Raw genomic sequence first — 109357 nt, 5'->3', positions numbered from 1 at the left:
GCCGCGCACGACCGTATCGATGAAATCCGAGGGCCTGCCATATTGGCGCAATTCGAATTCCTTGGTCGCCCGCTCGAACGCGTCCTGGAAATCAATGCGCGTCCAGACCTCCCAGGCATGAATCCCGCGCGTCCTGGGGTAGCGGTCCAGCCGGTCGGTCCAGAGATCGAGCAAGGTCGTCGGACGGATGCCGGCGGCGCTCTCGAAGAGCTTGAAGCGCCGCGGCCTGCCCGGGGCCTCCTGATCCTCGTCGTGGGAATTCATCAGGTCCCGTTCCGAAGGGACCCAAGCGCCGTAGATTTGAAGATCGCGCCTGAAGGTCGCGAGCGTCTGAGGTGTGGTGAAGAAGGTGGCGTGATCGGCCTCGGGACCACGCTCGGGATCGACCGACTGCCCCCTGTGCACGTTCAGCAGGGCGAAGCCCTGGCCGGATCGACCCTGTCCGACGCGCAGGGCGATCTCGTGTCGGGACTCTATCGTAACCGGCATTCCACGCTTGTTCGCGGGTAAGCCGAACTTCTTCTGGGCCGAGCGGTACTCGTCCATCAATGCAACGGCATGCTCCAAGCCATCCATCAGCTTGTTGGCATGGGCAGCCCTGTTGTCGACCGGTAGAACATTCTTTTCAGGCCCACCTCCCGTAGGGCCCCGGAACGCCTCGGAGGCGACGCCGAGGCCCCTGACATGGATATGGCGGTAGGGGGTACGCTCGGCCATGTGCACCGACAGTCGGACAAGGGCGCTCGCCCGTCGACGACCGCATGCTAGATTACGTAAATACTACTCTACGTGGATGCTAGCCCGGTCTGCCAGCGCCTGACAGACGATATCGGTGGTCAGCGTCGATGAATTGTCCAGAACCGCATCGCGAGCCGCATCGGCCGCGGCGGAGACGATGTCGGCCTGGCTCAACCCGGTCGTGCATTCGTCGATACGGGTCCAATCGAGGCCGGCGGCATCGAAGCTCTGGAGGTGATTGACCAGGACCCGCCGCGCCTCGTCGGTAGAGGGTTTTGCGTAGACGAACGCCGCATCGAACCGACGGAAGATCGCCGTATCCAGGAGGGACCTGAGGTTCGTGGCGGCGATGACGACGCTCCCGGAATTGTCCTCCTCAAGGAACATCAGGAAGGAATTGAGCATCCGGCGCGCCTCGCCGATGTCATTCTCCGATGCCCGCCGTGCGGCCAGGGCGTCGACCTCGTCGAACAGGTATACGCCCCTCGTCGCACGCATCGCGTCGAAGACGAGCCTCAACTTCGCGGCGGTCTCGCCCATGAACTTCGTGATGATGCCGTCGAGCATCACCGTGAACAGCGGCAGGCCGAGCTCTCCGGCGATGGCCGCCGCCGTCATGCTCTTCCCCGTGCCCGGAGGCCCGGAGAACAGGAACTTGCGCCGCGGCGAGAGATCCATCGCCTTCAGGGCCTCGGCTTCATCGTGCTCGCGCACGAGACGGCGCAGGCGACGCTGAAGGTCGTCCCCCACCACGAGGTCCGACAGGCGGACCTCCGGGTAGGCGACCCGCATCAGCCCGGCCAGTTCGCCCCGTGCGGCGGCGATCGGTGTCGGCGGGTTCGAGGGCCTGGGCTGGAGCTTTGCCCGCTGGACGGCCGCCGTGATCTCCTCGGCGACCTTCGTCTTGCCGGAGCGTGCCGCCTCGCCCGCGATGTGTTCCGCGATGGACAGGAAATGGACGCTGTCGCCGGCGGCGTGGCTTCGGATCATCGCCAGGACGTTTCGGGAGCTCGTCATCAGCCATCCTCGGCATTCGCTGCTCGGCGGACCGCCACGAGCGCCCTTTCGAGATCCGGAACCATCTTACGAAATTCAAGCAATAAAAGCAACGCGCGGTCGAGCGAGTCGTCGCCCGCCTCCCGTGCCTTGGGGGGCACGTCTCGCATGCCGGAAACCCCGTTCTCAAGCAGCATCTCGACGCGCCTTGAGAGATCCCCCGAAAAGCCCCCCGCCCTCAGGGACCGAAGAAGGTTGGAAGGGCTGGTTCCGAGAGCGCGCGCAATGGCGGCACGGCTCAGCCCTGCATCCGCACGCGCGCCTTCGAGGCGCTCGCAGAGCTCTTGGGCAACACGACGCGGAGGGCGACCGACCATGTTGCCTAAATAGCCTAAATTGCCTTTGGGTCAATCTGGCCCGCCATGCGAGCCAGCCCGAACGTCGTTGAGTGTGCCCCCCTCGGACAGGGCACCTGCGACTTTCGAATGCCACACGTCATCCGCCAACGGCCCGAGACCTGTTCGGGCATGATACAGGGACCGCTTGGATCCCCGGTTTCCACCGCCCGAAATGCCTTTGGGGCAACCAATCTCACCCTTCGGTACTTGATAACCCGAAATCGTTCATAGTACGTTCCTGCCGTTGGCCGAGACGGGTACTGATCTCGGCCATCCATCGGACGCTTAGCCAGAGGAGGACGAGTTCATGTACGCCAGCCGCCTCCTCATATCCGTGACGTGCGCCCCCTTCGCGGGCGGCCCTTCGCTTCTCCCCTTCTCCGTCGACGAGGCCTGACCGGCGCCACCGCGCCCGCCCGCCTCCGTCACGAGGCGAACGTCATGTCAGACCCTTCGAATACCTCCCATCGACACCCGGCCCCCTACGCGCCTTTCCAGGACGCGCCGCAGGTCGTCACGGCCGACACCCAGTTCGGCGAGGTGATCCGGCGCCTGTTCCAGATGCGGGCGCTGGGCGAGGGCGCGTTCACCCGCGCGATCCAGGCCGTCCTCGTTACCCTGGGCCGGTCCGCGCTTGAGGAAGCCGAGCTTCAGGCGGCGGTGCCCACGATGCGTGCCGCACCGGACGCATCCGGCGTTCGCGTCACGCCCTGGGGACTGCGCCGACGGCACGACCCCTCCGATCCGAGCGACCGATCAGCATGACTCATCGTCACGCGCGACTCGCGATGCCGCCGCGAAAACCTTCGCCCGCATCCGACCGACCCTCACCCTTTCGATCCACTCCCCGAGGCCGGGCCATCGCGTGAACGCGACAGGCCGCCTCACCCAGGAGGCCGTCATGTCGCAATTCACCAGTCCTCAAGGAATGGACCCGAATCCGGGGCGGTCGCGACCGGGCCACGGATGCGCTTCGCGTGTCGCGGTCGACGGCTGGTGCGACGGCCGGGGCGCGAGCCAGGAGCGGATGGTGCGCCGGCTGATGACGCTCACCGACCGGTGCACGGGCTGACCCGTCCCGCGTCCCGGATCGTCCCGATGCCCAGGCCTTCCCACAGGGCCGTGGCGAGCATCGCATGGATCTCGCTGTCGATCTGGTGGAGGCGCACGCGCAAGTCGTCCCTGATGCCCTCCATGCCCCGCAGCGCGGCCGAGTGGATGAGGGGGTGCACGTCCGCCGGGGCCGAGACCGGATGGCCCTCGATGGCATGGGCGACCGATGCCAGCGTCCGCTCGGCGACGCCCCGCTGGCGGACGAGGATGCGGTACTCGTCCGGCATGCCCAGCGTTGGGACCGGGCATCCTGCCGTCACGTCACAGTCCACCTCGGCCTCGGCCTCGGCCCTCGATGCCCACCATGCCTGTGCCCGCTCGATCAGCATGAGCCGGTTCCCTCGATGCCCGAGGCCGTCCCGTCGCGTCCCAATTCCGGGACCGCCAAAGCCCCCGCCTCGCGGCCCTCATCCGGCTCCCGGTAGGAATCCCAGAAGGGGTGATGGGCCACGATGGCGAGGCGCTCGGCCTCGCTGTTCCGGTGATCGGTCAGTTTGTCGATGAACCAGCGCAGGCGACGCTGGGAAACCACCACCATGTCAGTTGCGGCCAGCCATCCCAGGATCTCGGCCGAGGTCGGGACGTATCCCGGCCTCTCGCCCCACGAAGTGTCGATGGCGTCCTCGGCCCCGCGCGCGTGCCTCGTCGTCGTGCCCATGTCCGCCCCCGATCCCCGATCAGGCAGCGTACCGCGAACCGGACGATTCGAGACCGGCGCCGGTGCGATCAGTCCGGTCCGGGCCCCCCGGTCTTGCGGATGTCCCACGGCATCACCGGGCTCAGGGCGAGGTCGGCGATGGCCCTGTCGATCTGCCTGTGCGACCACATCGTCGCGATCCTGACGAGCGTGTCGGCCCGCTCCTGGCCGTCGACGCCGGGACCGGCCAGCGCCATGCCGGCGGCCACGAGGGCCCGGCGGATGGGGCCACCATCGGCATCGTCCTGGATCGAGACGGGGGCGTAGGTCGTCCGCCAGACGGTGAGCACGTGCCGGAGGTAGGCGCGCCCCTCCTCATGCGGGGGTGGGGGCCGGCGGGGCTCCTTGTGCATCGTCAAGTGCTGGACCTGCCCGTGGGCGTAGATCCGGCGGCCGTGGGGCGACACGGCAGGGCGGCCCCCGTACCAGCCGGCCTGTATCTCCGCGAGCAGGCGCTGGCGCAGCCGGATCAGGTCCATGCCGGTCACGGGCGGTGCCGGCGTCTCGGTCGTCTCGGGGTCCGTCACGGCATCATCCGGGCACCACCGTCCGGGTACCCCTCCCTAGGTCGTGTCTATGACATGCTATAGTCCCGGTCGCGTTGAAAGGGGAGCGGGGACGGGTTGGGATGACCGGTCCTTGGGGGCGACCTCGACGGCCATGGATCGACGATTCGGTCCGGGTTTCGTCCGTCCTTTCAGTTCGACCGGGACTATAGCATGTCGTAGACACCCCAAGAGGTAGGGTCTTCCCCCTCTATGGGTTGGGTATCTCGCATCGGAGGCGTTTACCGGCATTGTGCCGGGCGTGGCGGGGGGGGCATCCTGTCGTCAGACCGAATTCGGCGACCAGCGGGTAGAGGTGCCTCGCAGGCCGTCGCAGAGACAGGAAAGCTGCGAACGTGCTGTCCATCGAGACGATGCCCCCAGAGGGCTCCCTGGGCGATGCCGCCCCCGTTCCGGCCGGTGTCCGTCTTCCCGTCGATATCCTTCACGGGCACCGCTACGTCTCCCTGATCCACCCCGAGGACAGCCGCAGCGTCGCGGTCATGACCTACACGGATCAGGTGTGGATCGACGGGAAGAAGGAGCCTCGGACACGCTCGGCCGGCGCCATCGGGTCCGAGATCGAGGAGACCGTCCGGAATCTCCGGCCCAAGTACGTCACCATGCAGGCCTTCCGGACGCCTAGGCCGCGCAAGGACGGCAAGCCAGTCCGGGACTACCGCACGGCCCCGTGCAAGGCGCTCTGGAACCTCGCCGCCCTGCAGTGCGTCACGGTCGACCTCGACTTCTACAAGAAGGGCTGCGCCTACCGGAACCAGACCCCCGAGACCATGGTCGACCTCGTCCTGGAGCGCCTCCGGGACCGCAACCTGCCCTACCCGTCCTACATCATGTGCTCGGGCAAGGGCCTGCTCGTGTGCTGGCTCCACGACCGTCGCACGCCGTCCTACCTGCCGGTCTGGCAAGCGATGCAGAAGAGGGTGAACGACGCCTTCGTGGACATGGGCCGCGACCTGCTAGCGATGCCGCCCACGGCCAACTTCCGCGTCGCTGGGACGAAGAACAGCGGCCTTGACGTCAGGATGCTGTGGCCCGAGTTCGTCGACCAGATCGCCCGCTGGGACTTCGAGACCCTCCGTCACGAGATCCTGCTCTACACGCCCGCCCAGGTCCGCGAGTACCGCAAGGTCAAGGAGGCCGAGCAGGTCGTGAAGGCCGAGAAGGCCCGCGCCCGTAGGGCCAACGGCGTCGCCGCCCCGAACCGGGTCAAGCTCACGTACGCGACCTACTGCAAGGCCGTCGTCAGGGATCTCTACAACCTGTTCGAGGCACGGTTCGAAGGCCACCCGGTCGAGAAGGGTGAGCGCGATCAATGGCTCTTCATCCTCTCGACCGCGGCCGCCTGGGTGATGGAGCCCGACGCCCTCAAGGAAGAGATCAAGCGCCTCTCCCCCCTCTGCGGACTCTCGGTGAAGCGTGCCCTCACCATGATGGGCTCCGTTATCTCGAAGGCCCGGCGCGCGGCGAGGGGCGAGACCGCCAGCTACAAGAAGCGGTCCGTCGACCCGCGCTACCGGACGAACCCCGCCATGCTCGTGGACCTGCTCGGCGTCACCGTCGAGGAGGCCAAGGCCCTCGACCTGCGCGTCCTGGTGCCCGAGGCACTGAAGATCGCCCGCGAGGCCACCAGGTCCGCCGCGCGCCGCCGGGATGCCGGTGCCAAGGACCGGTCCGGCGTCCAGGCCGAGCGCCTCGCCTTCGGCGTCACCGCGCTGGAGCGGAAGGCTGCCGGGACCAAGGTCGACGTCATCGCCTTCGAGGCGAATCGTTCGATTAGCTACGTCGAGAAGGCGATGCGCGAGGCCCGTGCCGTGGCCGCCATCGGCAAGACGAAGGCCGTCGCGAAGCCCGGGCGTCCGCGGAAGGCCAAGATCCCCGCGACCATAGACCCGGTCGAACCGAAAGGGTTTTCGGAAGCCGAAACTCGGGTCGCCCGCTTCGATGCCGAGCCCAAGGCTGTTGTGGCTCCCCGGGCCCGCGCGTATGATGACGCCGTTCGCAGCGTGCACCTCACGTCTCAGGACACGACGCCCGCCTTGGCTCTGGTCGAGGCGGGCGTCGACGTTTCCGATGACGAGGACGATGACGGCCCCCGCTTCGTCAAAGGTCTCTGGTTCGATTGGACCGGCACGTGCTGGGCCGCGATGAGCGCGTTCATGATCTGGTGCGCGCGCCTGGAGGACGGAACCCCGGCCGAGATCCAGGCTCGCTATCCCGCCATTCCGCTGATGCCAGCCCGATGATGCCACCCGCCCGGCTGGTACCTTTCTAGCACGGGTGGCACAATTTCCCCCATGAGCACGCACCTCTCCGTCCCCTCCGACGACCTGGCATTCCCCACGCCCCAGACGCACCTCTCGCGATCGGATCGGGTCGCCCGAGACAAGGCGGCGGACCGGGCCCGCCGGTGGCGCGAGGAGCAGCGCCAGGCCATCGCCGTGGACGCTGCCATCGTCGCCGGACTTGCCGCGTCATTCGCCCGGGGAACCGTGGGCCAGGACAAGGGCGAGGTCCCCGTCACCGCCGCCGGCGTCAAGATGCGCACGATCATCAGGGAGGCCGCCAGGGCATTCCGCGATGCCGGCGGCGACTGGGAGACCGGCGCCCGCCTGATCGCGGCCCGCCTCAACGGCTCCGTATCCGAGGTCGCCCGCGGGCCCTGACCGAGTCGCCGATTCCATCATGGTATGATCCGAATCGTGGGATCTCCCGATCCGCAACTTGACCACCTGAGGCCCCGTGCCGGCTCAGCCGCCGGGGCCATTTTCATGGGGTGACGACGTGACGGGCCTGAAGGTCAACCTCAACATCAACGGCGCCATCGAGGCGTCCCGGGCGGCCTTCGAGGAGTTCGGGCCCAAGAAGTTCGCCCGCGCGATCCAGTTCAACCTGAACCGCGTCGTCATCGAGGGGGTGAACACCTTCCGGCGAACCATGCCGGCGGAGCTGCGGCATGCCACCCCGTTCACCCTCAAGGCCGTCCGTTACGAGCTCGACAAGACCGCCCTGAACAACGTCGCCAGCCTCGACAAGATCGTGTCGGCGGCGTTCGTGATGCCGCTCCAGACGACGTGGCTCAAGTACGCCCTCGGGGAGGAGAAGCGCCCAGCCAGCGACGTCGGCATCAAGGGGTACTTCCCGAACGAGAGGCAGATCTACTTGCCCAACGAGGCCGGCCTCCGGACGCAGGGGATTAAGCCCAACGCCAAGGGCAACTACAAGGCCAGCGACATGCGCCTGATCGGGCGTGCGATGGCCCGGAACTACAGCCGGGGCGACGGTGGCCGGTGGGGGGTGTTCGAGATTCGCAAGGGCGCGTCCGATCCGGCGAAGCTGGGCGTCGGCGTGCATGCCCGCCCCCCCGCGGGGCCTGGCGATGCAGACCAGCGAGCGCATCCGGGACAGCGTCCGGATGCGCAAGCCGACGCCCCGAAGACCCGGTTCACCGCGGCCGGCGGGCGCCAAGTCACGGTGTCGAGGGTCGTCAACCTCGACACCCCCCGGCTGCTGTTCCCCACCCAGCCGGACGCGACCTATAAGCCGGTGCTAACTCCCTCCTGGGAGGAAGCCTTCCAGGCCGCGGCGGCCAAGATGCCCAAGTACCTGGAGGAGGAAATCATCGACAAGCTCGATCACGCGCTGGCGAAGGCGCGCCGTCGGTAGGGCCCCGGGGAGACCCGAAGGACGGCTTCGCCGATACTGCCAAGCCCCTCGGTTGCCGGTGTTTTTGAACCAAACTGACGCGTTCGTGATCGTGCGCGTGTTTTCGTAACCTTCTCCCGTAGACGGATCCGGGCTCCAGGCATTCTGGACGATGGAACCTTCACTCGCCCCGAGCGTTATTGACGCCCCCCCCGACCCCGGATGACCGAGGGTCATCGGCGCCTGCCCGAGTTCAGCCTTGAGGCGCGCCGTCGCCTCGCGGCCCACCTCCGACCCGCGGTGTGCCGCCTCTCGACCGACGAGATCCGCCTCGCCCTCGGGGACGATCCGAAGAACGCCGGGCAGCTTCGCTGGGACGTGGCCGACATCCGCAGCGGCCGCCCGGAGCGGGCCGAGCGGATCGGCGAGAAGCAATTCTTCGCCTCCTGCGCGGGCCTCGGCGTCTGTCCGTGGAACGCCCTGTCCGGCGCTCCCGCCCCCACCCTCCCGGCACGGGTGCACTGATGCACCTCGGCGTTGACCCCGGCGGCAGCGGCGCTTGAGCCCTCCTCGATGCGAGGGGCTCCCTCGTCATGGCCGAGCACCTGCCCATCGACGCCGACGGCATCGTCGACGCCGCGGCGCTGATCGCCCGCTGGCGCGATCTCGGCATCGAGCGTGCCACCGTCGAGAAGGTCGGCCAGATCACCCGGATTAAGGGCTGGGCCATGGGCATCTCCGGCCGGTTCAACTTCGGCATGAACGCAGGCGTCCCCCGGTCCGTCCTGCAGGTCCTCGGCATCCCCTTCACCTACGTCGACCCGACGGACTGGAAGAAGGCCACAGGCGTCACAGCCGACAAGGCCACCTCGCTCGCCGCCGCCCGGTCGCTCTGGCCGGCCCACGCCGCCACGACCTTCAAGCGGGTCAAGGACAACGACCGCGCCGAGGCCGCGCTGATCGCCCGATACGGCCAGCGGACGCGGACCGCCCGGAGGGCCGCCTGATGCCCCTCGACTTCGCATTGTCCTCAATCGGGGACGAGACGGTACGGGCCGTGTCCGGCGGCCACGAGATCTCCGTCGCGATCCGCGTGCCCCGCATCGAGGGCGAGCGGATCTCCCGCTTCGTCACCGTCGCCGAGGTCCGGGAGACCTACGCCGGCTGGGGCACCGAGGCCTACCAAGCCGCGCACCTGCGGCTGCGCCGGGCCGCCCGGGACCGGCTGCGGGACCTGACAATCCAACATCAGCGCGAGGTGGATTGATGTCGTGGTCCCGCGACGCCGTCCGCCTGATCAGCCTCAACGTCGTTGCCGGGGCGCTCGCCCTGGCCGCGCCGCGTCCCGCCCGGGCGCCGTCGGTCCTGCGCCGGTCCCTAACCGAGCAGGAATCCCTCGACCTTCGCCTCGGTCGCCAGCGCCATGCCCGACGCATCGCCGCGGAGTGGACCGACCTCTCGAATGAGGACGTCGCCCGCGTCGCGATGGCCTGGCCAGCCAACTTCGCCGACGCCCCCCGAGGGGAAACACTGATGCTCACCGCCCTCAAGAACCTGCGCCCGGTTCACAACCTCGAAGCCGTCCTGCAGCGGGCGTGGTCGATCAAGTTCCTGCTGCTGGCGACGGTGCTCGATGCCGCGCAGGCCAGCGTCAGCTTCTTCTCGGGCTCCGAGCTCGTGACCCCGACGACCCTCAGCCTCTCGAACATGGGCCTGGCCGTCGCCGCGATGGTCGCCCGCTGCGTCGCCCAGCAGGGTGTCACCACCCCGACCGCGGCCGCCCCAGCCGGAGACGCCTGATGCTCGCTGGATTCCTCAGCGCCCTGCGCCGCCCCACCGCCGCGGTGATGATCGCGACCGCCCGTCCGACGGCGGCCGCCACCGTCCCCATGCGCCCGGCCATCGTCGCAGCGGCCCCCAGCGGTCGCAAGGTGTCGAAGCGGTTCATCGTCGGGTCCGCGGTGGCGACCCTGTCCATCGGGGTGATCACCCAGTTCGAGGGCGTCCGGACCACGGCCTACCGGGACAGCGTGGGAATCCCCACGGTCTGCATCGGGGAGACCAAGGGCGTCCGCAAGGGGGCAGACGTTCACCCTGGCCCAGTGCCAGGCCATGCTGGTCGAGCGTCTCGGCAACGACTTCGCCCCGGCCATCGAGCGCTGCATCACCCGGCCGATGGCGGACGACTTCTACGCGGCCGCGCTGAGCCTCTCCTACAACATCGGCACCAGCGGGCTCTGCAAGTCGAGCGTCGTGCGCCTCTACAACGCCGGCGACCGCCGCGCCGCCTGCAACGCCTTCCTCCTCTACGACAAGGCCAAGGGCCGCGTCCTCGCCGGGCTGGTCAAGCGTCGCCAGGCCGAGCGCGCCCTCTGCCTCAAGGGGATCTGAGCATGTGCGCGCTCGCCCCCCTCGTCATCGCGGCCGCTCTCGCCGGGCCCATGTGCATGCGCGCCGACGGCGACCGCATGCCGGAGGTCCTGCAGGCGCTGATCGGTGACGCCCGGGTCGAGCTCACCGCGTCCGATCCGCAGTTCGAGGCCGCCATCCGGGCGATCCACGTCCCGGCCGCGAAGCCGAAGCGGAGGGGCCGCCGGTGACCCAGATCGCCACCCACCTCTCGAATTTCGGGGGCCTCATCGCGAACGGCTGGGCCGCGTTCTCGCTCGCCGCGGCCCTGACCGGCATCGGCGGGATCGGCCTGATCCTACTCGGGCTCCTCACCACCGCCTACCTGCCGGCATGGATGCGCCGTCCCCTGATCGGGGCGGGCATCCTGCTGATCGCCGGCGCCGCGCTGTTCCAGGCCGGGCAGGCCCGCGGGGCCCATGAGGTGTTCGCCCTGCAGGCCGCGCGCAACCTGGAGGAAGCCAACCGCCAGGCCGCGGCCGCCGCGAAGATCTCGGCCGCCGACAGGGTCCGGGCCGACAAGGCCGACGTCGCGGCGAAGGCCTCCGCGTCCCGGTTTCGGGACCTGCAGCGCCACCTCGCCCGGACGCCCGACGGCGCCTGCGCGACCGACGACGACGCCCGCCGCTTGAGGGACCTGTGATGCGCGGTCCCCTCGCCACCCTCGCGCTGGTCGCCTGCCTCGCCCTCGGGGCCTGCGGCCGCGGCGAGCTCGACGTCTCGGCCCGGGCCGCCCTGCCGCCGATCCCCGACGACCTGGCGGCCTGCTTTTCCAAGGCCTTCCCGGAGATCCCATCGCTGGCCTTCGGCCGGCGCGAGGCGGTCCGGATCATGGCCGACGCGAAACTGCTCGACCGGGCCAAGGCCAACTGCGGCGAGCGTGCCCTCAACTGGATGAAGGACGTCCGCGCGGCGTTCGGGAGACCGACGTCATGAGTTCCGGACCTGCCCCCGCGCCCCCCTCGTCGGATCACGAGATCCGCATCGCCCGCACCGAGGCCGGCCTCGCCGCCCTGGGGCAGGACGTCCGCGACCTGGTCGGAGCCGTCCGGGGCATCGCCGACAAGATGGATGCGAACCACACCGCGTTCTTCGACGCGCTGGCCAAGAAGGGGCAGACGAACTGGACCTTAATCGTGGCCATCGCCAGCGTCGCGATGACGGGGATGGTCTACCTCGGGTCGCAGTGGCGCGAGCCGATCACCCAGCGCCAGGAGGCGCTGGCCAGCGAGATCGCCGCCCTCCGCCAGGCCGTCGTGCCCCGCGCCGAGGTGCAGGGCCTCGTCCGTCAGGGCGAGCGCGACAACGACCTGATCAGGACCCGGATCGAGAGGTTCGAGGCCCGGATCTCCAAGGAGGTCGAGCGCCTCAACGGGACCGTCTACGTCCCCGCCTGGAGCAAGCGGTCATGACCCGCGCCGCGGCCGCCGTCCTCGCCCTGATGCTGGCGACGCCGGCCGCCGCGGCGTGCCGGACCGTCCCGGAGACCATCGCGGTCCTCCGGGCTCCCCTCCCGGGGCATGCCTTTGTCGGCGAGGTCCCGGCCGCCGTCGGGCCCGCGGTGGCGGCCTGGCTGGAATTCGAGGGCCTGCCGGTTGCCGGGGCGACCCGGTTCGTCCATGTCGCCGGGGACCGCGGCATCGCCTTGATCCCGGTCGACGGGGACCGGGTCTGCGACGGGGCGCCGGCCTTCCAACTCATCGGGGACAAGGCGCGCGAGCTCGCAGCCTTCATCCGTCGGTTCCGCGAGCTCAGGGGCTTCGGCCCGGAGTACGCCGCATGACCACCTCCGAGCGCTCCCTCCTCCGGGCCGAGATCGCCCTGCTCAAGAGCATGTCCCCGACGAAGGGCCCGGCGCTCCGGTACCGCGAGGACGACTGGAAGCTGGCCCTCGCCAAGATCTCGCACCGGCTGACGTACGCACCCTACAGGCGGGACCGGTGAGCGACCTGCACGTCACGCCGTCGGCCGCCAAGGTCGCCGACCTGGTGGATTCGGGCGGCTGGTCGTTCGCCGTCGAGCGCTGGGGCTGGATGTCCCCGGACCGCCTGAGGCAACTGGCGAACGAGGGGCGCCGCGCGGCGGGACGCGTCCGATCATCCGTCCGGACCAACGGGTCCCACAACCTGGTGAACATCCGCTGGGACGGCGCCGAGATCTCGATGGCGGTCCTGCCGGTGCCAGTCGCCGCGGCCGCGCTGGGGCTGACCGCTGCCACGGTCACCCGCGGGACGGCATGACGTGGCCTACCGGAAGACGCGCACCCTCGTGGACGAGGAGATCGAGGCCGGCATCGCGGCCGCCGGTTCCCTCATCGCCTACGCCCGGCTGAAGGGCGTCACCCCGTCCCTGGTGAGCCAGCGCCTGTCCCGGGTGCGGATCGCCCGAGGGGAGAGCGAGCCCTGGAACCTGTCCTGGGACGACAAGCTGCGGCCCCAGCCAGCCCGCGCCCAGATCCAGCGCCTGCTCGATTACGAGGGGTCCGACGGGCCCGCGATCTGCAGGGAGCGGTGGGGCGCGGGACCGGCCTACCTGATGAAGCGAGCCCGGGCCTGAAGGGACTGCCGTCAGGTCGCCGAGGTCTGAAAACGCCACGCAACAAAAACGTAGTCAAGCCGCCGTTGCTATACCCGGCGCCTGTTTCCGTTGGTGGCACAGGCCCTTAGCTTTTCAGGGGCACCCGACCGCCGGCATGGCCACCCCCGCCCGGGCCGCCTAGATGTCCCCTCCGGGCGACCCCGAAAATAGTTGGTGAAAACCGCGTTTTCCCGCTTTTTCGGGTTGCGCCTTGCCCGTTGCACACACGTGCGCACACCGTGGCACGCCGCATGCCGACGTCATGCCACCCCGGATCAGTCGCCCGAGGATAGCTGCCCGGTCCCGTTGCGGGGGCACTCGGGACCGGTCCACTCGGAATGCAGGTCGAGGGCGTCCGGCGCCGACCGGTCCTGCAGGATGATGTACGCGCCCTTCCGCCCGTCGGCGAGCTCGTACGATCCGCCGAACCACGGGGATACCCCCCGCGATCCCGTCCCGTGCCCGACGACCTCGGTGAGGACGCGCCCGGTGCCGACCTGATGGACGCCGCACCGGACCGTGACGACCCATGTAGCCGCCGTGCCGGGGACGGCATCGACGTAGCCGAAGCGCTCCCGCCCCGGGCCCGCCGGCACCGTCAGGGCGAACGAGAACCCCTCGCTCTCCAGGGGATGCAGCACCTCGGCGGCCGCGGCGGTCGTGATCAGCATCAGGGTGAGGATAGCGAGGACGCTACGCATGGGATGGCTCCTTGTTGTCGAGGACGGCCCAGCACGAGCCGTCGGGCTCGAAGCCGACGACGACCGCGCTGGTGACGATTTCGTTGGTGTCGCGGCGCCGGAATCCGGCCTCCGTCGGCCGGTAGCCGACCCGGATCGCCGAGGGCGGCCGCGGTCCGTCGGAGAGGACCCCGACGACCCAAGCATGCACGTCCCGGTCGCCGGTCCTGATCACGCGCAGCCGGGCGGATTCGCCGGCGTGGAACCGGCAGCCATGCAGGACGAGGTCCGTCCGCCGGTCGATCACGAGGCCGCTCTGGCGCAGGGACCAGACCCGCGTGGTCCGGTTCCAGTAGACGTGGACCCGATCAGAGCGAGACACCGCACCGCTCCATCCGCGGGAGGGGCGCGAACAACATCGCCACGGCCTCGGTCTCCAGGGCCATCCGGAGGGCCTCCTCGTCGCCGAGGCGGCCCTTGGCGGCGAGGGTGGCGATCCGGTCGATCCGGAAAGCACAGGCAAGGGCCACGATCCCGCAGACCCGGCGCGAGCCCCAGAGGGCTCGGACGCGGGCCCGGATCGCCGGGAGGGTCTCACGCTGCATCGGAGACCTCCTCGGTGACGAGGGCGATCCGCTCGGCGATGACTTCGCCGACAGCGAAGGCATCGGCCGGGTCGAGCTCGCGACCGATGGTCAAGCGCATCACGTGGAACTGGAGATCGCGCAGGGCGCTCAGGGAGGGGTTCTCGTTTTCCATGATCGCCTCCCTCACATCCGGGTCGCCAGGGCCTCACGGCCCGCCACGATGGTCTCGCAAAGCCGTCGGACCTTGCGCACGCTGCCCCCGTCGAAATGCTGTTCGATCAGGGCTTCCTCATCTCCGTCGAGGTCTGGGAGCCAGTGCTCGTCCAGGCCGCGCTCGGACCGGATCTCCGCCATGATGCCGCGAACGAGGACGGGGAGGTCCTCGCGCCGGGGGGTCGGCATGGAGAAGGTCCGGAAACGGTCGACCAGCGCGCCATGGTCCTTCCGCAGGCCGGAGAGGTCGTTGGCCGTCGCGATCCACGAGATCCCCGACAGGTCGACCGGGTGCTCCACGTAGGGGTCGAAGAAGCTCTGCGGGTCGGCCGTTAGCGTTAGGAGGCCGTCGAGCATGGACCCATTCTGCCTGCCCGATGCAGCCTTCTCGATCTCGTCCAGGACGATGACCGCGCACGCCATGCCGAGGCGCTTCAGGAGCTGCAGCGGGACGCAGGCACGACCGGTCCCCCACTGGCGCGATGTGCCATTTAGGGACGAATCGCTGACGCCGCCGCAGGAGATGATTTGCCATCCCAGCCCGAGGACCTCGGCCAGCCTGCGGGCCAGCCTGGTCTTGCCCGATCCCGGCGGCCCGACGATCAGGATGGGACGCAGGTGGACGTGCGGCCGCCCGGCGAGGTCCCGCAGCACCGCGTCGACGATGTCGGCGGCGTAGGGGAACTCGGCGACGAGGATCTCCCGCGCCCGGGCGAGGTCGGGCACGCGGATGAGCGGCCAGCGCCGGCCGGCGAAGGGTGCCCACTCGGACCGGGCCGACGTCGAGCTCGTCGAGTTCGAGCCGCCGATGCGGTCCTCGCCGGACTTGGCCGTCCCGGGCAGGTGATCCGTCGTCGCCAGGATCATCAGCGACGGGCCGCTGTCGATCCTGGCGGCCTCGATCTTGGCGAGGCCTGCCTTGGCCTTCGCCGCGGTCGCCCACGCCGGCTCGGCCGGGGCTAGCGTGCCGGTGAAGGCCCGGCGTCCCAGGTCGATGCATTCGCGGACGTAGAGGGTCGGGCCGCCGCCCGGGCGCCACTCCTGGAAGCGCCAGGGTTCCTTCATGAAAAGGCTCGCCCCGACGGCGCAGTAGAGCAGGTTGTCCTCGCCGCGCTGGCGGAGGCGGGCATGGCGCCACGCCACGTCGGGGAAGGCCTCCCGCGCCCTCTGGTCGCCCATGTCGGCGAGCAGGATCGTGGACTCGTCGAGGAGATCGAGCTCAGGACCTTCTTCGAGGCCGAGATCCAGATCCGCGTCGATGGCGGTGTGGGCGCGGGTGATCCGGTCGAGGACCTCCTCGGCCTCGATCAGGCTGTCGCGGAACCTGATCTCGGCCGTGGCCACGTCGGGCGTGCCGCTGATGCAGGTGTTGGCTGCCTTCCAGAGCCCCCGGACGATCTCGTAGAACGGCGCCGATCCCCCGCACTGAGCGAGCATGACCTCGCGGCCCTCTGTGAGGATCGCGGGGCAGATCGACAGGATCGTCGACTGGATCTGGCGGGCGTGGCTGGCGCGATGGGGAGGCTGGCCGCGGAGCAGGTCGCTCAGGCGCGCGGCGCCCTCCACTGTGCGTGGAGACTTCTTCATGTCGGTCACTCCGGGGGAGATGAGATCCGCAGCGCCGGTCGAGTGACCTGACGCCTCAGTGGGTGCCGACCGTAGGCCCGTCGGGTTAAGAATTCGTTTCGAGATCCCCGCCGCGCGACTGTGCCTGCACTCGGGCCTTGCGCATCGTATAGAGCAGGTCGACGGCTTGGATCAGGCGACCCTGGACCTGGTCCATCAGGAGCTCACGAGACGGATTGGAGCGCGGCCGGACGGTCCCCGTCTTGAGCGCGTCGTCGTCGTGGACACGGGCTATCCCGCACAGGAAATCGCCGATGGCCCGGGGATAGGGCTGCGACGAGGCCTCCGCCATGAACTTCAGCGCCCACGCCGGCAGCCCGAATTTCCAGACGCGATCCTTCGAGCAAGAGCGCCGGTTGAGGCCGGTCGCGACGGAAAGGGGCCCGCTCCACTCCGATCCCCACAGCGCCTCGCAGGCCTCGTCGATGGCCTCCTTCAGGGCGTCGGCGATCTGGGCATGGGTCATCTCGATGCCGTCGGCCGTGGGGATGCGGGCGTAGTATGTGAGCGGCCGCCCATCGATGGTGCCTACGGCGATCCCGCCGTCGACGGGCTGGGGCATGGGGCGAAGGTCGATGCGCATGGCGTGGGGCCCTTGATTCGTGCGGAAGGGCGGCCCCCGGAGAGGACCGCCCTTGGATGGAATGGGTATGGTGAGGTGGCGTCAGGCGTTCGGGAAGCGGACCTCCAGGACACGGCCGGACCAGTCGGTGTCGACCTGCAGGACCTCGTCCATGCTGCTCGCGCCGCCGGCGAGGAACTCGGACAGGGTCGATGAGGAACGGGCCGGGGCGCGGGCGACCTCGCGGGCGATCTTCGCCAGAACCTCCTCCGGGGTACGGACCCCGACGGACCTGAACCCGGTGAACCGGTTGGAGGTCACGACGAGCTCGTCCCAGACGCCCGACGTGTCGCGGTAGACGATGCGCTTGCCGGCGAGATCGCCGAGGCACTCGACGAGATCGCCGATGACGCTCTCGGCATCGTTCGTGACGGTGCGCCCCTTGTTGAGGTCGGTGATCAGGATGACGTCGCCGCGGGTCTCGCGGGTGTACGTCGCCCGCTCGTGGCCGAAGAGGTCCTGCTGCCGATCGCCGATGGTCCGCATCTTCGCGGTGATCCGGCAGACGGGGCCGAAGCCGACCGCGACGGACAGCGGGTCGGTGAGGGGCTTGCCGCAGATCCTGCAGGCGTCGTTCTTGGGGATGCTGGTCATTGTGAAAGGTCCTGATGGCCTGCGCCTGGCCTGTGCCGGGCGTGTGGGAGACGGTAGGAAGCGGGATCAGCGCGGGACGATGGTGTAGGCGTCGTCGGTCTGCACGAGGGCGTGCGTCTCGTCCCACGACCACGTCGCCAGCACGTCGTCGCGCTTGATCTCGACGTGCTCGCCGCCGAACGTCGGCAGGTCCTGGAAGTCGAGCCCGCCGTGTTCGGGGTCGATGAGGGACTCGTCGCAGGCCTTCACGTAATCCTCGACGGCGTCCCACAGCGCGGTCAGCGTCTTGGCGGCGGCAGCCTTGGCGACGGCATCGGCGACCGGGTCGACGATCAGGTCGATGCTGCCGATGTCCTCGCGGGAGACGCCCCCGATGGCGAGCGAGTTCTCGATGGCCTCGGCGGGGGTGTTGCCGAGCGCGAGGGCATAGGTGGCCTCGTGCGGCCAGGCGACGTACTGCCCCGGCATGACCTCGTCGCCGAACTGCCGGCGCGCGTCCTTGATGTGCATGGTGTCCATGATGCGGTCCTTCGTGGCCTGCGCCTCCGGCCTGTGCCGGTGACAATGTCCATTATGGTGGACACAAAGTGAATTGCAAGCCCCGAAACGAAGAAGGCCCCGCCAACTGGCAGGGCCTGTCTTGGTATGCCCCCCGGAGTGTGGGGGAGGTGTCGGTCGCCCCAAGCGCGAGGGGGACAGCCCAGTTTGCCCCCATGTGGAGGGGAAATCGCGTTGACCGCGGCACATGCGGTCAAGGGTGGTTTGCCCCCTCGTGGAGGGGAGAACCGAGAGCGCGCAACCGCAGCTCGACACGTCTGGTTTGCCCCCCAAGTGCCGGGGGAACGATGATGAGGTAGGCACCCCATCCCCATCCCGTCAAGAGCGCTCTCCTATGCGAATCGACGGTTTTCCATACCATCCACAGGATGCGCCGCGTGGCGCCGGGGCCTGCGTGTGCGGGCCGAGTTGGAGGGGTCCCCGGCCAGGTGCAGGGGGCCCCTTCGGATTCCTGGAGGGGGGATCATGGAGACGGGCGAGATCATCGACATGGCGCGGAAGGTCGCCACGCTCAGCCAGGGTGAGGTCGCCTTCTTCGAAGGTTCGGTCCGCAGCATCAGGGCCGAGCGGGCCCTGGCGGAGGAGGAGCGGATCGCCGCGCTGCGGGCCCTGTCCGATCACGCCGCCATCGACGCGGTGATCGAGCGGACCGTCGAGTACCCGGAGCGATGGGACAGCACCGATGTTTTGGAGGAGCTCCGCCACGCCGGGTTCGTCCGAGAGGAGCCGAAGCAACGGATCAGCTTCGTCTTCCCCGGGGGGCATTCCATCGAGGTCTTCGGCACGAGGGAGGATCTCGGCTGCGTGAAGGACCACCTCCGCGATGCCGTACCGGGCATCGCCTGCAGCAAGGGGGCCTGACCATGGAAAAGCGTGAAGCCGCCGTCGTCATCGAGGCCGTCTCCCACCACCTTGGCTGGTGCGGTTGCGGAGCACCATGGGCCGCTGCCGACTGGCTACGTCGAGCTCTGGAGGCGCACCCGGCTTGGGAGAAGGAGTCCCAGCAGGGAGCGGTCTGGGGAGAGGGTCATGGCCGCGCCTACGTCCTCCGTTACATGCTCGACCATGCCGCCCTAACCGAGCACGGTGGGTCCGTCGGAGGGGCCTGGCTTACCGAACGCGGCGAGCGGGTGCTGGCCGCCCTGCAGGTTCCAGGCGCCATCGAGGAATGGAGCGAGAGCCACGACCTCTACGAAGAGGCCGAGGCCATCACCGACCACTGGCGCGGTTGGGGCCACGGCGGTCCGGATTGCACCAGGTTCTGAGGAAGGGGGGAGCATGACCACGCCCTGGAAGGATCGCACCTTCACCAACGCGCCGCCCCTGACCCTGATCGAGGACGCCGCGGCTCTGACCGCCGAGTGGCAGGCCGTGCAGGCGGCCACCCTGACGCCCGATCAGGTCCGCGCCGTCAATCGGTGGGCGCACATCGAGGCCTTCGGCGAGGAGCCCCAAGCCGGGGAGCCCATCGATTGCAGGAGGTCGTTCCCCGGCCGGGTGATCACGCTTTAGGGCAGCAAGGACGTCTGGGCGCCCGGGTCCGTGTCCTTGGTCGGGGCCGGGTACCAGCGCTCCGAGGCAACGTGCGCCCGGGGCACGTCCCAGCCTTCCCGGATCAGGGCGTCCCGGCGCCGGTTCATCGCCTCGATGACGGCGCGGGCCTCGTCATGGGCCTCCGCGGATTCCTTCAGGCCCCAAAGCGTCTCGTCCGAAATGCCCGTGACCTCGCCGTACAGCTCCGCGAGCCGGTGCCGGCTGCAGGGCAAGCCCTCGGTGACGCTGCCCCACTCTCCCGCGGTGCATAGCCTGTCCGTGCGGAAGACCCCGAGATCCTCTAGGAGATCCCGCATCTCGTCCTCGCTCGGAGGGCCCGTCCTGTGGCTCCTGGCGCTCATCCCGTGGTTGCCGAGGCTGTCGTGCCAACCTGAGAGTTCCTCCCTCTCGCCGTCCGCGAGGATCATCTGCTCGGCGAGGTAGGCACGTTCCTCGCCGGTGAACGCCGCGAAGACGAAGTCGCCGACCGGCCGGAGCGACGAGCGGTCGTCCGGCGAACGGCTCCCCTTCTTGTGGGGAGGCTTGCCCTTCGGCGTCAGCATCATGCGGTCGAGGGCCGCCTTGAGCCGCTGCATCTCGGCGCCACGGCGCTGGAGGTCCTCGGGGGTCGAGACTTCGGCGCGGGCCGCCACGAGCAGGGCCTCCTTCTCGTCGTCGATGGGATGCCTCTCGTGACGGGACAGGGGATGGTACCGCAGGTCCTCCTCCAAGAGCGGCCGCGACAGACGCTCCAGCGTCCTCCGGGGCCTGCTCGGGCGATCCGAGGCGGGGGCCTGGGGGGCGGACTCCTCCCTGTCGTCACCGTATTTCCGGCACGCCTCGCAAGCGTCCTCGAAATCATCGAGCATGAGGGTGAAGGTCTTGGCCCGGAAATCCCCGCCACGGTGCAGGTCGTACTGCGCATCGAGCCAGGGGATGCCCTTGATGACGGACAGGGCGTGGCCCAGGACGCTTCGCTCCGCCGGGTCGGCCTCAGGCCAGACCCCGTAGACCACGTCGGCATCAGCAAAAGTCTGCAGGATCACGCCCAGGAAATTCTGGCCTCCGAAGAGTGTATCAGTGGTCCTCACGCCCTTTTCGATGTGCTCCCGCATCTCGTCCTCGGACACCGTCTCCAGGTCGTATCTGATCATGCCTGCCCCCGTGATTGGGGGCACCATGCCTGGGAGAGCTTCGGATTTGCCTAAGGCGATCCGATCAAATGCGACGGGTCTCTCCACGAATCGACGGGTTTCCATACACTGGTCGGGAGCGCCCCCGCAGGAACCCGCATGTCCGACCGCCAGGCCAAGCCGCCGAACAAGCCCAGCGAGTTCTGGTGGGTCGAGTGGTGCGAGGGCATGCCCCCGGAGCCGGCACGCATCGGCTTCGAGGGCGACAGCCCCGCCAACATCGAGGAGATCGGCGGCTACACGCAGCCCCTCCGCGACCGCACCGTGCGCCTGATCGAGCGGGTGCTCCCGGCCGGGCGCGCCGCGGCCGCCATCGATAGGCTGGGGGAGATTGCTGGCGAGGTGTGGCCTTGGCGCATTGTGGAGGAGATCTCCGCCATCCTGCAGGTCGAGGATACCCAGTCGTGAAGCGCGCCCTGTACCTACGTCCCGCCGCCGTCGACCTCACGGGTCTCGACGGCGCCCTGAGGGCTTGGCTCCAATCCGAGGGCATCGAGCCGGTAGAGGCGGCCCCGTACGACCTTGTGGCCTACCTGCCGTATAACGACGGGGGAGACTACTACCACGCCGACGTCTCCCCCGGCATGGCGACCGCGTTAGTCGAGGCTATCGGCGGCGGCATCGAGGTCTGTCGCATCCGCCTTCGCGAGACCACCACGAGTTGGGCCTGCGAGGTCGACCGCGAGAACGACTACAGGGTGCTAGAATCCGCGGCCCTCGCATGGGAACCCGACGGCTATGGCGGCAGGCCGACGCTCGCCATCATGACGCCACGCGAGGTGGAGGGGGCGGAACGGGAGATCAGCGCCGAGGATCAGTTGAGTTGGCGCGACCTCGGCACGGTGTGGTCACCGCCTCCGTCCAAGCCCGCCCACTCTCCCGCCCCGGGGATGCCCTTCCTCCGGGCATCAGTCGGCAAGATCACCTACGGTTCCAAGGAAGCCCGTGACGTCGAGGTGTCCTTCTCCGTTAAACCGGAGCCCCTGCCATAAGCGACCGCACGCCCGCCGGCGAGAAGGGCACCGCCGACCGCATCGAGGCCGACAACGGCGGGTATTGGGTGCGCCTCGTCTAGAAGCAGGCCCTACGCCGCGAGGGCGAGTGCATGGACAACTGCCTTGCCCGGGGCGAGCACGAGGACAGCGCCGGCGACGAGGAGATGGTCTCGGACGGGGTCTGGTCGCTCCGGAAGGCTGACGGCGTCAGCTACCTGACCGTCGAGGTCAACGTCGGTTACATGCGGCACGAGGGCAGCATCCAGCAGGCCGAAGGCCCGATGAAGAGCCAGCCCGCCGCGTGGTCGATCCGCCAACTCCGCCACCTCGTCGAGGCATTCCGAGTGGCGGCGTGCGCCCTGGCCGTCCCCGAGCGGTTTGCCCTGACCGACGCGGACGAGATGACCTGGCGGCCGGACAAGGCACCGGATTCCATACGGCTGCCGTACGAGGAGCGTTTGCGCCGGCAGAGGGCGGAAGCCAAGGAACGGGAGCGCTCACGGGCCCAGTCTCGGGCAGAAGGGCGGATCATTTTCTATGAGCGCGATAACCCGATGGCCAGGATGGTTTCGCGGTCCCTAAGGCAGATGATTATCGGCGACGGTCCCCCCTCCGGTGAGGCACGAGCGCCCCGACGTCGTCGAATGGGCGGCCATGCACTTCGGCATGCCGTGGATAGACCATGGTCTGCAGATCAACCTAGCGTCCCAAGGCGGCGACGTACTGACGAGCGGGATCGAGTTCGACGGAGGCGGATCGCCAGTCGCCTACCACATCACCCCTTCAACGATGCGGGTTCTGGAGGAGGTCAGGGAAAGGCACGCATCGCCGGCGCCGCCCGTATCCATGCGCCTGATGACCGGGGTCGCGTCGGTAAAGCTGCCGATCAGCACCAGGGCCCGGGAGCCTCCGGTTCCGTCGCCTGCCCCGAGGAGGTCGATAGGCCCGATCACGTTCCAGGCGACGTCGGCCGGTCGCATCATCAAGGAGGCCCTGTTTGGACGCTGACCTGTCCACAGGTATCGAACGGGGGCGGCGGCCGGTCCCCGCCCCGGGGCGGTAGCACCGAGGTGCCGCCCCAGATCCGCCCCGGAACGCAAAAGCCCGGCGTCCTGACCGGGCCTTTTCGGATAAGGTATTGAATTCTTTGGTAGCGGGAGAGGGACTCGAACCCCCGACACGAGGATTATGATTCCTCTGCTCTAACCAGCTGAGCTACCCCGCCACGAGCCGCGTGTCCCGAACGGGACGGCGCGGCCAGCGGCCGGGGTATAGGGAGGGCGAGCGCGGGCTGTCAACGGTGTTATGCGCGGAAATTGGGGGCGCCGACAGGTCTTCGCTGCGAGGAGACCGCGACGGGGCCGCGGATGAATCGGGCCGTTGCGAAGAGTCCGACGGCGAACACCGCGGCGCCCAGATACGTCGCCGCCTGCGCAAAATCCGGGCCGACGAGACTTAGGGTGGAGGAATGGCCGGAGGCCGCGTCGACGGCCGTCAGGCCGATCCCGACGAAGCTCTCGCCGACCAGGAATCCGGAGGCGATGAGCACGCCGCGGCGGCGGGAGGCTTCGAGGTCCTCGGGCCCGGCGCCGCGGCGGCGCAGGGCGCGGGCGCACAGGAAGCCGAGCAGGCCGCCGAGCCCGATGGTCATCTCCACCGACAGCGGCAGGTACATGCCGATGCCCACGGTGAGCGCCGGGAAGCTGAACGCCCGGCGCTTGAGCGCGACTTCGAGGGCGACCATCACGGCGCCGAGGCCGCAGCCGATCAGCAGCATCGGCCAGGGCAGGGTGCGGGCCACGATGCCGTCCGCGATCTGGGTGACCAGGGCGGCCTGCGGCACGGTGAGCGCCAGCGCCGGGTCCATGCCGGGGCGCGGCATCGAGCCGACGAATCCGTAGGCGCCGTAGAGCAGCGACAGCAGCGGCACGATCACCAGGGAGCCGACGGCGACGCCGACGATCAGTACCAGCTGCTGACGCCACGGCGTGGCATCGACGATCTGGCCGGTCTTGAGGTCCTGCAGGTTGTCGTTGGCGATCGACGCCGCGGTGACGATCACCGAGGCCGCCAGCAGCACCAGCGCGACGGTGACGCGCCGGGCCTCCGGGGTTCCGGCGGGGCCGAGCACCAGCGGCAGCAGGGCGGCGCCGACCATGGCGGTGAGGATCCCGATCCCGGAGATCGGGCTTGTCGAGGAGCCGAGCAAGCCGGCGAGGTAGCCGCAGACCGCCGCCATGGCGGCGCCGAACACGAGGCAGAACAGCAGCCCGGCCGCCACCACGGCGGCGAGCATCGGGCCGGCGATGCCGAGATCGGCCGCGAAGCCGGCGAACAGCGCGCCGAGCGGCACGCACAGGGCCAGCGCGGCGCCGCCCACCAGCGGCAGCGGCAGGTCGCGGTCCTGCCGGGCTGCAGAATGCGCCGGGTTGCCGGCGGCAAGCCCCACCCGGATGCTGCGGGCGATCGGCCGGACCAGCGTGGCCACGGTCCAGAACCCGCCGACCGCGATGATGCCGGCGCCGACGAGCCGGACCTGCCCGGACCAGATCGCCTGCGCGGCCGCGCCGGGCTCCAGCCCGGGCTGGGGCGTCAGGGCGGTCAAAACCGGGACCATGATGCCCCAGGCAATGACCACGCCGGTGAGCAGGGCCAGGCAGGCGCCGATCCCGACGAGGTAGCCGACACCGACCAGGGCCAGGGAAAAGCCGCTGCCGATGCTGAACACCGCGCCGCCCAGGCTGAAGGCGGTGAGCACGCCCTCGGCCAGGATGCGCAGGCCGCTGGTGGCGAAGGCGACGAGGCCGGAGCCGGCGGCCGCGGTCAGCAGGGTCGTGAGGCCGTGCTCATCGGAAGCGGAACCTTCGGAATCGGCATGGCCGGCGCGCAGCACTTCGGCGGCGGCGACACCCTCGGGGTAGGGGAGGTCGCTTCCGGTGACCAGCGCCCGGCGCAGGGGAATCGAGAAGGCGACGCCGAGCCACCCGCCGATCAGGCAGACCAGGCTGGTCTCCCAGAACGGGAAGCCGTGCCAGTGCCCGATCAGGACGAGGCCCGGAAGAACCAGGATCACGTTGCACAGGGTGCCGGCCGCCGAGGCCTGGGTCTGGACGATGTTGGTCTCGAGGATGCCGGCGCCGCCGACGAGGCGCAGGGCGCCCATCGAGATCAGCGCCGCCGGGATCGAGGACGAGAACGTCATCCCGGTCTTCAGGCCGAGATAGATGTTGGCGGCCATGAAGACGACCGTGATCAGCGCGCCGAGCACGATCCCGCGGGCCGTGATCTCCCGCCCATGCCCGCCCGCCGGGGCGCCCGCGTCCGTGACCGCCATCGCGCCCCCATCGGCCCACGCGGCCGGACATCTGTCCCAGGTTTCACGATAGCCCGATGGTCCGGGCGCCGCCGCCCCCTTATCTTGCGACACGTGGCCCCGCTTGAGGGCCACGCCGAAGCGGAGCGTCCGATGACACGCCTGTCCAGAACCGGTCTGATCGCCCTCCTCGCATGGTCCGTGCCGCTGGCGACCTCCGCGGTCCAAGCGGCCGGCGCCGGCACCCCGTACGCGGCGACGCTGAACGGCGGCAGCGAGGTGCCGGCGACCGATTCGAAGGGCACCGGCAGCATCACGGCGACCTACGATCCGGCCACCAAGCACCTGAGCTGGAACGGGACCTACAGTGGCTTGACCGGCCCGGTCACCGCCGCGCATTTCCATGGCCCGGCCGCCGCAGGCGCGAATGCCGGCGTCCTGGTGCCCGTGACCGCCACCAGCAGCCCGTTCTCCGGCGAGGCCACCCTCGACGATTCCAAGGCCGCCGACCTCGAAGCCGGCAAGCTCTACTTCAACCTCCACACCGCGGCGAATCCGAAGGGGGAGATCCGGGGGCAGGTCGAGCGCGCGCACTGAACGTCCCAAACGCCAGGAGACGCGGCTTCGCGCGGCAGCGCAGACCCTGTGCGACGGTGTGATCGTACACCGTCGGCGGCTCCGGCGGTCGATGATCTGGGCCGCGGATCTGGGCCGCGGTCCCCTTCTCATGTGCCGGGCGATCGAAGACCGCCCGGCCTCAAAGACGGGCGCGCGGTCGGGCAGGCTTCAGGCCCGGCATAGCTCCATGATCATGGCGAACGCGGGCGACGCGATCTCCGGCAGCGCGACAGCCTCGGCTGTGAAGAATCGCTGGATCGCTTCGCCATGCGGGACGACTACTTTTTAGCGCCTGCCGGGTGGCCCCTCCGGCAAATGACGCTTAGGCGGATTCTCCCGAGCAGCCGGAGGTGCCGATGAAGCAGATCGAGGCCATCATTGCGTGGACACCCGCCCGCTGGGCGGAGCTGCGGCCCGAGACGGCCGGGCAGATCGTGGTGCTGCCGGCCCCCGACACGGACGGTGCGGCGAAGCATTACATCATGCACGCGGGCGCGAGTTCCTCCGCGCTGGCGGCCCTGTCGGACGAGGCCCGGATCGCCCGCCTGTTCATCGATTTCCAGACGATCGTGGTGCGCGACGGGCTCGACCCGCAGGTCGTCCACCGCGCCTTCCTGGCGATCGACGAGTACCGGTTCCGGATCGCGCCGGACACGGAGGGCGCCGAATTCGAGGACCCGCCCGAGGAGGATTAGCACCGCGCCTTGAAAACCGGGGCCACGCAGCAAGACCTGCGGCTGCGGAACGCCGACATCGTGGCAACGGCTTTCCTCGCTTGGAGCGCCGGGCCTGCCCGCTCTCGACTTTACCGGCTAGAACGCGCGCCGTCGAAATGGAGGCCCGTTCGGCGTAAGCGAACGCGCGAAAGCTAGGACGCTAGATCTGCTCCCGATCGCAACGTAACCGGGACCAGCTCTAGCGTCCGTCGGATCGCGTTTCGCAGGAGTCTTGGACGGAGCAGCGATTTGCAGGGTCGCCTGGCGTTAGCGACTTGCCGCGCATCGAAGGGGCGCGATCCGGAGATCCCCCGGGATGCCACAGGGCGGGGCTGAGGCCGGAGGCGGCCGGGCAGATCGCAATGGTGCCCGCGCGCGACGGTGCCGGACCGAGCGGACCCATGTCCGGACGTATGTGAAACCGGCCCGCCGCTCGCGCAAGCGTGAGAATAACGAATACACATCCGCGCAGCGTGCCCTATGTCCCGGTCGGGTTCCGACACCACCGGAGGCTGGCCATGCCCCTATCCCGTCGCGCCGTCATCGCGGCTGCCACTCTGGCGCCGCTCGCCGGCCGCCTGTCCTGGGCCACGGAGCCACTGATCCGAAGGCCGATCCCATCGACTGGCGAGATGCTGCCGGCGATGGGGATCGGCACCTCCCGGCGCTACGAGGTCGAACCGAATGCCGAGGCGGTCGCGCCCCTGAAGGCGGCGGTGCAGGCTTTCGTGTCGCTCGGCGGCACGGTGATCGACACGGCGCCGAGCTACGGCACCGCCGAGGACGTGCTGGGCCTGATCCTGGCCGAGCCCGGCCTGCGCGAGAAGCTGTTCCTGGCTAGCAAGGTCGACACGCAGGGTCGCGATGCGACGCGCGCGGAGTTCGAGCGGTCGCTGAAGCGGATGAAGGTCGAAAGCCTCGATCTGGTGGCGGTCCACAACCTGATCGACGTGGACGCGAATCTCGCGGTCCTGCGCGACCTGAAGGGTACCAAGCGGATTCGCTATGTCGGCGTCACAGTCTGGCGGGACGGCCAACTCGACGCCCTCGAGGCGGTGATGAAGCGCGAGACGCTCGACTTCATCCAGGTGAACTACGCCATCGACAACCGGGCCGCGGCCGAGCGCATTCTCCCGCTCGCCGCCGACAAGGGCGTGGCCGTGATGACCAACGTGCCGTTCGGCCGGGATCGCCTGTTCAAGGCGGTGCAGGGCAAGGAGCTGCCCGCGGTGGCCAAGGATCTCGGCTGCACCAGCTGGCCCCAGGTCTTCCTGAAATACGTGCTCGGCCATCCCGCCGTGACATGCCCGATCCCCGGCATGGCCAAGGTGGCCTATGTCGAGGACAACCTTGCCGCCGCCCGGGGCCCGCTCCCCGACGCGGCTCAGCGTAAGCAGATGGAGACCTTCATCGATGCGGTCTGATCGCACCACGCGGCGCGCTGCGCTCGCCCTCGCCGCCGTCCTCATTACGGCCACCGCGGTTCCGGCCCTGGCGCAAGAGAGTGCCAAGAAAATACGGATCGGGGTGATCGGGGCCGGCAACATCGGCGGTACCATCGGCGGCCTCTGGGTGAAGGACGGCCACGAGGTGATGTTCGCCTCGCGCCATCCAGAGACCCTGGCGCCGATGATCGCGGAGCTCGGACCCAAGGCCAAGGCCGGGACGCCGGAAGAGGCGATCAAGTTCGGTGAGGCGGTGTTCGTCGCCGTGCCCTACAAGGCCTATCCCGACCTCGCGAAGGATTTGGCGGCGTCACTCTCCGGCAAGGTCGTGCTCGACGCCGGCAACGCCACGCAGAAGCGCGACGGCGCGCTCTACGACGAGGTTCAGGCGAACGGCATCGGGGCGACCTCGGCCAAGTATCTGCCGGGCGCCGAGGTGGTCCGGGCCTTCAACGCGGCCAACTACAAGGTGTTCGCGAAGGCGGGTGCGAATGGCGGCCAGGACCGCCAGGGCGGCCGGATGGCGATCCCGATCGCCGGCGACGATCCCGCGGCGCTGAAGGTGGCCGAGGGCCTTGTGCGCGATGCCGGCTTCGATCCGGTCGTCGTCGGCCCGCTCAAGGACGCCGACAAGTTCGCCATGGGGTCACCCGGCTTCGGTCACGAGGCCACCGCCCCGGAGTTGCGCGAGAAGCTCGGGCTGGGGAAGTGACGGGCGCGTGCCTGAAACATCCGCGCCCCGCGGCCCGCTCGCGCGCCTGATCGACATCCGGCCCGGCGAGGGCCAGGCGCTCGCCTGGTCCTGGGCCTATATCTTCTCGATCCTGGCCGCCTACTACGTGCTGCGCCCGATCCGCGACCAGATGGGCGTGGCCGGGGGCATCGAGAACCTGCCGTGGCTCTTCACGGCGACGCTGGTCGGCATGCTCGCCCTGAACCTGCCCTTCGCCTACCTGGTGAAGCGCATGCCGCGGGCGCGGTTCGTGCCGATCACCTACCGGTTCTTCGCCGCCAACATCCTGGCCTTCGCGCTGGCCCTGTACCTGGCCCCGCCCGATTGGGGCATCTGGATCGGCCGGGTGTTCTTCGTCTGGCTGTCGATCTTCAACCTGTTCGTGGTCTCGATCTTCTGGGCCACCATCGTCGACGTCTTCTCGAACGACCAGAGCAAGCGCCTGTTCGGCTTCATCGCGGCCGGCGCGACCGTGGGGGCTATCACGGGCTCGGCCACCACCGCGATCCTCGCCAAGAACGTGCCGACCTGGGGCCTGATGCTCTGCGCGGTGCTGCTGCTCGAAGTCGCGGTGTTCTGCATGCGCGGGCTGGCGTCCCTGTCGGCGCGGCTCCACGCCGTTCCGGGCAGCGAGACCGTCAGCGACGGGCAGGACCGCACCATCGGCGGCAGCGTGCTGGCGGGCGTGACCCGCACCCTGGCGTCGCCCTACCTGCTCAACATCTCGCTGTTCCTCCTGCTGTTCTCGGTGACCTCGACCTTCCTGTATTTCGAGCAGGCCGGCATCGCCAAGCGGAGCTTCCCGGACCGGGGCGCACAGACCGCGTTCTTCGCCAGCGTCGATCTCGCGGTGAACGTGCTGACCCTCGGCGTGCAGCTGTTCCTGACCGGGCGGATCGTCAAGCGGCTCGGCGTTGGGATCACCCTGGCGCTGCTGCCGGCCTTCAGCGTGCTGGGCTTCGCCGCGCTCGCCGTCTCGCCCACCATCGGGGTGATCGTGGCGTTCCAGGTCCTGCGCCGGGCCGGAAATTTTGCGATTGCCCGCCCGATCCGGGAAGTCCTGTTCACCGTGGTTCCGAGGGAAGATCGCTACAAGGCCAAGAGCTTCATCGACACGGTGGTCTATCGCCTGGGCGATCAGGTCGGGGCGTGGTCGTTCACCGGAATCCAGGGGCTCGGCCTCGGCAGCACCGGGATCGCCGGGGCGGCGGTACCGCTCTCGGTGGCCTGGCTGCTCAACAGCCTATGGCTCGGCCGGGCCCAGGATCGCCGTCAGGCTGCACTGGACGAGCCTGCACCAGACCCCGCTGCCTTGCCACGCGCCGCGCCGTAATCCGCCGCCGCTGGTGCCGAAGGGGCCGCCGCGTTAAGCGACGGTTTACCATGCGGCGCGAGATCTCGTGCTCAGCTCCGCCGGAGGGGGACAAGACGGTATGACGTGTCCGGCACAGCCCGGTCCGGGCTCGAAGGTCCGCGCCGCGGCTCTGCTCGTCCTGGTGGCGCTCGCCTCTGTGCCGGCCCGCGCGGAGGAGCCGCTGTTCATCCGCATCCGGCCGACGCAGGACGGCGACCGGACCGCCCGCGAGGCTCTGTGGGCGCGTCGTCAGGCCCATGCCCGCGCGGTGATCGAATCCGTCTGCACCGGCTGCCTCGGCGCCTGGAAACCGGAGCAGCCGGTACCCCCAGTTGCGACCCCCGGTCCCGCGCAGGCCAGGATTGCGGACCTTACTGCGCCGGCAGGGCTTGAAACCGACACCGGCTCCGGGGCATCCGAGCCAGCTTCCGATCCATCGCTTCCCGAGAGGCAACCATGACACAAGCGCATCCGACCAGCGGCGCCGAGCCCGAAGTCGATTGCCCCGTGAGCCTCGAGGTTCTGGGCGAGGTCTACCGGGCCGACGAGTTCGACCTTCCGATGATCCTGGAGCAGATCACGCCTCTGAAGCGCGCCCAGCTCGCCGCCTACCTCTACGGTAAGAGCCACATGCACAAGCTCGGCCTGAAGGTGGCCCGCTCCTGCGACCGCGACGACCTGATTCGGGTCGCCGGCGAGATCGGCTCGGTGATCCACGGCCAGGCGCACCTGAAGCCGGCCAAGCCGGCCCCCGTCGCCGCCCCGGAACTGCGCGCCAAGACCCTGCCGGGCCAGAAGAAGGTCAGCCTCGCGGGCGCACCGGCCAAACCCGCGATCAGCCTGGGCGGCTCGGCCAAGGTCCGCAACTTCGACTGACCGCGACCGGCGCGTAGGCCGTCCCGTCGGGCGCACGGCCCGGCGTCGAGCCGGCCGCGAGCTCTGCGCCCGGCGCGCGGCTCGCATCGTGATCCCCAGGCGGAGCCGGGCCCCTGCGTTGCGTGTGCCCCGGCCTTCGGATAATCGCCCGCGATGAACACCGACCACGACAAGATCCTGATCGTCGATTTCGGCTCTCAGGTGACCCAGCTCATCGCCCGGCGGGTGCGGGAGGAGGGGGTCTATTGCGAGATCGTCCCATTCACGAAGGCTGAGGCCGCGTTTCGCGAGCAGAAGCCGAAGGGCGTGATCCTCTCCGGCGGCCCCGAATCGGTGACCGTCGAGGCGAGCCCCCGGGCGCCGCAGCTCGTGTTCGAATCGGGCGTCCCGGTCTTCGGCATCTGCTACGGCCAGCAGACCATGGCGGCCCAGCTCGGCGGCGCGGTCGAGGGCGGGCACCACGCCGAGTTCGGCCGGGCCGAGGTCGAGATCCTGGCCGATTGCCCGCTGTTCAACGGCGTCTGGCATACGGGCGAGAAATATCCGGTTTGGATGAGCCACGGCGATCGGGTCACCAAGCTCCCGGACGGCTTCACCACCGTGGCGATCTCGAAGAACGCCCCCTTCGCGGCCGTGGCCGACGCGGCGCGCAACTACTACGCGGTGCAGTTCCACCCCGAGGTGGCCCACACCCCGCACGGCGCCCTGCTGATCCGCAACTTCGTGCGCGACATCGCCGGCTGTTCCGGCGACTGGACCATGGGCGCCTACCGCGAGGAGGCGATCGCCAAGATCCGCGAACAGGTCGGCGCGGAGAAGGTGATCTGCGGCCTGTCCGGCGGGGTCGATTCGGCCGTCGCCGCGGTGCTGATACACGAGGCGATCGGCGATCAGCTGACCTGCGTGTTCGTCGATCACGGACTGCTCCGCCTGGGCGAGGCCGAGCAGGTCGTGGCGCTGTTCCGGGACCATTACAACATCCCGCTGGTCCACGTTGAGGCGAGCGGCATGTTCCTCTCGGCGCTCGAGGGCGTCAGCGACCCGGAGGTCAAACGGAAGACGATCGGCCGCCTGTTCATCGACGTGTTCGAAGCGGAATCGAAGAAGATCGGCGGCGCGGCGTTCCTGGCGCAGGGCACGCTCTACCCGGACGTGATCGAGAGCGTGTCGTTCACCGGCGGTCCGTCGGTGACGATCAAGAGCCACCACAATGTCGGCGGCCTGCCCGAGCGCATGAACATGAAGCTCGTGGAGCCGCTGCGCGAGCTGTTCAAGGACGAGGTCCGGGTGCTCGGCAAGGAACTCGGCCTGCCCGACGCCTTCGTCGGCCGCCATCCGTTCCCGGGTCCCGGCCTGGCCATCCGCTGCCCCGGCACGATCACGACGGAGAAGCTCGAGGCCCTGCGCAAGGCCGATGCAATCTATCTCGACGAGATCCGCCAGGCCGGCCTCTACGACACGATCTGGCAGGCCTTCGCGGTGATCCTCCCGGTGAAGACGGTGGGCGTGATGGGCGACGGCCGCACCTATGACCACGTCTGCGCCCTGCGCGCCGTGACCTCGGTGGACGGCATGACCGCCGACTTCTACCCGTTCGACATGGCCTTCCTGGGCCGGGTCGCAACCCGGATCATCAACGAGGTGAAGGGCATCAACCGGGTGACCTACGACATCACCTCGAAGCCGCCCGGCACGATCGAGTGGGAGTGACGGGCGCGCTTCGCAGCGATCGGACGACCGCTATGAACCCCCGCTCAGCAGCAGCTCGGCCGCGATCACCCACATGGTGATCGCGATCACGCCTTCGAGCACGCGCCACGCGGCCGGCTTGGCGAACAGGGGCCGGAGGATCGCGGCGCCGTAGCCCAGCGCGAAGAAGAACGCGACCGAGGCGCTCATCGCGCCCGCCGCGAAGGCGGGTTCCTGGCCGGGGAAGCGCGTCGAGATCGATCCGATCAGCAGCAGCGTATCGAGATAGACGTGCGGGTTGAGCCAGGTCAGCGCGAGGCAGGTCGCGAGCGTCCGCCCGAGGCCGGCGGCGGATCCCGGGGCCGGCCGCAACGCCTCGGTGGCTGCGAAGGCCGACCGGAGGCTGCGCGCGCCGTACCAGATCAGGAAGGCCGCGCCGGCATACAGCATCGCCGGCCGCAGCCACGGGGCGAAGACCACGAGGCTCTTGAAGCTGGTCACGCCGACCAGGATCAGGAGCGCGTCGGACGCCGCGCACGTGGCGCAGACCAGCGCGACATGCTCGCCGCGCAGGCCCTGCCGCAGCACGAAGGCGTTCTGGGCACCGATGGCCAGGATCAGGCCGGCGCTGACGGAGAACCCGGTCAGATAGACGTCGAACACGCGGGGTTACTCATCGGAGGTCGAACGATCTTGGCGCTGTCGGCGCGGTATGCGTTCAAGAGCCAGAGATTGTCCAAGGTCATCGCTACGAAGCCCGCCGACACGGTGAGCGCCGCGAATCGTCCCTGCCCGGCGCCGTGTCATCCCCTGTGATGCTGACCGGGGTCACGTCGCTTCACACCTGATGACGGGGCGGAGGGCCGAGATTCACATGCAGGAGCCGCGGGACCGAGTTCCAAGGCTCGCACAAGCGATCACCCGCCTTCCGCGAATGCTCACCGCGCGCACAGCACCGGCTCCAGCGCCGCCATCGCCTGCCGGAACGCCGCCAGGTGCAGACCGTCCCGGAGCGCTCCGGGCTTGGCGTAGCCGGTCTCGCCGTCGCGCAGCGTGGCGAACGGGTCCGCGAAGGTGCAGCCGAGGCGGGTGCAGAGCGCGCGCAGCCGGTGCGAATAATCCGGCACGGCCGCCGCATCGAGGAACCGGCCGCTCTCGCGGCCGATCGGGGGCAGGGCGGTCACCACCACGCGGGGGCTGGCCGCCCGAAGCCGTTTGACGAGGGCAACCACATGCGCCTCGAACCGCGAAGCCGCCTCGGCGGACCGTGGGGCGTTCTTCGCGAGGATGTCGTTGGTGCCGATCGTCAGGGCCGCGACCTTGGGCGCATGGTCGAATCGCAGCCCGGCGAGGTGATCGAGAAGGGCGGCGGCGGTCGCACCGCTGAAGCCGCCGTTGACGAGGTCCAGGCCGCAGGGCCGCTGGCTTCCGGGCTGCAGCTCCACCTGGGAATCGCCGGCCCAGAACACGTAGTCCTGCGGCGCCTCGTCCAGGCTGACCTGGACGGCGATGCCGCGCATCACCGCGTAGGCCCGGGCATCCACGGCGGGCTTGTGCAGATGCCAGCCGGCGAGGGCTCCCAGCGCCAGCAGGGCCAGCGCCGCGAGGATCGCGAGAAGGCCCCGCCTCACGGCTCGGCGCCGGCGCGGTCGACCCGCGCCTCGGGCCGCGAATCGGTCGTCGCGTAATAGGGCTTGATGTCGAGGAGCGGCGTTCCGTCCAGGCAGTCGAGCCCGCGGACCTGCAGGGTGTCGCCCGCGCGGCTGATCAGCGCGACGACCGAGAGCGCGATCGGGTTGGGCCGGGCGGGGGAGCGCAGCGCGAAGGTGCCGCGCGGCCCGTCGGCGTGGCGCGGCTGCTGAACCACGAGCCCCCGGGTGGCCTGGTCCATCCAGTAGAGCAGGATGAGGTGCGTGCAGCCGGTGATCGTGAGCAGGCCGGGCGCGTAGGCTGGATCGACCTCGACGGTGCAGACGGCGTCGGTCTGCAGCCCGTTCTTCGGGCAGTCCCGGCGCGTACGCCACGGCGTCCTGAGGCGGCCGATGAAGTGGAGGCCGGCGTCGAATGCGGCGGGCAGGTCCGCCATCTCCTCGCCGGGACGGATCCCGAATTCGTCCGCGCCGCTCAAGGAACCTCCGCGCCCTCTCATCCCGCGCTGGTTCTCGGTCAAGCGCCGTCCGGCCGCAAGCCCGGGTCGCGCGCGCACGCTCCGCGGTGTAGATCCGAGCTTGCGACGGGAGGGTTCATGATCGAGCGGGAATTGCGGCCGATGCAGGCCGTGGCGGATGCGGAGAGCGCAGTCGATCGCCTGGTCGAGCTCTATGACGGCGCCGCCGACGCCTTGCGGCAGGCGCTGGAGCGGTACCTTGCGGGCGGTCCTCCGCCGGACGCCACCGAGCGTCTCGCGTTCCGCTATCCCGAATTGCGGATCAGCTATCGCCCCGCCGGCCCGCTGCCGCGGGTGCGCCGCGCCACCGCCAAGCTCCAGGCCGCCGGCACCTACGCCACCACGGTCACGCACCCGGCCTTCTTCCGCCTCTATCTCACCCGGCAGCTGCAGCCGCTGATCGACGATTACGGCATCCAGATCGAGGTGGGCCTGAGCGCACAGGAGATCCCCTATCCCTACGTGCTGGAGGCAGGGCTCGACGCGCGCGGGAGCACCGTCGACGGCGCCGAACTCGCGACCTACTTCCCCGTTCCGCTGCTGTCGCTGGTGGGCGACGAGATCGCCGACGGGACGTTCGATCTGGTGGACGGCGAGCCGCTGCCTCTGGCGTTGTTCGACGCGGTGCGGGTGGATTACTCCCTGCGCCGCCTGGTCCACTACACGGGGTGCGACTGGCGCGAGGTCCAGCCCTGGATCCTGCTCACCAACTACCACCGCTACGTCGATCAGTTCGTCCGGCACGGGCTGGAGCGCCTGGCTTCCGGCGCGGAGGGTTTCGAGCGGCTGGTGCTGCCCGGCGGCCTGTCGGTGAGCCGGGCGGAGGCCGCGACGGCCGATCCCGCCGCGGTGATCGCCGCTTCGCCCTGGCACCGCCACCAGATGCCGGCCTATCACCTCGTGGCGCGCGGCGCCGATGGCACCATGCAGGGCACGACGCTGGTCAATATCGGCGTCGGCCCCTCGAACGCGAAGACGATCACCGATCACCTCGCCGTCCTGCGCCCGGATTGCTGGCTGATGGTCGGCCATTGCGGCGGCCTGCGCCAGTCGCAGACCATCGGCGATTACGTGCTGGCCCACGCCTATCTCCGGCGGGACCGGATCCTCGACGAACTGGTGCCGCCGGACGTGCCGGTGCCGGCGCTCGCCGAGGTGCAGGTCGCGCTCCAGAGCGCCGCCGCCTCGGTGACCGGCGAGCAGGCGGAGGCTCTGAAGCGCCGGCTGCGCACCGGCACGGTGGTGACCTATGACGACCGCAACTGGGAGCTGCGGTTCAGCCAGGAGCGCCGGCGGATCAACCAGTCGCGGGCGATCGCGGTGGACATGGAGAGCGGCACGGTGGCGGCGCAGGGCTTCCGCCTGCGCGTGCCGTACGGGGCGCTGCTCTGCGTCTCCGACAAGCCGCTCCACGGCGAGATCAAGCTGCCCGGCGCGGCGAACGCGTTCTACGACCGGGCGGTGTCGGAGCACCTGCGCGTCGGGCTGGCGGCCCTCGACGCGCTGCGGGCCGACCGGCACGGGCTGCATTCGCGCAAGCTGCGCAGCTTCGACGAGCCGCCGTTCCGGTAACCCGCCGGACCCTCGATACAGTCAAGCTTTCAATATTTTCGTACAATTTTCGCATGACAGCGACTGACTGACACGGCGTATTCAGTCGTCGCGCCGGGATACCTGCGATCGATCGGACGTTGGAAAGTCATACTCCTCGCAAGGATTGGACTTTCTCATGAAGCGCTTTGCTCTCGCATCGACGGCTCTGCTGGCGGCCTTCACCCTGGTCCCGGCCGGCGCGGATGCCCGCGGCTTCGGCGGCGGCGGGTTCCGGGGTGGCGGCTTTCACGGCGGCGGGTTCGGCGGTGGCGGTTTCAGGGCGGCGCGTTGGGTGGCGGCGGTTTCCGCGGGGCCGGCTTGGGTGGCGGCGGCTTCCGCGGCTCAGCTCTTGGCGGTGGCGGATTTCGCGGCGCGGGCATCGGTCATCCCGGCATCGGGGTCGGCCGCGGTGTCGGAGTCGGTGGCTTCCAGCGCGGCGGCTTCGCCAATGCCGGCCGCGGCGGTCTGATCGGCCATCGCGGCGGCGTCGGCCGTGGGTTCGCCAACCGCGGCTATTATGGCCGGGGTTATGGTGGTGGCTACGGCCGCGGCCTGGGCTATGGCCTTGCCGGTGTCGGCCTCGGATTGGGGGTCGGCTACGGTCTCGGCGGTGTCGGATACGGCTTGGCCGGCGACGGCTACGGCGACAGCTGCACCGGTGCCTTCGGCTACGGTTACGATCCCGCCTATTGCGGCACCTACGGCTACGGCTACTGAACGCCGTCCGCAGGCTCCGTCGCTGCCATGAAGGCCCGGCCGGAAACGGTCGGGCTTTTTTTAGGCGCGAGGGCGGTTTCTGGACCCGTCGGCCTTCGCGGTTCGCGAAGGCTGCGTCGCGGACTGCCGAATTGCGAACGGTTCCAGACCGGCCCATGCAGGCGCTTGCACGCAGCGCGGGAGGGGCGGATGAGCGGAGGAGCGGTCGTTCCGGCGACAGCCGCCCTGCTGGTGTTGTGCATGGGCCTCTGGGCCACGGCACTCCTGCCGGAGATCGTCACTGCGCTCGCCTTCTTCGGTCTGGCGATGCTGCTGCGGCTTGGAACTGCCGCCACCGTGTTCTCGGGCTTCTCGGCCTCGGCGTTCTGGCTGGTCCTGTCTGGCATGGTCGTGGGCCAGGGCATGACCCGCACGGGCCTCGGCGCCCGCATGGCCGGCGCGCTGGCGGGACGCCTGTCCGGCTCCTACGCGCAATTCATTGCCGGCCTTGTGATCCTGAGCTTCGTGATCGCGTTCGTGATGCCGTCCAACCTCGGCCGGATCGCCCTGATGATCCCGGTGACGCTCGCGCTCTGCGACAGCTTCGGGCTGGTGCCGGGCCGGCCGGGACGGACCGGCGCGGTCCTGGCGGTCGGCGTCGCGACGCCGATCCTGTCGGCGGCGATCCTGCCCGCCAACGTTCCGAATCTCGTGATGGCCGGCTCCGCCGAGAAGGTGCTCGGCCTGCACCTCTCCTACCTGTCCTACTTCGTCCTTCACGCGCCGGTCCTGGCGGTGGTGAAGGGCGCCCTGCTGGTGGCGCTGATCGTGCGCCTGTTCCCCGACCGGCTCAGCCCCGACGCACACGCCCTGCCGGTGCCGCGGCCCGTCTCGGGTGCGGAACGGCGCCTGGCGGTGATCCTCGCCTGCACTCTGGCGCTCTGGATGACCGACAGCCTGCACGGCCTCGCCCCGGCCTGGGTCGGGCTCGCGGCCGCGGTGATCTGCCTGCTGCCCAGGATCGGGGTGCTTCCGCCCGAGTCGTTCCAGCAGGTGAACCTGCGGACCTGCTTCTACATCGCGGCGCTGCTGGGCCTCGTCGCCCTGGTGAACGAGACCGGCCTCGGGGCACAGCTCGGCCATGCGCTGCTGGCCGTGGCGGCGCTCACCCCGGACGTGCCGACCCAGAACTTCGCGGTGCTTGCCGGCATCAGCACGGTCCTGACGCTGCTCGTCACGGCCAACGGGGCGCCGGCCCTCTACACCGCGCTGGCGGGGGAGATGTCCCAGGCCAGCGGGCTGTCGGCGCTCGCCGTCGTGTCCGTGCAGGTGATCGGCTATTCGACGCTGTTCTTCCCCTATCAGGCGCCCCCGATCGTGGTCGCCAGCGAGCTCGGTGGCGTGCGCCTGCGGGACGCGACGCGACTCACCCTGGCCTTCGGGCTGGCCTCGCTCGTGATCGCGACACCCCTCGATTACGCCTGGTGGCGCCTCCTGGGCCAACTCAAGTGACAGATCCGCCGCCCTATCAACACGCCCCCCGCATTGCGCCGCAGCATGACACATTGCGGCTTGGGCCCGGAGGCACTAGCGCTACCACCAGATTAGAGACGGTCCAGTTCGCAGCTGCGAGGCTTCAACCCAATGGCACCCACCGCCCGCCCGACAGTGGCACAGCCGCTTTCACCGCATCTCCAGATCTATCGCTGGACCTGGACGATGGCGATGTCGGTGTTTCACCGTATTACCGGCACCGCGCTCTACGGCGGAACTGCCCTCGTCGCGATCTGGCTCGTGGCGCTTGCCTCGGGGCCGGCGGCCTATTCCTACGTCGCCTGGTTCTTCGGCTCGCTGCTCGGCCGCCTGATCTTGTTCGCCTACACGTGGGTGCTGATGCATCACATGCTCGGCGGCCTGCGCCACCTGGTTTGGGATACCGGCGTCGGCTTCGACCGGGAGAAGCGCCTGAACATGGCGCGCCTGACGCTGGTCGGGTCGATCGCGCTCACCATCGTCATCTGGGCGGTCGCCCTTCTGGTCCGCTGAGGGGAGGCCGGCATGGCTAAGGAAGAGATCCGCCAGGACACCCGCGTCTCGATCCGCACGCCGCGCGCGCGCGTCCGCGGCATCGGCATCGCCCATCACGGCGCCGACCACTGGTGGCAGCAGCGGGTGACCGCGGCGGCGAACGCCGTCCTGATGCTGGCCTTCGTGGTGATCGTCGCCAGCATGGCCGGCCGGGGCTACGTCGAAGCGACGCAGCTGATCGCGAAACCCTTCGTCTCGATCATCCTGATCCTGGCGCTCCTGTCGGTGACGATCCACATGCGGATCGGCATGCAGGTGGTGATCGAGGATTACGTTCACGGCCAGGGCACGAAGATCGCCGCCGTGTTCGCCAACAACATCTACGCGGTCCTGGTGGCCGTGGCTTGCCTCTACGCGGTCCTGCGCATCGGCTTCGGACAGCCGGCCTGAACCCCGCCATCACGCATTTCGAGGAGCCGATCATGGCCGCCAACGGCACCAACGGCAGCGGACCTGCCTACACCATCCACGATCACGCCTTCGACGTGGTGATCGTCGGGGCCGGCGGCGCGGGCCTGCGCGCCACCGTCGGCTGCTCCGAGGCCGGCCTGCGCACCGCCTGCATCACCAAGGTGTTCCCGACCCGGTCGCACACCGTGGCGGCGCAGGGCGGCATCTCGGCCTCGCTCGGCAACATGGGCCCGGACGATTGGCGCTGGCACATGTACGACACCGTGAAGGGGTCGGACTGGCTCGGCGATCAGGACGCGATCGAGTACCTCGTCCGCAACGCGCCGGCCGCCGTCTACGAGCTGGAGCATTGGGGCGTGCCCTTCTCCCGCACGGAAGAGGGAAAGATCTACCAACGCCCGTTCGGAGGCATGACCACCGATTACGGCAAGGGCACCGCCCAGCGGACATGCGCGGCGGCCGACCGCACCGGCCACGCCATGCTGCACACCCTCTACGGGCAGGCGGTGAAGAACCAGACCGACTTCTTCATCGAGTATTTCGCCCTCGACCTGATCATGGATGAGGACGGCCGCTGCCGGGGCGTCATCGCCCTCGACCAGGCCACCGGCGAGATCCACCGGTTCCGCGCCCAGACCACCATCCTGGCCACCGGCGGCTACGGCCGCGCCTACTTCTCGGCGACCTCGGCGCATACCTGCACGGGCGACGGCAACGCCATGGTGCTGCGGGCCGGTCTGCCGCTCCAGGACATGGAGTTCGTGCAGTTCCACCCCACCGGCATCTACGGCGCCGGCTGCCTGATCACCGAGGGCTCGCGCGGCGAGGGCGGCTACCTGACCAACTCCGAGGGCGAGCGCTTCATGGAGCGCTACGCCCCCTCGGCCAAGGACCTCGCCTCGCGCGACGTGGTCTCGCGCTCGATGACCATGGAGATCCGCGACGGCCGCGGCGTCGGCAAGAACAAGGACCACATCTACCTGCACCTCGACCACCTGGACCCGAAGATCCTGCACGAGCGCCTGCCGGGCATCTCCGAATCTGCCAAGATCTTCGCGGGCGTCGACGTGACCAAGGAACCGATCCCGGTCATCCCGACCGTGCACTACAACATGGGCGGCATCCCCACGAACTATCACGGCGAGGTGCTGACCCTGCGGGACGGCAACCCCGACACCGTGGTGCCGGGCCTCATGGCGATCGGCGAGGCGGCCTGCGTCTCGGTCCACGGCGCCAACCGCCTCGGCTCCAATTCGCTGATCGACCTCGTGGTGTTCGGCCGCGCCGCCGGCAAGCGCTGCGCCGAAATCGTCGAGCCGAACGGCCGGGCGCAGGAACTGCCCAAGGGCGCCACCGACAAGGCGCTCGAGCGCCTCGACCGCTTCCGCCACGCCAACGGCTCGACGCCGACCGCGGAGCTGCGCGCCGAGATGCAGAAGACCATGCAGAACAACTGCGCGGTGTTCCGCACCGGCGAGGTCCTGGAAGAGGGCAAGGGCCTGATCCACAAGGTCTGGAACGCCGCCTCCGACGTGAAGATCACCGACCGGTCGCTGGTCTGGAACACCGACCTGCTCGAGACCCTGGAGTTCGACAACCTGATCGGCCAGGCGGTGGTGACCATGGAATCGGCGGCCAACCGCAAGGAATCCCGCGGCGCCCATGCCCGCGAGGACTTCCCGGACCGCGACGACAAGGAGTGGATGAAGCACACCCTCTCCTGGCTCGACGAGGGCCGCCACCAGGTCAACATCGATTACCGGCCGGTGCACACGTACACGATGTCGAACGAGATCCAGTACATCGAGCCGAAGGCCCGGGTGTACTGAATTCAACACTCTCGATGCGCGCGTCGGACCGCGGCGTGCGTATCCGTCCAGACCGGTTTCCGGTTCTGACCGATATTGCCGGATATAAACGCGATGGCCCAGTTCAACCTTCCCAAAAACTCCCAGATCACGCAGGGACGCTCGTGGGCACCGCCTGTCGGGTCCAAGAACCTGCAGACCTTCAAGATCTACCGGTGGAACCCGGATGACGGGGCCAACCCGCGGATCGACACCTATCAGGTCGACCGCGACGATTGCGGCCCGATGGTGCTCGACGCGCTGTTGTGGATCAAGAACAAGGTCGACTCGACCCTCGTGTTCCGTCGTTCCTGCCGCGAGGGCATCTGCGGCTCCTGCGCCATGAACATCGAGGGGCAGAACGCGCTCGCCTGCACGATGGGCATCGAGGAGTGCAAGAGCCCCGACAACGCCCTTCCGATGATGACCCGCAAGGACAAGGACGGGGCGATCCGGATCTACCCGCTTCCGCACATGCCGGTGCTGAAGGATCTGGTCCCGGACCTGACCAACTTCTACGCCCAGCACGCCGCGATCGAGCCCTGGCTCCAGACAGAGACCCCCGCCCCCGAGAAGGAGTGGCGCCAGACCCCCGAGGACCGGTCGAAGCTCGACGGCCTGTACGAGTGCATCCTGTGCGCGTGCTGCAGCACGTCGTGCCCGAGCTACTGGTGGAACGGCGACAAGTTCCTCGGCCCGGCTGCCCTGCTCCAGGCCTATCGCTGGCTGATCGATTCGCGCGACGAGAACACCGGCGACCGGCTCGACGCCCTGCACGACCCGTTCCGGCTCTACCGCTGCCACACGATCATGAACTGCGCCAACACCTGCCCGAAGAACCTGAACCCGGCCAAGGCCATCGCCGAAATCAAGAAGATGATGGTCGAGCGGGTGGTCTGACCGCCGGATCTGAGGCGCCCCGGCCACACCGGGGCGAAAAGGCCTTCCGTCCGCGGCGGACTCGGGTGCGGCCGGCGCGGTCGCCTTGCCGTCAGCGCATTTGCCACCGAGTCAGGGCCCAAGGCGCCGCCGTGCGCTTTTCCCAAGCCTGATCCGAAGTGGTCCGATGCTGCGCCCGAGCCTGCCGACCTTCGCCGCCCTGTGCCTGAGCGCCACGCTCGGCGCCTGCGCGTCCACCCGACTGGAAAGCCCGAGGACGAGGGCTCCGTCGCAGGCGCTTCTCGATTCCGTTCAGGCGGTCCCGTCGGGCACGGTGACGGCGGCGCCGCTCGCGCCCCCCGCCCGGCGCGAGCGCCAGCCCCGACGCGCCCGCCGCTGCCCGGCGTCCAGGCCAATGCGACGCCCAACACCCCCACGGTCATCGCCGAGCCGGTCGTGCCGCCGGCGCCCCCCCCCCGTCGTCACCAGCGGCCGCGCCTCGGTGGTCGGCAGCTGGGACGCGCGGGACGCGACTGGCGGGAACTGCAAGGTGACCCTGTCCAGTGCCCCGGCCCTCGACCTCTACAAAGCCTCCGCGTCCGGCTGCCCCAACAAGGACCTCGCCCGGGTCTCGGCCTGGGATTTCCGCGATGGCGAGGTCTACCTCTATCAGCCCGGCGGCACGGTGGCGGCGCGGCTGCGCCAGGGCGGCGGCGCGCTCGAGGGGGCGCTGACCAAGTCGGGCGCCTCGCTCGCCCTGGCCCGCTGAACCGGATCCGCGACAACGGGATCGGCCGCGTCCGGCCGATCCTCAAGAAGGAATTTTATCTGAGGCCCCGGCGCCGCGACGACCGCGCGCGCTTGGCGGCCGACGGCTGGCGCTTACATGGTGGGCTCTCCCATCTGTGCGCCCGGAAGACATGTTCCTGAATTGGCTTGAGCGCCGCGTCGATCCGTTCGCGCCCTTCGACGAGACGCGGACCCCGCCGCGGACGGTGCTGGGCTTCGCTGGGTTCTACCTGCGTCCGATCCGGGCGGCCCTGGTGGCGTTGTTCGTCATCGCGGTGGTGGCAGGGACCGTCGAGGCCTCGCTCTACCTGGTGATGCGCTGGTTCATCGACCTGCTGGCCACGTCCGACCGGGCCAGCGTCCTGTCGGACCATGCGGTCGGGCTCGGGCTGGTGTTCCTGCTGATCGCGCTGGTGCGGCCGATCTCGATCTGGCTGCACGAGGTGCTGTCCAACCAGCTGATCGTGCCGCAATCGACCAGCCAGATCCGCTGGCGGGCGCATCTCTACACCCTCGGGCATTCGCTCTCGTACTTCCAGGGCGACTTTTCGGGCCGCCTTGCGAACCGCGTCGTGCAGGTCGGTCCGGCGGTTCGCGAACTGGCCGTCGTGTTCATCGACACGCTGCTCTACGTCGCGATCTACGCGGTGACAGCGGTCGGGCTGTTCGGGTCGATCTCGCCCTGGCTCGCCCTTCCGGTGCTGGTTTGGATCGGCGCCTATGCCGCGCTCACGACCTGGTTCGTGCCCCGCGCCCGCGCCCGCTCGCACAAGACCGCCGACACCCGCTCGGTGCTGATCGGCCGCATCGTCGATAGCTACACCAACATCCTCACAGTGAAGCTGTTCGCCCGCGACCGCGAGGAGCGTGCGACGGTGCGCGACGCGGTGGAGGTCCATACCGACGCCTACCTGTACCAGTTCCGGCTGGTGACGCTGACGACCAGCGTGCTCGGGATGCTCAACAGCGCGCTGCTGATCGCCACCGGGGCGGCCTGCCTGATTCTATGGCGGGACGGCAGCATGACCACCGGCGAAGCCTCGGCCGGCCTCGCCCTGATCCTGCGGCTCATCGCCATGTCAGGCTGGGTGATGCAGACGGTCCGCGGCGTGTTCGAGAATGTCGGGGTGATCCAGGAGAGCATGCAGACCATGGCGCGCCCGCACGCGCTGGTCGACGCCCCGGAGGCCCGTGAACTGGCAGTCGCGGGCGGCGAGATCCGCTTCGAGAATGTCGGCTTCCATTACGGACGCGGCGACGCCACCGTGATCGAGGATTTCACGCTGACGATCCGCCCCGGCGAGAAGGTCGGGCTGGTCGGCGTCAGCGGCGCGGGTAAATCCACCCTCGCGAGCCTGCTGCTGCGCCTTTACGAGGTCGAGAGCGGCCGGATCCTGGTGGATGGCCAGGACATCGCGACGGTGACGCAGCAGTCGCTCCGCGAGGCCATCGCGATGGTCAGCCAGGACACGTCCCTGCTGCACCGCTCGATCCGCGAGAACATCGGCTACGGGCGTCCCGGGGCCGCGCAGGAGGAGATCGATCGCGCCGCCCGGCTGGCCCATGCCGACCGGTTCATCGCCGATCTCGTCGATCACAAGGGCCGCCGGGGCTACGACGCCCAGGTCGGCGAGCGCGGCGTCAAGCTGTCGGGCGGCCAGCGCCAGCGCATCGCCATCGCCCGGGTCATGCTGAAGGACGCGCCGATCCTGATCCTGGACGAGGCGACGTCCGCCCTCGACAGCGAGGTCGAGGCGGCGATCCAGGAATCACTGGACACGCTGATGGCCGGTAAGACCGTGGTGGCGATCGCCCACCGGTTGTCGACCATCGCGGCGCTCGACCGCCTGGTGGTGATTGACCGGGGCCGAATCGTCGAGGAGGGCACCCATGCCGAACTCGTCGCCCGCGGGGGCGTCTACGCCGGCCTTTGGGCCCACCAATCCGGGGGCTTCCTGGACGGTGGAACGGCCCGTCTCGACAGCGCCGTGGCGTAGCAGCGCAGGTCGGGCGCTGCCCTGCAACATATGACAACGATCGTGACCTAAGCGCGTCCTTCGGCGCCCCGGCATAGCTTGACTTGGGGGTGGCAGACGGTCTCATTGCTCAGATTAGAACGATAATGCTTTGATCTCGGTACAGCCGGGACATCAGGGCAGGGCACCTGCGGCCCTCACGCCGACGCACGGAGTTCCAAATCTTGGCGACCACCTCCGCCACTACTCCCGCATCCCGGGAGGGCAGCGCCCACGACGGCAGCTCTCAAGACGGCAGCCGCCGCGACTTCCTGTTCCTCGCCACGGGGGCTGGCCTCGCCGTCGGTGCGGGTGCCGCGGCATGGCCGCTGGTCTCCTCCATGGCACCCGACGCCGACACGATCGCGGCCGGGGCGCCGATCGACGTCGATCTGACGCCCATCCAGGACGGACAGATCGTCAACGTCTTCTGGCGCGGCAAGCTGATCTTCGTCCGCAAGCTCACCGCCAAGGAGGTGACCGACATGGAGGCGGTCCCGCTGTCGGCGATGATCGATCCGGCGGCCTTCCCGACCCGGGTCAAGAAGGGCCACGACCAGTGGCTGATCGTTTACGGCAACTGCACGCATCTCGGTTGCGTGCCGATCGGTCACCAGGGCAGCTTCGAGGGCTGGGCCTGCCCCTGCCACGGCTCGCAGTTCGACGCCGTCGGGCGCGTCCGCCACGGGCCGGCCCCCATCAACCTGCCGATCCCGCCCTACGCCTTCGAGACGGATACGAAGATCCGGATCGGCGAGGGTGGCAAGGAAGCGGCGTGAGAAGGACGCGGACATGAGCGGAACTGCCAGCACGTACGTCCCGAAGAGTCGCGTCGCCAAATGGTTCGAGGCACGGCTGCCGATCGCCGGGCTCGTGCACTCGTCCTTCATCGCCTATCCGGTCCCGCGCAACCTCAATTACTTCTGGACCTTTGGGGCGATTCTGGCCGCCTTCCTGGGAATCCAGATCGTCACCGGCGTCTGGCTGGCGATGCATTACGAGCCCTCCGCGACGGGGGCGTTCAACTCCGTAGAAAAGATTATGCGCGACGTGAATTACGGCTGGCTGCTGCGCTACGCGCACGCCAACGGCGCGTCGATGTTCTTCGTGGCGGTCTACGTTCACATGTTCCGGGCGCTGTACTACGGGTCGTACAAGGCCCCGCGTGAGGTGCTCTACATCCTCGGCGTGATCATCTACCTGTTGATGATGGCGACCGCCTTCCTCGGCTACACGCTGCCGTGGGGCCAGATGAGCTTCTGGGGCGCCACCGTCATCACCAACATCCTGGCGGCGATCCCGGTGGTAGGCGACACCATCCAGACCCTGCTGTGGGGCGGCTACTCGGTCGGCAACCCGACCGTGAACCGTTTCTTCTCGCTGCACTACCTGCTGCCCTGGATGATCGCCGGCGTCGTCGTGCTGCATGTCTGGGCGCTGCACGTCACCGGCCAGAACAACCCGGCCGGCATCCCGATCAAGTCGGGCAAGGACGCGGTTCCGTTCACCCCCTACGCCACCGTCAAGGACGTGTTCGCCACCTGCGTGTTCATGATCCTGTTCGCGTGGTTCCTGTTCTACCAGCCGAACTACCTGGGCCACGCCGACAACTACATCCCGGCCAACCCGGCGGTGACGCCCGCGCACATCGTGCCCGAATGGTACTTCCTGCCGTTCTACGCGATCCTGCGGGCCGTCCCGAGCAAGCTCGGCGGCGTGATCCTGATGTTCTCGGCGGTGATCATCCTGGCGTTCGCGCCGTGGCTGGACTGGTCGCGGGTGCGCTCCTGCAACTACCGGCCGATCTACCGCCAGTTCTTCTGGGCGTTCATCGGCGCGACCTTCCTCCTGGGCTGGCTCGGATCCCAGCCGCCGGAGGGGGGCTACGTGATCGCGTCGCAGATCTGCACGGCCTATTACTTCGCCCACTTCCTGATCGTGATGCCGCTGTGCGGCCTGTTCGAGACGCCCAAGGCGCTCCCGGCCTCGATCCTGGAGAGCGTGACCGGGCCGGGCAAACAGGTGAGCGGATCGGGGATGCCGGCGGGCGCCGCCGCCGCTCCGATTACCAAAGGCTGACGGGGTGACGACGGAACCATGATGATGACCCGCGTCCTCTCGACGACCGCTGCCGCCGCCCTCGCGGCGCTGCTGATCGGCGCCGTGCCGGCCTCCGCCCAGGAAGGGCATGGCGGCCCGGTGCCGGGCCGCGTCAACTGGAGCTTCGCCGGCACGTTCGGCCGCTTCGACACCGCCCAGCTCCAGCGGGGCTTTCAGGTCTACAAGGAAGTCTGCTCCGCTTGCCACTCGATGAAGCTGGTGTCCTTCCGTAACCTCGCCCAGGAGGGCGGGCCGGACTTCTCGGCCGCGCAAGTCAAGGCGCTGGCCGCGACCTACCAGGTGAAGGACGGCCCGAACGATGCCGGCGACATGTTCGACCGGCCGGGTCGGCCGGCGGACACGTTCCCGCCGCCCTTCCCGAACGACCAGGCCGCGGCGGCCGCCAACGGCGGCAAGGCACCGCCGGACTTCTCGGTGATCGCCAAGGCGCGGACCTTCTCCCGCGGCTCGCTGTACTTCCTCACCGACTGGCTGCCGCTGATCGGTTATTCCGAGCAGGGGCCCGACTACATCCACGCCCTCCTCAACGGCTACGAGGAGGCGCCGAAGGACTTCACGGTCCCCGATGGCGGCCACTACAACAAGTACTATCCCGGCCACATCATCGCGATGCCGCCGCCGATCACCGACGGCCAGGTCACCTACGCCAAGAACGACGCCGGCCAGCCCGTGGTCCCCGAGACGGTGGACCAGTACGGCAAGGACGTCTCGGCCTTCCTGATGTGGGCGGCCGAGCCGCACTTGATGGACCGCAAGGCGCTTGGCTTCCGGGTGATCCTGTTCCTGATCATCATGTCGGGGCTGCTCTACTACGTGAAGAAGAAGGTCTGGGCCGATGTCGGCGGCGAGGTCCACGGCCTCCAGCCGGAGCTGCACAAGACCTTCTGAGGCGCCGCCTCACCGATCCTGCCGGGTGGGCCTCCTTCGGGGGGCCCATCTTTTTTGCGCTGGGACTGCGTGCTACCGGTCGGCGAACGCGACGGTCCGCCTCCCGGCAACGCAGATGCCCTCCACCCCCTCATCCTGAGGTACCCGCGTCGGCGGGCCTCGAAGGCGGGCTCCAGGGTTAGCCGCTGACGCCGGAGGCCTCCGCTCCGCTCCGGCACCTCACGATGAGGTCGCGGATTGGACGAACCTCACGAAAGGGAAACCGGCATGACGGCAGCGGTGCTCGGGGTGATGGGCGGGTCCGGGGTCTACGACCTGCCGGGCCTGGAGGACGTGCGCGAGGAGCAGGTCGCATCGCCCTGGGGCGAGCCATCGGACGCCCTGCGCATCGGGCGGATCGGCGACACCAAGATCGTGTTCCTGGCCCGCCACGGGCGCGGCCACCGGTTCTCGCCGTCGGGCATCAATTACCGCGCCAACATCGACGCGATGAAGCGGGCGGGCGTGACGGATCTGGTCTCGCTCTCGGCCTGCGGATCGTTCCGCGAGGAGCTGCCTCCGGGACTGTTCGTGCTCGTGGATCAGTTCGTCGACCGCACCCATGGGCGCGCGTCGTCGTTCTTCGGCGACGGCTGCGTGGCCCATGTCTCGCTCGCGCATCCGGTCGGCCCGACCCTGCAGGCGCACATCGCGGCGGCGGCCAAGGCCGAGGACATTCCCGTCCATCGCGGCGGGACCTATGTCTGCATGGAGGGCCCGCAATTCTCGTCGCTCGCCGAATCCCGCGCCTACAAGGCACAGGGGTTCGACGTCATCGGCATGACCAACATGCCCGAGGCGAAGCTCGCCCGCGAGGCCGAGATCACCTACGCCACGATCGCCATGGTGACCGACTTCGATTGCTGGCACCCCGGCCACGACGCCGTGGACGTCGCCGCGGTGATCGCCGTGGCCCGGGCCAACGCCGACAAGGCCGCCCGGCTGGTGGCACGGCTCGCCCGCGATTTCCCGGCCACGCGCGAGCCCTGCCCGGCCGGTTCGCACCGGGCGCTGGACGGCGCGATCATGACCGCGCCGGCCGCCCGCGACCCGGCGGTGCTGGCCAAGCTCGACGCTGTGGCGGGCCGGGTGCTGAACGGCTAGGGCGGCGTCGCCCTTTCCATTCCGAACGAAGTCACACTAGAACGCCCGCGCGGCCGCAGGCCGGCCCCGACGCAAAGTCCTCATAAAATGCGCAGCGCCTCCATCAGCCGGAAGACCGCCGAGACCGACATCGCGGTTAGCGTCGGCCTCGACGGGACCGGGCAGTCGAAGATCGCCACCGGCATCGGCTTCCTCGATCACATGCTGGACCTGTTCGCCCGGCACGGCCTGTTCGACCTGGAGGTCAAGGTCGACGGGGACCTGCATATCGACCAGCACCATTCCGCGGAGGATTGCGGCATCGCGCTGGGCCAAGCCTTCGCCAAGGCGCTCGGCGACAAGCGCGGCGTGACGCGCTACGCCGACATCCACCTGCCCATGGACGAGGCGCTGACGCGGGTCTGCGTCGACATCTCGGGGCGGCCGTTCCTGGTGTTCCGCACCACGTTCAAGGTGGAGAAGATCGGGCAGTTCGACACCGAGCTGGTCCGCGAGTGGTTCCAGGCCTTCGCGATGAATGCCGGGCTGACGCTGCACGTCGAGACCCTGTACGGCGACAACGCCCACCACATCGCCGAAAGCTGCTTCAAGGGCCTGGCCCGCGCCTTGCGGAAAGCGGTCGCGATCGATCCCCGCGAGGAGGGACGCGTTCCCTCTACGAAGGGCTCCCTGTAGACCGTCGTTTCGTCCTTGAGTTTGCACCGTCCCGAAAACATCGTTCGGGATAGCGCCGGAGCCGGGAGACCCGCCATGCGGATGCGCAGCTACACGCTCCACCTGCCGATCGATGCGCGGCCGGGCGAGTCCATCGGCCTCGACAGGGCCGTGCTCGTGCCAGACGGCTTTGCTTGGCCGTCCTTCGCCTTCGGCGTGCTGTGGTTCCTGTTCCACCGCCTCTGGATCGCGGCGCTCATCGTCCTGGCGGGGTTCCTGGCCCTGGCCGGCATCGGCCATCTGCTGGGATTGCCGGCGGGGATCGCCACGCTCGTCACGCTGCTGACCTCCTGGCTGGTCGGCCTCGAAGCCTCGAGCCTGCGCCGCTGGACCCTGGCGCGCCTGGGATGGCCGGCCCGGGATGCCGTCATCGCCGCTACCCCCGAGGAGGCTGAAGCCCGGGCCCTCAACCGCTGGCTCGATTCGAGCGCAGCGGCGCCGCGGGCGCCGTTCCCGGCCGGGCCGACCCGACGCACCGAGCCGGTGATCGGCCTGTTCCCCGCGCAGGAAATCGCCCGGTGAGTGTCACGTCGAGACCCGCATGAGTACCGAGACGGTCGCGATCATCGATTACGGGTCGGGCAACCTCCATTCGGCCGCCAAGGCGTTCGAGCGCGCCGCGCGAGAGAGTGGGCGCGACGCCCGGATCCGCCTGACCTCCGACCCGGCCGTGGTGGCCGCCGCCGACCGCGTCGTCCTGCCGGGCGTCGGCGCCTACGCGGATTGCCGGCGCGGGCTCGATGCCGTCCCCGGCATGGTCGAGGCAATGACCGAGGTGGCGCAGGTCGCCGGCCGGCCGTTCCTGGGGATCTGCGTCGGCATGCAGTTGCTCGCGACCCGCGGGCTCGAATACGAGACCACGCCGGGTCTCGGCTGGATCCCGGGCGACGTCGCGCCGATCCGCCCGTCCGATCCGGCGCTCAAGATCCCCCATATGGGCTGGAACACCCTGCTGGCGGCTCGCGACCACGCGCTGCTCGCCGGCATCCCCACCGGGGAAGACGGCCTGCACGCCTACTTCGTGCACAGCTTCGCGCTCGCCGCCGCGCACCCGGAGGACGTGGTCGCGCAGGCCGAGTACGGTGGGCCGGTCACCGCCATGGTCGCCCGCGGCAACATCGCCGGAACGCAATTCCACCCCGAGAAGAGCCAGCGCCTCGGCCTGGCTCTCATCGCGAACTTTTTGAACTGGCGCCCCTGAGCGGGCTCCGGCTTCGGCCAGAAGGAAACGACCACCCGTGATCCTGTACCCGGCGATCGACCTGAAGGAAGGGCGCTGCGTCCGCCTCATCCAGGGGGATATGGCGCAGGCCAAGATCTTCGGTGACGATCCGGCCGCGCAGGCCGCGACCTTCGAGGACCAGGGCTTTCCCTGGCTGCACGTGGTCGATCTCGACGGCGCCTTCGCGGGCGCGCCGCGCAACGCCGCCGCGGTCGATGCGATCCTGGCCCGGGTCGGCATCCCGGTGCAGCTCGGCGGCGGGATCCGCGAGATGAAGACGCTCGAGGGCTGGCTTGCGAAGGGCGTAGCCCGGGTGATCATCGGCACCGCCGCCGTGCGCGATCCCGCATTCGTCCGGGAGGCGGCGCGCCTGCATCCCGGCAAGATCGCGGTGGGCATCGACGCCAAGGACGGCCGGGTGGCGGTCGAGGGCTGGGCGCAGACCTCCAGCATGACCGCCGAGGAGCTCGGCCGCCGGTTCGAGGATGCCGGCGTCGCGGCGATCATCTACACCGACATCGCCCGCGACGGGATCCTCAAGGGCCTCAACGTCGAGATGACCCTGGCGCTGGCACAGGCCGTGCGGATCCCGGTGATCGCCTCCGGCGGCCTCGCCTCGATCGACGACGTGCACCGCCTGCTCCAGCCCGATTGCGCCCTTATCGCCGGCGCCATCACCGGCCGGGCCCTCTACGACGGCCGCATCGACCCGCAGGCCGCCCTTGCGGCGATCGCGCAGGCACGCGGCCCGGCGGCGTGATAGGTTTGACGATCGACGCCCATCGACCCAAGAAGTTGTCATGGCCCACCGCGCACCAGTCGGAACGGCCTACCAAGACGACTTCTACGCCTGGACGCAGGATCGGCGCGCTCTCCTGCGTGCAGGCGCCGTAACGGGGCTCGACGGGGAGACTCTCGCTCAGGAGATAGAGTGCTTAGGCCGGATTCAATTCGCCGGCTTGATGGGCGCCTTGCGGGGGGTACTCGCGACCGTGCTCACGGTCGACGACGGCTCAAGCGCGCATAGCCGACGCGATGCAATCGATATCGCAAGGCACCGGAACCACGTCTCCGACGAACTTCGTGACATCCCAAGTCTCAAGAACCGGCTGGGCGATGCTGTCGGGCGGGCTTATCGATGCCCCCGCCTTGAAGCCGCGGACACGACAGGTCTCGCCTTGAGGCACTTCCCACAAGCCTGCCCCTACACGTATCAGGACATCATGGATCGGCCGTTCGCGATCGATCCCGAAACCTGATCGGACCGCCGAGGGCTCGTGCTCAAGACCCGCATCATCCCCTGCCTCGACGTGAAGGACGGGCGCGTCGTGAAGGGCGTCCGCTTCGAGGGCCTGCGCGACGCCGGCGACCCGGTGGAGGCGGCCAAGGTCTACGACGCGGCCGGTGCCGACGAGCTGTGCTTCCTCGACATCACCGCCAGCCGCGAGGCCCGCGGGACGCTGCTCGACATCGTCAGCCGGACCGCCGAGGCCTGCTTCATGCCCCTCACGGTCGGCGGCGGCGTCCGCGCGGTCGAAGACGTGCGCGGGCTGCTCCTGGCCGGTGCCGACAAGGTCGCGATCAACACCGCCGCCGTGAAGGACCCGAACCTCGTCGCCCGCGCGGCTGAGAAATTCGGCGCGCAGTGCATCGTGGTGGCGATCGACGCCAAGCGGGTCTCCGGCGCCGGCGAAGCCGCCCGCTGGGAGATCTTCACCCATGGCGGCCGCGATCCGACCGGCATCGACGCGGTGGCGTTCGCCCGCCTCGTCGCCGGGAAGGGCGCAGGCGAGCTGCTGGTCACCTCGATGGACAAGGACGGCACGCGCTCCGGCTACGACCTCGCGCTGACGCGGGCGATCAGCGACGCCGTGACCGTCCCGGTGATCGCCTCGGGCGGGGTCGGCGGTCTGGACGACCTCGTGGCCGGCGTGGCCCAGGGCGGCGCCAGCGCCGTGCTGGCCGCCTCGATCTTCCATTTCGGGCAGGCCAGCGTGGCCGAGGCCAAGGCCCATATGGCGGCGGCCGGCCTCGCCATGCGTCTCGACGGCCCGGCATCCTCAGCGAGAGCGCCCCTGTGAGCAGCATTCTTCTGGCCAACGCGACCCTCCTCGACCCGGCGACGGGCCACGAGACGCGGGGGGCCGTTCTGGTGCGCGACGGCCGGATCGCCGACATCGCCGAGGGGGCCGCCCCCGGAGTTCCGGCGGAGGCCACGCGGATCGATTGCCGTGGGCGTGTTCTCACCCCGGGCCTGATCGACATGCGTGCCTTCGTGGGCGAGCCCGGGGCCGAACACCGCGAGACCCTGGCTTCGGCCAGCGCCGCCGCGGCGGCGGGCGGCGTCACCACCCTGGTCTGCATGCCCGACACCAACCCGGTGATCGATGGCCCGGCGATCGTGGACTTCGTGCTCCGCCGCGCCCGTGACACCGCGTGCGTCAACGTCCTGCCCGCGGCCGCGATCACCAAGGGCCTGGCCGGCAAGGAGATGACCGAGTTCGGCCTGCTCCAGGAAGCGGGCGCGGTGGCATTCACCGATGGCCTGCATGCGGTCGGCAACGCCCAGGTGATGCGTCGTGCGCTGACCTACGCCCGGGATTTCGATGCCCTCCTCATGCAGCATGTCGAGGATGCCGACCTGGTCGCCGAGGGCGTCATGAACGAGGGCGAACTCGCCTCGCGCCTTGGGCTGATGGGCATCCCCCGGGAGGCTGAAACGGTGATGCTGGAGCGCGACATCCGTCTCGTCCGGCTGACCGGCGCCCGCTACCACGCGGCCATGATCTCGACCGCCGATTCGGTGGAGATCGTGCGCCGGGCCAAGCAGGACGGGCTGCCGGTGACCTGCGGGGTCTCGGTCAACAACCTCGTTCTGAACGAGAACGACATCGGCCATTACCGCACCTTCTGCCGGCTCTCGCCGCCGCTCCGCGACGAGGCCGACCGGCACGCCATGGTGCAGGCCCTGAACGAGGGCGTGATCGACGTCGTCGTCTCCGATCACAACCCGCAGGATGTGGAGACCAAGCGCCTGCCCTTCGCGGAGGCGGCCGACGGGGCGCTCGGGATCGAGACCCTGCTCGGCGCGTCCCTGCGGCTGGTCCATACCGGCGACCTCGCGCTCGCCAAGCTCGTGGCGGCGCTCACCGTCAACCCGGCCCGGATCCTCGGCCGCGAGGCCGGCCGGCTGGCGGTCGGTGCGCCCGCCGACCTCGTGCTGATCGACCCCGATCTGCCCTACGTGCTCGACAAGCGGCGGCTCAAGTCGCGCTCGAAGAACTCGCCGTTCGATGAGGCGCGCCTCCAGGGCGCCGCGGTGCTGACGCTGGTCGGAGGCCGGACGGTACACGCCCTCGACGATCTGGCGGCGGCGGCATGATTTTCCCGGACCTCGCGACGCCGGCCGTCCTCGGCGGCCTGGCCCTGGGTTATGCCCTGGGGGCGATCCCGTTCGGGCTGATCCTGACGCGCTTCGCCGGCCTCGGCGACGTCCGGGCGATCGGTTCAGGCAATATCGGCGCGACCAACGTGCTTCGCACCGGCCGGAAGGGTCTCGCCGCCGCGACCCTGCTGGGCGATGCCCTGAAAGGAACCGCCGCGGTGCTGATCGCCCGGCAGTTCGGCGAGGGACCGGCGCTCGCCGCCGGGCTCGGAGCCTTCCTGGGCCATCTCTTTCCGGTCTGGCTCGGCTTCAAGGGCGGCAAGGGGGTGGCGACCTTCATCGGCGTGCTGCTGGCCTTCAGCCCGCCGGCTCTGGCGGCCTTCGCGGCGATCTGGCTCGGCCTGGCCTTCGCGCTGAAATACTCGTCGCTGGCGGCCCTGGCTGCCTCCGCGGCAACGCCGCTCGTGCTGTGGGCGCTCGGCGCGCCGACGCAAGCTGTGCTGTTCCTGCTGCTCGGCCTGCTGCTATGGTGGAAGCACGCACCCAACATCCGCCGACTCGCGGCCGGCTCAGAGGGGCGTATCGGCCAGAAGGGCTGAGCCGTCACGGGCGACGGCGTGATCCCGAGGAGGGGGCGCCATGCAGCTCAGCGACGCCCAGCGCCTCGACTGGCTGCGGCTGATCCGGACCGAGGGCGTAGGCCCCCGCAGCTTCCGCTCGCTGATCAACCGGTTCGGCGGCGCCGCCGCAGCCCTCGAAGCCCTGCCTTCGCTGACCGGGCGGCAGGGGAAACGCATCGAGCCGCCGAGCCGGATGCAGGCCGAGGACGAGGTCGCCGCGCTGGCACGCCTCGGGGGTCGGCTGCTCGCCACCGGTGAACCGGACTTTCCGCGCCTGCTTCAGGTTACCGACGCGGCCCCGCCGCTCATCGCGCTGCGTGGCGACCCCAGGATCCTGGCGCGGCCCGCCATCGCCATCGTGGGGTCGCGCAATGCCTCGACCGCGGGGCTCGCCTTCACGGAGCGGCTGGCCCGGGGCCTCGGCGAATCCGGTCTCGCAGTGGTCTCGGGGCTCGCCCGGGGGATCGACGCCCGCGCCCACAAGGCCAGCCTGCACACCGGCACCGTCGCAGTGATGGCCGGCGGGCAGGACCGGATCTACCCCGCCAGCCACGCGGCCCTGGTCGACGCGATCCTGGGGGAGGGCGGTGCGGTGCTGGCCGAGATGCCGATCGGCTGGGACGCGCGCGGCCGCGACTTCCCACGGCGCAACCGCATCATCTCGGGCTTGGCCTACGGCACGATCGTGGTGGAGGCGGCGCGCCGCTCCGGCTCGCTGATCACGGCGCGCTACGCCCTGGAGCAGAACCGCGAAGTGTTCGCCGTCCCGGGCTCCCCGCTCGACCTGCGGGCAGAGGGCACCAACGATCTGATTCGCCAGGGCGCGACCCTGGTGGCCGACATCGACCACGTCCTCGCCGTGATCGGCCCGATCATCGATCGCGGCCCAGATCCCGATGCAGCCCCCGCACGGGACCGGCCGGACTTCGCCGAGCAACCGGATTTCTGGGACGAGATCGATCTGGATCGGCGGGCGGACCTGCTCAACGACAGCACCAGGATGGCCGCCGGTCCCGACGCGCCGGCGGTCGAACCGGAGGAGCCTACAGACGACCGCCAGAGAATCATCGCCCTGCTGGGGCCGTGCCCGATTGGGACCGACGAGCTCGCGCGCAGCGCCGGGGTCGGCGCCCGGGTGGTGCAGACGGTGCTGCTGGAGCTGGAGCTCGACGGCCGGATCGAGCGGCACGGCAGCGGTGCGGTCTCGCTCCTCAGTCGTTGAGTGCGTCTGCGTCGGAATCCGCGAGGTTGCGCATCACGTCGAGGCAGCCCTGCAGGATGTAGGCGGCGGCGAGCTTGTCCACGAGCTGGCCGCGCCGGGCCCGGGAGGCATCCGCCTCGATCAACGCCCGGGTCACCACGGCCGTGGACAGGCGTTCGTCGAAGAAGACGTGCGGGATGTCGATGATCGGCCTGAGGTTGCGGATGAACGCGCGGGTCGATTGCACCCGCGGCCCCTCGCTGCCGTCCATGTTCAGGGGCAGCCCCATCACCAGGCCGCCGACCGCGTGCTGCCGGCACAAGGCGGCCAGGCGCTGCGCGTCCGGGGTGAACTTCACCCGGCGGATCGTCTCGAGCGGGCTCGCGATCTGGCGGCCGAGATCCGACAGGGCGAGCCCGATCGTCTTGGTCCCGAGATCGACCCCGATCAGGCGCGCGCCACCGCGCGATGCGGCCGCGAAGGTGCGGATCTCGTCGAAGTTCATAGCTCCGCCTGATGCATCGTCCCGAACGGTGGTCGCCAGTTTTCGGGACGATGCCGCATAAAAACTGAGAGCATCATTCAGGATTCCGACCCTGGGCGATGCTCTAAGCGACCCCGGCGCCCCGCGCCAGCGTGGCCTCCGAGATCCCCTCGAACCCGGCGGGGAGCGGCGCCGCCCCGGGGCCCAGGACCAGGGCGGCGGAGGGTCCGGTCACCCGGGTGAAGAAGTCGGCCAGGCTCTCGCCGCCAAACCGCACCGTCTCGAGGTCGGGCGCGAGCAGCCAGATGTCGTATTCCTCTCCGGTGCCGGAGACGTCCCAGAACAGGATGCTGCCGTCCTCGCCGGCGCCGAAGAAGCACGCGCGCTCGATCACCGCCGGGTCGCCGTCCTCGACATCGAAGCGGTGCGGTTCCCCGCCATCCTCCAGCATCGCCACGGCGTTGCCGACGCTGATGGCGATCACCCCGGCCTGGGTGGCCAGATCGCTGGCCTCGTACGGCGACGGAACGGCGATCCGGAACTGCCCGCCCGCCAGGCCGATGCCGCAGGTCTCGCAGAAGCTGCGGTAGGAGGCGGGCAGGGGGAAGCCCAGCTCCGCCGCGGTACGGTCGAGGTCGGCCCCCTGCGCCGTGAACCCCGCCGCCAGGCTCGTGAACACAGACTCCCACATCACAGCCACTCCACCGTCCACAGCGTTAACGCTCTCCGTAGATCGACCCGGATGCGCCCGGAGCCGTTCGCGAATAGGTAGGTTAAGACTTCGTTAATCCACACTCCGGGTATCGCCATGACGACGATCGGCCAGCCCTGCACTCCGGCCCAGCCCAGCCGCAAACGATCCGTGACCCGCAAGCATTGCTGGATGTTGGTCCTGGCCTTCGAAGTCCTGGTCTTCGGCGCCTCGCAATCGGTCTTCCGGCCCGTGCGCCCGGCCGGCATCACCATCGAGATGTCGGTCACGCCGAACCACGTGGTGACCTAGCGCATCGCGCCGGGCAGCGGAACCGGCACGATGCGCTAGATCGTTGGTCCGCATCGTCTTTTCCGAAATCCAGCCGCTACCGTCCGGAAAGAGGCGTTCGGCGCGCCTCTCGCCCGCCATCCTGAGGGGCGGGCCGGCTCTAACGCCCGCGTTGCGGCGCGTCGAACCGCAGTGCTATAGCGCGGCCGGCGCCGGGGCTGCCTCCCGGGCAGGGACGAACGGGACGGCATGTCGGTCGACGAGAAGACGGTTCGGCGCATCGCGCATCTGGCGCGGATCGCGGTCACCGACGACGAGGTCGGTCCGCTGCAGGGTGAGCTGAACGCCATCCTGGCCTTCGTCGAGCAGCTCGGCGCCATCGACGTGAGCGGCGTCGAGCCGATGACCTCGGTCACCCCGATGGCGATGAAGAAGCGCGAGGACGTGGTCACCGAGGGTGGCCGCGCCGCGGACGTGGTCGCCAACGCCCCCGAGACCGAAGACAATTACTTCCTGGTTCCGAAGGTCGTCGAGTAGGCTGCATCCAGCCTTCGGCGAAGCTAACATTCTGGCGGGCATGCGCGCCGTGGCGCGCGAGGACGGGAACAGCGTGGATCCGAACGAACTCACCCTGGCCGAGGCGCGCGACGCCCTCAAGGCGAAGCGGATCTCGGCCCGCGAGCTGACCCAGGCCCATCTCGACGCGATGGCCAAGGCCCGCGCCCTGAACGCCTACATCCTGGAGACGCCGGACCGCGCTCTCGCGATGGCGGATGCCGCGGACCAGAAGTTCGCGGCCGGTGCGGCGCGCCCGCTCGAAGGCATCCCGCTCGGGATCAAGGACCTGTTCTGCACCGAGGGCGTCACCACGACCGCGGGCTCCAAGATCCTCGAAACCTTCGTGCCGCACTACGAATCGGCTGTTTCGGCAAACCTCTGGCGCGACGGCGCCGTGATGCTGGGCAAGCTGAACCTCGACGAATTCGCCATGGGCTCATCCAACGAGACCAGCGCCTATGGCAACGTGGTTTCGCCTTGGCGGCGCAAGGGCTCCGAGGCGCAGCTGGTGCCGGGCGGGTCCTCCGGCGGTTCGGCCGCCGCCGTGGCGGCGCGGCTGTGCCTGGGCGCCACCGCTACCGATACCGGCGGCTCGATCCGCCAGCCCGCCGCCTTCACGGGCACGGTCGGGATCAAGCCGACCTACGGCCGCTGCTCGCGCTGGGGTACGGTGGCCTTCGCGTCCTCCCTCGACCAGGCCGGCCCGATCGCGCGCACGGTGCGGGACTGCGCGATCCTGCTCGGCTCGATGGCCGGTCCGGATGCGCGCGACACCACCTGCGTCGACCTCCCGGTGCCAGACTTCGAGGCCGCGGTCAGCCGCGGCGTGAAGGGCCTGACCATCGGCATCCCCAAGGAGTACCGGGTCGACGGCATGCCGCCCGAGATCCAGAAGCTCTGGGACGACGGCGCAGCCTGGCTAAAGGATGCCGGCGCGACGATCAGGGAGATTTCCCTGCCGCACACTTCCTCGGCGCTGCCGGCCTACTACATCGTCGCCCCGGCCGAGGCGTCCTCGAACCTCGCGCGCTACGACGGCGTCCGCTACGGCCTGCGCGTACCCGGCAAGGACATCGCCGGGATGTACGAGAACACCCGCGCCGCCGGCTTCGGCCGCGAGGTCAAGCGCCGGATCATGATCGGCACCTACGTGCTCTCGGCCGGCTACTACGATGCCTATTACGTCCGCGCACAGAAGATCCGCACCCTGATCAAGCGCGACTTCGAGGAGGCTTACGCGGCCGGGATCGACGCGATCCTGACCCCGGCAACGCCGTCCTCGGCCTTCGGAATCGGCGAGAAGGCGTCGGCCGACCCGGTGGAGATGTACCTCAACGACGTGTTCACCGTGACGGTGAACATGGCGGGGCTGCCAGGCATCGCCGTCCCGGCCGGCATCGACGGCCAGGGCCTGCCCCTCGGCCTTCAGCTGATCGGCCGTCCCTTCGACGAGGAGACGCTGTTCGCGGTCGCCCAGGTGATCGAGCAAGCCGCCGGCCGGACGACCCTGCCCGAGCCTTGGTGGGCATGACAGTCCCCTTCTATCCCTGGACGGTCTGGATCTGGGCCGCGTTCGATCCGGCGCTGATCGTGGTGGCGGTCTATCTCGGCTGGACCGCCAGCCAGTTCGGCAAGGTCTTCATTGCGGCGATCGCGGCGCTCGGATTCTCGGTCCTGTTCTCCTGGGCGGTGAGCGCGGCCGGGATCCCGTGGCCGGCGCCGATCACCCATGACGGGCCGACCTTCTTCCCGGTACGGACGATCGCCGCCCTGCTCTGGGCCATGCTCGCCTATGGCGCCCGGCGGACGATCGCCCGGCGCGCTTGATTCTTCCGCGAAGCGGCCCGTAAGTGCTTCTCGAGAGTAGGACAGCGGCACACCGCGCGATCCCATCCGCGACCGCATCCTGAGGTGACCGCGCACGCGCGCCTACCAAGGGGGCCGCGAACGAGCCCACGAGGCCGCTGCGCAGCACCTCAGGATGCGGTCGTGAATCGGATCGTGCGGAGACCGCATCACATCCTGGCCCGGACCACCATGAACGCACCTGTCGACCCCAAGAAACTGATCAAGGGCGGCCTGCACGACTGGGAGGTGATCGTCGGCATGGAGATCCATGCCCAGGTCTCCAGCCAGGCGAAGCTGTTCTCCGGCGCCTCGACCGAGTTCGGGGCCGAGCCGAACGACCACGTCTCGTTGGTGGATGCCGCGATGCCCGGCATGCTGCCGGTGATCAACGCCGAATGCGTCGCCCAGGCGGTGCGGACCGGTCTCGGCCTGAAGGCGCAGATCAACCTGCGCTCGGTGTTCGACCGGAAGAACTACTTCTACCCGGATCTCCCGCAGGGCTACCAGATCTCGCAGTACAAGGACCCAATCGTCGGCGAGGGCGAGGTGCTGGTCGACATGGCCGACGGCACGTCGATCACGGTCGGCATCGAGCGGCTGCACCTGGAGCAGGATGCCGGCAAGTCGCTGCACGATCAGGATCCGCTGCGCAGCTTCGTCGACCTCAACCGCTCGGGCGTGGCGCTGATGGAGATCGTCTCCCGGCCGGACCTGCGCTCGTCTGAGGAAGCCAAGGCCTACGTGACCAAGCTGCGCACGATCCTGCGCTACCTCGGCACCTGCGACGGCGACATGGAGAAGGGCTCGCTGCGCGCCGACGTGAACGTCTCGGTACGCCGCCCGGGTGAGCCGCTGGGCACGCGCTGCGAGATCAAGAACGTCAACTCGATCCGCTTCATCGGCCAGGCGATCGAGATCGAGGCCCGGCGCCAGATCGCGATCCTGGAAGACGGCGGCAAGATCGACCAGGAGACCCGCCTGTTCGATCCGGGCAAGGGTGAGACCCGCTCGATGCGCTCCAAGGAAGAAGCGCATGATTACCGCTACTTCCCCGATCCCGACCTGCTGCCGCTCGAGTTCGACCAAGCCTATGTCGACGCGCTGGCGTCCGGCCTGCCGGAGTTGCCGGACGCCAAGAAGGCGCGGTTCGTCAAGGATTACGGCCTATCCCCCTACGATGCCGGCGTGCTCGTGGCCGAGCGCGCCTCGGCCGACTATTACGAGGCGGTCGCCAAGGGTCGCGACGGCAAGGCCGCGGCCAACTGGGTGATCAACGAGCTTTTCGGCCGCCTCAACAAGGAGGGGCTCTCGATCGACGCCACGCCGGTCTCGGCTGACCAGCTCGGGGCGATTGTCGACCTGATCGGCGAGGGCGTCATCTCCGGCAAGATCGCCAAGGACCTGTTCGAGATCGTCTGGACCGAGGGCGGCGACCCGCGCGCCGTCGTCGAGAGCCGCGGCATGAAGCAGGTCACCGACACCGGCGCCATCGAGGCGGCGATCGACCAGATCATCGCGGCCAATCCCGACAAGGTCGCCCAGGCCAAGGAAAAGCCGACCCTGCTTGGCTGGTTCGTCGGCCAGACCATGAAGGCCACCGGCGGCAAGGCGAACCCGGCGGCGGTTAACGCCCTGCTGAAGGACAAGCTCGGCATCGCCTGAAGTGAGATCGGCAAAGCGCGCGCCGCTTGGTGATGCGACGTCCGCCTTGCCGGTTCCTGTCACCAGCCAGGGATGTCGGCGCGAGAAGTTCGAGCCCGGTCGGCGCCGTCATCTCGGGCGCGGATACTTCGTCCGGCCATCGCGGGCGGCGTTCATCGCGCCAAGTGGTGTGACCGCCGCGGCGATGCCGGGCGGTGGAGAGCCGATCGGGACCTGATGGGAACCGCGGCGGAAGCGGCGCGATGTGGGCCTTTCGCGCATTCGAAGACGAGCCATCGCTTGGCCGCTTCTGCGCCCCTGAGGCCGCCTCCGTCCGGTTGTTCGTCTGATGCCGCTGGATTCCGGGCCGAACCTGTCCCGAAGCCGTCTAGGCGGCGTCACGCTGCGGTGGAGTCATCCCTGTCTCCTCCAGCTTCCGGAAGCTGATCTGGACCAACACATCCCCGACGTGCCGGCCGTCTCTCCGGTTTGTGTTCACTATCGCTGAACACATCCGAAGATTGCGCCGCCTTCAGATGCCCGTCAACACCCGATTCCCGGTCAGGCTCGATTTTCCAAGAACCCACCCGCATCCATCGCAGCGCGGGACAGCCGAATCAAAGACTTACGGGCCGGGGCTCGGCACCGCAAAAGTTTGTCTCGTGCCCGTCTGGATCGACCGCATTTCACTGGCCGGCACCCCTGTCGTCCTCAACCAGAAACCCGATGCCGCGCTCGAAGAACTCGTCCGTGTCGCCGCGCAGCTCGACGCTATAGGCGCTCTCCGAAGCGTTTCCGGAAACCGGCTCGACATAGACATTCAGGTTCAAGATCCGGTTCGAAACCTTCTCGACCTCCCCGGTGATCGCGATGGCGGCGCCGAGCTTGCGGGCGAAGACACCGACGCAGCCGCTGCAGCGGCGTAGGTCTTGCGCTCCAGGCGACCTCGTCTTTCACCGGGTCGGTCGGCGCGACCACGGACAGACCCATCTTCCGGAGCAGGTCGCGCAGTTGGTCGCTGGTGCGTTCGAGCCGCGCCCGGTTGGCCTCGTCGCCCGGCACGGGGGAGAAGTTGGAGATTTGGACGTCGAACACCGCGGCCGTCTCGCGGGCCGCGACGGCTCGGCCCGCCGCACACAGCAGGCCTGCCGCGCTGAATACGGTCCGCAACGAGGGCGCCTCCTGATCGGCGCGCATTTCGGCCCCTTCAGGACCAACCCTGTCGAGGTCCGGGATCAGCGTCGATCGGCTTCGACCTGCGGGCCGGACGGGCCGGAGATCAGGCCCGAGACCCGGTTGCGCAGGTCCATGAACCATGTCGGCATCGGCGCGCGGCCATCACCCACCACCACGGTCGCGGTCATGCCGGCCACCAGCGGCACGTCGGCGGGCTTGCGGTCGATGCGGACGCGGACCGGGACGCGCTGGGCGAGGCGCACCCAGGTATAGACCGGGTTCACGTCCGGCAGACCCTGGGTGCTCGCCGCCGCGTTCGCCGTCGAGATACCAAGCGTGATGCTCTCGACCGTCCCCGTGAGATGCGGATCGTAGCCCATCAGCTTCACGTCGGCCGCATCGCCGACATGGATGTTGGCCATCTTGGTCTCCTCGAAATAACCGTCGATCCAAAACGAGTCCGTATCCACGATGCTGATGTTCGAGGTGCCCGTGCGGGCGTAATCGCCGACCCGCATCAGCAGGTTGGTGACGCGGCCGTTCACCGTGGATTTCACCTGGGTCCGTTCGAGGTTGACCTTGGCCTGCCGCAGCTGCGCCTGCGCGCTCTCCAGCGCCGCCTCGGCGATCTTGGCGGTGCCGGCGTATTGCTGCTTCTCCTCGACCGACGTCGACACGGTGGTGAGCGCCTGGCGCCGCGCGGATTGCGCATTCTTCACTTGGAGGTCGGCCTCGCGGTTCTTCACCTCGGCATCGGCCGAGGTGACGTTGACCTCGAAATCGATCGGATCGATCACGTAGAGCAGGTCGCCCTTCCGGACGAGCTGGTTGTCCTGCACGCGCAGCGCCACGATCTGCCCGGAGACCTGCGGGGCGACGTTGGCAACCTGCACGCGGACCCGGCCGTCGCGGGTCCACGGCGCCGCCACATAGAACTCCCAGACGAACCAGGCGGCCGCGAAGGCGACGAGCAGGATCACGCCCGTGGCGGCCAGCCGTAGGACCTTCCCGGCGCGGCCCCGCCGTGCGGTGAGGGGCGGCGGATCGGCCGGGCGCGGCGCCTCCTCGCGGTGAGCGGCTCTGGGATCGTCCTCGTCGGCGGTGGTGGCAGGCATCAGATGAACGCGATCAGGAGGGCGAGGACGCAGACGTAGATGCCGGCCTCGGCGAGCGGCGCGTTGGCGACGTAGCGGCTGAACCGGATCCGGGCAAAGACCCAACGCAGGCCGAGGAGGATCACGAAGGCCGCAAGCGCATACGCCACGAACGAGGAGACCAGGACCCCACCGATATGGATATCCTCATACATGTCGGTTTCGCGCCAAACCCTAAGTTAGAACAATGCGATATCGAGGCGCCGCAGGACGCGTCGATGGCGCGCGATGGTTCGGGCCGCGGTCACCAGGTCACTGGCGGCCCGCGCCGTCGTCAACCGCAGAACCCGGTCCTCCTGGGAGGCTGCCCGGATCAGGTCCCGTGCGGCGCTCTCCAGCGCCCTGTCGTCGCCGGTGGCAAGGCCGGCCCTGGCCCGCTGGATCGCGGCCCGCGACGGCTCGACCGACCAGAGCCGCCGCAGCTCCGCATGGGCCCGCGCGGCCGAGGCTTCGAGCCGGGCCAGCGCGAAGGCGTGCGACAGGCTCGCCCGGCGCACCGCCCCGCTGCCTGAACTGTAGCCGGCGAATTGGAACAGCCTGTCCGCGTTGAGGCTCGTGCGGGTGGTCGCGTCCCCGCCTTCGCCGACCAGGGCGTCGGCCAGCGACCGCTGGGCCGAATCGAGGGCGTAGACCCGCTGACGCTCCGGCGTGACCGGCAGGAGCAGGCGGACCACGATCGACAGGACGATGGCGGCGATCACGACCAGAAACGCGTTCAGCAGGAAGCTTTGGGCGTCGTAGCTCTGCGGGTTGGACGGGCCCAGCAGTACGGGGAAGAACACGATCACGATGAAGCCGATTCCGAAAGTCTTCGGATTCAACGACAGGAAGCAGCCGAGGAAGATCACCGGCGCCATCACGATGGCGAGCATCGGGAAGCCCTGGACGCCGTCGAGGAACACGAACCGCGCGATGCCCGCGAACGTCGCCGCCAGCGTCATCCCGATGACCACGCCGTTCGCGAACTTCTTGGGATCGGGCGTTACTGACGAGAGCGCCGCGGTGGACGCCACCTGGACCAGCGCGAAGGATGCCTGCGGGAGCCCGAGAGCCACGAAGGCGGCGGCCGTGATGGCAAAGCCGATCGCCACCCGCAGGGCCCCGCGCAGGGCCACCGGGAAATCCCGGTGCGTCGGCAGCCTGGCGTCGCGCAAGGGCCGATGGCCGTCGGCCACCGCCTGGATCCCGTCCTGCGCGAAGGTGGCCGCGCAGGCGACGTCGAGGGCACGCTGCAGGACCACGACCTCGTCGAGGGGCCTTTTGCCGTCGCGGATCGCGGCGTCCATCAGATCCCGCAGTCGGGCGTCGTCCCGCTGGAGCGTCTCGGGGTCGGGATCCTCGGCGACGCGGCGGCAGATCGCGAGCGCCTCCTCCACCGCAGGGCTCCGCGTGCGCAAGCAGGCGGAGGCCGCAGCGACCGCGCGGACCGCAGCCGCCAGGACGTAGAGCGCCGCGATGCAGCTGCGCGCGCCCGCGGCCCGCCAGGGTCCGTCGTCGAGCTCGCCCGCGATGGCGCTGGCATCGGCCCGCATCGGCGCGATGGTGCGGATCAACGCGGCGGTCCGCGATGCACCCAGATCGCCGTCCGACAGGGTCTCGCGGGCGTAGGCGCGCGTGTCGTCCCAGGCCTTGCGCAACTGCGGCAGCAGCGTCCGCCAGGTACTCGGCGAGGCAAGGGCGTCGTTGATGAAGGTGATGACGATGATGCCCAGCACGATCACGGCGACGCGGGAGACCGCGGCATCAAAGGTGCCTTGCGGCTCGTCGATCTGGCCGAGGGCGACGATCGCCACCGTGTAGCCCGACAGCATCGCCCCGTAGGCGCGCGTGTCCTGGAGGTACTGCGCGGTGAACACGCACAGCCCGAGCCAGACCGTGAACGCGAGCAGCAGCAGGACCCGGTCCTGGCCGAATAGCGCCATGAACAGGATCGATACGGCGGCGCCGATCAGCGTGCCCAGCAGGCGGTAGACGCCCTTGGAGATCGCCTGCCCGCGCTTCGGCTGCGCGAGGATCGCCACGCAGGTGGCCGCCGACGAGGCGCTGTCGAGTTGGAGCCAGAACGCGGCAGCCAGGGCCAGCATCATGGCGATCCAGATCCGCAGGGCGAACGCCCAGGCCGCGGGCTTGGGCACCCAGGCATCGAGGAAGCCGATCAGTCGGTCGCCGATCGCCGCCTGCCGGGGCGAGCCGGCATGGGCCGAGACCTCAGCCATGCTGCACCGGGTCCGGCGTGCTTGCGCAGGGGCGATACCTATACCGGGAGGAACGCCGGCACGACGGCATCGACCACGCGCACCGATCGGCTGCCGGGTATGCCGCAGACGGCCGGAGTGCCTGCCGATCCGTCATGTCAGCACCGAATTCCACCCACGCTCCCGTTCAAACCAGCAACGAACGAGAGGTGCGGCGGTTCGCGTTGCTGTCAAGCTTTGTCGCCGCCTTTCAGCCGCTTGTTGCAGCTGCTCCAGTATTGCGGCCATTTCGGCCCTTGAGTGGTCTTCTGAGCGTCGGAGAGGGCGCGCCACTGGGCGCCGCACGTCTTCTGCCGTTCGCGGGCCGCGCTCTGCCCGGCGCTCGGCGCCTTCGTGGAGGGCTCCTTGGCGGCCGGCTCCCGGGTGGCCGGCTCCTTGCCCGCGGGGGCCTCGCTCGCGATCGGAGCCGGCGCCTCCTTCGCCAGAAGCGGCTGGACCAAAAAGAGCGGCGCTATCAGCACCGCAATCCGCACACGACGATCGAACATCGAGACTCCCCCCGGGATCACAATGATTCCGGGGGGCAATCTCGCCGGACGGCCACGCTTCGGACAAGGGCGCGGCAGCTTTCGCCAACAAGACAGCTGCGCGCTCTCGGAAACGTGAGCCCGTCGCAATCGACGCCCTTGAGCGCGGCCGGGAAATCGTCTTCACTGCCGGCAGTGTCCGAGATCGGCGGGGGAACGCCGCGCCGCCGTGTGATCGGTCGAGGAGCAGATCAAGATGGCAGCGGTGTCCGGGCGGCCGATCGACGTCCATACCTGGAGCACGCCGAACGGCTGGAAGATTCCGGTGATGCTCGAGGAGTGCGGGCTGCCGTACCGCGTGGTTCCGGTCAACATCGGCAAGAACGAGCAATTCACGCCCGACTTCCTGGCGATCTCACCGAACAACAAGATCCCGGCCATCGTCGACCCGGACGGGCCGGGCGGGCAGCCGATCACGGTGTTCGAATCGGGAGCAATCCTGCAGTATCTCGGTCGCAAGACCGGCCAGTTCTACCCGACGGACGAGCGCGCCCGGGTGGCCGTGGACGAGTGGCTGTTCTGGCAGGTGGCCGGGTTCGGCCCGATGCTCGGGCAGACGCACCACTTCAAGATCTACGCGTCCGAGAAGGTGCCGTACGCCATCGAGCGCTTCACCGCCGAAGCCAACCGCCTCTATGGGGTGCTGGAGCGCCGGCTCGAGGGTCGAGACTACCTCGCGGGCGACTATTCCATCGCCGACATCGCGACGGTGACCTGGGCCAAGCTCAACTTCAAGCAGGGCGTCGAGATCGCCGCCCTGCCGAACGTGGCGCGCTGGCTGGACTCCGTGCTGGCGAGGCCGGCCGTCCAGCGCGGCCTCGCGGCGATCTAAGCCTCAGTTCTTGTTGGCGGCCTGCTGGTTCACGTCCGGAACCCGCGTCCAGGTCTGCGAGCCGCAGAGCACCTTGAGCATGCAGCCCGAGACGCTGAGCTCGGCCTCGCTCTCGCGCTCCAGGCTGACGGTATAAACCTTGCCCTCTTCGATGTTGTAGAGTTCACCGGTGAACTTCTCCTCGTCGGGCTTCAGGCCGTCGATGAGCTGCAGGCCGATTACCGGACGGCTGCGCTTTTTCGGATCGGGGTTCTTCACGTCGGTCTTGGCGGCGCCGTTCTCGGCGGTGGGTGCCTTGAGCCAGACCACCTTGCCGCAGACGAGCTTCTGGCCGAGGCCGCAGCGGTCGATGCGGATCTTGGCGCGGCCATCGCCGGTGAGCCACGTGCCGGACGGATCCTTCCCGGTATCGGCGGAGGCGGCCGAGAGTCCGGCGAGCAGAAGGGTGGTGCTAAGGGCGAGGCGCATGGTTCGTCTCCGTATGTTGGGCACCGAAGGCGCCTGAGGGGCGGACGAAATCGGCTTGGGCCGAGTGAGCCGCCGCAATCAGGCGATTTTTCGGCGGTGTTGCGGCAGAGCCACGGCTCAGTTTGTTTCGCCTGTTGGCAAAGCCGCCGCGCGGGCGAAACTCAACGCCAGCGCAGGCCTCGCTAACGCACGCCCTTGACGATATAACTCATGAGTTATAATCAGGTGGGACGGCCCGGCAATGACGTGGACGGTCGCTTTCGACGTGGATTTTCGCGCGGAGTTCGCCGCGTTCGATGCTGAAGCCCGAAAAACGATCGCGGCTTATGCCTTGGTCCTCGCCAGCGAAGGCCCGCAGCTGGGCCGTCCCATGGCCGACACCCTCAAAGGCTCGAAGCACGCGAGCATGAAAGAACTGCGTCCGACCGTGAACAAGGTCGAATGGCGCGTGGCCTACGCATTCGATGTGACGCGCAGGGCGACCGTGCTCGCAGCCGCATCTAAGGGCGGTCGATCTTAGGCGCTTGTCTACAAGCAAACGATCGCGACGGCGGATGCGCGTTTCACGCGGCATCGAGCGAATTTGGTTTCGTCCCGGACCACACAATCGGCCTCGCATACCCGTTCGCAACGCAGCAGCAGAAGGACGCCCAGGCGATGACGGAGGGCTTCAGATGACAAAGGACGCACAGCGCGGAACCATCGTACCGCTCACCGACATCCTGGCGGAGTTTTCCCCAGGCGATCAGGCGGAGATCCAGGCCCATGCGGACCTGCTTGTCCAGGAGAGCCGAACCTTGGCGCAGTTCCGGCGCGACATGGGGATGACGCAGGCAGAACTGGCGCAGGCACTGGAGACCTCTCAGGCCTACGTGGCCAAGCTTGAACGTAATCCGTCCGCGGACATGCAGGTTTCCACCATCGCCCGCATCGCTTCCGCCCTCGGCGGAAAGCTCAGGATCGTCGTCAGCCTGCCGGGCAGGCCGGATGCGACCTTCGCGATGCCGGCTGCCGGCCCGCGGAAGAAAGCCGCGCGTTCGAGGAAGAGCTCGGCCACCGCCTGACCTTCGGCTCCCGGATTCGGCGCGACGCCGCAGATCGCCGGCAGAGCCCAGTCCGTGCGCCGCTTGAGGCCCGGTAGGGCGCCCGCTATAAGCCTGCGGCGGAAGCGAAATTTTCGCGCCTGAGATGCGCCCGTCAGCCCGGCGCGCACCCTCCGCCTTTTTCACAGACAGACCGGACACACCATGGCCACCGAGCGCACCTTCTCGATCCTCAAGCCCGACGCCACCCGGCGCAACCTGACCGGCGCCGTGAACGCGGTGATCGAGGAGGCGGGCCTGCGCATCGTCGGCCAGCGCCGCATCCGCCTGACCCAGGAGCAGGCCGAAAAGTTCTATGAGGTCCACAAGGAGCGGCCCTTCTTCGGCGAGCTCGTCAGCTTCATGACCTCCGGCCCGGTGGTCGTGCAGGTGCTCGAGGGCGAGAACGCCGTCGCCAAGTACCGCGAAGTGATGGGCGCCACGAACCCGGCCCAGGCCGCCGAGGGCACGATCCGCAAGCGGTTTGCCGAGTCCGTCGGTGAGAACACCGTGCACGGCTCGGACAGCGCCGAGAACGCCAAGCTCGAGATCGCGCAGTTCTTCAAGGATTCCGATATCGCCGCCTGAAGCGGAGGCCGGGGTGGCGGGTCGGGCACACCGTTCCGCCATCCCGTCGCATTCCCCCCGGCAGCGGGGTGAATGCCGCCCGGTGTGTCCGGTCCGTCATTGACGGAGCGGCGCCCCGCGGCGTCCAACGGCCGAGGTTATTTGACCCTCAGCCCTGGACCGCCAAGACCATGACGATGCGCCGCCTGCCCCTGCTGATCGCGTCCGGCCTGATCGCGATCGGCGCGACCGCCGCCCTCGCGGGCGGATCCCCGGCCCCGTTCCAGCAGTACGAGCCGGATCCGGCGCTGAAGACGGCCACGAAGGCCAGCCTCGAAGGCCGCGTGCGCCATGCCTGCACGGTCGTCCAGGCCCGGCTGACCAGTGCCCCCGAGGCGTCCCTCGAGCGTCCCTGCGGCTGCTACGCCCGGCAGACCCTGCGCAGCCTCGACGAGTCCGAGGTCGAGTCCTACCGGGCGACCGGCTACTTCAACGATTCCGCCCGCGCCAAGGCCCTGTCGGCGCTCGACAGCTGCAAGCTGCAGCGGCCGATCTGATCCTCCCGGGGCGCGGCCCCGGCCCCTCCCGAAGGGGCTTGTCCCTTCGGGATCCCGCTACAGGCTGAACAGGACGCCGTCCGGTGCGGCGTCGGCGATGACGACGCGGTCGCCCTCCAGCCGGGCACGTCCCCCGGCCACCAGCGCCAGCACCGCGGGATAGAGCCGCCGCTCCTCGACGATCACCCGATCGGCGAGACTGTCCGGGTCGTCGCCCTGGCGCACCGGGATCGCGGCCTGCGCCACGATCGGCCCGGCATCGAGTTCGGGCACCACGAAGTGAACCGTGCAGCCATGCAGCCGCACCCCGGCTTCGAGCGCCTGGGCGTGCGTGTGGGTCCCCTTGAACAGCGGCAGCAGCGAGGGGTGGATGTTGAGCATCCGCCCGGCCCAGCCGGCCACGAAGTCCGGCGTGAAGATCCGCATGAATCCGGCAAGGCAGACGAGGTCGATGTCGGCGGCCCGGAGCTCGGCGTCGAGGGCGGCATCGAAGCTGGCCCGATCCCGGAAACCGGTGTGGTCGATCGCCCGGGCCGGAATCCCGGACGCTGTCGCCCGCGCAAGGCCGGCGGCATCCGGACGGTTCGACAGGACCAGCACGATCTCGGCCGGGTAGGCCGGATCCTTCGCAGCCTCGATCAGCGCGACCATGTTCGAGCCGCGGCCCGAGATCAGGACCGCGACGCGGGTCTTCCGGGGGGCGGCCATCAGAGCGCGAGGCGTCCGCTGAAGGTCACGGGCTCGGAGCCGCGCGCGGTGATCCGGCCAAGGCGCACCGGCGCCTCGCCGGCCCGGGTCAGGGCCTCGTCGACGTCGTCGACCGCCTCGGCGGCGGCGATCACCACCATGCCGATGCCGCAGTTGAAGGTCCGCAGCATCTCCGCCTCGGCGACACCGCCCTCGCGGGCGAGCCAGCCGAACACCGGGGGCGGGGTGATGGCGTCGAGGTCGATGGCGATGCCGATATCGTCCGGCAGCACCCGGGGCAGGTTGTCGGGGAAGCCGCCGCCGGTGATGTGCGCGAGCGCGCGGATGCCGTCGGTCGCCTCCAGGGCGGACAGCAGGGGCTTCACGTAGATCCGGGTCGGCTCCAGCAGGGCGTCGCCGAGGCTGCGGCTCGCGTCGAACGGGGCCGGCGCGTCCCAGCTCAGGCCGGTCTTGGCGACGATGCGGCGGACGAGCGAGAAGCCGTTGGAATGGACGCCGGAGGAGGGCAGGCCGAGCACCACGTCGCCGGGTCGGATACCGGGCTTCGGCAGCAGCGTGCCGCGCTCGGCAGCGCCCACCGAGAAGCCGGCGAGGTCGTAATCTGAGCCGTCGTAAAGGCCCGGCATCTCGGCGGTTTCGCCGCCGATCAGTGCGCATCCGGCCTGCCGGCAGCCCTCGGCGATACCGCGCACGATGTCGGCGCCGACGCCGGGCACCAGCTTGCCGGTGGCGTAATAATCCAGGAAGAACAGCGGCTCGGCGCCCTGGACCACGAGGTCGTTGACGCACATCGCCACCAGATCGATGCCGATCGTGTCATGGCGACCGGTCTCGATCGCGATCTTGACCTTGGTGCCGACGCCGTCGTTGGCCGCAACCAGGATCGGGTCGCGGAACCCCGCGGCCTTCAGATCGAACAGGCCGCCGAAGCCGCCGATCTCGGCATCCGCCCCCGGCCGCCGCGTCGAGCGCACCAACGGCTTGATCGTCTCGACCATCGCGTTGCCGGCGTCGATATCGACGCCCGCCTCCGCGTAGGTCAGTCCCTGTCCATCCTTGGCGGTCATGCCAGCGTCGTCCCGGTCATCATCGGGTCCGCTCTAGCGGCTTCCAGCGCGCTGCGCGAGTCGGCTGGCGCGTGCCTTGATCGGGACCTGCCCGATCTCCACTCTGCGACAGGGCGTGCTATGCGGCCCGAGGGGGGACGACATCATGCGCGCACGGGCTGTCATCGGGCTGGGGAGCCTCGTCGCCCTCGGCCTCCTGGTCTACCTGCTGCGCGAGGTGATGCTGCCGTTCGTGGCCGGCATCGCGCTGGCGTACCTGCTCGATCCGCTGGCGGACCGTCTGGAGCGCCTGGGCCTCGGCCGCCTTGCCGCGAGCCTGCTGATCCTGGCGCTGTTCGTCGTGGCGCTGATCGTGTCGCTGCTGATCCTGATCCCGCTGACCGCCAATCAGGTCGCGGGCTTGGTGAACGCGCTGCCCGCGATGGTCTCACGGCTCCAGGGGATCATCGCCGAGCGCGCCGGGCCGCTGCTGGAGCGCGTCGGCGGCGACAACGTGCTCACCGAGCTGCAATCCTCCGTCGGCACGCTGGCGAGCCAGGGCGGCGCGTGGCTGCTCGCGTTCCTCAAGTCGATCTGGTCAGGCAGCCAGGCGCTGATCTCGATCGCGTCGCTGCTGGTGGTGACCCCGGTCGTGGCCTTCTACATCCTTGTCGACTGGGATCGGATGATGGCGGCTCTGGACAGCTGGGTGCCCCCCCGGCACCGGGCCACGGCGCGCGACCTCGCACGCCAGATCGACGGCGCGATCACCGGCTTCGTGCGCGGCCAGACCCTGGTCTGCCTGATCCTCGGCAGCTTCTACGCCGTCGGCCTCTGGCTGGTCGGGCTCAATTTCGGGGTTCTGATCGGGCTGATCGCCGGCCTCCTGACCTTCATCCCGTATGTCGGGACGCTCACCGGCTTCATGCTCTCGGTCGGGGTCGCCCTGGTGCAGTTCTGGCCGTCCTCGGACTGGCTGCATCTGGGGCTGACCGTGGGCGTGTTCCTGATCGGCCAGTTCCTCGAGGGCAACGTGATAGCTCCGAAACTGGTGGGCGAGTCGACCGGCCTGCATCCGGTCTGGCTGATGTTCGCGCTGCTCGCCTTCGGAACCCTGTTCGGCTTCGTGGGACTGCTGCTCGCGGTGCCGGTGGCGGCCTCGCTCGGCGTACTCGTGCGGTTCGCCCTGAAGCGCTATCTTCAAAGCCGCCTCTATCATGCCGAGCAACCGGTGCTGATCGACCTGAACGACGAGGCCGGCCGGACCTTGACCGCCACCAAGACGCGGTCATCCTGAACGATCGATCTGGGCACCCCATGCGCGAGAACGCACCACCCCGGCAGCTGGCCTTCGACCTGCCCCTCGATCCCCGGTACGGCCGCGAGGACTTCCTGGTCGGGCCGGCGAACGAGGCGGCCTACGCGCTGGTCGAAGCCTGGCCGGACTGGCCCGACAGCGTGCTGGTGCTGACCGGCCCCTCGGGCAGCGGCAAGAGCCACCTCGCGGCGATCTGGGCCGAGCGGGCCCATGCCTGGACGGCCGCAGCCTCCGAAATCGGGGCGGATGCGGTCCAGCACCTCGTCTCGAACGGCGCGCTGGTGATCGAGGATATCGATCGCGCGGAGGGGCGCGACGAGGCGGCCCTGTTCCATCTGCTCAACCGCGCCCGCGAGCGGGCGTGTCCGGTCCTGCTGACCAGTGCCTCCGGCATCGACGCCCTGGGCCTCGTGACGCCGGACCTGCGTTCGCGGCTGCGCCTGGCGCCGAGCATCGCCATCGAGGCGCCGGACGACGCGCTGCTGCGCGCCGTCCTGGTCAAGCTGTTCGTCGACCGTCAGCTGGTGGTGGATCTCAGCGTGATCGAGGCATTGGCGCTGCGGATCGACCGCTCCTTGGGACGCGCGCGGGATCTCGTCGCCGAGCTGGATCGGGACGCGCTCGGACGCGGGCGGCGGATCAGCCGGCCCCTGGCGCTGGCCGTGCTACGCCGCATGGGGTTCGACGACGAGATCGATCCGGACGCTTAGAAGCGGAAAGCCGTGGCCGTCACGAAAGCCTCGTGAAAGCTACCGGTGTAGAATGGTAGATGCGCCGGCAGCGGCAAGGACAGGAATCGGAATGGAATCGACGCAGAAGCCCATGGACCGCGACGCCGCCGACGAGGCCGCGGAGCCCCGTCGGCCCGACGCGACCGATCCGGCCCCACGCCGCCCCGCCGCAAGGCGCGCGCCGGCCAACCGCACGGCCGCATCGAGCCAACCGGCCGAGGACACGGCCGATGCGAGCGCACCGGCTCCGCGGGCGCGCGCTCCCGCCTCTCGTACGGCCTCGCGGAGCGCGGCCGTCAAGAGCGCTGCGGTGACGAGCGACACCAACCCGAATGCGATGGCCGCCGCGGCACCCGGTGCAACCGCCGAGACGAAGCCTGTACCGATCGATACCGCCGACGAATGGCCCGCCGTCCCGGCGGCACCGGTGGAGCAGCCGGCCGGCGCGGCGCGGGAACCCGTGGTCGAGGCCGGGCGCTCGCTCCGGCATTCCCCCGAGCGGTTCGTGAACCGCGAGCTGTCCTGGCTGCAATTCAACCGCCGGGTGCTGGAGGAGGCCTCCAACCCGAACCATCCGCTTCTGGAGCGCCTGCGCTTCCTGTCGATCTCGGCGAACAACCTCGACGAGTTTTTCATGGTCCGCGTGGCCGGCCTGATCGACCAGGTCCGGGCCGGTCTGACGCTCCCGTCCCAGGACGGGCTGACGCCGTCCGAGCAACTGAACCGGATCGGTATCGAAGTGGCGCGGCTCGCCGCCGACCAGCAGGCGCGCTGGCGCCAGCTGCGGGTGGAACTGCAGGCCTCCGAGATCGAGATTGTCGAGCCCGCCGCCCTCACCGCCGAGCAGGCCGCCTGGCTGGAGGAATACTTCCTCAATCATGTCTCACCAGTCCTGACGCCGCTCGCGATCGATCCGGCGCACCCGTTCCCGTTCATCCCCAACCTCGGCACCACCATCGCGCTGGCGCTGGTGCGGCCACGCGACGGCCGGCTGCTGCGGGCCCTGATCCGGGTTCCCGGCGTCATCGACCGGTTCGTTCGCCTGCCCACCAGCCAGAGTGAGACCGCCGCGCGCCTGATCTCGATCGAGCAGGTGATCGGGATGTTCACCGGTCGGCTGTTCCCGGGCTATCTGGTCAAGAGCAGCGGCGCGTTCCGGGTGGTGCGGGATTCGGATCTCGAGATCGAGGAGGAGGCAGAGGACCTCGTCCTGCATTTCGAGACCGCCCTGAAGCAGCGCCGCCGGGGCGTCGTGATCCGCCTCGAGGTCGAGTCCGGCATGTCCGAAGACCTCCGCGGTTTCGTCGCCGACGAACTCGAGATTTCAGCGGACGCGATCTTCCTGATCGAGGGCATGCTCGCCCTCAACGAGCTGTCCCAGATCGTCGGGATCGACCGGCCGGACCTGAAGTTCAAGCCCTACAACCCGCGCTTTCCCGAGCGGATCCGCGAGAGCGGCGGCGACGTGTTCGCGGCGATCCGCCAGAAGGACTTCATCGTCCACCACCCCTATGAATCCTTCGATTCGGTGGTGCAGTTCCTGGCCCAGGCGGCCCGGGACCCGAACGTCGTGGCGATCAAGCAGACGCTCTATCGCACCTCGTCGAACTCCCCGATTGTCGCGGCGCTCGCGGAGGCCGCCGAACTCGGCAAGTCGGTCACCGCGCTCGTCGAGCTGAAGGCCCGGTTCGACGAGGAGGCCAACATCCGCTGGGCGCGCAACCTGGAGAAGGCTGGCGCGCAGGTGGTGTTCGGCTTCGTCGAGCTGAAGACCCACGCCAAGCTGTCGCTGGTGGTCCGGCGCGAGGGCGACAAGCTCGTGACCTACTGCCATGTCGGCACCGGCAACTATCACCCGATCACGGCGCGCGTTTACACGGACCTGTCGTTCTTCACGGCCGACCCGGCGATCGCCCGGGACGTCTCGCGGATCTTCAACTTCATCACCGGCTACGCCGAGCCCGCCGAACTGGAGCGGATGTCGGTCTCGCCCCTGACGATGAAGAACCGGCTGCTGGAGAACATCGAGGCCGAGGTCGCCCACGCCAAGGCCGGCCGGCCGGCGGCGATCTGGATCAAGTGCAACTCCCTCGTCGACGCGCAGATCATCGACGCGCTGTACGATGCGTCCTCGGCCGGTGTGCAGATCGATTGCGTGGTACGCGGCATCTGCTGCCTGCGGCCGGGCATCCCGGGGCTGTCCGAGACGATCCGGGTCAAGTCGATCGTCGGGCGCTTCCTGGAGCACGGGCGGATCTACGCCTTCGGCAACGGTGTCGGGCTGCCGCACCCGAAGGCGACGATCTACATCTCGTCGGCCGACCTGATGAGCCGCAACCTCGACCGCCGGGTCGAGGCTATGCTGCCGATCACGAACCCGACCGTGCACCAGCAGGTCCTCGACCAGATCATGCTGGCCAACCTCCTGGACAACCGTCAGAGCTGGCGGCTGCTGGCCTCCGGGGGCTGCGAGCGGATCCAGCCGGCGGACGGTGAGGAACCGTTCAACGCGCACAAGTACTTCATGACGAATCCAAGTCTTTCCGGCCGGGGCAAGGCATCGAAGAAGTCGAGTCCCCGCGCTCTGAGCCGTCGGGCTCAGCGCGCCTAAGTGCACCGGCCGATGCGCGGGACGCTCGACAGGTTTCGGGACCATGTTGTGCGGGTCTGCGTCCGGAAACTCCGCCCGGCGAAAGGGCCGGGCGGCCGAAACGTTGCTCTGCCGGCCCGATTGGGCTTAGAGCTTGCGCCGTCGCCAGGGATCCCGGTTCGGCCGCGAGCGCAGCGAATCATCGACGTGGAGCCGATCTCGGTTGCGGCTCCGGATTGCACACGCGGCCCGCCGGTCCGGCCGGCCACGTTCCATCAAGGACTCGGACGTTTGGGCAGCCCTCGCGCCAACCTCACCCTCGCGCATTCCGCCGACCGGCCTTCGCGCGATCCGCGGCCGCCGGTGGCGATCATCGATATCGGCTCGAACTCGGTGCGGCTCGTCGCCTATGACGGCCTGAGCCGCGCGCCGACGCCGCTCTACAACGAGAAGGTCCTGTGCGGCCTGGGCCGCAACGTGCTGACCACGGGCCGGCTGAACGAGGACGCGGTCAACCGTGCGCTGACCGCCCTGGGACGGTTCCGCGTGCTGTGCGAGACCATGCGGGTCGGCCGGGTGTTCGTGCTGGCGACGGCAGCGGCCCGGGACGCTGAGAACGGGCCGGACTTCCTGCGCGCCGCCGAAGCCGCCTGCGGCCAGGAGATCCAGCTGCTGTCGGGGCGCCGTGAGGCGGAGCTGTCCGCCATGGGCGTGATCTCGGGCTTCCACGCGCCGGATGGCGTGGTCGGCGACATGGGCGGCGGCTCCCTCGAACTGGTGGACGTGCGCGGCACCGTGGTCGGCCAGGGCGTGACCATGCCGCTCGGTGGCCTCGCCCTGCAGGACCTCTCCGGCGGGTCGATCAAGAAGGCCGCCAAGATCGTGCGCGAGCATATGCGCAAGGCCGAGCCGCAGCTCGAGACCCTGCGCGGCCGGACCTTCTACGCGGTCGGCGGTACCTGGCGCGCCCTGGCGCGGCTGCATCAGGCGGCGCGCGGCTACCCGGTCCACGTGATGCACGGCTACGCGGTGGAGCCCACCGACGAGATGAGCTTCCTGCAGATCGTCGAGCAGACGGATGTCAGCCTGCTCCAGGACGTCGACACGATCTCGGAGGCGCGCCGCCCGCTCCTGGCCTACGGCGCCGTGGTGCTCGAAGAGATCATCCGGGTCGGGCGCCCGCGGGAAGTCGCGATCTCGGCCTCCGGGGTTCGGGAGGGCTTGCTGTTCGAGCAGCTCGACCGCGACACGCGACTCGTCGATCCGCTCCTCGCCTCGGCGGCGGAGTTCAACGCTTTGCGGTCCCGCGCGCCGCGCCACGGCGAGGAGTTGATCGCGTGGACGGACCGGTTCGTGGCGACGCTGGACGGCCCCGAAACCGCGGACGAACGCCGCCTGCGCCATGCGGGCTGCCTGCTCTCGGATGTCGGCTGGCGCGCGCACCCCGATTACCGCGACGAGCAGAGCATCGCGGCGATCCAGAACGCCGCCTTCGTGGGGGTGGACCATCCGGGACGGGCCTATCTCGCCCTCGCCGTCTCGCTCCGCCACAGCGGCCTCGCCCCGGAAAAAGCCAACCCAATCCTCCGGACCGTGGCGGGTCCGCGCCTGTTCGAGCGGGCCCGCCTGCTCGGCGCGATGCTCCGGGTGGCGTTCCCGATCTCGGCCGGCATGGACGGTGCGCTCACCCGGGCGCCGCTCCTCGTCGAGGACGGCCGGGTCACGCTGCGGATGCCGCGGGATTGGGCCGCTCTCGCCAGCGACCGCCTTCTGAACCGGGTGCGCGCACTCGGCCGCGTGGTCGGGATGGACGGGCGCATCGAGATCGACACCGCCGCCTGACCCGACGCGGCCGGCCTGTCAGGCGCGCCGGTTCTGGAGCCGGATCGGCCGGGTACGACGGCCCGAACCCGCACCCGAAACCGGATCGCGCCCGCGGACGCCTGTTCGAGCGGGTACTTCAGTCATCACGTCCCGGGGCACGCCACGAAAGCCCTGCGTGAGACAAACGCGCGGCCTCGCCGCTGCGACGGTGCGGAGCTTTGGCCCCAGCATAAAAATTCTCTATTAACAGCCGATTTGTTGTCGGCACCACCGTACAATATGACGTCGTCTAAGCTATAACTATTGAATCTTTTATTATAATTCTTTGGTTCTCCAACATCAAAGCACAGCAAATCCATCGCAACAATGGGATGCGGTGCATCGAAAGAAAGTTTCAGGTATCAGAATCTGCAGAGGCCGTGGGCGGCCATCGGATTGTGATCATGCGTTGGCTTGGACGGTTCTCGATACGGACGCTCCTATGCTTGGTGATCGCCGCTCTGGCGGTGATGTTGCTGAGCTATACGACGACTGCGCTCGTCTCTGCGCAGGAACAGGCCCGGCAAGCCGATCTCGCCGTCACCCTGGCCCATACGAGTCGGCGCCTGCTCAAGACGATCCTGCCACTGCGTCTCGAACGCGGCTCGACTCTCGCCCTGGGTAGCCAGGAACCCGCGGGGCCGAACACGCTGTCGGCGATCGCGACGAACCGGCAGGCGATGATCGAGAGTTTCGCCAGGGCCCAAGACCTCCTGCACGAGCAGACCGTTCCGGCGGTGACCGCGACCGTCACGCGGCTGAACGCAGCGCACGAGGCCGTGAACGCGCTGCGCCCCCGCATCGACGCGGCCCTGCGCCTCACCAAGGAGCGACGCGACGCGACGCTGATGCCCGCGATGCTCGCCGCCTATCAAGAGCTGCTCGATGCCCTGACCGCAACGACGAACGCCGTGGACGGCGCCATCCCCCGTTCGGACGCCGCCCTGCAGCGTTATCTCGGCCTCAAGCGTGCGGCCTGGGCGGCGCGGGTCGCGATCGGAAACGTCGCCCTCCAAGTCCAGACGTCGCTGGCGGCCGGCACCTCCTGGACCCTGCCCGAGACCGTGGCGGCTGCCGGGGAACGGGCGCGGTTGGAAACGGCCTGGGCCGTCACCACCGAGGCCGCCGCCTCCGTCTCGGATACGGTTCGGTCCGCGTTCCAGAATGCCGACGCCAAGAACTTCCAGGGCGAGAACGCGGCCACCGCGAAGGCCGTGTTCGACGCCCTGAGCCAGGGAACGCCGCCGAGCGTGACGTTCCAGGACCTGCGGCAGCGGAATACCGAGACGCAGGCCACCATCGTCGATCTCGCCTACGCGAGCCTCGACGATATGATCGAGCACGCCGACCTCCTGGCCGATGCGGCACGCGGCATCCTGATCCGCAACGTCGCCGCCCTCGCGGCGGTCGTCCTCCTGGTCGGCCTGGGCCTCGTCGTCATCTTCGCCGGCGTGCTCAGGCCGATCCGGACGATGTCGACAACGATGCGGGACCTCGCCGCGGGCGACGCCTCCGTGGAGGTGCCGGTCGGGCTGTATCGCAACGAGTTCGGGCCCATGGCGGCGGCCGTGCAAGTGTTCAAGGACAACCTGATCCGGAACCGTCAGCTGGAAACCGCGGCCGCTGAAGCGCGCCTGGCAACGGAGCAGCAACGCAAGGCCGGCATGCGCCAGATGGCCGAAGCCTTCGAGACGGCGGTCGGCGGCATCATCGGTCAGGTCTCGTCCTCGGCCGCCGAGCTCCAGGCGACCGCCCAGACCCTGACGGCCACCGCGAACCAGACGGCCAGCCAATCGACGACGGTAGCCGCCGCGGCCGAGCAGGCGGCCAGCAACGTCAACACCGTGGCGGCCGCCTCGGAGCAGCTGGGTTCCTCGGTGCAGGAGATCGGCCGGCAGGTCGACGGATCGGCCAAGCTGGCGCTGGGGGCGGTCACCGAAGCCGGGCAGACCGGCGCGCTGGTGCAGGAACTCTGCAGCGCAGTGGCGCGGATCGGCGACGTGGTCGGGTTGATCTCGAACATCGCCGGGCAGACCAACCTGCTGGCGCTGAACGCCACGATCGAGGCGGCTCGGGCCGGAGAGGCCGGGCGCGGCTTCGCGGTGGTCGCCTCCGAGGTGAAGGCGCTGGCCGAGCAGACCGCCAAGGCGACGGAGGAAATCTCCGGCCAGATCGCGCGAGTGCAGGCCTCGACCGGCCAGGCCGTGACGGCGATCGGCACGATCACGGCGCGGATCCGGGACATCAACGCCGTGGCGACCTCGATCGCGGCGGCGGTCGAGGAGCAGGGGGCCGCGACCCAGGAGATCGTCCGCAACGTCGGGCAGGCTGCAGCGGGCGCAGGGGAAGTCACCAGCAACATCGCCGGCGTCGCCAGTGCCGCGGAGGAAACCGGCAAGGCCGCGAGCCAGGTGCTCGGCGCGGCCACCGACCTGTCGCGGCAATCCGAACACCTCACCGCCGAGGTGTCCCGTTTCCTCGACACCGTCCGGGCGGCCTGAAGGCGCGACTCGGAACGATCCCGGCAGCCGAAGCTGCCGGGATCGTTCCGCTCAGTTTACTCGGAGATCATGCCGGCGCCGGCTTCGCCCCCGGGCAGGGGCGCCGGCTCGGATTGCGCCTCGACCACGGCCGCGGCGGTGACGTTGACGATGCCGCGGGCCGTAACCGACGGCGTCAGGATGTGGGCGGGCTTGGCCGGGCCGATCAGCAGCGGCCCGACCGGCAGCGCGTCCGCCAAAACCTTGGCGAACTGGAACGCGATGTTGGCCGCATCCAGGTTCGGGAAGATCAAGACGTTGGCCGCGCCCTTGAGGCGCGAGCCCGGCAGCACCCGGTCGCGCACCAGCTCGGAGAGCGCCGAATCCGCCTGCATCTCGCCGTCGACCATCAGGTTCGGGTCGCGCGACTGCAGAAGCGCCAGCGCCTCCCGCATCTTCATGGCCGAGGGGGAATCCGACTGCCCGAAATCCGAGTGGCTCAGCAGGGCGATCTTGGGCGTCAGGCCGAAGCGGCTGACATGGCCGGCGCAGGCCTGGGCGACCTCGGCGATCTCCTCGGCGGTGGGATTCTGGCGGACATGGGTGTCGGCCAGGAAGTACGCACCTTCGCTGGTCACGATCAGGCTCATGGCGGCGCATTGGGCGATGCCGGGTGCCAGGCCGATCACGTCGCGGATGATCCTGAGCCGGGTCTCGAACCGGCCCTCCAGGCCGCAGATCAGGGCGTCGGCCTCGCCGCGCCGGACCGCGATGGCGCCGATCACGGTGTTGTTGGTGCGCACGAGCGTGCGGGCTGCATCCGGGGTGATGCCGCGCCGGCCGGCGACGTCCAGATAGGTCTGGACGTAGGCGCGGTAGCGGGGATCGTCCTCGGGATCGATCAGCTCGAAGTCGCGACCCTCCTGAATGGAGAGGCCGAAGCGCTTCAGGCGCGATTCGACCACGCGCGGGCGCCCGACCAGGATCGGGAACGCGACCTTGTCCTCCACGATCGCCTGGACGGCGCGCAGGACCCGCTCGTCCTCACCCTCGGCGTAGATCACCCGCTTGGGGTCGGCCTTCGCCTTCGAGAACAGCGGCTTCATGATGAGGCCGGACCGGTGGACGAACCGGTCGAGGCTGTCGACGTAGGCGTTGAAATCCGTGAGCGGCCGGCCGGCGACGCCGGAATCCATCGCGGCCTTGGCCACCGCCGGGGCGATGCGCACGATCAGGCGCGGGTCGAACGGGCTGGGGATCAGCGATTCCGGGCCGAACGGCCGTGCCTCGCCGCCATAGGCCCGCGCGACCACGTCGGAGGGAGTCTCGCGGGCGAGCGCCGCGATCGCCTTCACGGCCGCCTGCTTCATCTCCTCGTTGATGCTGGTGGCGCCGACATCGAGCGCCCCACGGAAGATGTAGGGGAAGCACAGGACGTTGTTGACCTGGTTCGGGAAGTCCGAGCGGCCGGTGCAGATCATCGCGTCGGGGCGCTTGGCCTGCGCGAGGTCCGGCATGATCTCCGGATAGGGGTTGGCGAGCGCCATGATCAGCGGCTTGTCCGCCATCTTCTCCAGCAGCTCGGGCTTCAGGACGCCGCCGGCCGAGAGGCCGATGAACACGTCCGCCCCCGGGATCACCTCGGCCAGCGTGCGCGCCTCGGTCTCCTGGGCGTAGACGTCTTTCCACCGGTCCATCAGCTCCGGGCGGCCCTTGTAGACCACGCCCTTGATGTCGGTGACCGTGATGTTCTCCCGGGTCGCGCCGAGCGAGACGAGCAGGTTCAGGCAGGCCAGCGCCGCCGCGCCGGCGCCGGAGGTGACGATGCGGACATCCGAAAGCGCCTTGCCGGCGAGTTCGAGCCCGTTGAGGACCGCCGCCGCCACGATGATCGCGGTGCCATGCTGGTCGTCGTGGAAGACCGGGATGTTCATCCGGGCCCGGCACTGCTCCTCGACCTCGAAGCACTCCGGCGCCTTGATGTCCTCCAGGTTGATGCCGCCGAAGGTCGGCCCGAGCGCGCAGACGACGTCGACGAGCTTGTTGACGTCCTTCTGGTCGACCTCGATGTCGAACACGTCGATGCCGGCGAACTTCTTGAACAGGACCGCCTTGCCCTCCATCACCGGCTTGGAGGCGAGCGGGCCGATATCGCCGAGGCCGAGGACGGCGGTACCGTTGGTGAGCACCGCCACGAGGTTCTGGCGGATCGTCAGTTCGGCAGCCTGTTGCGGGTCGTCGTAGATCGCCATGCAGGCGGCTGCGACGCCGGGCGAGTAGGCGAGGGCGAGGTCGCGCTGGTTGCCGAGCGGCTTGGTCGCCTGGATCTCCAGCTTCCCGGGCTGCGGCAGGCGGTGGTAGACGAGCGCCCCGGCCTTGAGGTCCTCGGACATGTTATCGGCCATCGCTCACCTTCCAGCTCGCCTGCTTTCCCGGAGACGACGCGGTCGCGCACCGCGCCGGATCCCATCGTGACCGGTCTGTTGCACCGGCTGCGTAGGGGGCGCAACCCGCATAACGAGACGCGGATCCACCTCGCCGCGCTGGCGCGCGCGCACGGCTTCTCCATAGGCGCTTACTCGTACGGGCGTCCCAAAGTGCGCTTCCCGGAGAGCGGCCGTCGCCTGACGATCGGCCGCTATTGTTCCATCGCCGACAAGGTCGAGATCCTGCTCGGCGGCGACCACCGGCTCGACTGGGCCTCCACCTACCCGTTCGCGGCGCTGCGCGGCCTGTTCCCGGATGCGCGTGCACCGGCGGATTACCACGCCTCGCGCGGCGACGTGGTGATCGGGCACGATGTCTGGCTCGGGTCCGGCTGCATGATCCTGTCTGGCGTCACGATCGGGCACGGCGCCGTGGTCGCGGCCCGGGCGGTGGTGACCCGGGACGTCCCGGCCTACGCTGTGGTCGCCGGCAATCCGGCCCGGGTGGTGCGCCACCGCTTCGACGAGGCCACCGTGGCGGCGCTGGTGGAGACCGCCTGGTGGGACCGGCCGCACGCGACGGTGACGCGGCTGGTGCCGCTGCTGCAGAGCGGGCGGATCGCCGACCTGCTCGCGGCGTTGCGCGCCGAGCCGGATTCCCGTACCGGCGAGCCCTTCGCCCTGCCGGACCCGCGCGGGGCCGCACACGAAACCGACCCGAGATCCGGATGATGACCGACACGCCTCCCGACCGCCTGGCCGCGAACCCGAACAGTCCGTTCTACGACGAGGCCATGCTGGAGCGCGGCGTCGGCGTGCGATTCAAGGGCGTCGATAAGACCAACGTCGAGGAATACTGTGTCAGCGAGGGCTGGGTCCGCCTCTCGGCCGGCAAGACCCTCGACCGGGCCGGCAACCCGATGACCGTGAAGCTGAAGGGCACCGTCGAACCCTACTTTCGCGAGCCCGAGGCCGAGGCCGAGGCTTGAGCCTCTCGTAGAGTCAGTGCCGCGCTGAAGTTCTTCAATGCCCCCAGGACCAGCGTATGAACCTGATCCGGGGAGCGGGGCGCATCGATGATCAGGCTCGTCAGGATGTCATTGCGCCGGGCGCGCTGCTTGGCGGTTCGTGCATGGTTCGACAGACGCAGGTGCCAGGGGCTCTTAGATAGCGCGAGATAGAGGCTGTCACCGCGCTCGTTCCGGGCGACGATGGCGAAGCCCTCGGCCTCCAGAAGCCGTGCTGCAAGGGCCAGCGCGGCCGATGGGGGGAGGGTGCTCACGGCCCGGCCGGCTCGATCGTGCCGAGGCTGCGTCGGCCGAGCGCCCGCGCCTTGAGCGCCAGTGCCGGCCGTTCGACGCCGTACCAGGACAGCGCCGCCACCGGCAGCGTCACCGCGAGCGCGGGGGCGAGCAGGGCGAGGCCGGAGGGCTCGGGCCAGAGGGCATGCAGGCTCTGCTGCACCGGCCAGCCGTAGAGATAGATCCCGTAGGACAGGTCGGCCCTCGGATCGAACAGGCCGCGCGCCATTGGCCCGAGGGCGAGCCACACGGCGCCGTAGGCTTCCGCCAGGAACAGCAGGGGCGGGTAGGCCGGCGTTCGAGCGAGGAGCGTGGCCGCGACAGCCAGGCCGGCAAGGACGACACCCGAGACGCGCAGGCTGTCGCGCCACAGATACAGTCCGGCGCCGGCTGAAAAGATGAGCGGCAGCCGCAGGACCGTCTCCAGACCCTTCGGCAACTCGGGGCCACGCCAAGCTATGGCGGCCGTCAAGGCGACAGCGAGCCCCGCAACGATCAAGAGCGCCGGGATCCGCCGGCGGAGGAGGCCGCATAGGGCGGCGAGCAGCACGCCCAGGTAGCAAAGAGACTCGTATTTTAAGGTCCAGATCGTGCCGAGCGGCGCCCGGTACGGGTTGGCCTCGAAGACGCCGGGCAGCGCGGCGTTGCTCTTGAAGGCGGTCAGCGTCCCGCGCACGAACGACCAGAGGGCTGGATCGCGCAGGTACTCGCTCAGCGGCAGGCGCGTCATCGCGGCGCCGAGGAGCAAAGAAACGAGCACGGTGGCGGCGACGAAGCCCGGGAGGATCCGCAGGGCGCGGGCCAGCGCGTAGTCTCTGAGGCCGCGCCGGTCGCAGCTCATGGTGACGAGAAACCCCGAGACCGCGAAGAAGCCGTTCACCGCGTGCTCGCCCAGAGTGTAGCCGGTGAGCCGCGCCAGCGGCTCGTCGCCCGCGGCCCCGGTAGCGACGCTGAAAGCGTGCGAAACGACCACCGCCAGCGCCAGCGCCAGGCGCAAGCCGGTGAAGCCGTTGCGGCCGCGTGCCAGGGCGGTGGCGATCGTGGGGCCGGCCATCAGCGCAGCCCCTCGCGGGCCAGGGCGTCTCGGCCGCGCAGGAAGGCGAGGGCGCCGGATGCGGAGCCACCGTACCGCTCCAGCCCGGACCGGCGCAGGGCGAGTGCCGAGAGCGCGACCTTCGGCAGGTTGGTCATGAGGTGGGACACGCTCGGGTCGGGCAGGCCGTATTTGCGGCTGACATAGGCCCGCGACCACGCCTGATGCCAGCGCGACCGGAAGACCCGGCCAAGCTCCGGTGCGGACGAGCGCCCGCGACCGTGCAGAGCCACGGCGCCGTGGACGTGGACGAGGGCGCGGCCCGCATCGGCTACGCGCCGACAGAGGTCGTCGTCCTCGTAGAACAGGAAGATGTTCGGATCGAAGCCGCCGAGGTCGAGGAACAGGGCCCGCGCGATCATCAGACAGGCCCCGGACAGGAACGGCGCGCAGGCATCGCCCTCGGGCAGCGCCGGGCGTCCCCCCGGGTTGGTGAGATACGGCGCCAGCAGCGAGCGCGCCTGGTAGAAGAACCGCCCGTCCGGCTCGACCAGGCGCGGCGCCAGCAGGCCCACATCCGGCCAAGCGGCGGCCGCCGCCAGCAACGCATCGACGGCCCCCGGCTGCAGGACCACGTCCGGATTGACGATGAGGACCCGCTCCGCCGTCACGGCCGCGGTGACGCCGATATTGTTGGCGCGGCCGTAGCCCTCGTTGCGGGCGTTGCGGATCACCCGCGCGCCGGCGGCCTCCGCCACCGGCACGGAGGCGTCCTGGCTGGCGTTGTCGACCACGATCGCAGGCACGTGCTGCCGCGCCAGTGCCGCCAGACAGGCCGGCAGCACGTCGGCGCTGTCATGGGCGACGACGACCGCGACGAGGCTCGCCACGGCGCGACCGGTCCGCCTGCGCTTACGCCTTCTTCTCGGGCAGGTTCAGGCGGATGTGCAGCTCGCGGAGCTGCTTGGGCGTCGCCTCGGAGGGCGCGCCCATCATCAGGTCCTCGGCGCGCTGGTTCATCGGGAACAGCACGACCTCGCGGATGTTCGGCTCGTTGCACAGGAGCATGACGATGCGGTCCACTCCCGGGGCGATGCCGCCGTGCGGCGGGGCGCCCATGCGCAGGGCGTTGAGCATGCCGCCGAACTTCTGCTCCAGCACATCGTGGCCGTAACCGGCAATCGCGAAGGCCTTCTCCATCACGTCGGGGCGATGGTTGCGGATCGCGCCCGAGGACAGCTCGATGCCGTTGCAGACGATGTCGTACTGGAACGCCTTGATACCCAAGATTCTTTTTGTGACTTCGCCGTCTTGGCCCTCTGTGGCCAGGGTATCGAGGTCGAGGGCCAAAAAGTCCTCGCGGTCGATGTTCGGCATCGAAAAGGGGTTGTGCGAGAAGTCGACGCGCTTCTCCTCCTCGCTCCACTCGTACATCGGGAAGTCCGTGATCCAGCAGAACGCGTACTGATCCTTGTCGCAGAGGCCGAGCTCGTCGCCGACGCGGATGCGGGCCTTGCCGGCGAGCGCGGCCGCCTTGGCCTCGGTCCCGGCGGAGAAGAACACCGCGTCGCCCGCCTTCGCGCCGGTCTTCTGCGCGATCAGGGCCTGGACCTCGGCCGGGATGAACTTGGCGATCGGCCCCTTGCCGGTAAGCTGCCCGCCGTCGTCCTCGAACACGACGTAGCCGAGCCCGGGCGCGCCCTCGGAGCGGGCCCAGTCGTTGAGCTTGTCGAAGAACGAGCGCGGCTGCGACGCGGCTCCGGTCGCCGGGATCGCCCGGACCACGCCGCCGGCACTGATGACGCCCTTGAAGGCCTTGAACGCCACGTCGTCCCGGGCGAACTCATCGGTAACGTCGGCGATGATGAGGGGATTGCGAAGGTCCGGCTTGTCGACGCCGTATTTCAGCATCGAATCCGCGAAGGTGATGCGCGGGAACTCCTTGGTGACGCGCTTGCCCTCGGCGAACTCTTCGAAGACGCCGCGCAGGACCGGCTCCACCGCCTGGAACACGTCTTCCTGGGTAACGAAGCTCATCTCGATATCGAGCTGGTAGAACTCGCCCGGCGAGCGGTCGGCGCGGGCGTCCTCGTCACGGAAGCAGGGCGCGATCTGGAAGTAGCGGTCGAAGCCCGCGATCATCGTCAGCTGCTTGAACTGCTGCGGCGCCTGCGGGAGCGCGTAGAACTTTCCGGGATGGACCCGGGACGGCACGAGGTAGTCGCGCGCGCCCTCGGGCGACGACGCGGTGAGGATCGGCGTCTGGAACTCGAAGAAGCCGCCGTCGCGCATCCGGCGGCGCAGCGCGTCGATGATCGCCCCGCGCTTCATGATGTTGGCGTGGAGCTTGTCCCGGCGCAGGTCGAGGAAGCGGTACCGCAGCCGCGTCTCCTCAGGGTATTCCAGATCGCCGAAGACCGGCAGCGGCAGCTCGCCGGCCGGACCCAGCACCTCCAGATCGTCGATGTAGACCTCGACCGCCCCGGTCGGCAGCTCGGCATTCTCAGTGCCGGCGGGCCGGGTGCGCACGCGCCCGTCGATACGCACCACCCATTCCGAGCGCGCGACCTCGGCGGCCTTAAAGGCGGGCGAGTCGGAATCGACCACGCATTGCGTCAGGCCGTAATGGTCCCGCAGGTCGATGAACAGCACGCCACCATGGTCGCGGATGCGGTGGCACCAGCCGGAGAGCCGGACGGTCTGTCCGACGTCGGACGGGCGGAGCGCCCCGCAGGTGTGGGAACGGTAACGGTGCATGACGGGCTTCTTCTCTGGGAAGGCGGGCACCATTCACGCGAGGCCCCCCAAGTCAAGCACGCGACGCCGGAAACCGGTGCCGAACCGGGCGTCCAGCCTACCGGACGGGGCCCACGATCCCCATATGATGTCCATGAGCCAAAACGCGTTTTCCGTTTCTGTCGGCCGTCCCGACCGGCCCGTCGAAAGCCAGTCCGGCGCCTGGCGCACGCTACCGCTCGAGGGGCATTTCGATCTGGTCTACGAGGACGCGACCGGTGCCTGGAGCAACCGCTCCCTGTCTGCGCGCGAACTGAAGCTCGGACCGGGCCGGACGCTCCTGGGCGGCATCGACGCCCGCCGGGGCGGCTATCGCGGCTTCCGGGTCGACCGGATCCGCCGGCTGACCGACGGCGCGACGGGCGAGCGCATCGAGACCGGCATCCTGGATCGCCTGCTCGGGCGCGCCAAAGCCCAGCGCCGGGCCGACGCAATGCGGATCCGCAGGCAGGCCCAGGCGCGCCGCCGGACGGCCTTGGCGAGCTGACCGGGCGCAAAGAGGACCGTGTGAAACATGGGGACCTTCGCGCAGGCGTCTCCCCATGACGGCGCCGGTTGCGTATAGCCGGATCCATGGACCTGATTACCACCACCGCCGCGCTGCACGACGTCTGCTCGCGTCTCGCCGAGCAACCCTTCGTGACCGTCGACACGGAGTTCATGCGCGAGACGACGTACTACCCGAAACTGTGCCTGATCCAGATCGCGGCACCCGACGGGACCGGCGTATTGGTCGATCCCCTGGCGCCGGGCATCGACCTGCAACCGTTCATTGATCTGATGGCCGACGAGCGGACCGTGAAGGTGTTCCACTCGGCCCGTCAGGATCTCGAGATCATCTGGCTGATGGGCGGGATCCTGCCGCAGCCGTTCTTCGACACGCAGGTTGCCGCCATGGTCTGCGGCTACGGGGATTCCGTGTCGTACGAGCAGCTCGTCAACGACGTGGCGAAGGCCAAGATCGACAAATCGTCACGGTTCACCGACTGGTCGCGGCGGCCGCTCTCGGAAGCCCAGCTCAGCTACGCCCTGTCGGACGTCACCCACCTGGTGAAGGTCTACGAAGTCCTGGTCGCCGAGCTGCTGCGCACCGATCGCGGCGCCTGGCTCGACGAGGAGATGGCGGTCCTGACGTCGCCGGAGACCTACCGGGCCGACCCGGCCCAGGCCTGGCGGCGGCTTTCCGGACGGATGCGCAAGCCCCGTGAGATCGCCGTGCTCATGGAAGTAGCGGCCTGGCGCGAGAGCGAGGCACAGTCCCGGAACGTCCCTCGTGGCCGGGTCCTGAAGGATGAGGCGGTGATCGACGTCGCCTCGGCGGCGCCACGCGGCGCCGAGGCCCTGGGCCGGCTGCGGACGATTCCGGCCGGCTTCGAGCGTTCGCGCACCGGAGCCGACATTTTGGCCGCCGTGGAGCGCGGTCTCACCCGGGACACCGGTGACATCCGCATACCGGAGCGGATGCGCCGGAGCGGCGGCAACGGTGCCATCGTGGAATTGCTGAAGGTGCTGCTCAAGGCAGTGTGCGAGTCCGAGGCCGTCGCGCCGAAGATCATCGCGACGGTGGACGACCTGGAGGCCATCGCGGACGACGACACCGCCGAGGTCGCCGCGCTGCAGGGCTGGCGCCGGACCCTGTTCGGCGACAAGGCCCTCGCCTTGAAGCAGGGTCGTCTGGCGCTTTCGGTCGAGAACGGCCGCATCGTGGTTCGAGAACTGGAGCCGACGAGCGCGGTGGGTCACTCGGGTGTCGATGGCTAGGTCACGGGCGGGCGCCGGGACAGCGTCTGCAGGGGCGGTGGCGGTCGATAGGTGTTTACCGCGCCTCGGCGCGGGATGTGGCCCTGACCGGAGCCACTCTGAGTAAATTTCCGGCATCCTGGGATCGAGGAAGAGAGACATCTCTCAGCGAACCATCTTCGGGGCCCAGGCCGCCTGTTCGAATGTCGCCCCAAAGAAGGAAGGCCGGTCGTCGGACCTGGCTCACATGGCCTTCGCCGTAAGCGTTACCCCGATCGAGGATTAGGTCCGTGTCGACCCCCGGCCCACGGCCAGGCGCAGCCAGTCTGTTTGATTTTTGTGGCGCTGTTATCGAAGCGGGGTTGCACCCCGGCACGGTAGGCGACCGCACCGAAAGACTCGAACGGAGTTGTCTTCAGCGTATCGCGCCCGCCGTGAACGGTATCGGCGGCGACCTGCTCCCCAGATGCTGCGAAGCACAGGGCTGTCGCCGGTTGTCCGTATCAGCGCAGCACCGTGAAGCTTCCGACGCCTGCACGCCGACGACGCTGCCGCTTCACGCAACAATACGGTCACGAGGGCGTGACACGTCGCGGCGGTAGGATTAAGTGGCAATGTTGCTTGCCACTTAATCCTACCGCCGCGTCACGCGTATGTTCGAACCGAACGAGATCCTGACGACGCTGACCGGGCGGGGCCTTGTCACGGCTGAAGGATGCCAAAGCGTTCGTGTCCGCTACCGTGTCGTCGTGGCGCGAAGGCAGGGCGGTGTGTTCGCCCACGGTGACCTCCACGGCAGCCATGCCGGCTTGAGACCGATCTGGCTCGAACCCGATGCCCAGCTCCGTCTCAAGAACGGCCGCCGCGTCGACATCTCCCTGACGGACCTCGTCGGCGACAGTGCCGAATTCGAAAGCGTTGGCGACGTCGGCGCGCTGTGACCGGTAACGACCGACGTTACTGATGGCCGGCAAGGGCTGTCTGCACGCAGTGTTCGTAGCGACGCCCGGCCACCCCGCACCAAGCTGTCCCCGGCCGAGCCTGAACCCGCTGATGCCGGCGCAACACCCGGCCCAACCCGCCGGACCGTTGCTGTCTTGAACGTCACGAATCGAACCGGGACGATTCGGCAATCACAGCCTCGTGAGGAGGACGAGCCACGGGCTCCAAAACGTCGCATCCAACGCGAGCGGCGGGACTACAAGCAGTCTTCAACCCACGAAAACGCCGCCATTTCCCAAGCTCGACCATTTCGCACCGCGATTGACCAAGCTCTCAGCCTGCGCCCTGAATACCGGTTATGGTCACGCTCATCAGGCAGTCGGAGCATAGTGGAACGAGCCGGGCGGCCTGGGCGTGCAAGAACTGCATGGACAGCGCGCTCTGCAGCCTGAGACGGGCCCAAATAGCCGCACCCCAGCTTGTGCAGCGCAGCATTCCACATTGCACAGCAATGACATTCGCGCGTGTTTTGTTACGCAAAAAGAAGCTTTCACCGTATCCCCAAGGCTCAGCAACATCGAGTTGACGGCGCTCAAAAATCTCTTAAGGTCCGGGCAAGCTTCGGTTTCGAGGGAGCCGCCTCAGGGATGGCGGCTCCTGGCGAGGGGATCTTTCGATCTCCTCAAGTCCGCTACGCCCGCTACCGAAGCGTCCATCCCTGTCGCAAACAGTCAGGTCGGGGTCCGAGCGACGCCACTCTCTAAGTGCGTCTGTACGACTCTTAAGACTTGTCGGAGGAACCCATGAGAGCGGTACATCTCCTCGCGCTCGGCGCAGGTGTCGCGGCTATCGCCGCGCCGGCGCTGGCCAACGAAAGCGTCCTGAAGAGCATCGCCAACCCGGCGGAACAAGCGCTTCAGACGGTCGACTACGGCAACACCCGTTATTCGAAGCTCGATCAGATCACCTCGGCGAACGTGAAGAACCTCCAGGTTGCCTGGACCTTCTCGACCGGCGTGCTGCGCGGCCACGAGGGCTCGCCGCTCGTGATCGGCAACATGATGTACGTGCACACGCCGTTCCCGAACATCGTGTACGCCCTGGACCTCGACCACGAGGCCAAGATCGTCTGGAAGTACGAGCCGAAGCAGGATCCGTCCGTGATCCCGGTCATGTGCTGTGACACGGTCAACCGCGGCCTCGCCTATGCCGACGGCACCATCCTGCTGCACCAGGCCGACACCACCCTCGTGTCGCTCGATGCCAAGACCGGCAAGGTGAACTGGTCCGTCGTCAACGGCGACCCGAAGAAGGGCGAGACCAACACCGCCACGGTTCTGCCCGTGAAGGACAAGGTCATCGTCGGCATCTCGGGCGGCGAGTTCGGCGTGCAGTGCCACGTCACCGCCTACGACCTGAAGACCGGCAAGAAGGTGTGGCGCGGCTACTCCATCGGCCCGGACGACCAGATGCTGGTCGACCCGGAGAAGACCACCTCGCTCGGCAAGCCGGTCGGCAAGGATTCTTCGCTGAAGACCTGGGAAGGCGATCAGTGGAAGACCGGCGGCGGCTGCACCTGGGGCTGGTTCTCGTACGACCCCAAGCTCGACCTGATGTACTACGGCTCGGGCAACCCCTCGACCTGGAACCCCAAGCAGCGTCCGGGCGACAACAAGTGGTCGATGACCATCTGGGCGCGTAACCCGGATACCGGCGTCGCCAAGTGGGTCTACCAGATGACCCCGCACGACGAGTGGGACTACGACGGCATCAACGAGATGATCCTCACGGATCAGAAGGTTGACGGCAAGGAGCAGCCGCTCCTGACCCACTTCGACCGTAACGGCTTCGGCTACACGCTGAACCGCGAGACCGGCGCCCTCCTGGTCGCCGAGAAGTTCGATCCGGCCGTCAACTGGGCGACCAAGGTCGACATGGACAAGGGTTCGAAGAACTACGGCCGGCCGCTGGTCGTGTCGAAGTACTCGACCGAGCAGAACGGCGAGGATACCAACTCCAAGGGTATCTGCCCGGCGGCCCTCGGCACCAAGGATCAGCAGCCTGCTGCCTTCTCGCCGAAGACCAACCTGTTCTACGTGCCCACCAACCACGTCTGCATGGACTACGAGCCGTTCCGGGTGACCTACACCCCGGGCCAGCCCTACGTCGGTGCGACCCTGTCGATGTACCCGGCCCCGAACTCGCACGGCGGCATGGGTAACTTCATCGCCTGGGACGGCGTCAACGGTAAGATCAAGTGGTCCAACGCCGAGCAGTTCTCGGTGTGGTCCGGTGCTCTCGCCACCGCCGGTGACGTGGTGTTCTACGGTACCCTCGAAGGTTACCTGAAGGCTGTCGACGACAAGACCGGCAAGGAGCTGTTCAAGTTCAAGACGCCGTCGGGCATCATCGGTAACGTGATGACCTACCAGCTCAAGGGCAAGCAGTACGTGGGCGTCCTGTCGGGCGTCGGCGGCTGGGCCGGCATCGGCCTCGCGGCCGGTCTGACCGACCCGAACGCCGGTCTCGGCGCGGTGGGCGGCTACGCAGCCCTCTCGCAGTACACCAACCTCGGTGGTCAGCTGACCGTCTTCGCTCTGCCGAACTAATCGGCCGCAGGGTTTAGGTGTCGAAATGGTGCCGGCGCGGGTTTCCGCGCCGGCATCCTTGTGATTAGAATTCGTCGTAAGAGGCTACGGCTCCAAGCGAGACGAAGGGCCTCGCTCCAGGGAGACTACGCGTTGCACAACCTCAGCAACATCGTCACGCGGCCGTTTCTCGCCGCCCTCGCCCTAGCGACCGTTTCCGCGGTTGCCGTACATGCTGAGGATGCCAAGCCTGCCGATCCGGCTCTCGCCAATTCGCTGAACGCGAACGACAAGACCGCCGAGCAGGACCCCGCTCTACTTAAGAAGAACGCCGCCGTTAAGGTCGAGGACGGCAAGTACGTCGACGCCGACGGCCATCCGACGTACCACGTTACCAACGATGGCAAGAAGCTCGACTGGTACACCTACTCCGGTTACCGCCGCTATCACGCCGAGTGCCACGTCTGCCACGGCCCTGATGGCATGGGCTCGACCTACGCGCCGGCCCTGAAGGACTCGCTGAAGCACCTCTCGTACGAGGAGTTCATCGGCATCCTGGTGGGCGGCAAGCAGGACATCAGCGCATCCGAGCAGAAGGTCATGCCGGCCTTTGGCGATAACAAGAACGTCATGTGCTACTCGGACGATCTCTACACCTACCTCAAGGCCCGGGCCGATGGCGCGGTTGGCCGCGTTCGTCCCTCCGACCACGAGGACAAGCCTGAGACCGCCCGGAAGGCCGAGAAGGAGTGCATGGGCGGCTGATGTCCTCCCTTGCATCGTCCTTTACCCGGACGCTCGCCCTCTGCGCCCTGTCGATGACGGTGGCGCAGGGGGCTGCAGCGCAGCATCTACCGGACACGGTTACGACCGATGTGCTGCGCGTCTGCGGCGATCCCGGCAACATGCCGTTTTCCGAGCGTAAGGAAGACGGCTTCGAGAACAAGATCGCGGCGATCATCGCCGACGAACTGAAGATCAAGGTCCGCTACTACTGGCTGACCCAGGGTCCCGGCTTCGTGCGCAACACGCTGGGCACCGGCCTGTGCGACCTGATCATGGGCCAGGCCTTCGGCAGCGACCTCGTCCAGACCACCAATCCTTATTATCGCTCGTCCTACGTGCTCGTCACCCGCACGGGAGAACTCGACGGCATCACCGCCCTCGACGATCCGCGGCTGAAGGGCAAGGCGATCGGGGTCATCGCCGGCACACCGCCGGTGAACCGGATGGGTGATCTCGGCCTCGTCTCGACCATGAAGGCCTACGCGCCCTATCAGCTCGATCCGGCCCGCAAGTACCAGACCGTCGGCGCCGAGATCGTCGGGGGGCTGGCTGCCAAGGACATCGATGCAGCGGTGCTCTGGGGACCTGCTGCAGGATGGCTTGCGAAGCAATCCGGAACGCCCATGACGGTGACGCCCCTGCTCAAGGAGCCCTCCCGTCCGCCTATGGCCTACCGGATCGCCATGGGTGTGCGCCTCGGCGAGAACGACTGGAAGCGCTCGCTCAATACGGTCCTGCGCAAGCGCAAGGCAGACATCGATCAGGTACTGCGCGACTACGACGTGCCGCTCCTCGACGACGAGGCCAATGAAATGGCCGAACCCGGCGCGAAGTAGGCCACGCTTCGGGCTTGCGGGCTGACAGCCGCCCGCAAGCCTCGGCTCAGACTCGCGTGATCCCGGTGCGGTCGAGCTTGGCCAGGGCATCGGCGACGCGCTCGCCGCCAATCACGAGATCCGGGGCGATCTCGGCCAGTGGCACCAGCACGAAGGCACGCTCCCGCACATGACGGTGGGGCAGAACCAGCCGCGCGTCGTCCACCGTTGCTCCCTCGTACGCCAGCACGTCGACATCGATCACCCGGGGGCCCCAGCGCTCCTCGCGGATGCGCCCGAGCGCATGCTCGACGCCGAGGCAGGCATCGAGCAGCCCATGCGGATCGAGCGTCGTATCGACGGCCACCGCACCATTGAGAAACCAGGGCTGATCGGTCTTGCCCCAGGGCGGCGTCCGATAGTCGGCCGAGCGGGCGACCACGTCGATGCCGGGCGTCGCGGCAAGCCCCGCGACCGCACGGTCGAGCATCGCGGCCATGTCCCCGATGTTGCTGCCGATGCCGAGATACGCCCTCATGCGCGGGCTCCGCGGTGGCGCGTGATCTCGACGCTGACCCCATCCAGGATCGCGGGCACCGGCGCGCTCGGCTTGTCGATGCGGATCGTGATCGCTTCAACCATGGCGTGGCGTTCGAGGATCGTGGCCGCGATCGTCTCGGCGAGAGCCTCGATGAGGTTGAACCGGCGCTCCGTCGCGATCATGACGGCGATCTCGGTGAGGTCCGCGTAGCTGACCGTGTGGGCGACGTCGTCTGAGCGACCGGCCGGCGCAAGGTCGAGCCGCGCATCGATCGAAATATAGAAGCGCTGGCCGAGCACGGCTTCCTCGGGCAGCACGCCGTGGCGCCCGAACACCGCGATGCGGGCGACGCCGATCCGGTCCGTGCTCATCGGGCGTCCGGCCGCATGACGGCGTCGACAACCCGAACGGCATCGACATGGGCCGCGACGTCGTGGACCCGCACGATGTCGGCTCCGAGCGTGGCGGCGAGGGCATGGGCTGCGAGCGATCCGTAGAGCCGGTCCGCCGGCCGGGTTTCACGGTCGTGCAGTCGGCCGAGCAGCGATTTGCGGGAGACTCCAACCAGGACGGGAAAGCCCAGGGCCCGGATCTCGGGAAGGCGCCGCAGCACGTCCAGGTGCTGCGTCCAGGTCTTGCCGAAGCCGACGCCAGGATCGAGCACGATGTCGCGCTCCGGAATGCCGGCCCGCCGGGCGATGTCGAGCGAGCGCTCGAAGAAGGTCAGCAGGTCCGAGATGATATCCAGATCCGCGTCGATGGTCTCACGGTTGTGCATGATCACCACGGGGGCGCCGTGTGCGGCTGCCACGGAGGCGATGTCGGGCTCTCGCTGGAGGCCCCAGACGTCGTTGACGATGCGCGCGCCCGCTTCGAGCGCGAGACGCGCGGTAGACGCCTTGTAGGTATCGATCGAGATCGGGACAGTCAGGCCGGGTGCCACCGCCCGGATCACCGGCAGGACGCGGGCCTGCTCCTCCTCGGCCGGGACGGGAACGTGGCCCGGCCGGGTCGATTCACCGCCGATATCGAGGATCGCGGCGCCCTCGTCCACGAGGCGCTTCGCCTGGGCGACCGCCTCGGCCTCACCGGAGAACAGGCCGCCGTCGGAGAACGAATCGGGCGTGACGTTGAGGATGCCCATGACCAATGTGCGCGACCCGAGGCCGGGCAACAGGTCGGACAGGCCGGGGGAGGGGGGCACGGATCGGGTCCCGTTCTCAGGAGCGGTTCGGGACCCGGTGTGATCGAAACCACAGGCCAGCGCAACGCCGGCCGTCATGGTCCGGTCATCAGCCGCGATAGCAGCGGATCTCCGCCTCGGCCTGCGCGCGCCGGAGATCGGCGACCTTGTCGTCGAAGATCTTGGTCGCCTTGAACTCGTTCGCCCGGTTGCCGATGCCCTGGCGCATCGACAGGACCGTGCTCGCCTGCACGTACTTGTCGTAGGGCAGGATCGCGGCGAGCTGGTCGAGGGAACAGGAGCAGCGCTGCATGCTCTCGCGGGTCTGGCCGTTGGCTGCCATGCAGCCGAAGACGTAATCGACCCGCGCGTCGGTGGGATAGTCGTTCTCTTCAGCCGCCCAACCGGCGAGGCCGGACAGGCACAGGGCGAGGGCGGCGAGCGCGCCGCGTTCAGCCAGCTTTCGGATCATAGCTCAGCTTCTCCTCGAGCAATTCGCCACCCTCGGCGTTCTTCGACGACGCCTCGATGGAGACGATCTCGCCAGGAACCTCCGGGGCGATGATGAAGGTGTAGATCATCTTGTCCATGCCGCGCATGCGCTGTTCCATGGCATCCTTGGCGAAGGGCTGTATCTCGACCCGCCAGCCGTCGACCTCGCGGCCGCTCACCGAGACCTTGGTCGGCGTCACGGTCGCGGCCTCGCGCAGTCCCTTACGGATGGCGAGCTTCAGGTAGCGCGGGTTGGCCTCCAGCACCTTCGCCAGAGAGCGGAGGTGGTTCTCCAGGAACAGCGAGACCACCGGGTTGCCGCTCATGTCCTCAAAGGGACCGGCCGGCACGCGGTTCAGGCCGGAGAACATCATGACGCGGATGTCGCGTGCCTCCGGGCTCTTACCTGGCTCCAGCGTGAGCGTGAGCGTATCCGACAGGGGCGGCCCGAACGGTCCTTTGGCGATGCCCGACCGGCGCAGGTAATCGTACGTGATCGTCGAGCCGGGGGCCGCGTTCTTCATATGCGGCTGCTCGAACAGCAGATCGGCCGCACTGGGCGGGGCCGCCGCGTTGACCTGGGTGACCGCCGCGGGCTTGGGCGCATCTTCAGCAAACGCCGGCGCCGCGGCCAGCACCAGCGCGACGGCTGTCGTGGCAAGAAGCTTCACGAGTTGACGTCCTCCTTGAAAGGCGACCGGACGTTGCTGCCGATCGTCCGATACACATATTCCGGCGGCGTCTCAGCCGCTTCTTCGACGGCCAACGCCCGCACCTTGGCGTGGAGCGGCGAGAGCGAGCAGGCCGGATCGGTCGCCGCGGCATCCCCGGCGAGCGCCAGGGCCTGACAGCGGCAGCCGCCCCAATCCTTCTCCCGACGGTCGCAAGAGCGGCAGGGCTCCTTCATCCAGTCGGTCCCGCGATAGGCGGTGAAGGCTGGCGAATCCCGCCAGATCTCGCCCAGCGCGTGGTCGGTGACGTGCCAGAACTCGAGACCCGGGATCGTCTCGGCCGCGTGGCAGGGCAGGACTTTGCCCTGGGGCGTGACGTTCATCAGCTTGCGGCCCCAGCCGCCGGCACAGGCTTTCGGGTATTTCGCGTAGTAATCCGGCACGACGAGGTCGATGACGAGCTGACCCTTGAGCCGCTCACGTGCGGCCTCGACGATCCGGATTGAGGCATCGACCTGCGCCTTGTCGGGCATCAGGGCCGCGCGGTTGACGTAGGCCCAGCCGTAATACTGCGTGTGCGCCACTTCGAGGCGCTTGGCACCCATCTTCACGGCAAGGTCGATGAAGCCTTCGACCTCGTGGATGTTACCGCGATGGATCACCGAGTTCAGCGTCAGCGGCAGCCCCAGCTCGACCACCTTGGAGGCGAACTCGAATTTCTGCGGCTGCGCGTTCTTCAGGCCCCCGATCTTCTCCGCGTTCTGCGCATCGACGCCCTGCACCGAGAGCTGCACGTGGTCGAGCCCGACATCGTAGAGCGCCTGGAGCTTGCCCAGAGCACCGCCCACCCCGGAGGTGATCAGGTTCGAGTAGAGGCCGAGATCCGCGCAGGTCTTGGTGATCTCGACGATATCGTTGCGCGCCGTCGGCTCGCCCCCGGAGAGGTGGACATGGAGGACGCCGAGGCCGGACGCTTCCGTCAGGACGCGCTGCCACGTGGCCGTGTCGAGCTCGCCGGAGCGACGGTCGAGCTCCAGCGGGTTCGAACAATAGGGGCAGCGCAACGGACAGCGGTGGGTCAGCTCGGCGAGCAGGCCCACCGGCGCTGGAACGTCCGGCCGGTTCGGCGTCAGTGCGTTCATCGCTCCAGGACCCGTTTTTCCGCCAGCCCGTCCAGCATCACCAGGATATCGGCCTCGATGGCCCGCGGATCGGCCGCATAGGTCCGGCCAAGCTCGTCGGCGATCGCAGCGACGCTGCGGTTCCCATCCACGAGCTTGAGCACCGCCACGGCGTTGTCGTCGAGGTCGAAGGTCCGCTCGGGAGCGAGCAGGACGTATTTGCCGCGGGTCTCGTCGTGGCGCAGCCGCACGCCTCGCGGAAGGCGCGGCCGGTCGTCGGCCGCCATCTTGCGAACGCCGGACCCCGCCGTCGCGACGGGTGCTTCCGCAACGAGACCGGTTCCCGGCGTCCACGCATCCGGCGGGATCATGCCGGGGGCGACATAGGCGAAATAGAGGGCGTCGAGCTGGGTCCAAAGCACGTTGCACTTGAACGTCAGCGCGGCCATCGCCTGAAGCTGCAGGTCCGGCGTCGTCGCATGCGTCTTCACGTAATCGAGGGCGAAGTCTGCATCACGCGGTGCCTGGGTCAGGCGCTTGTCGAAATACGCCAGCGTGTCCTTGGTGATGAAGTCATAGTTCTTCAGCATCCCGGCGACGCGCTCCGAGATGATCGTCGGCGAGAACATCTCGGTGAGCGACGAGGCGATCGCCTCCAGCAGGCTCTTCTCGGCGACGAAGTGGACGTAGGCCTCGACGGAAAACTTCGTGGCCGACAGGATGCCACGGGTCGACAGCACGTAATCCCGGTCGAACCCGACACCCTCGGCGAGCTTCAGCCAGCGCTCGATGCCCCCGTCGCCCGGATGGTCACCGTCGTGATCGACGATGCGCTGGCGCCAAATCCGCCGCAGGGACGCGTCGGTCATCCGTGCGAGCACGGCGGCGTCCTTCACCGGGATCATCGCCTGATAATAGTAGCGGTTCAACGCCCAGGCCCGGACCTGATCCTTCGAGAGCTTGCCGTCGTGCAGGAGCCGGTGGAACGGATGCAGGATGTGGTACCGACGCGCGCCGATGTCGCGCAGAGCTGCCTCAAGCTCGTCCGGGGAGAGCAGCCGCTGGCTCTCGGCAGAGTCGGGTGTCGACGAAGGGGTCGGGAAGACTGCGTTCATGGCGTTACCGGAATCCGTTCTCGGGTCGCGTTTCCTGTACTCCGATCCCGCCCTCTGCGCGGGAACCATCCCGAGTGCCGGCAACGACCGTTCGGAATGATGCCCCGCCGGGGCGAATGTCCGGGCTCGATCCCGATATAGTGCCGGCTCGGCCTGTACCCAACCGGTGGGCGAGATTGCCTCAGAGGGCGAGGCTCAGACCGTCATGGGCCACGGTCCAGCCGGCCGCCTCGACATCGGCCCGCTCCGGCGAACCTTCGACCAGGACCGGATTGGTATTGTTGATGTGGACGAAGACGCGGCAGCCGAGCGAAACGCCGGCCAACGCATCGATCGAGCCATTGTCGCCCCGCATCGGCACGTGCCCCATCCGCCAGCCGGTCTTGGTGCCGACGCCGGCACGGATCATGTCGTCATCGTGCAGGACGGTACCGTCGAACAGCAGAGCGTCCACGCCGGCGATCCGGTCCCTGAGCGCGTCCGTGACCCGGGCGCATCCGGGGATGTAGGCGAGGCGACGCCCGCCCGCCTCGATCAGCGCGCCCACGGTGGTCTCGGTCTCTGCGCCGATCTCCATGGTCTCGTCCTCGAGCCAGAGCGGCACCTTCCCGGGAACCGGGAACAGCGTGACGGACAGGCCGGGCATCGGCTCGAACCGCTGGTCCATGGCGATCGGTTGGCGGGCGACGACGCCCTCGGCCATCACGTCGAACACGCGGTTGGCGTTGACGGAGTCCAGAATGCCGCGGGTGGCGTACAGCGTATAGGGCTGGCCCTCGCGCAGGGTGAGCAGACCCGCCACGTGGTCGACGTCTCCGTTCGTCAGGAGCACGGACCGGATCGGCGAGTGGCGCAGTCCCTCGCGGGGATGCATCTGGGAATTGTCGAAGAGTTGTTGCCGGATATCCGGCGAGGCGTTGATCAGGAGCCAATCGGACCCGTTCGCGGAGACCGCGATGCTCGATTGGGTCCGTGGGCGCACCCGGTCCGGCTCGGACCGTGCAAGGGTGCAATTGGGGCAGCGGCAGTTCCACTGCGGGAGGCCGCCACCGGCAGCGGAGCCGAGAATCACGACGCGCATGGTGCGGTTCCCGCGATCCCCAGCCCCTGAAAACTTAGTTGAAGGTGTCGATCTCAGCCGACTCGTAGCTCGTCACTTCCATGCCGACACAGATCTCGGACACAACAGGGGCAGCCCACTTCATGGTGTTTCTCCTTGGCGGTATCCTCACCAGGCGTCTCGGGTTCCTAAGAGTACCCTAAGACACTGATGGCGCTCTGGTTTTCCGGCGCGCCACCGATATCGGCGATTCAGCAGCGGTCTTCAAGCACTAAGTTGCCGGATACTCCCAAATTTTTTGTGAGACTCTACCTAAATGCCCGGCTCACCATCAAAACCGTTACCGGATTCGACTTAAGTATAGTGGCTCATTGGCGGAAATCGGGACCGCGTAGTTCCAGCATGAAGCCCTTGCCCCGAACGGTGACCAATCCTGGCCCCCCGTACCGAACGAAGTCCGCCATCTTGGAGCGTAGATAGCCGATATAGACGTCGACCACGTTAAGGGAGAGGCCGCCCTGGCTGGCCCAGAGCCGGTCGAAGATATCGGCGCGGGACACCGGCTTGCCGATGCTCTCCATCAGCATGGCGAGGAGATCGGCCTCCCGCGGGGTCAGGCGCGCGCTGGCCTCGCCGCAGCTCGCCTGACGGGTGTCGAGATCGAGCAGCAGCCGCCCGGCACTGATCCGCGAGCGCGGCGCCTCGGCCTGCTCGCGCCGCATCAGGTGCGTCCGCAGGCGCGCCACGAGCTCGTCGAACACGAACGGCTTGATGATGTAGTCGTCGGCGCCGAGCGCCAGGCCCTCGGCCCGGTCGCGGATCTCGTCGCGCGCCGACAGGAACAGGATCGCGCCCGGGAAACCACCCTCACGCAGGGACCGGCAGACATCGTGGCCGGAGCCGTCGGGCAGGTTGATGTCGAGCAGGACGGCGCCGGGCGCAGGATCATGCGCCGCCTTCAACGCCTCGTCGACGCAGGCGGCGGTACCGACCTCGAACCCTTCGGCCTCCAGGCCGCGGGCCAATAGCCCCCGGATGTCGATATCGTCCTCGACGATCAGGATCCGCGTCATGCGGCTGGCTCCCTCACCTGCATGGTACTGGCCGTATTCCCAGCCGTGCCGCTCTCCCATGCCGGATCGAGCGCCGGGATGTCCAGGCTGACCCGAGCGCCGCGTCCGTCGGGGCCGGCCCCGAGGCGGATCGAGCCGCCATGCTGCTCGACGATCCAGCGCGCGAGCGCCAGGCCGATGCCGAAGCCGGTCTCGTCGGGGCTCGCTCCGGCGCCGCGGCGGAAACGCTCGAACAGCTCGGCCTCCGACGCGCCGAAGCCGGGCCCGTCATCGGTCACGGTTATCAGGGCGCGGGCTCCGGGCTCGCCCGACAACGCGACCTCGACCCGGGCCAGCCCCTTAGCGTGACGCAGGGCGTTGTCCACGAGACTCTCCACCGTCTGGCGCATCCACTCGCGGTCGGCCAGGCACTCGACGTCCTGGGTGCCGGGATCGAGGCTGAGGCCGACGCGACGTCGGGCCGCCTCCGAGGCCATGTTGTCGACGGCCTCGGCCAGCACCGAGGCGAGCCCGAGCGGACGCTTGTCGAACTCGATCTCCCCGGATTCCGACCGCGCAACGCGCAGCAGATCCTCGACCCGAAGCTTCAACCGCTGCGCCCGCTTCCGGATCGTCGCGAAGACCGGCGCCGGATCCGCACCCCGGGACGCACCACGCAGCGCCAGATCGCATTCGCCGAGGATGACTGTGAGCGGCGTGCGCAACTCGTGGCTGACATCGGCGAAAAAGCGCCGGCGGGAGCGATCCACGGCCTCCAGGCGGGCGTTGGCGGCCCGCAGGTCCGCGGTGCGGGTCGCCACGGTGTCCTCCAGGGCAGCACGGTCGGCCACCACCCGGGATTCGCGCCGGGCGAGGCGTGCGGCCATGCGGTTGACATTGGTCATCAGCAGCCCGAGTTCGTCGCGGGTCGCCACCGATAGGCGCGTATCGAGGGCACCGTGGCCGATGGCGCTCGCCGCCCGACGGACCTCCTCGATCCGCGCCAAGGTCGGGCGGGTGACTCCGCGATAGAGAACCGCCAGGAGCACGAGGGCCGCCGCAACCGCCGAGGCTGCGGCCACGCGCAGACGCGCCGACAGGGCGCGGGCCTGTTCGGACCCGAGCGCCATGCTGCGCCGCTCCGCCTCGATCAGGAACGACAGCGGCTGGCCGGTCATCGCCCCGAAGCCGTTGAGCGCACCCTTGATCGCGTCCTGACGCTTCTCGGGTTCGGTCTGCCGGTTGATCCGCGCGACCTGACGGTCGAGCACGACCCGGGCGGCGCGCAGCTGCGCCATCGGTCGCGTCCGGGCGGCGTATTGCATGCGGTCGGCCGGGTCGTCGCTCGGCGGGAAACTCTGGGCCAGCGCCTCGTCGACCGTAGTGAGCGCCCGGTCGGCATTGTCGCGGGCGATCGCCATGGCCTCGGGCTGCCCGTCGGGATTGCCGACCGTCTCCACCGCCGCGAGGCCGAACTGAGTGAGGCGGCCGGACAACTCGGCCAGCAGCTCGAGACGGCGCTGCGCTTCGAGGGTGCGGTCAACCGTCCTTTCGGCCGCCGCGATCGAGGCCAACGCCGCGAGGGCCGCCAGCATCACCACGATCGCGGTGCCACCGAGCAGCAGCGCGAAACGGAGTTTCAGCGAGCGCATCGGTGCCGCCCGGCCGGGGCTCGTCGCCGGCAACCGGCCGCCCGGAGACCCGGCGCCGGGAGGCGGTCTCGGGACGCGCTCACAGGTTTTTCGGCAGGCTGCCGCGCGCGGCGCAGCGCCAGCGCTCGACATGCCAGTCCGGATGGGCGGCCTGCCAGGTCGCCAGCGCGCTCTGCGAATGGCGCAGGCAGATGAACGGGTTCGAGCCCTCGTAGGACATTTCGATCCTGTCCTCGCGGCAGGTCGAGGGCTGGGCGACGAGACAGATCGACAGAAGCAGGAGCATGGGCGTCTCCCCAATGTGCCGGCCTCGTACGGGCCCGCTTGGACAGAGCATATGCCACGTGCGGCCGCTCTGCCCAGGGTGACGTCAGGACGCGACCCAGATCTCGCCCTTGGCGAGGGTCGCGAGGTCGCCGGAATAGCGCCGCAGCGGCCGATCGAGCAGCGCGGCATGCTCCGCGCTGAGGCCCCGGAGCGATTTTCCAAGCAGCTTCAGGAAGACGAGATCGTGCATCCCGGTCTCAACGAAGGTCGGCGACAACCGGCCGTGCGAACCGATCAGCAGGGTTCCACGGCGCATGCCGTAGCCCGGATGGTCCCCGACGGTCAGGGCGGCCAACGTCCCCGCGATCATCCGGGAGCCGGCATAGGCACCCGCCCGGCCAGCCAGAAGAATCCCGCGCCGCATCCGGTCGCCGAGATGCGCGCCTGCCGTTCCGCGGATGATCAGCGTCGCACCATCGAGGCCGGCCTTGGCCGCGTACACGGCACCGCCCGCATAATCGCCGGCATCGCCGTCGATCGTGATGGCGCCACCGGTGGCGCCGGAGCCCGCATAGGGTCCGGCATCGCCGGTCACGGTCAGGCTGCCGCCGGCCATGCCCTCACCGAGGCGCTGGCCGACATTGCCGGTCACGCGGATCGCTCCCTCGGACAGGGCAGCGCCGACCCGGTCGAGGCGCTCGTGGCCGCCCTCGATGGTCAGGGTGTCGGAGCCGTCCAGCGAGACGGAGAAGCAGTCGCCGAGACGCACGCCGGTGCGGGATGTCCCGATCTCCAGGCGTTCGGCGTCGGCCTGGGAAAACCGGCTCAGGGCCAGCGGATTGATGTTCAGGAAGTCGAGCCGCTCGGGCGGGGCCGCGCGCAGGGTGAGGGTGCTCAAGGCTCAGCCCTCCGTCTTGGTGTCGTCGCGCGCGAGCAAGTCGCGCAGATGGTAATGGTGACGGCCGAGATTGCCGCCGTAATTGCCCGCCGTCACGGCGATCAGCCCGTGCTTTCCGCCGATCTCGGTGGCGGCATGGAGGCCGGCGCGCATCGAGTCGGACACGCCCTGCGAGGTCAGGGCATCGATCACGATCTCCAGCACGACGCCGCAATCGGCCGGCAACGCCGAGCCGGCACGGCCCTTTAGGGTCGGGCAATAGGCATCGTTGGTCGAGGCCATCATGCCCTTGGTGCGGCCGCCGACCTTCGAGCCCGAACGGACTATGCCGCCCGGGAACGGCAGGATCGCACCTTGTACCGCCTTGGCCGCCTCGACGGCCGCCTCGGCGACGATCAGGGTTTCGGAATGGGTCCGGCCAAGGAACAGCAGGTTACCGCCGCCCACGGCGCCATCAACGGACCGGACCGAATCCTCGCAGAGGAACTCCCCGTCCATCACGGGGATGCGCCAGTAGCGCCGAAGCTTGCCGCTGGCGTCCGGCAGCCGCTTGGCGATGGCGAAGCCGTCACCGAAATACCGGATCGCGCCGCCGAGCTTGATCTTCGTCGGTCCGTCCACGCCGGCATAGCAGGCCGTGCCCGGGCAGGTGAGGATGCACTGACCCACGCGCTTGATCAGCTGGTCCTTAAGGCCGTTCGGCTCGAAGCCGAACAGCAGGATGCGCACGCCGTGCCGCCCGTCCGGGGTCTCGTCCGGCGACAGCACGGCATCGATGCCGGCCTCGGCGCCGCAGCCGATCACCGACGTGGCGAAGCCTGTCATGGTGGTCGCGGCGATCATCGCCCATTTGGCGGTGTCGTTGGTGACGATGATGGCGGTCCCGGCCACATCGAACGCCTCCGCGAAGGTGTCGATGATCGGGATGCCGTTGAGGCTGAGGTCAGACATGGTTGTTTCCGCCACTCGCCCCGCTGATCACGCCCGGCATGGCACCGCCTCGAAGGTGTCCGTATCTGCGTCGAACGCCGCGTCCGGGACAGCGAAGCTGTCGAGCCCCTCGCCGAACCGGTCCGTCAGGTAGGCGTCGGCGCGCTTGGCCATCGCCGGATCCGACTCGACCGAGAGCGAGAGCGTCCGGCCGGCGCGCCATTCCACCACCTCGCCATCCTCGACGATCGGCACGCCGTCCTTGAGGACCAGCTTTGCGGCCGTGAACATCGCCGTGCGGTCGGATGTGTCGCGGTAGACCGCCACGTCGGCACAGGCCCCGGGCCGCAGGTGGCCACGGTCGGCGAGTCCCAGCAGCTTGGCCGGGCCGGATCGCGTCAGCTGAGCGATTTCCGAGAGGGTGTATTCCCGCTCGAGACTCGGCAGGCTGGACCGCTCCGCGACGATACCCGGCAGCGTCGCGATCTCGCGATCGCGCTCAGCTTTGTCCATCAGCCAGTGGATGATGCGCGGGTATTGCGTGAACGGGCCGCCGTTCGGGTGGTCGGTGGTGAGGATCGTGCGCTCCGGATCCGTGGAGAGCAACATGATCTCCAGACCGATCGCCCATTGCAGCGAGCTGGTCGGGCCGCGCGGCCGGTACAGGAACGGCACCACGCCGCCGCCTTCGGCATCGCCGGCGTTCAACACCCACTTCTTCGGCTTGGCACCCTTACGGCCGGCGAACTGCCGCAAGATGTCGAGCGAGACCGTTACGGTCTGTCCGAACACCACCTGCCCGATATCCAGGGTCGCGTTCGGGTTGTCGGCGATGGCCTGGGCGATGCGCTCGGCCGCGGAACGGAAGCCGCCACCCTCGGTGGCGCCATAGGCATAGAACTGCGCATGGGCGAAGTGGATGCGTCGGCCTTCCGCGGCCTCCAGGGTCTCGATGAACGAATCGTCCGCGCCGGGCAGGCCGAGATTGTTGCAGTGGACGTGCAGCGGGTGCGGGACGCCGATCTCTTCGACCGCGTCGAGCAGCGACCCCATGATCTGCCGAGTCGAGAGACCGTAGACCGGAATCTCGTCATCGAGAGACAGGCGCAGCGCGCCGTCCTTGAAGGCGGATGCGCCGCCGGCGTTGATGCACTTGACGCCAAGGCCGCGCGAGGTGGCGACCGAGAGCGCCACGAGATCGCGGACGGCATTCCCGCCCTGCCGTTCGCGCAACAGCTGCAGAAGCTGGTCGTCGTTGCCCATCACGGTGAGCGCGCCGCGATCCAGCAACGGGATGTCGGCCAGTTCGAGCTGGGTCGCCAAGGCGTGTGTCGGCGGCATCGCCGGCTCGACCGCGGTGGTGTAGCCCATCCGCGCGTAGGTCGAGCCGATCCAGCCCGCAGCTCCGCCGGCATGCGCGAAAGGATGCCCCTCGGGCGAGGCCTCGCTGACATAGAGGTCGGGCAGGAGCAGGCGCGAGGTGATCACGTTGCCGCCGGCAATGTGCGAGTGCACCTCGACGCCCCCCGCCATCACGACGCAGCCGGACGCATCGATCACCCGATCGGGCGCCCGGCCGGCGGGCTCGACGATGCGGCCATCCTCGATCCAGACGTCGCCGACGGCATCGCGGGACGCGGTCGGATCGACGACGCGCCCGCCCCGGATCACGCTCAGCATGCGGGCTCACTCCTCGACACGGCGCCAGCTTCGACCAGGCGCTCTGTCAGGGCACCCAGTACCGACGCGGCGGACGGCAGGTCCGTCGGGGCCGAAGCCGGCCAATAGGTCAGCGCGGCGCGCTGCTCGTTCCACAAGACGCCGCCCAGGTCGCGTCCCGGACGGCCGACCGCAATCACCACGTCGGCGAGAGAGGCTTCCGCCTCGGCGACCAGCGCCACGGACGGCACGGCAGCCAGCCAATTCGGCCGGTCCACCGGCAGCGCGGCGAGCCAGACGACGGCATCGACCTCGCCAGCGGCGACCTGCCGGGCGACATCGAAGCGCCACGGATCATGTTCGGGGACGCGGCGGCCGAACCCGCTGCGCGGCGCCTGCCCGGTCAACCAGGCGGCCACCGGCACGACGGCGCGGTCCTGATCCGGTCCAGCCACCGAGAGCGTGAAGCAACGCGTGGTCTCGTTCAGCTCCATGGCGAAGCCCTGGAGCATCTCCACGCCCAGTTCACCGAGCTCCGCGGGATCGTACAGCAGGACGCCGTACTGTGCGGCGGCGATCCGCGCGACGAGCTTGGCCTGCGGCGTGTCGCCTGCGAGATGGCCTTTGGCGTAAGCGCGCAGTTCCGCGACGGCCTCCGCCAGCCCGCCCGTAGCCGGGCAGGACAGCGCCGCCTGTGAGCCCTCCGGACCGGCTCCGAGCGCCAGGAGCGCCCGGTCCGAACCGGCAGCCCGCCCACGCGTGGGCTTCGATTCCGCCAAGCGTTTGATGAGTGGCGTATGCCAAGTGGCTGCGCCGACCACGAGCACGGCATCGGCCCGGCCGACCGCCTCGGCCGGCGTCGAGGTCATGGCGCCCACCCGGCTCAGCGAGCCTAGCTCGGCATACGTGCCGACCGCGCCGGCGGTATCGATGGAGGCGCCGATGCGCCCCGCGAGATCATAGGCCGCGCGGATCGCGGCGACGTCGGCACTCAGGCCGGCGATTACCGGCGCGCGCGCCTTGGCGAGCAAGGATACGGCCGCCTCGATGGCGGTGCCCGCGTCCGTCGCGCCACCCTTCACCCAGGCTGCCATGCTCCCTCACGCGACGTTCTTGTTTGGCTTCGGAGCGGGCGACGGCCGTAAGACCGGACGAAGCAGGT

General features: G+C 68.9%; 124 protein-coding genes, 1 tRNA gene and 2 pseudogenes (1 of these 127 running past the window's edge). 75 read left to right on the top strand and 52 right to left on the bottom strand.

The window, feature by feature from the left end; all coding sequences use genetic code 11:
* The 3 genes from FVA80_RS13640 to FVA80_RS30535 form a co-directional block, all read right to left on the bottom strand.
* Positions 1-717 carry the beginning of a S8 family peptidase gene (locus tag FVA80_RS13640; protein ID WP_147907709.1) on the bottom strand. Its footprint begins 1833 nt before the window's first position, so only the first 717 of its 2550 coding nucleotides appear in the window; the start codon lies at positions 715-717; the stop codon falls past the left edge of the window.
* Between the two features lie 63 nt (positions 718-780).
* Positions 781-1755: an ATP-binding protein gene (locus tag FVA80_RS13635; RefSeq protein WP_147907710.1), complete on the bottom strand. Its 975-nt coding sequence runs from the start codon at positions 1753-1755 to the stop codon at positions 781-783.
* Entirely contained in the window at positions 1755-1931 is a 177-nt protein-coding gene (locus FVA80_RS30535; protein ID WP_187193675.1) for a hypothetical protein, read from the bottom strand. Before FVA80_RS30535 ends, FVA80_RS13635 begins: the two co-directional genes overlap by 1 nt.
* Positions 1932-2573: 642 nt before the next feature.
* Between FVA80_RS30535 and FVA80_RS13630 the strand changes: the two genes are divergently transcribed.
* Positions 2574-2897 carry a hypothetical protein gene (locus FVA80_RS13630; RefSeq protein WP_147907711.1) on the top strand — a complete coding sequence of 108 codons (324 nt, stop codon included), beginning with the start codon at positions 2574-2576 and terminating at the stop codon, positions 2895-2897.
* A 284-nt stretch (positions 2898-3181) separates the two neighbouring features.
* Here the strand turns inward: FVA80_RS13630 and FVA80_RS13625 are convergent, their stop codons facing one another.
* From FVA80_RS13625 to FVA80_RS13615, 3 genes are all read right to left on the bottom strand, one after another.
* Positions 3182-3574 (bottom strand): hypothetical protein, encoded by a 393-nt coding sequence (locus FVA80_RS13625; RefSeq protein ID WP_147907712.1) that lies wholly within the window; start codon positions 3572-3574, stop codon positions 3182-3184.
* Positions 3568-3903, bottom strand: a complete 336-nt coding sequence (locus FVA80_RS13620; RefSeq protein WP_147907713.1) for a hypothetical protein — start codon at positions 3901-3903, stop codon at positions 3568-3570. The genes FVA80_RS13625 and FVA80_RS13620 overlap by 7 nt, the downstream gene beginning before the upstream one ends.
* Positions 3904-3971: 68 nt before the next feature.
* Entirely contained in the window at positions 3972-4469 is a 498-nt protein-coding gene (locus FVA80_RS13615; protein WP_147907714.1) for a hypothetical protein, read from the bottom strand.
* Positions 4470-4843: 374 nt separating this feature from the next.
* On the opposite strand from FVA80_RS13615, the gene FVA80_RS13610 reads away from it, so the two are divergent.
* The 16 genes from FVA80_RS13610 (at position 4844) to FVA80_RS13540 (ending at position 13115) form a co-directional block, all read left to right on the top strand.
* Positions 4844-6751 (top strand): hypothetical protein, encoded by a 1908-nt coding sequence (locus tag FVA80_RS13610; protein ID WP_147907715.1) that lies wholly within the window; start codon positions 4844-4846, stop codon positions 6749-6751.
* A 51-nt stretch (positions 6752-6802) separates the two neighbouring features.
* Complete coding sequence (locus FVA80_RS13605) at positions 6803-7171, top strand: hypothetical protein (protein WP_147907716.1); 369 nt, start codon at positions 6803-6805, stop codon at positions 7169-7171.
* Between the two features lie 118 nt (positions 7172-7289).
* Entirely contained in the window at positions 7290-8171 is an 882-nt protein-coding gene (locus FVA80_RS13600) for a hypothetical protein (protein ID WP_147907717.1), read from the top strand.
* 201 nt (positions 8172-8372) lie between these two features.
* Positions 8373-8675: a hypothetical protein gene (locus tag FVA80_RS13595; protein WP_147907718.1), complete on the top strand. Its 303-nt coding sequence runs from the start codon at positions 8373-8375 to the stop codon at positions 8673-8675.
* A 68-nt stretch (positions 8676-8743) separates the two neighbouring features.
* Entirely contained in the window at positions 8744-9157 is a 414-nt protein-coding gene (locus FVA80_RS13590) for a hypothetical protein (RefSeq protein WP_147907719.1), read from the top strand.
* The gene (locus FVA80_RS13585; protein WP_147907720.1) at positions 9157-9417 is read left to right on the top strand and encodes a hypothetical protein; all 261 of its coding nucleotides are present in this window, start codon (positions 9157-9159) and stop codon (positions 9415-9417) included. Before FVA80_RS13590 ends, FVA80_RS13585 begins: the two co-directional genes overlap by 1 nt.
* Positions 9417-9950, top strand: coding sequence for a hypothetical protein (locus FVA80_RS13580; protein ID WP_147907721.1), 534 nt, complete (start codon positions 9417-9419; stop codon positions 9948-9950). The genes FVA80_RS13585 and FVA80_RS13580 overlap by 1 nt, the downstream gene beginning before the upstream one ends.
* A 312-nt stretch (positions 9951-10262) precedes the next feature.
* Positions 10263-10541, top strand: a complete 279-nt coding sequence (locus FVA80_RS31260; RefSeq protein ID WP_246692393.1) for a glycoside hydrolase family protein — start codon at positions 10263-10265, stop codon at positions 10539-10541.
* Between the two features lie 2 nt (positions 10542-10543).
* A complete protein-coding gene (locus FVA80_RS13570; RefSeq protein WP_147907722.1) occupies positions 10544-10750 on the top strand; it encodes a hypothetical protein in 207 nt (68 codons plus the stop codon).
* Positions 10747-11202 (top strand): hypothetical protein, encoded by a 456-nt coding sequence (locus FVA80_RS13565; RefSeq protein ID WP_147907723.1) that lies wholly within the window; start codon positions 10747-10749, stop codon positions 11200-11202. The genes FVA80_RS13570 and FVA80_RS13565 overlap by 4 nt, the downstream gene beginning before the upstream one ends.
* Complete coding sequence (locus FVA80_RS13560) at positions 11202-11495, top strand: hypothetical protein (RefSeq protein WP_147907724.1); 294 nt, start codon at positions 11202-11204, stop codon at positions 11493-11495. Before FVA80_RS13565 ends, FVA80_RS13560 begins: the two co-directional genes overlap by 1 nt.
* Positions 11492-11971 (top strand): hypothetical protein, encoded by a 480-nt coding sequence (locus FVA80_RS13555; RefSeq protein WP_147907725.1) that lies wholly within the window; start codon positions 11492-11494, stop codon positions 11969-11971. The genes FVA80_RS13560 and FVA80_RS13555 overlap by 4 nt, the downstream gene beginning before the upstream one ends.
* Complete coding sequence (locus FVA80_RS13550; RefSeq protein ID WP_147907726.1) at positions 11968-12342, top strand: hypothetical protein; 375 nt, start codon at positions 11968-11970, stop codon at positions 12340-12342. Before FVA80_RS13555 ends, FVA80_RS13550 begins: the two co-directional genes overlap by 4 nt.
* Complete coding sequence (locus FVA80_RS30530; protein WP_187193674.1) at positions 12339-12503, top strand: hypothetical protein; 165 nt, start codon at positions 12339-12341, stop codon at positions 12501-12503. Before FVA80_RS13550 ends, FVA80_RS30530 begins: the two co-directional genes overlap by 4 nt.
* Positions 12500-12799: a hypothetical protein gene (locus tag FVA80_RS13545; protein ID WP_147907727.1), complete on the top strand. Its 300-nt coding sequence runs from the start codon at positions 12500-12502 to the stop codon at positions 12797-12799. Before FVA80_RS30530 ends, FVA80_RS13545 begins: the two co-directional genes overlap by 4 nt.
* Before the next feature lies 1 nt (position 12800).
* The gene (locus FVA80_RS13540) at positions 12801-13115 is read left to right on the top strand and encodes a hypothetical protein (RefSeq protein WP_147907728.1); all 315 of its coding nucleotides are present in this window, start codon (positions 12801-12803) and stop codon (positions 13113-13115) included.
* A 296-nt stretch (positions 13116-13411) separates the two neighbouring features.
* Here FVA80_RS13540 and FVA80_RS13535 read toward each other — a convergent pair whose 3' ends face one another.
* From FVA80_RS13535 to FVA80_RS13505, 8 genes are all read right to left on the bottom strand, one after another.
* On the bottom strand, positions 13412-13837 hold the full coding sequence (locus FVA80_RS13535) for a hypothetical protein (RefSeq protein WP_147907729.1): 426 nt from the start codon (positions 13835-13837) through the stop codon (positions 13412-13414).
* Positions 13830-14198, bottom strand: a complete 369-nt coding sequence (locus tag FVA80_RS13530; RefSeq protein ID WP_147907730.1) for a hypothetical protein — start codon at positions 14196-14198, stop codon at positions 13830-13832. Before FVA80_RS13530 ends, FVA80_RS13535 begins: the two co-directional genes overlap by 8 nt.
* Positions 14185-14421 carry a hypothetical protein gene (locus FVA80_RS13525; protein WP_147907731.1) on the bottom strand — a complete coding sequence of 79 codons (237 nt, stop codon included), beginning with the start codon at positions 14419-14421 and terminating at the stop codon, positions 14185-14187. Before FVA80_RS13525 ends, FVA80_RS13530 begins: the two co-directional genes overlap by 14 nt.
* Positions 14411-14575, bottom strand: coding sequence for a hypothetical protein (locus tag FVA80_RS30525; RefSeq protein ID WP_187193673.1), 165 nt, complete (start codon positions 14573-14575; stop codon positions 14411-14413). Before FVA80_RS30525 ends, FVA80_RS13525 begins: the two co-directional genes overlap by 11 nt.
* A gap of 11 nt (positions 14576-14586) precedes the next feature.
* Positions 14587-16203 (bottom strand): AAA family ATPase, encoded by a 1617-nt coding sequence (locus FVA80_RS13520; RefSeq protein ID WP_147907732.1) that lies wholly within the window; start codon positions 16201-16203, stop codon positions 14587-14589.
* Positions 16204-16288: 85 nt separating this feature from the next.
* On the bottom strand, positions 16289-16804 hold the full coding sequence (locus FVA80_RS13515; protein WP_147907733.1) for a hypothetical protein: 516 nt from the start codon (positions 16802-16804) through the stop codon (positions 16289-16291).
* Between the two features lie 102 nt (positions 16805-16906).
* Positions 16907-17458 carry a DUF6011 domain-containing protein gene (locus tag FVA80_RS13510; RefSeq protein ID WP_147907734.1) on the bottom strand — a complete coding sequence of 184 codons (552 nt, stop codon included), beginning with the start codon at positions 17456-17458 and terminating at the stop codon, positions 16907-16909.
* A 66-nt stretch (positions 17459-17524) separates the two neighbouring features.
* The gene (locus tag FVA80_RS13505; RefSeq protein WP_147907735.1) at positions 17525-17977 is read right to left on the bottom strand and encodes a hypothetical protein; all 453 of its coding nucleotides are present in this window, start codon (positions 17975-17977) and stop codon (positions 17525-17527) included.
* A 504-nt stretch (positions 17978-18481) separates the two neighbouring features.
* Here FVA80_RS13505 and FVA80_RS13500 point away from each other — a divergent pair.
* Genes FVA80_RS13500 through FVA80_RS13490 form a run of 3 tightly spaced genes read left to right on the top strand, consistent with a single transcriptional unit; the run spans position 18482 to position 19528 of the window.
* Positions 18482-18877 (top strand): hypothetical protein, encoded by a 396-nt coding sequence (locus tag FVA80_RS13500; RefSeq protein ID WP_147907736.1) that lies wholly within the window; start codon positions 18482-18484, stop codon positions 18875-18877.
* A gap of 2 nt (positions 18878-18879) precedes the next feature.
* Complete coding sequence (locus tag FVA80_RS13495) at positions 18880-19281, top strand: hypothetical protein (protein WP_147907737.1); 402 nt, start codon at positions 18880-18882, stop codon at positions 19279-19281.
* A 13-nt stretch (positions 19282-19294) separates the two neighbouring features.
* Positions 19295-19528 carry a hypothetical protein gene (locus tag FVA80_RS13490; protein ID WP_147907738.1) on the top strand — a complete coding sequence of 78 codons (234 nt, stop codon included), beginning with the start codon at positions 19295-19297 and terminating at the stop codon, positions 19526-19528.
* Here the strand turns inward: FVA80_RS13490 and FVA80_RS13485 are convergent.
* Complete coding sequence (locus tag FVA80_RS13485; RefSeq protein ID WP_147907739.1) at positions 19525-20703, bottom strand: hypothetical protein; 1179 nt, start codon at positions 20701-20703, stop codon at positions 19525-19527. The two genes, FVA80_RS13490 and FVA80_RS13485, sit on opposite strands and share 4 nt — an antisense overlap.
* Positions 20704-20841: 138 nt before the next feature.
* Between FVA80_RS13485 and FVA80_RS13480 the strand changes: the two genes are divergently transcribed.
* Both FVA80_RS13480 and FVA80_RS13475 read left to right on the top strand, forming a co-directional pair.
* On the top strand, positions 20842-21150 hold the full coding sequence (locus FVA80_RS13480) for a hypothetical protein (RefSeq protein ID WP_147907740.1): 309 nt from the start codon (positions 20842-20844) through the stop codon (positions 21148-21150).
* A complete protein-coding gene (locus FVA80_RS13475; RefSeq protein WP_147907741.1) occupies positions 21147-21734 on the top strand; it encodes a hypothetical protein in 588 nt (195 codons plus the stop codon). The genes FVA80_RS13480 and FVA80_RS13475 overlap by 4 nt, the downstream gene beginning before the upstream one ends.
* A gap of 770 nt (positions 21735-22504) precedes the next feature.
* On the opposite strand, the gene FVA80_RS13470 is transcribed toward FVA80_RS13475, so the two are convergent.
* From FVA80_RS13470 to FVA80_RS13460, 3 genes are all read right to left on the bottom strand, one after another.
* A complete protein-coding gene (locus FVA80_RS13470) occupies positions 22505-22720 on the bottom strand; it encodes a hypothetical protein (protein ID WP_147907742.1) in 216 nt (71 codons plus the stop codon).
* A gap of 165 nt (positions 22721-22885) precedes the next feature.
* Positions 22886-22962, bottom strand: a tRNA-Met gene (locus tag FVA80_RS13465).
* Between the two features lie 78 nt (positions 22963-23040).
* Positions 23041-25071, bottom strand: coding sequence for an oligopeptide transporter, OPT family (locus tag FVA80_RS13460; protein WP_147907743.1), 2031 nt, complete (start codon positions 25069-25071; stop codon positions 23041-23043).
* Positions 25072-25203: 132 nt separating this feature from the next.
* On the opposite strand from FVA80_RS13460, the gene FVA80_RS13455 reads away from it, so the two are divergent.
* The 8 genes from FVA80_RS13455 to guaA all read left to right on the top strand — a co-directional run bounded on the left by FVA80_RS13455 (position 25204) and on the right by guaA (position 32502).
* Positions 25204-25647 carry a CHRD domain-containing protein gene (locus FVA80_RS13455; RefSeq protein ID WP_147907744.1) on the top strand — a complete coding sequence of 148 codons (444 nt, stop codon included), beginning with the start codon at positions 25204-25206 and terminating at the stop codon, positions 25645-25647.
* A 377-nt stretch (positions 25648-26024) separates the two neighbouring features.
* Positions 26025-26363 (top strand): hypothetical protein, encoded by a 339-nt coding sequence (locus FVA80_RS13450; RefSeq protein WP_147907745.1) that lies wholly within the window; start codon positions 26025-26027, stop codon positions 26361-26363.
* Positions 26364-26902: 539 nt separating this feature from the next.
* Positions 26903-27808: an aldo/keto reductase gene (locus tag FVA80_RS13445; RefSeq protein ID WP_147907746.1), complete on the top strand. Its 906-nt coding sequence runs from the start codon at positions 26903-26905 to the stop codon at positions 27806-27808.
* Complete coding sequence (locus tag FVA80_RS13440; RefSeq protein ID WP_147907747.1) at positions 27798-28541, top strand: NADPH-dependent F420 reductase; 744 nt, start codon at positions 27798-27800, stop codon at positions 28539-28541. Before FVA80_RS13445 ends, FVA80_RS13440 begins: the two co-directional genes overlap by 11 nt.
* A 7-nt stretch (positions 28542-28548) precedes the next feature.
* Positions 28549-29895: an MFS transporter gene (locus FVA80_RS13435; RefSeq protein ID WP_147907748.1), complete on the top strand. Its 1347-nt coding sequence runs from the start codon at positions 28549-28551 to the stop codon at positions 29893-29895.
* A gap of 100 nt (positions 29896-29995) precedes the next feature.
* Complete coding sequence (locus FVA80_RS13430; protein ID WP_147907749.1) at positions 29996-30376, top strand: hypothetical protein; 381 nt, start codon at positions 29996-29998, stop codon at positions 30374-30376.
* Complete coding sequence (locus FVA80_RS13425; protein WP_147907750.1) at positions 30373-30792, top strand: hypothetical protein; 420 nt, start codon at positions 30373-30375, stop codon at positions 30790-30792. The genes FVA80_RS13430 and FVA80_RS13425 overlap by 4 nt, the downstream gene beginning before the upstream one ends.
* A 153-nt stretch (positions 30793-30945) precedes the next feature.
* Positions 30946-32502 carry a glutamine-hydrolyzing GMP synthase gene (guaA, locus tag FVA80_RS13420; RefSeq protein WP_147907751.1) on the top strand — a complete coding sequence of 519 codons (1557 nt, stop codon included), beginning with the start codon at positions 30946-30948 and terminating at the stop codon, positions 32500-32502.
* Positions 32503-32532: 30 nt separating this feature from the next.
* On the opposite strand, the gene FVA80_RS13415 is transcribed toward guaA, so the two are convergent.
* The 3 genes from FVA80_RS13415 to tsaA all read right to left on the bottom strand — a co-directional run bounded on the left by FVA80_RS13415 (position 32533) and on the right by tsaA (position 34567).
* Positions 32533-33144, bottom strand: coding sequence for a LysE/ArgO family amino acid transporter (locus tag FVA80_RS13415; protein WP_147907752.1), 612 nt, complete (start codon positions 33142-33144; stop codon positions 32533-32535).
* A 275-nt stretch (positions 33145-33419) separates the two neighbouring features.
* Positions 33420-34112 carry a GDSL-type esterase/lipase family protein gene (locus tag FVA80_RS13410; RefSeq protein ID WP_147907753.1) on the bottom strand — a complete coding sequence of 231 codons (693 nt, stop codon included), beginning with the start codon at positions 34110-34112 and terminating at the stop codon, positions 33420-33422.
* Positions 34109-34567, bottom strand: a complete 459-nt coding sequence (tsaA, locus tag FVA80_RS13405; RefSeq protein WP_246692416.1) for a tRNA (N6-threonylcarbamoyladenosine(37)-N6)-methyltransferase TrmO — start codon at positions 34565-34567, stop codon at positions 34109-34111. The genes FVA80_RS13410 and tsaA overlap by 4 nt, the downstream gene beginning before the upstream one ends.
* A gap of 159 nt (positions 34568-34726) precedes the next feature.
* Here tsaA and FVA80_RS13400 point away from each other — a divergent pair, with 159 nt between their 5' ends.
* From FVA80_RS13400 to dprA, 22 genes and pseudogenes are all read left to right on the top strand, one after another.
* Positions 34727-36220: an AMP nucleosidase gene (locus FVA80_RS13400; protein WP_147907755.1), complete on the top strand. Its 1494-nt coding sequence runs from the start codon at positions 34727-34729 to the stop codon at positions 36218-36220.
* 309 nt (positions 36221-36529) lie between these two features.
* Positions 36530-36958: a hypothetical protein gene (locus FVA80_RS13395; protein WP_147910784.1), complete on the top strand. Its 429-nt coding sequence runs from the start codon at positions 36530-36532 to the stop codon at positions 36956-36958.
* 189 nt (positions 36959-37147) lie between these two features.
* Entirely contained in the window at positions 37148-38449 is a 1302-nt protein-coding gene (locus FVA80_RS13390; RefSeq protein ID WP_147910783.1) for an SLC13 family permease, read from the top strand.
* A gap of 132 nt (positions 38450-38581) precedes the next feature.
* Positions 38582-38983: a succinate dehydrogenase, cytochrome b556 subunit gene (gene sdhC, locus FVA80_RS13385; protein WP_147910782.1), complete on the top strand. Its 402-nt coding sequence runs from the start codon at positions 38582-38584 to the stop codon at positions 38981-38983.
* A gap of 12 nt (positions 38984-38995) precedes the next feature.
* On the top strand, positions 38996-39415 hold the full coding sequence (gene sdhD / locus FVA80_RS13380) for a succinate dehydrogenase, hydrophobic membrane anchor protein (RefSeq protein WP_147910781.1): 420 nt from the start codon (positions 38996-38998) through the stop codon (positions 39413-39415).
* 32 nt (positions 39416-39447) lie between these two features.
* On the top strand, positions 39448-41265 hold the full coding sequence (gene sdhA / locus FVA80_RS13375) for a succinate dehydrogenase flavoprotein subunit (protein ID WP_147910780.1): 1818 nt from the start codon (positions 39448-39450) through the stop codon (positions 41263-41265).
* A gap of 93 nt (positions 41266-41358) precedes the next feature.
* Entirely contained in the window at positions 41359-42183 is an 825-nt protein-coding gene (locus tag FVA80_RS13370; protein ID WP_147910779.1) for a succinate dehydrogenase iron-sulfur subunit, read from the top strand.
* Positions 42184-42349: 166 nt separating this feature from the next.
* Positions 42350-42931: pseudogene (locus FVA80_RS32185) on the top strand (AprI/Inh family metalloprotease inhibitor).
* Positions 42932-43082: 151 nt separating this feature from the next.
* The gene (locus tag FVA80_RS13360) at positions 43083-44948 is read left to right on the top strand and encodes an ABC transporter ATP-binding protein (RefSeq protein ID WP_147906553.1); all 1866 of its coding nucleotides are present in this window, start codon (positions 43083-43085) and stop codon (positions 44946-44948) included.
* Between the two features lie 290 nt (positions 44949-45238).
* Positions 45239-45745: a ubiquinol-cytochrome c reductase iron-sulfur subunit gene (gene petA, locus FVA80_RS13355; RefSeq protein WP_246692415.1), complete on the top strand. Its 507-nt coding sequence runs from the start codon at positions 45239-45241 to the stop codon at positions 45743-45745.
* 13 nt (positions 45746-45758) lie between these two features.
* Positions 45759-47045: a cytochrome b N-terminal domain-containing protein gene (locus FVA80_RS13350; protein ID WP_147906555.1), complete on the top strand. Its 1287-nt coding sequence runs from the start codon at positions 45759-45761 to the stop codon at positions 47043-47045.
* An 18-nt stretch (positions 47046-47063) separates the two neighbouring features.
* Positions 47064-47975: a cytochrome c1 gene (locus FVA80_RS13345; protein WP_147906556.1), complete on the top strand. Its 912-nt coding sequence runs from the start codon at positions 47064-47066 to the stop codon at positions 47973-47975.
* Between the two features lie 267 nt (positions 47976-48242).
* Complete coding sequence (locus tag FVA80_RS13340) at positions 48243-49118, top strand: S-methyl-5'-thioadenosine phosphorylase (RefSeq protein WP_147906557.1); 876 nt, start codon at positions 48243-48245, stop codon at positions 49116-49118.
* Positions 49119-49205: 87 nt separating this feature from the next.
* A complete protein-coding gene (hisB, locus tag FVA80_RS13335; protein ID WP_147855552.1) occupies positions 49206-49793 on the top strand; it encodes an imidazoleglycerol-phosphate dehydratase HisB in 588 nt (195 codons plus the stop codon).
* Positions 49794-49868: 75 nt separating this feature from the next.
* A complete protein-coding gene (locus tag FVA80_RS13330) occupies positions 49869-50354 on the top strand; it encodes a DUF2628 domain-containing protein (protein ID WP_147906558.1) in 486 nt (161 codons plus the stop codon).
* 19 nt (positions 50355-50373) lie between these two features.
* Positions 50374-51033 (top strand): imidazole glycerol phosphate synthase subunit HisH, encoded by a 660-nt coding sequence (gene hisH, locus FVA80_RS13325; RefSeq protein ID WP_147906559.1) that lies wholly within the window; start codon positions 50374-50376, stop codon positions 51031-51033.
* Positions 51034-51070: 37 nt separating this feature from the next.
* Complete coding sequence (hisA, locus tag FVA80_RS13320; protein ID WP_147906560.1) at positions 51071-51814, top strand: 1-(5-phosphoribosyl)-5-[(5-phosphoribosylamino)methylideneamino]imidazole-4-carboxamide isomerase; 744 nt, start codon at positions 51071-51073, stop codon at positions 51812-51814.
* A gap of 40 nt (positions 51815-51854) precedes the next feature.
* Entirely contained in the window at positions 51855-52313 is a 459-nt protein-coding gene (locus tag FVA80_RS13315) for a DUF29 domain-containing protein (protein ID WP_147906561.1), read from the top strand.
* An 18-nt stretch (positions 52314-52331) separates the two neighbouring features.
* The gene (gene hisF, locus FVA80_RS13310; protein WP_147906562.1) at positions 52332-53135 is read left to right on the top strand and encodes an imidazole glycerol phosphate synthase subunit HisF; all 804 of its coding nucleotides are present in this window, start codon (positions 52332-52334) and stop codon (positions 53133-53135) included.
* Positions 53132-54436, top strand: a complete 1305-nt coding sequence (locus tag FVA80_RS13305) for a dihydroorotase (protein WP_147906563.1) — start codon at positions 53132-53134, stop codon at positions 54434-54436. Before hisF ends, FVA80_RS13305 begins: the two co-directional genes overlap by 4 nt.
* Positions 54433-55038: a glycerol-3-phosphate 1-O-acyltransferase PlsY gene (gene plsY, locus FVA80_RS13300; protein WP_147906564.1), complete on the top strand. Its 606-nt coding sequence runs from the start codon at positions 54433-54435 to the stop codon at positions 55036-55038. The genes FVA80_RS13305 and plsY overlap by 4 nt, the downstream gene beginning before the upstream one ends.
* A gap of 40 nt (positions 55039-55078) precedes the next feature.
* Positions 55079-56281, top strand: a complete 1203-nt coding sequence (gene dprA, locus FVA80_RS13295; protein ID WP_147906565.1) for a DNA-processing protein DprA — start codon at positions 55079-55081, stop codon at positions 56279-56281.
* Here dprA and ruvX read toward each other — a convergent pair.
* Together ruvX and FVA80_RS13285 are read right to left on the bottom strand one after the other, a co-directional pair.
* Positions 56271-56765, bottom strand: coding sequence for a Holliday junction resolvase RuvX (ruvX, locus tag FVA80_RS13290; protein ID WP_147906566.1), 495 nt, complete (start codon positions 56763-56765; stop codon positions 56271-56273). The two genes, dprA and ruvX, sit on opposite strands and share 11 nt — an antisense overlap.
* A gap of 103 nt (positions 56766-56868) precedes the next feature.
* Positions 56869-57435 (bottom strand): SMI1/KNR4 family protein, encoded by a 567-nt coding sequence (locus FVA80_RS13285; RefSeq protein ID WP_147906567.1) that lies wholly within the window; start codon positions 57433-57435, stop codon positions 56869-56871.
* 117 nt (positions 57436-57552) lie between these two features.
* Here FVA80_RS13285 and FVA80_RS13280 point away from each other — a divergent pair, with 117 nt between their 5' ends.
* The 5 genes from FVA80_RS13280 (at position 57553) to gatB (ending at position 61794) form a co-directional block, all read left to right on the top strand.
* Positions 57553-57747: a hypothetical protein gene (locus FVA80_RS13280; RefSeq protein WP_147906568.1), complete on the top strand. Its 195-nt coding sequence runs from the start codon at positions 57553-57555 to the stop codon at positions 57745-57747.
* Between the two features lie 228 nt (positions 57748-57975).
* Positions 57976-58263, top strand: a complete 288-nt coding sequence (gene gatC, locus FVA80_RS13275; RefSeq protein ID WP_147906569.1) for an Asp-tRNA(Asn)/Glu-tRNA(Gln) amidotransferase subunit GatC — start codon at positions 57976-57978, stop codon at positions 58261-58263.
* 73 nt (positions 58264-58336) lie between these two features.
* On the top strand, positions 58337-59815 hold the full coding sequence (gene gatA / locus FVA80_RS13270) for an Asp-tRNA(Asn)/Glu-tRNA(Gln) amidotransferase subunit GatA (protein WP_246692391.1): 1479 nt from the start codon (positions 58337-58339) through the stop codon (positions 59813-59815).
* A complete protein-coding gene (locus tag FVA80_RS13265; RefSeq protein WP_147906571.1) occupies positions 59812-60111 on the top strand; it encodes a hypothetical protein in 300 nt (99 codons plus the stop codon). Before gatA ends, FVA80_RS13265 begins: the two co-directional genes overlap by 4 nt.
* Positions 60112-60321: 210 nt before the next feature.
* The gene (gene gatB / locus FVA80_RS13260; protein WP_147906572.1) at positions 60322-61794 is read left to right on the top strand and encodes an Asp-tRNA(Asn)/Glu-tRNA(Gln) amidotransferase subunit GatB; all 1473 of its coding nucleotides are present in this window, start codon (positions 60322-60324) and stop codon (positions 61792-61794) included.
* 665 nt (positions 61795-62459) lie between these two features.
* On the opposite strand, the pseudogene FVA80_RS31250 reads toward gatB, so the two are convergent.
* From FVA80_RS31250 to FVA80_RS13235, 5 genes and pseudogenes are all read right to left on the bottom strand, one after another.
* Positions 62460-62648 (bottom strand): annotated as a pseudogene (locus FVA80_RS31250) (DUF2380 domain-containing protein); the annotation flags it as partial.
* 360 nt (positions 62649-63008) lie between these two features.
* A complete protein-coding gene (locus FVA80_RS13250) occupies positions 63009-64064 on the bottom strand; it encodes an HlyD family secretion protein (RefSeq protein ID WP_147906573.1) in 1056 nt (351 codons plus the stop codon).
* The gene (locus tag FVA80_RS13245; RefSeq protein ID WP_147906574.1) at positions 64064-64258 is read right to left on the bottom strand and encodes a DUF1656 domain-containing protein; all 195 of its coding nucleotides are present in this window, start codon (positions 64256-64258) and stop codon (positions 64064-64066) included. The genes FVA80_RS13250 and FVA80_RS13245 overlap by 1 nt, the downstream gene beginning before the upstream one ends.
* Before the next feature lie 24 nt (positions 64259-64282).
* Positions 64283-66319, bottom strand: a complete 2037-nt coding sequence (locus FVA80_RS13240) for an FUSC family protein (protein WP_147906575.1) — start codon at positions 66317-66319, stop codon at positions 64283-64285.
* Positions 66320-66528: 209 nt separating this feature from the next.
* Entirely contained in the window at positions 66529-66846 is a 318-nt protein-coding gene (locus FVA80_RS13235) for a hypothetical protein (protein ID WP_147906576.1), read from the bottom strand.
* A gap of 235 nt (positions 66847-67081) precedes the next feature.
* Here FVA80_RS13235 and FVA80_RS13230 point away from each other — a divergent pair, with 235 nt between their 5' ends.
* Positions 67082-67717 carry a glutathione S-transferase N-terminal domain-containing protein gene (locus tag FVA80_RS13230; protein ID WP_147906577.1) on the top strand — a complete coding sequence of 212 codons (636 nt, stop codon included), beginning with the start codon at positions 67082-67084 and terminating at the stop codon, positions 67715-67717.
* 3 nt (positions 67718-67720) lie between these two features.
* Here the strand turns inward: FVA80_RS13230 and FVA80_RS13225 are convergent, their stop codons facing one another.
* Positions 67721-68185, bottom strand: coding sequence for a DUF2147 domain-containing protein (locus FVA80_RS13225; protein ID WP_147906578.1), 465 nt, complete (start codon positions 68183-68185; stop codon positions 67721-67723).
* A gap of 241 nt (positions 68186-68426) precedes the next feature.
* Here FVA80_RS13225 and FVA80_RS13220 point away from each other — a divergent pair, with 241 nt between their 5' ends.
* From FVA80_RS13220 to FVA80_RS13205, 4 genes are all read left to right on the top strand, one after another.
* Complete coding sequence (locus tag FVA80_RS13220; protein ID WP_147906579.1) at positions 68427-68705, top strand: type II toxin-antitoxin system RelE/ParE family toxin; 279 nt, start codon at positions 68427-68429, stop codon at positions 68703-68705.
* A 154-nt stretch (positions 68706-68859) separates the two neighbouring features.
* Positions 68860-69249 (top strand): XRE family transcriptional regulator, encoded by a 390-nt coding sequence (locus tag FVA80_RS13215; RefSeq protein ID WP_187193671.1) that lies wholly within the window; start codon positions 68860-68862, stop codon positions 69247-69249.
* Between the two features lie 183 nt (positions 69250-69432).
* A complete protein-coding gene (gene ndk / locus FVA80_RS13210; protein ID WP_147856474.1) occupies positions 69433-69855 on the top strand; it encodes a nucleoside-diphosphate kinase in 423 nt (140 codons plus the stop codon).
* Between the two features lie 170 nt (positions 69856-70025).
* Positions 70026-70391 (top strand): hypothetical protein, encoded by a 366-nt coding sequence (locus FVA80_RS13205; RefSeq protein WP_147906581.1) that lies wholly within the window; start codon positions 70026-70028, stop codon positions 70389-70391.
* Between the two features lie 57 nt (positions 70392-70448).
* On the opposite strand, the gene purN is transcribed toward FVA80_RS13205, so the two are convergent.
* Positions 70449-71099: a phosphoribosylglycinamide formyltransferase gene (gene purN / locus FVA80_RS13200; RefSeq protein ID WP_147906582.1), complete on the bottom strand. Its 651-nt coding sequence runs from the start codon at positions 71097-71099 to the stop codon at positions 70449-70451.
* Entirely contained in the window at positions 71099-72166 is a 1068-nt protein-coding gene (purM, locus tag FVA80_RS13195; protein ID WP_147906583.1) for a phosphoribosylformylglycinamidine cyclo-ligase, read from the bottom strand. The genes purN and purM overlap by 1 nt, the downstream gene beginning before the upstream one ends.
* Before the next feature lie 145 nt (positions 72167-72311).
* Between purM and FVA80_RS13190 the strand changes: the two genes are divergently transcribed.
* From FVA80_RS13190 to FVA80_RS13170, 5 genes are all read left to right on the top strand, one after another.
* Positions 72312-73442 (top strand): AI-2E family transporter, encoded by a 1131-nt coding sequence (locus FVA80_RS13190; RefSeq protein WP_147906584.1) that lies wholly within the window; start codon positions 72312-72314, stop codon positions 73440-73442.
* A gap of 20 nt (positions 73443-73462) precedes the next feature.
* The gene (locus FVA80_RS13185) at positions 73463-74173 is read left to right on the top strand and encodes a DnaA/Hda family protein (RefSeq protein ID WP_147906585.1); all 711 of its coding nucleotides are present in this window, start codon (positions 73463-73465) and stop codon (positions 74171-74173) included.
* A gap of 91 nt (positions 74174-74264) precedes the next feature.
* Complete coding sequence (locus FVA80_RS13180) at positions 74265-76805, top strand: RNA degradosome polyphosphate kinase (protein WP_147906586.1); 2541 nt, start codon at positions 74265-74267, stop codon at positions 76803-76805.
* 270 nt (positions 76806-77075) lie between these two features.
* Positions 77076-78626 (top strand): exopolyphosphatase, encoded by a 1551-nt coding sequence (gene ppx, locus FVA80_RS13175; RefSeq protein WP_147906587.1) that lies wholly within the window; start codon positions 77076-77078, stop codon positions 78624-78626.
* 425 nt (positions 78627-79051) lie between these two features.
* Entirely contained in the window at positions 79052-81148 is a 2097-nt protein-coding gene (locus FVA80_RS13170; RefSeq protein WP_147906588.1) for a HAMP domain-containing methyl-accepting chemotaxis protein, read from the top strand.
* 56 nt (positions 81149-81204) lie between these two features.
* Here FVA80_RS13170 and FVA80_RS13165 read toward each other — a convergent pair whose 3' ends face one another.
* Complete coding sequence (locus FVA80_RS13165) at positions 81205-83532, bottom strand: NADP-dependent malic enzyme (protein ID WP_147906589.1); 2328 nt, start codon at positions 83530-83532, stop codon at positions 81205-81207.
* A 78-nt stretch (positions 83533-83610) separates the two neighbouring features.
* Here FVA80_RS13165 and FVA80_RS13160 point away from each other — a divergent pair, with 78 nt between their 5' ends.
* Both FVA80_RS13160 and FVA80_RS13155 read left to right on the top strand, forming a co-directional pair.
* On the top strand, positions 83611-84285 hold the full coding sequence (locus FVA80_RS13160; RefSeq protein WP_147906657.1) for a CatB-related O-acetyltransferase: 675 nt from the start codon (positions 83611-83613) through the stop codon (positions 84283-84285).
* Positions 84285-84542: a DUF3297 family protein gene (locus FVA80_RS13155; protein ID WP_147906590.1), complete on the top strand. Its 258-nt coding sequence runs from the start codon at positions 84285-84287 to the stop codon at positions 84540-84542. The genes FVA80_RS13160 and FVA80_RS13155 overlap by 1 nt, the downstream gene beginning before the upstream one ends.
* Here the strand turns inward: FVA80_RS13155 and FVA80_RS13150 are convergent.
* From FVA80_RS13150 to aspS, 4 genes are read right to left on the bottom strand one after another with little or no spacing between them, the layout of a single operon-like run.
* The gene (locus FVA80_RS13150) at positions 84506-84835 is read right to left on the bottom strand and encodes a hypothetical protein (protein WP_147906591.1); all 330 of its coding nucleotides are present in this window, start codon (positions 84833-84835) and stop codon (positions 84506-84508) included. The two genes, FVA80_RS13155 and FVA80_RS13150, sit on opposite strands and share 37 nt — an antisense overlap.
* Complete coding sequence (locus FVA80_RS13145) at positions 84832-85908, bottom strand: acyltransferase (protein WP_147906592.1); 1077 nt, start codon at positions 85906-85908, stop codon at positions 84832-84834. Before FVA80_RS13145 ends, FVA80_RS13150 begins: the two co-directional genes overlap by 4 nt.
* A complete protein-coding gene (locus tag FVA80_RS13140) occupies positions 85908-86777 on the bottom strand; it encodes a glycosyltransferase family 2 protein (RefSeq protein WP_147906593.1) in 870 nt (289 codons plus the stop codon). The genes FVA80_RS13145 and FVA80_RS13140 overlap by 1 nt, the downstream gene beginning before the upstream one ends.
* A 22-nt stretch (positions 86778-86799) precedes the next feature.
* On the bottom strand, positions 86800-88644 hold the full coding sequence (gene aspS / locus FVA80_RS13135) for an aspartate--tRNA ligase (protein ID WP_147906594.1): 1845 nt from the start codon (positions 88642-88644) through the stop codon (positions 86800-86802).
* A gap of 133 nt (positions 88645-88777) precedes the next feature.
* Between aspS and FVA80_RS13130 the strand changes: the two genes are divergently transcribed.
* From FVA80_RS13130 to xoxJ, 6 genes are all read left to right on the top strand, one after another.
* Positions 88778-89170, top strand: a complete 393-nt coding sequence (locus FVA80_RS13130; RefSeq protein ID WP_187193670.1) for a hypothetical protein — start codon at positions 88778-88780, stop codon at positions 89168-89170.
* A gap of 86 nt (positions 89171-89256) precedes the next feature.
* Entirely contained in the window at positions 89257-90444 is a 1188-nt protein-coding gene (rnd, locus tag FVA80_RS13125) for a ribonuclease D (RefSeq protein WP_147906595.1), read from the top strand.
* 632 nt (positions 90445-91076) lie between these two features.
* Positions 91077-91364 (top strand): hypothetical protein, encoded by a 288-nt coding sequence (locus FVA80_RS13120; RefSeq protein WP_147906596.1) that lies wholly within the window; start codon positions 91077-91079, stop codon positions 91362-91364.
* Between the two features lie 804 nt (positions 91365-92168).
* The gene (xoxF1, locus tag FVA80_RS13115; RefSeq protein WP_147906597.1) at positions 92169-93974 is read left to right on the top strand and encodes a lanthanide-dependent methanol dehydrogenase XoxF1; all 1806 of its coding nucleotides are present in this window, start codon (positions 92169-92171) and stop codon (positions 93972-93974) included.
* Positions 93975-94106: 132 nt separating this feature from the next.
* Positions 94107-94718 (top strand): c-type cytochrome, methanol metabolism-related, encoded by a 612-nt coding sequence (locus tag FVA80_RS13110; protein ID WP_147906598.1) that lies wholly within the window; start codon positions 94107-94109, stop codon positions 94716-94718.
* A complete protein-coding gene (xoxJ, locus tag FVA80_RS13105; RefSeq protein WP_187193669.1) occupies positions 94718-95575 on the top strand; it encodes a rare earth element methanol dehydrogenase accessory protein XoxJ in 858 nt (285 codons plus the stop codon). The genes FVA80_RS13110 and xoxJ overlap by 1 nt, the downstream gene beginning before the upstream one ends.
* Positions 95576-95621: 46 nt before the next feature.
* Here the strand turns inward: xoxJ and folK are convergent, their stop codons facing one another.
* From folK to FVA80_RS13025, 16 genes are all read right to left on the bottom strand, one after another.
* Positions 95622-96092, bottom strand: coding sequence for a 2-amino-4-hydroxy-6-hydroxymethyldihydropteridine diphosphokinase (folK, locus tag FVA80_RS13100; RefSeq protein ID WP_147906600.1), 471 nt, complete (start codon positions 96090-96092; stop codon positions 95622-95624).
* On the bottom strand, positions 96089-96466 hold the full coding sequence (gene folB / locus FVA80_RS13095) for a dihydroneopterin aldolase (RefSeq protein WP_147906601.1): 378 nt from the start codon (positions 96464-96466) through the stop codon (positions 96089-96091). The genes folK and folB overlap by 4 nt, the downstream gene beginning before the upstream one ends.
* Positions 96463-97299, bottom strand: coding sequence for a dihydropteroate synthase (gene folP, locus FVA80_RS13090; RefSeq protein ID WP_147906602.1), 837 nt, complete (start codon positions 97297-97299; stop codon positions 96463-96465). Before folP ends, folB begins: the two co-directional genes overlap by 4 nt.
* 88 nt (positions 97300-97387) lie before the next feature.
* A complete protein-coding gene (locus tag FVA80_RS13085; RefSeq protein ID WP_147906603.1) occupies positions 97388-97750 on the bottom strand; it encodes a hypothetical protein in 363 nt (120 codons plus the stop codon).
* Positions 97731-98441, bottom strand: coding sequence for a hypothetical protein (locus FVA80_RS13080; protein WP_147906604.1), 711 nt, complete (start codon positions 98439-98441; stop codon positions 97731-97733). Before FVA80_RS13080 ends, FVA80_RS13085 begins: the two co-directional genes overlap by 20 nt.
* Complete coding sequence (pqqE, locus tag FVA80_RS13075) at positions 98438-99583, bottom strand: pyrroloquinoline quinone biosynthesis protein PqqE (RefSeq protein ID WP_147906605.1); 1146 nt, start codon at positions 99581-99583, stop codon at positions 98438-98440. The genes FVA80_RS13080 and pqqE overlap by 4 nt, the downstream gene beginning before the upstream one ends.
* A complete protein-coding gene (gene pqqC, locus FVA80_RS13070) occupies positions 99580-100677 on the bottom strand; it encodes a pyrroloquinoline-quinone synthase PqqC (RefSeq protein WP_147906606.1) in 1098 nt (365 codons plus the stop codon). Before pqqC ends, pqqE begins: the two co-directional genes overlap by 4 nt.
* Before the next feature lie 181 nt (positions 100678-100858).
* Entirely contained in the window at positions 100859-101758 is a 900-nt protein-coding gene (gene pqqB, locus FVA80_RS13065; RefSeq protein ID WP_147906607.1) for a pyrroloquinoline quinone biosynthesis protein PqqB, read from the bottom strand.
* Between the two features lie 34 nt (positions 101759-101792).
* Complete coding sequence (pqqA, locus tag FVA80_RS13060) at positions 101793-101882, bottom strand: pyrroloquinoline quinone precursor peptide PqqA (RefSeq protein WP_007564431.1); 90 nt, start codon at positions 101880-101882, stop codon at positions 101793-101795.
* Positions 101883-102105: 223 nt separating this feature from the next.
* On the bottom strand, positions 102106-102810 hold the full coding sequence (locus FVA80_RS13055; protein WP_147906608.1) for a response regulator transcription factor: 705 nt from the start codon (positions 102808-102810) through the stop codon (positions 102106-102108).
* Positions 102807-104441: an ATP-binding protein gene (locus FVA80_RS13050; RefSeq protein ID WP_147906609.1), complete on the bottom strand. Its 1635-nt coding sequence runs from the start codon at positions 104439-104441 to the stop codon at positions 102807-102809. The genes FVA80_RS13055 and FVA80_RS13050 overlap by 4 nt, the downstream gene beginning before the upstream one ends.
* A gap of 79 nt (positions 104442-104520) precedes the next feature.
* Positions 104521-104727 (bottom strand): hypothetical protein, encoded by a 207-nt coding sequence (locus FVA80_RS13045; RefSeq protein ID WP_007564437.1) that lies wholly within the window; start codon positions 104725-104727, stop codon positions 104521-104523.
* Positions 104728-104811: 84 nt separating this feature from the next.
* Positions 104812-105606, bottom strand: a complete 795-nt coding sequence (locus tag FVA80_RS13040) for a formylmethanofuran dehydrogenase subunit C (RefSeq protein ID WP_147906610.1) — start codon at positions 105604-105606, stop codon at positions 104812-104814.
* Between the two features lie 3 nt (positions 105607-105609).
* Entirely contained in the window at positions 105610-106557 is a 948-nt protein-coding gene (fhcD, locus tag FVA80_RS13035) for a formylmethanofuran--tetrahydromethanopterin N-formyltransferase (RefSeq protein ID WP_147906611.1), read from the bottom strand.
* A 27-nt stretch (positions 106558-106584) separates the two neighbouring features.
* Positions 106585-108216: a formylmethanofuran dehydrogenase subunit A gene (locus FVA80_RS13030; RefSeq protein WP_147906612.1), complete on the bottom strand. Its 1632-nt coding sequence runs from the start codon at positions 108214-108216 to the stop codon at positions 106585-106587.
* A complete protein-coding gene (locus FVA80_RS13025) occupies positions 108210-109289 on the bottom strand; it encodes a formyltransferase (RefSeq protein WP_147906613.1) in 1080 nt (359 codons plus the stop codon). Before FVA80_RS13025 ends, FVA80_RS13030 begins: the two co-directional genes overlap by 7 nt.
* Positions 109290-109357: the final 68 nt, after the last annotated feature.

Source organism: Methylobacterium sp. WL1, from assembly GCF_008000895.1.
Classification (GTDB): domain Bacteria; phylum Pseudomonadota; class Alphaproteobacteria; order Rhizobiales; family Beijerinckiaceae; genus Methylobacterium.
This window is presented reverse-complemented; position numbering and strand designations above follow the sequence as displayed.

What these genes read in the sequence shown, in the direction of transcription:
- FVA80_RS13635 (WP_147907710.1), bottom strand. Translation starts at nt 1,755, where the DNA reads ATGACGAGCTCCCGAAACGTCCTGGCGATGATCCGAAGCCACGCCGCC.
- FVA80_RS30535 (WP_187193675.1), bottom strand. Translation starts at nt 1,931, where the DNA reads ATGCTGCTTGAGAACGGGGTTTCCGGCATGCGAGACGTGCCCCCCAAG.
- FVA80_RS13630 (WP_147907711.1), top strand. Translation starts at nt 2,574, where the DNA reads ATGTCAGACCCTTCGAATACCTCCCATCGACACCCGGCCCCCTACGCG.
- FVA80_RS13625 (WP_147907712.1), bottom strand. Translation starts at nt 3,574, where the DNA reads ATGCTGATCGAGCGGGCACAGGCATGGTGGGCATCGAGGGCCGAGGCC.
- FVA80_RS13620 (WP_147907713.1), bottom strand. Translation starts at nt 3,903, where the DNA reads ATGGGCACGACGACGAGGCACGCGCGCGGGGCCGAGGACGCCATCGAC.
- FVA80_RS13605 (WP_147907716.1), top strand. Translation starts at nt 6,803, where the DNA reads ATGAGCACGCACCTCTCCGTCCCCTCCGACGACCTGGCATTCCCCACG.
- FVA80_RS13595 (WP_147907718.1), top strand. Translation starts at nt 8,373, where the DNA reads ATGACCGAGGGTCATCGGCGCCTGCCCGAGTTCAGCCTTGAGGCGCGC.
- FVA80_RS13590 (WP_147907719.1), top strand. Translation starts at nt 8,744, where the DNA reads ATGGCCGAGCACCTGCCCATCGACGCCGACGGCATCGTCGACGCCGCG.
- FVA80_RS13585 (WP_147907720.1), top strand. Translation starts at nt 9,157, where the DNA reads ATGCCCCTCGACTTCGCATTGTCCTCAATCGGGGACGAGACGGTACGG.
- FVA80_RS13580 (WP_147907721.1), top strand. Translation starts at nt 9,417, where the DNA reads ATGTCGTGGTCCCGCGACGCCGTCCGCCTGATCAGCCTCAACGTCGTT.
- FVA80_RS31260 (WP_246692393.1), top strand. Translation starts at nt 10,263, where the DNA reads ATGCTGGTCGAGCGTCTCGGCAACGACTTCGCCCCGGCCATCGAGCGC.
- FVA80_RS13570 (WP_147907722.1), top strand. Translation starts at nt 10,544, where the DNA reads ATGTGCGCGCTCGCCCCCCTCGTCATCGCGGCCGCTCTCGCCGGGCCC.
- FVA80_RS13560 (WP_147907724.1), top strand. Translation starts at nt 11,202, where the DNA reads ATGCGCGGTCCCCTCGCCACCCTCGCGCTGGTCGCCTGCCTCGCCCTC.
- FVA80_RS13555 (WP_147907725.1), top strand. Translation starts at nt 11,492, where the DNA reads ATGAGTTCCGGACCTGCCCCCGCGCCCCCCTCGTCGGATCACGAGATC.
- FVA80_RS13550 (WP_147907726.1), top strand. Translation starts at nt 11,968, where the DNA reads ATGACCCGCGCCGCGGCCGCCGTCCTCGCCCTGATGCTGGCGACGCCG.
- FVA80_RS30530 (WP_187193674.1), top strand. Translation starts at nt 12,339, where the DNA reads ATGACCACCTCCGAGCGCTCCCTCCTCCGGGCCGAGATCGCCCTGCTC.
- FVA80_RS13535 (WP_147907729.1), bottom strand. Translation starts at nt 13,837, where the DNA reads ATGCGTAGCGTCCTCGCTATCCTCACCCTGATGCTGATCACGACCGCC.
- FVA80_RS13525 (WP_147907731.1), bottom strand. Translation starts at nt 14,421, where the DNA reads ATGCAGCGTGAGACCCTCCCGGCGATCCGGGCCCGCGTCCGAGCCCTC.
- FVA80_RS30525 (WP_187193673.1), bottom strand. Translation starts at nt 14,575, where the DNA reads ATGGAAAACGAGAACCCCTCCCTGAGCGCCCTGCGCGATCTCCAGTTC.
- FVA80_RS13520 (WP_147907732.1), bottom strand. Translation starts at nt 16,203, where the DNA reads ATGAAGAAGTCTCCACGCACAGTGGAGGGCGCCGCGCGCCTGAGCGAC.
- FVA80_RS13515 (WP_147907733.1), bottom strand. Translation starts at nt 16,804, where the DNA reads ATGCCCCAGCCCGTCGACGGCGGGATCGCCGTAGGCACCATCGATGGG.
- FVA80_RS13510 (WP_147907734.1), bottom strand. Translation starts at nt 17,458, where the DNA reads ATGACCAGCATCCCCAAGAACGACGCCTGCAGGATCTGCGGCAAGCCC.
- FVA80_RS13505 (WP_147907735.1), bottom strand. Translation starts at nt 17,977, where the DNA reads ATGGACACCATGCACATCAAGGACGCGCGCCGGCAGTTCGGCGACGAG.
- FVA80_RS13500 (WP_147907736.1), top strand. Translation starts at nt 18,482, where the DNA reads ATGGAGACGGGCGAGATCATCGACATGGCGCGGAAGGTCGCCACGCTC.
- FVA80_RS13495 (WP_147907737.1), top strand. Translation starts at nt 18,880, where the DNA reads ATGGAAAAGCGTGAAGCCGCCGTCGTCATCGAGGCCGTCTCCCACCAC.
- FVA80_RS13490 (WP_147907738.1), top strand. Translation starts at nt 19,295, where the DNA reads ATGACCACGCCCTGGAAGGATCGCACCTTCACCAACGCGCCGCCCCTG.
- FVA80_RS13485 (WP_147907739.1), bottom strand. Translation starts at nt 20,703, where the DNA reads ATGATCAGATACGACCTGGAGACGGTGTCCGAGGACGAGATGCGGGAG.
- FVA80_RS13480 (WP_147907740.1), top strand. Translation starts at nt 20,842, where the DNA reads ATGTCCGACCGCCAGGCCAAGCCGCCGAACAAGCCCAGCGAGTTCTGG.
- FVA80_RS13470 (WP_147907742.1), bottom strand. Translation starts at nt 22,720, where the DNA reads ATGATGCGACCGGCCGACGTCGCCTGGAACGTGATCGGGCCTATCGAC.
- FVA80_RS13460 (WP_147907743.1), bottom strand. Translation starts at nt 25,071, where the DNA reads ATGGCGGTCACGGACGCGGGCGCCCCGGCGGGCGGGCATGGGCGGGAG.
- FVA80_RS13455 (WP_147907744.1), top strand. Translation starts at nt 25,204, where the DNA reads ATGACACGCCTGTCCAGAACCGGTCTGATCGCCCTCCTCGCATGGTCC.
- FVA80_RS13450 (WP_147907745.1), top strand. Translation starts at nt 26,025, where the DNA reads ATGAAGCAGATCGAGGCCATCATTGCGTGGACACCCGCCCGCTGGGCG.
- FVA80_RS13445 (WP_147907746.1), top strand. Translation starts at nt 26,903, where the DNA reads ATGCCCCTATCCCGTCGCGCCGTCATCGCGGCTGCCACTCTGGCGCCG.
- FVA80_RS13440 (WP_147907747.1), top strand. Translation starts at nt 27,798, where the DNA reads ATGCGGTCTGATCGCACCACGCGGCGCGCTGCGCTCGCCCTCGCCGCC.
- FVA80_RS13430 (WP_147907749.1), top strand. Translation starts at nt 29,996, where the DNA reads ATGACGTGTCCGGCACAGCCCGGTCCGGGCTCGAAGGTCCGCGCCGCG.
- FVA80_RS13425 (WP_147907750.1), top strand. Translation starts at nt 30,373, where the DNA reads ATGACACAAGCGCATCCGACCAGCGGCGCCGAGCCCGAAGTCGATTGC.
- guaA (WP_147907751.1), top strand. Translation starts at nt 30,946, where the DNA reads ATGAACACCGACCACGACAAGATCCTGATCGTCGATTTCGGCTCTCAG.
- tsaA (WP_246692416.1), bottom strand. Translation starts at nt 34,567, where the DNA reads ATGGCGGACCTGCCCGCCGCATTCGACGCCGGCCTCCACTTCATCGGC.
- FVA80_RS13400 (WP_147907755.1), top strand. Translation starts at nt 34,727, where the DNA reads ATGATCGAGCGGGAATTGCGGCCGATGCAGGCCGTGGCGGATGCGGAG.
- FVA80_RS13390 (WP_147910783.1), top strand. Translation starts at nt 37,148, where the DNA reads ATGAGCGGAGGAGCGGTCGTTCCGGCGACAGCCGCCCTGCTGGTGTTG.
- sdhC (WP_147910782.1), top strand. Translation starts at nt 38,582, where the DNA reads ATGGCACCCACCGCCCGCCCGACAGTGGCACAGCCGCTTTCACCGCAT.
- sdhD (WP_147910781.1), top strand. Translation starts at nt 38,996, where the DNA reads ATGGCTAAGGAAGAGATCCGCCAGGACACCCGCGTCTCGATCCGCACG.
- sdhA (WP_147910780.1), top strand. Translation starts at nt 39,448, where the DNA reads ATGGCCGCCAACGGCACCAACGGCAGCGGACCTGCCTACACCATCCAC.
- FVA80_RS13370 (WP_147910779.1), top strand. Translation starts at nt 41,359, where the DNA reads ATGGCCCAGTTCAACCTTCCCAAAAACTCCCAGATCACGCAGGGACGC.
- FVA80_RS13360 (WP_147906553.1), top strand. Translation starts at nt 43,083, where the DNA reads ATGTTCCTGAATTGGCTTGAGCGCCGCGTCGATCCGTTCGCGCCCTTC.
- FVA80_RS13350 (WP_147906555.1), top strand. Translation starts at nt 45,759, where the DNA reads ATGAGCGGAACTGCCAGCACGTACGTCCCGAAGAGTCGCGTCGCCAAA.
- FVA80_RS13345 (WP_147906556.1), top strand. Translation starts at nt 47,064, where the DNA reads ATGATGATGACCCGCGTCCTCTCGACGACCGCTGCCGCCGCCCTCGCG.
- FVA80_RS13340 (WP_147906557.1), top strand. Translation starts at nt 48,243, where the DNA reads ATGACGGCAGCGGTGCTCGGGGTGATGGGCGGGTCCGGGGTCTACGAC.
- hisB (WP_147855552.1), top strand. Translation starts at nt 49,206, where the DNA reads ATGCGCAGCGCCTCCATCAGCCGGAAGACCGCCGAGACCGACATCGCG.
- FVA80_RS13330 (WP_147906558.1), top strand. Translation starts at nt 49,869, where the DNA reads ATGCGGATGCGCAGCTACACGCTCCACCTGCCGATCGATGCGCGGCCG.
- hisH (WP_147906559.1), top strand. Translation starts at nt 50,374, where the DNA reads ATGAGTACCGAGACGGTCGCGATCATCGATTACGGGTCGGGCAACCTC.
- FVA80_RS13315 (WP_147906561.1), top strand. Translation starts at nt 51,855, where the DNA reads ATGGCCCACCGCGCACCAGTCGGAACGGCCTACCAAGACGACTTCTAC.
- plsY (WP_147906564.1), top strand. Translation starts at nt 54,433, where the DNA reads ATGATTTTCCCGGACCTCGCGACGCCGGCCGTCCTCGGCGGCCTGGCC.
- dprA (WP_147906565.1), top strand. Translation starts at nt 55,079, where the DNA reads ATGCAGCTCAGCGACGCCCAGCGCCTCGACTGGCTGCGGCTGATCCGG.
- ruvX (WP_147906566.1), bottom strand. Translation starts at nt 56,765, where the DNA reads ATGAACTTCGACGAGATCCGCACCTTCGCGGCCGCATCGCGCGGTGGC.
- FVA80_RS13285 (WP_147906567.1), bottom strand. Translation starts at nt 57,435, where the DNA reads ATGTGGGAGTCTGTGTTCACGAGCCTGGCGGCGGGGTTCACGGCGCAG.
- FVA80_RS13280 (WP_147906568.1), top strand. Translation starts at nt 57,553, where the DNA reads ATGACGACGATCGGCCAGCCCTGCACTCCGGCCCAGCCCAGCCGCAAA.
- gatC (WP_147906569.1), top strand. Translation starts at nt 57,976, where the DNA reads ATGTCGGTCGACGAGAAGACGGTTCGGCGCATCGCGCATCTGGCGCGG.
- FVA80_RS13265 (WP_147906571.1), top strand. Translation starts at nt 59,812, where the DNA reads ATGACAGTCCCCTTCTATCCCTGGACGGTCTGGATCTGGGCCGCGTTC.
- gatB (WP_147906572.1), top strand. Translation starts at nt 60,322, where the DNA reads ATGAACGCACCTGTCGACCCCAAGAAACTGATCAAGGGCGGCCTGCAC.
- FVA80_RS13250 (WP_147906573.1), bottom strand. Translation starts at nt 64,064, where the DNA reads ATGCCTGCCACCACCGCCGACGAGGACGATCCCAGAGCCGCTCACCGC.
- FVA80_RS13245 (WP_147906574.1), bottom strand. Translation starts at nt 64,258, where the DNA reads ATGTATGAGGATATCCATATCGGTGGGGTCCTGGTCTCCTCGTTCGTG.
- FVA80_RS13240 (WP_147906575.1), bottom strand. Translation starts at nt 66,319, where the DNA reads ATGGCTGAGGTCTCGGCCCATGCCGGCTCGCCCCGGCAGGCGGCGATC.
- FVA80_RS13235 (WP_147906576.1), bottom strand. Translation starts at nt 66,846, where the DNA reads ATGTTCGATCGTCGTGTGCGGATTGCGGTGCTGATAGCGCCGCTCTTT.
- FVA80_RS13230 (WP_147906577.1), top strand. Translation starts at nt 67,082, where the DNA reads ATGGCAGCGGTGTCCGGGCGGCCGATCGACGTCCATACCTGGAGCACG.
- FVA80_RS13225 (WP_147906578.1), bottom strand. Translation starts at nt 68,185, where the DNA reads ATGCGCCTCGCCCTTAGCACCACCCTTCTGCTCGCCGGACTCTCGGCC.
- FVA80_RS13220 (WP_147906579.1), top strand. Translation starts at nt 68,427, where the DNA reads ATGACGTGGACGGTCGCTTTCGACGTGGATTTTCGCGCGGAGTTCGCC.
- FVA80_RS13215 (WP_187193671.1), top strand. Translation starts at nt 68,860, where the DNA reads ATGACAAAGGACGCACAGCGCGGAACCATCGTACCGCTCACCGACATC.
- ndk (WP_147856474.1), top strand. Translation starts at nt 69,433, where the DNA reads ATGGCCACCGAGCGCACCTTCTCGATCCTCAAGCCCGACGCCACCCGG.
- FVA80_RS13205 (WP_147906581.1), top strand. Translation starts at nt 70,026, where the DNA reads ATGACGATGCGCCGCCTGCCCCTGCTGATCGCGTCCGGCCTGATCGCG.
- purN (WP_147906582.1), bottom strand. Translation starts at nt 71,099, where the DNA reads ATGGCCGCCCCCCGGAAGACCCGCGTCGCGGTCCTGATCTCGGGCCGC.
- purM (WP_147906583.1), bottom strand. Translation starts at nt 72,166, where the DNA reads ATGACCGCCAAGGATGGACAGGGACTGACCTACGCGGAGGCGGGCGTC.
- FVA80_RS13190 (WP_147906584.1), top strand. Translation starts at nt 72,312, where the DNA reads ATGCGCGCACGGGCTGTCATCGGGCTGGGGAGCCTCGTCGCCCTCGGC.
- FVA80_RS13185 (WP_147906585.1), top strand. Translation starts at nt 73,463, where the DNA reads ATGCGCGAGAACGCACCACCCCGGCAGCTGGCCTTCGACCTGCCCCTC.
- FVA80_RS13180 (WP_147906586.1), top strand. Translation starts at nt 74,265, where the DNA reads ATGGAATCGACGCAGAAGCCCATGGACCGCGACGCCGCCGACGAGGCC.
- FVA80_RS13170 (WP_147906588.1), top strand. Translation starts at nt 79,052, where the DNA reads ATGCGTTGGCTTGGACGGTTCTCGATACGGACGCTCCTATGCTTGGTG.
- FVA80_RS13165 (WP_147906589.1), bottom strand. Translation starts at nt 83,532, where the DNA reads ATGGCCGATAACATGTCCGAGGACCTCAAGGCCGGGGCGCTCGTCTAC.
- FVA80_RS13155 (WP_147906590.1), top strand. Translation starts at nt 84,285, where the DNA reads ATGACCGACACGCCTCCCGACCGCCTGGCCGCGAACCCGAACAGTCCG.
- FVA80_RS13145 (WP_147906592.1), bottom strand. Translation starts at nt 85,908, where the DNA reads ATGGCCGGCCCCACGATCGCCACCGCCCTGGCACGCGGCCGCAACGGC.
- aspS (WP_147906594.1), bottom strand. Translation starts at nt 88,644, where the DNA reads ATGCACCGTTACCGTTCCCACACCTGCGGGGCGCTCCGCCCGTCCGAC.
- FVA80_RS13130 (WP_187193670.1), top strand. Translation starts at nt 88,778, where the DNA reads ATGAGCCAAAACGCGTTTTCCGTTTCTGTCGGCCGTCCCGACCGGCCC.
- rnd (WP_147906595.1), top strand. Translation starts at nt 89,257, where the DNA reads ATGGACCTGATTACCACCACCGCCGCGCTGCACGACGTCTGCTCGCGT.
- FVA80_RS13120 (WP_147906596.1), top strand. Translation starts at nt 91,077, where the DNA reads ATGTTCGAACCGAACGAGATCCTGACGACGCTGACCGGGCGGGGCCTT.
- xoxF1 (WP_147906597.1), top strand. Translation starts at nt 92,169, where the DNA reads ATGAGAGCGGTACATCTCCTCGCGCTCGGCGCAGGTGTCGCGGCTATC.
- xoxJ (WP_187193669.1), top strand. Translation starts at nt 94,718, where the DNA reads ATGTCCTCCCTTGCATCGTCCTTTACCCGGACGCTCGCCCTCTGCGCC.
- folK (WP_147906600.1), bottom strand. Translation starts at nt 96,092, where the DNA reads ATGAGGGCGTATCTCGGCATCGGCAGCAACATCGGGGACATGGCCGCG.
- folB (WP_147906601.1), bottom strand. Translation starts at nt 96,466, where the DNA reads ATGAGCACGGACCGGATCGGCGTCGCCCGCATCGCGGTGTTCGGGCGC.
- FVA80_RS13085 (WP_147906603.1), bottom strand. Translation starts at nt 97,750, where the DNA reads ATGATCCGAAAGCTGGCTGAACGCGGCGCGCTCGCCGCCCTCGCCCTG.
- pqqE (WP_147906605.1), bottom strand. Translation starts at nt 99,583, where the DNA reads ATGAACGCACTGACGCCGAACCGGCCGGACGTTCCAGCGCCGGTGGGC.
- pqqC (WP_147906606.1), bottom strand. Translation starts at nt 100,677, where the DNA reads ATGAACGCAGTCTTCCCGACCCCTTCGTCGACACCCGACTCTGCCGAG.
- pqqB (WP_147906607.1), bottom strand. Translation starts at nt 101,758, where the DNA reads ATGCGCGTCGTGATTCTCGGCTCCGCTGCCGGTGGCGGCCTCCCGCAG.
- pqqA (WP_007564431.1), bottom strand. Translation starts at nt 101,882, where the DNA reads ATGAAGTGGGCTGCCCCTGTTGTGTCCGAGATCTGTGTCGGCATGGAA.
- FVA80_RS13055 (WP_147906608.1), bottom strand. Translation starts at nt 102,810, where the DNA reads ATGACGCGGATCCTGATCGTCGAGGACGATATCGACATCCGGGGGCTA.
- FVA80_RS13050 (WP_147906609.1), bottom strand. Translation starts at nt 104,441, where the DNA reads ATGCGCTCGCTGAAACTCCGTTTCGCGCTGCTGCTCGGTGGCACCGCG.
- FVA80_RS13045 (WP_007564437.1), bottom strand. Translation starts at nt 104,727, where the DNA reads ATGCTCCTGCTTCTGTCGATCTGTCTCGTCGCCCAGCCCTCGACCTGC.
- fhcD (WP_147906611.1), bottom strand. Translation starts at nt 106,557, where the DNA reads ATGTCTGACCTCAGCCTCAACGGCATCCCGATCATCGACACCTTCGCG.
- FVA80_RS13030 (WP_147906612.1), bottom strand. Translation starts at nt 108,216, where the DNA reads ATGCTGAGCGTGATCCGGGGCGGGCGCGTCGTCGATCCGACCGCGTCC.
- FVA80_RS13025 (WP_147906613.1), bottom strand. Translation starts at nt 109,289, where the DNA reads ATGGCAGCCTGGGTGAAGGGTGGCGCGACGGACGCGGGCACCGCCATC.